An 88,426-nucleotide genomic window follows, 5' to 3' on the forward strand; every position below is an offset into this window, starting at 1 on the left:
CCGGCCCCGGCCGATGTAGCTGGTTCCGGCGGGCAGCGAAAATTCCTGGCCGACGTCGGGTCCTGTCAGGATCCGGAGTGTTGCCGCGGCGGGTCCCCGGTTGGCCCCGCGGACGGCAAACTGCTCGCTGACCTGTGTCAGCGAAACAACGGAACCCGGGCGGAGCCCTGACTCCAAAAGGTTGTCCGCCCTGTTGAGGACGTTGCCCTTCATGCCCCCGGCGACGAAGGCTTCATCAATGGTGAGGGTGAGGTTTGGGGGCGCCGGCGTGCCCCGCCTGTCCGGATCTGCGGTCCAGAGCTCGACGGCGATGTCAGCCACCGTGGCCAGGCCGTCCACTGTGACGGCCAGGTCCTTTGCTTCGGCCGGGTCCCGGCGCAGCGTCAGTCGGATTCTCACCCTTCTTCGACTCCCCTCATCTTTTCGATCAAATACAGGTCATCGACGGTCACTAAGTGGGACGTCACAGCGTGTTCCACGAGACGGGCGCGCCTGTTGGTGGCCAATTTCCCGCCTCCCCCGCGCAGCCCGGCAACTCCGACCCGGTCCAGTTTGTCGCACACGTTGTCCAGCTTCCGGTTGAATCTTGTCAGGGCCCAGCCAAGTTTTTTTGCTGCCGCAGCCGACGATGGAATGGCGCTGAAGCCTGTTCCTTCGCGGCGGAGCATCGGTTCGGCCAGGGCCACGATCAGCGCCTTTTGGGAGTCCGTGAAGACAACTGGCCCGATGGTGGTATCCCCTCCACTCTCGTCGTCGTGGACCTCTTGCCGGAAAGAAGGAGTCTTGAGGTGCACGGCAAACTCATAGGTGGTTGGACCGGCCGTGAAGATCACGTTGGTATGGCTGAAAACAAGCGGTATCCGCGCCCCTGGCGAAAGCCAGGCCTGCATCCCGCCCGAGCCGTCCGCGATGGTGGCAGAAAGCATGCTGCCCACGTTGCTCAGCCACCAGATTCCGTCATAATGGGCGATCTGGAGGAATCTCCGATGCAGGTAAGGGTTGTCGTCAACCTCAAGGTCACCCTCGCGGCCGATGCTGAAGACGTCCTCGTCTGAGGGCTCGTGCCACTCACCGCAGAAATCTATTGCTAGATTCCCCATATTTCCGTGCCTCCTTGTAGGGCAATGCCGGATTCGTTCCGTGAACTACTTATTAGTCCTAGAGTGAATGGCATTCGCGTGCGTCCAGGGACTGTCCCGCCGAAGCAGTGCCGTCCTGGCGGACAAGTATCACCGTGATGCAGGTGAACTGCCCCGGCGGGTTTGCAACAATTTCAGCCTTGGGCTCAGTGGTCGACTCGACAGGTCCGCCATCAAGGTTCCATTTATAGACATCGCCTGGCTTCGGCTGGGGATTGGTCCATGTAAAGATCACCTTGCCCGGCGCTCCGTTGGCTCCCTTCAGGTTCACAATGTCAGGAACGACGCCATCGTCCAGGGGATCCGCCGGAGGCTTGCTGAACTGCTCAGTGGCCAGCACATGCGGTTCAGGCCTCGTCTGGGACAACGTTATTCCCAGGATGATTGCCACCACCAGGATGGTTCCGCCCGCTATTGCCAGCCACAGATTCCTTTTCCCGGTGTCCTGGGGAGCTTCCTCGGCATCGGCCTCCCCGGTTGCTCGGGGCCGGTTGATGGTGGCGGCCAGGTCATCGTCGCGTACGCTCTGGCTGGCCGTGTACTGTGCCGGGCCTGCCTGCGGGCCGGGGCCGTGGGGTCCACGGGCCGGAGCGGAACCCATTGGTCCACGCAGCATCGTGGCCTGGACTGGATCGTCCTGCTCGGTGTTGTTTCCTGCAGCGTAGCCAGTCGTGTTCCCCGCAGCGTAAGCCGTGCCTGGTCCCTGCGGTCCGGGCTCCTTATGGTCCTGCGGTTTCGGCGCGAACAGCTGCGGCCCCGGTACCTGGGGAGCGCGCTGAGCCGTAGGAACAGGCGCAGCGGGAATCTTAGGAGCAGGACTTTCCCCGGCGAGGGGGCGGGTCCGTGCCGGGAACGTGGGAGCGCTGCCGGTCAGCTCGGGATCGATCGAGGCGACGCTCCGGACGCGTGTTTCTTCGAAGCCATCATCGGGGTGTCCGTCATACTGCTGCGGCTCCTCCAAAACCTCAAAAGGCGTCACTGACAGGTTCAGTTCAGCCTGGGTGCGCTGGAGTGCAAGAGCAAACGCGTGGGCGGACGAGTACCGGGAGACCGGCGACTTCGCCATGGCCGTTGACAACGCAAGCTCGAGGGACTGGGGAACGTCGGCCCGGGCCAGACGCGGAACCGGCATATTGGAGATGCGGGCGATCAGTTCGCGCTGGGAATTGTCAGCTCCCGGCATGACAAAGGGAGACCGTCCGGCCAGAAGAGTGTAGAGGGTTGCTCCCAGCGCCCAGACATCCACCATAATGCCGTCCACAGGACCGTCCCGGAACTGCTCCGGTGGAGACCAGGGAATGGACATCCCGGCATCCTCATCGGTGTCGCTGCCCAGGGTCCCTGATATCCCGAAGTCGGTCAAGGCTGGTCTGTTGTAGTCAGTGACCAGGATGTTGGCGGGTTTGATGTCACGGTGGGCGATCCCGGCGCGGTGCGCGGTTTCGACGGCGGAGGCCACCTGGATGCCTACGGCAAGGACTTCGTCGACACTGAAACGCTGACGACGGTACCGGATATCCAGGCTTGGCCTGGAACAGTACTCCATGGCCAGGTAGGAATGCCCGTCATCGGTCACCTCGGCTTCGAAGATGGTGACGATATAGGGGTGCGAGGACAACTGGGCCATGAGGTTGGCCTCAGACTCGAACCGTCGTCGTGCCCCGTCAGTCTTCAGCCCCGACAACAGAACTTTGACGGCTACCTTCCGGCGCGGCCTGTCCTGTTCATAGAGGTAAACATCCGAAAAACCGCCTGAGCCCAGGAGGCTGACGTAGGTAAAACCGGGGATGCGGGGTGGTGGGGCGGGGGGACGTTTGGAACTCAACGAATCTCCTCAAACCGCAAGGAAATGTCATCGCCGAGTTCGGCGATGTCCCCATCCAGGAGAATAGCCATTTCACCTTGCGCAAGCCGCCGCGGGGATTGCCCCTCGCGGACCAGGACGGTGCCGTTCGTGGCCTTCAGGTCGCACAGCATAACGTGCCAGCCTTCGAGTCTCACCTCCACATGGGAACGTGAGATGTCTCCGCTGGGGCTGGCTACCTGGACGAGCCTGGGCATCACACCGCCCTGGACACGGGAAACAGAGGGCTGCCGCCCTACAATCATCGACTGGTCCAGATCTATCAGCTCGCCCGAGGACACCCGCATCCGGCCCAACGGGGGCCGCGGGACCTGAACGGCGTCATCGGGAAGAGGCTGGCGGCAGGTGGAGCACTCGGAATGAGTGGGAGGATTTGCGTGGTTTTGTGGGCAAACCCGGGCGAGCACCTTGGGCCCTTGAGCCCCGGCACCGTCCGCGTCAGCCCTGTCGACGACGGAAGCCTGGTCTCCCGCGGCCATCCCTGCCAGATCGCTTTTCATGATGGTCTCGCCATCATGGTCGCTGTCATCCGTCAGAGGAAGGACTGGCACCGCTACCGGGAACGACTGCCCGGAAGGAGGGGTCCAGACGGGAGCCGCGCTGGAAGAGCCGCTGCGCCACGGCACAGAATCGATCAAACCGCCCTGCTGGACCGGCGGTGCCGGCGGCTCAACAGGCTGTTGGACTGGCTCCCGAACGTGGGCTTGAAATGAGACGGCCAGGGGTTGGTCTGCTGCCTCCGGGGCCTCGGCAGCCGGTTCGTCGCTCTTTACCTCAGACCCCGCGCCTGTCCCTTGCGCAGCCTCGTCAGCTTCCGGGTCGACCCGGACAGCGGCATCCTCGATGTTCCGCATCACTGTCTTTTCCCAGAGGTGATCGTAGCTGCCGGTCATTTCGACGGCCGCCACCTCCTCGGGCGCATCCGACGCAGCGGCGGAAACAGGTTCGTCAGCCGGCCCAACAGACTCGTGGTCGGCGTCGTGGTCGGCGTCGTCGTCGTCGTAGTCTCCGTCGTCGTCGTGGATGCCCATCACGGTCTCCTGCGAGACCCCGTGGTCAATTGCTACGTTGTCGGATGCCTCAGGCATGGGCTCTTCAGGCAAGTCCTCAACGTCAGGAGCAGCCTCAGGCGTTTGTGGTTCGGGCAACGCCTGTACTACCGGCCGCCCCGCCGCCTGCGGGGCCTGGACCGGCGGTTCCGGCAGCTGCGGTGCCTGAACTGGCGGTTCCGGCACCTGCAGTGCCGCAACCGGCAGCTCTGGTGCCACAACCGGCAGCTCCGATGCCAAGCGTTCCTGCAATTGGACGGAGGGCACCAGCGCCAGCGGAACCCGCGCTTCAGGAACGGCTCCCGCGTCCATCCGCAGACCCTGCATCAGCACAACTCCATCAGCCAGTGGCAATTCAGCTCCGGCACTCCCGCCCGGAACGTTCACTGTGTACCACTGTGGATCCGCCAGGTGACGCTCAGTCCACGTGGTGACATCACGTCCGTTGAGCTCGACAGGACCGCCGGCCAACACGGCCGTGAGCTCGATGTCGCCGCGAAGGAAAACCCGCAGGGACTGCTTGAAGTCCACGATGCCGAACCACGGGATTTCAGCCAAAGATCCACCGGAAGCGCTGGTGACTGCATGGAGGACTTCATGGGCCTGGGGGGCCGTTCCCAACAGCATCCAAAGGGAGTGGACCAGCGCCGGGTCGGCTTCCGGGCGCAGCAATACGGCGGTGCCGGACCGGACAATTCCGATCCAGCTCCCGGGGCTGTAGCTACTGGTGACCATGACCTTGTTCCCTGTCTTCGCGGACGGCGGCTGGGCTGCCTTCCGTCTCTGCCTCCAGGGCGGCGTCAGCATCGCCGGCTCCGGAACCGACTCCGGAATCTGGCGACGGATCCTTGCCCACGTCACGCTCACCGCTCTCCTCTGTCCGGTTATCAGTACCGGCATCGAGCAGGTTCCGTGGAAGCGTATCCTCTTCCTCGGCCGCTACCACCGAGCGTGGCGCTGTGGTGACAGCGCCGGCATCGTTCAAGACGTTCTTGGCATCAACCACGATGACGGTGACGTTGTCACGGCCGCCGCTGCGTAGCGCCGATTGAATCAGGGCGTCAACGGCATCCTGGGGGTGGCCGACAGTGCTGAGGATGCGGAAGATGTGCTCATCTGTGAGTTCGGCATTCAGTCCGTCCGAACAGATCAGGATCCGGTCTCCCTCTTCAACCGGAAGGAGCCAATAATCGGCCTCGGTCTCGTCACCCGTGCCGAGAGCGCGCGTGACCACGTGCCTTCGCGGATGGACCGTTGCCTGCTCAGGCGTGATCTCACCGGCGTCAACCAGTTCCTGTACTTCTGAGTGGTCTACAGTGACCTGTGAAAATCCGCCTTGGCTCAGCCTGTACGTGCGGGAGTCGCCGATGTTCATCACAAGCCAATACGGCAGCCCCATCTGCTCCACCACCACGGCGCCCGTGAGCGTGGTGCCTGCCCGGGAGCCGGTGGCCTCCCGGATGCGCTCGTCTGCACTCATCAGGTACTGCTGGACGACGGCGGCAGTCGCTGTTCGCTCGCCCGTAGCCAGCTGCGGCATTCCTGCCAGGACACGAACACAGATGCCGCTGGCAATCTCACCCGCCTCATGGCCCCCCATGCCATCGGCCACGGCAAACACCGGATCCGATGCAATGAAAGAATCTTCGTTCAGTTCGCGCCGCAGTCCGCGGTCGGTTCCGTAACCGCAGCTCAGCTGGAGCCCGTGTTCGGTGTACTGGGGAGGTGTGGTCGAGTCCGGCTCGGAATTCATGCCTGTCCTAGGTGAAAGGTGCGGTCACCGAAGTGGACGGTGGAACCTGGGCGGACGTATGCCGGCTGGCCTGCCTGCAATGGGGTGCGGATGCCGTCGGGGGTGGTGACGGCGCTGCCGTTGGTGGAATTCCGGTCAGTGACCCAGATCCCGTCACGGTCCGAAAGGAGATGAAGATGGGTTTTGGAAATGGAACGGCCCGGGTCCTGGATCGCCAGCATTTGCACCACCTGCTCCCCGGAATGGGCCGCGGGATTCCTCCCGATAAGGACGGTGCGGTCGAGTTCGAAGTCCCGGCCGTCGTCGAGCCGGATCCGGAGGACCGCCAGCGGCGCGGGAGGCTGTGCGCCCCTCAATTGCGTACGCTCGTGGTCATCATCGGGGTGGCCGACGGCGGAATAGGGCTGGGCGGGATAGGGCTGGGATACCGGTGCCGGCGCCTGTTCCTGACTCATTGGCGCGGGAGCAGCGGGCTGGTGTACCTCGACCGGCAGGTGAACCGGGGGCAGTTGGACCGGAGGCAGTTGGACCGGAGGTGACGGCTCGCCCTGAAGCGGGGCCTGGACCGAATGCGGGGCTTGCCCCGCCGCAGGGGCGGACGACGGCTGTAGCGTTGCAGGGGCCTGCCATTTATTCGGGTCCAGCGCGGCACCGCCCGAAGCCGGGCTTCCAGAAGCCTGGCTTCCCTGCAGGTTCAACTGTTGGGCGTTAATCACCTGCGGCGCGGCGGGGGCAGCGCCGGCAACCGGAGACGGAACCTGTTGCACCGGCGGGAGATCCAGTGGCGCGAAGCTGTAGGGGCCCTGGATACCACCGGTAGTAACGGGATTCCTGCCCGCCTTGATATCGAACACGAGCGTCTTCGCCGCAGCGTCGTGCCACCCGCGGAGGTTGCCGTTCTTATCCCAGGAGTTGGAGAGAACCACCACAACAGCCCATGCACTTCCCAGGAGGAACAGCGGCGTGAGGATCCACAGAGCTATGTCGAACGCTTTCAGGGCAATCAAAACAATGGCCGCAAGGATGGCAAGGATGATGCCTGCCCCCGTAAATATGCCGCGGACAAAGACCGGACCGCCGCCCGGCGCGTAGCCATCCTTATCTGCGCTGCGAATCCCCATGAGCCGGTTTCCAAGCGTGTTTCCCGTACGGCCTTCGATGGCCACCAGGACAAGGGCGTATAGGAGCGCCAGAGCCGAGCCGATTCCGCCCCAGAGCACCACGGAGGACGTGTCGTAGATGATGAAACCGCCGCTGAGCGTCCGCGTCACACCGGCGAAACCGATCGTGAAGGTGACTGCCAGCACGGCAAAGGCCGGAAGCCAGTCAAGCACAGCGGCGCCAAGGCGTTTACCGGCAACTGCGGGTACTACCTCAAGTCGTGCTGCCATTCCGGCTTCTCCCCCTCGTCCAAGGCCCCCATTTCCGTGGCCGGAGTTATGCCCGGATTGAGCGGGCACTATCGGGATATTACCGGGAATCGAGGGTCGGTGCGCGGTCATGCCCTCCACACCTGCCTGCTGCCCGTGATTCACGTTCCGGATACTCCTGGCGGCCCTGTTGTTCAATGGGGCGCCGCAAGCCGTGCAAAACGTGGCTCCGGAGCGGATCAGCTGCTGACAGCGCTGGCAGCGCTCTGCATCATGTGTCATTGCTCGTTGTGGTTCTTCCTGACAGTGGCATCATCCTCGGGATTGGTGTGGGCCCGAAGTTCGCGGCGTCCCCGTGGCGCGTTCACGGACTGCGCGTCCTCGGAGTTCGTGTCCCGGGAGTGCGGGTCCCCGGAGGGTATGGAAGCGGCCGGACCGGTCTCCGCTTTGCGTGCGGCCTCAGTCTTTCCTTCTGGCTGGCGCCCGGCCCCCAAGACCGGCCGTAGCCCGCGCAGGCTGAGCGCAGTCCTGCCGTCGGCAAGGAGGGACCGCGGCGAGAACCTGGCCTGCTGGCGGCGCCAGAAACCCACGGCTCCCGTCATGTCCTTAAGTGATCCTTCCACGATGGTCCAGTATTCCCGGACTTCCGCTTCGCTCGGTTGCCCCGCGCCGAAGATGTTCGCATCGGCCCTGTGAGCCAGCAAGGTGGTAGTCGACTGGGTTGCGGGGAAAGCCTCACCCAGCACGACGGCAGATTCCCGGCGGGTGGCACGGTGGTCCACTCCTGCGCCCATGTCAGTTGCCAGGCTCAGGAGTTCGTTCCACCCGCCACCGACGCGGCGGGCAGGATCGCCTTCAGTGAACCTGGCCTTACGGCGTCGGCCCTTCAGCAACGCAATCAGCAGCAGTGGCAGCGCAAGAATGCCTATCGGGATCATGGCCACGCCAATGGCGGCGAGGATGGGTCCCCAGAAGAGCCAGGGATTGTTCTTCTTCTGATCCGCGTCCAGTGCGTCCGGGGAAGAGTCCGGCGGCAGCTCAGCCGGCTCCTGTGGCGGGGGCGGCGGCTGCAGGACCTGGGGCTTGGGTTTGGACTTGCTCTCCGGGTCAGGAGGGATGGGCACGTTGTCCTTGGGTGGCGTCGGGTCGAAAGCCACCCAGCCGACCCGGTCAAATGCGACCTCGACCCAGGCATGAACGTCCTTACCCGTGATGCTGACTTCGCCTGCACCGTTTTCAGGGCTCTTGGGATCGGGGTAGAACCCCATGACCACCCGGGACGGGATGCCCAGATGCCTGAGCATCAGTGACATGGCCACCGCGTACTGTTCGTCGTCGCCCAGCATCTGCTTGGCTGTCAGCAGGTTCCTGATGCGGGCAGACCCGTGTCCTGAGACACTGGGCAACTGGCCCTCGGTGATGAGGCCGTTGCTGAAGGCCCCCTTTTTCTGGAAATGCGCTTCGATCTGCCGCACCCGGTCCACTGCCGTCGGAGCGTCCGCAGAGAGGTCATTTGCCTGGGATCCGACGACGGGCGGAACCTCAACGGCATCGGGCATGCTGAACTTGGCAAAGTCATATTGAGTGAGTTGGCCGTGTTCCAGTTTGACGGGGTCCGCTACCTGGATGCTGTACGAGTCTCCCTTGGACAGTCCTTTCGTGGTGACGGCGGTATCGGTGCCGGAGTTGAAGTACAGTCCTGCGGCTGCGCTGCTCGAAGCCTGCGAAAAGCTCAGGCCTGTGGTTTTTCGCCCGCCGGGGACGAAGTACCCCTGGTAGTCCTCCACTGTGATGTCCAGGGTGTAGTCAACCGTTGGCACGATGCCGTCGGTATCCGCCAAGGTGTTGATGGATTTGGCGTCACCGACCTTGCTGAAGTTCCCGGAGCTGTTGGGATCGATGTTGTAGTTGGTCCCGTTGAACGCATCCAGTGCAGCGAGTCGAACGCGCCCGTCCTTGGGCAAACCCTTGACCACAAAGAGTTTGTCGTCCTTCTTGTCCTTCACGAAGGTCCGGAAGCTGGCCAGCGGAGTGATGTAGTCCTTCGGGTCGAAGGGGGGAACGATCGTGTTCCTGAGGACGCGGCGGTCATCGCTCGCGGTGACCAGGGGCGAGACCAGGGCAGTGACGCCGACACTGAGCGCAATGACCGCGGCTGCGGTGGCCAGCCGCCGGGTCCGTGCTCTGCGGGCCGAGGAGGCATCGGTCTGCGGGCTGTTGACCGAGACCTTGCGGGTATCGCTGCGCCGCAGGGCATCGCGCCGGAAGGTAGCCCAGGCGATGGCCACCATAGTCAGGGCGATCCCTCGTTCCACCGTCAGGAAGCCCGCGTTGGTGCTGAAGGCGATGCCGGTGACAAAGAGCACCAGGATCGGCAGCAATGGCCAGTATGGCCCCCTCGAGCGCCAGGTCAGCAGGGCCGCTGCCAACGCGGTGATGAAGGAACTGAGGAAGGGGACGATCAGCACGCCGCCGGCGGTGCCAACCGGCACACCTACCGTCAGCATGTCCTTCCACGAAAAGACCACACCCAGCAGCAGGGTTCGTAACGAATCCAACGTGGGGATGAACCCGGCAATGGCGGCGTCCGGCACGGCAAGGGCCGTACCTAGGACCAAGTACGCGGCCAAAGCAATCGCCGCTGTGATCAGCAGGCCAAGCCGAAGGTGGGCGTTGAGGGCCGCAATGCCCAGGCCCAGGACGATTCCACCAAATCCGGCTACAAGGTAGTAAGGGTCACCGCCGTAACTCAGGCTGAAGCCCAGCACGCCCAGACCCAGGAGTACGGTCAGGGCTGCAACGTCGACGGCGAAATGCCACGCCGGCCGCCCGTCCAGAAACGGGGACACTTGGGCGGGTGGTGCGGACTGGCGCCGGGGGCGGAGTCCGGTGGCGGAGCTCATGCTGCTGCCTTTCTAAGGACGATGGCCAGATCCGACAGGTCTCCCAAGGTGAGAACAGTCAGGTCAGCGATGTTGGCCCGTGAGGGCGCGGCGCCGGGCTGAAGGCGAATTGCCAGGCTGCGGACGCCTGCAGGGACGGATGCAGCCGCCGACCGCAGTTGGGCGGGCGTCACCTGGCTGCCAACGATGAAGAACACTACTGACGCATTGGGGACTTTATCGGCCAGGTTACGGGCGAGGTCCACTGCAGTCTTACGCATCGGGGCGCCAACAATCCTGGTCATGTCATCGAGCATGTTCCGGCCGGTCTCGCAACGGAGTGGCCCTTTTTGCGTGAGGACATCAAGCTCACGCTGTTCCCTGATGGCCTGGCGGCCGATGGATGCAGCCGCCGAAATGGCCATCTCGAATTCGTGCTCAGAGCCGTACTCGTCAGTGTTGATGGACAGGGAGATAGCCAGGTGCGCACGGCGTGTCTCCTCGAACTGCCGGACCATCAGCTTGTTGGTCCGCGCCGTCGTCTTCCAGTGGATATGGCGTCTGTCATCGCCTGGCACATAATCCCGCAAGGCGTGAAAGGAGACGTCAGCGCTTGACAGGTCAGTGGTGGGCATTCCTTCGAGGTCACGGATAAAGCCGGCCGCCGATCCGGCCAGAGCCACTGTCCTGGGGTGGACGTAGAGGTCCTCAGGGTCTGTCCAGAGGACCTGCCTCCGCAGCAGGTGGAGGGGGTCCGCCCGGACAGAACGGACGGGGCCGACGACGATGACGGCACGCCGCGCTGTAGGAATCGTGAAGAGATCCTCGTGGACCTGGGCGGGTTTCATCCGGGGCAGGTGGAAAATGGCGGTGGCTGCCCCCACCGGCAGTTCAAGGGCGGCCGGCAACAGCGGCCGTGCTGAGGTGTTGGATACAGCGATGCTTCCTACCGCGTTGTCGCCAACCGCCACCCTGGTGCGGGTAAGGTCCAGGACAACGCCATAGGATGACCTGCCAAGGACAAATCCCACCGCAATGACGAACAGCACAAAAGCCGCTATGGCCGCTGCCTTGGCTTCTTGCCAGCCAAAGGACTGCCCCACCACCCACAGGAGGATGGACCCGGCCAGAATGGACCAGCCCAGCACGCTGACGATGGAGAGGACAGGCCAGACGAAACGCAGCCACTGCGCCCGGACTACCCGCCAGACAGGCTCCACGGCGAGTTGGGCAGTGCTGACGGCCTCCGTCCACACTGCCGAGGGACGGAGGAGGTTGCCTCTGTTCTTTGATGGGAGCAACTGCCTTGCGGGCCGAAACCGGCGGAGGCGTTCAGCAAGCCGGTTCAACGGAGTGCTGCGGAACATATTGAGGCCTTTGATCGCGTGCTGACTGGGATGTTATTGGAGAGGCTTATGGCTAGGCGTTGGCCCGCTGCTGCGGTGCAGCCACGTCGGCAAGCACCCGCGCCAGAATTGCCTCGGGGGTGGCTCCTGAGAATTCGGCCTCGGGGTCCATCACAAAGCGGTGGGTCCATACGACGGAGGCAAGGTCCTTGATGTCATCAGGAAGGACGAAGTTCCGGCCTTGGCTTGCTGCCCAGACCTTGGCAGCACGGACCATCGCCAAGGCACCGCGGACCGATACGCCAAGCCGTGTTTCAGGCGCGTTGCGGGTCTCTTCACACAGCCGGGAGATGTACTCCAGCACGGCAGTGTCAACGTGGGTGGTGGCGGCCAGGTCGGCCATATCAGCGATGGCCTGAGTGGTGATAACGGGGGAAATGTCCTTGGAGCGGTCCTTCAGGTTGGTGCCGCCGAGGATCTGGACAGTTGATGCATGGTCCGGGTAGCCGATGGAAGTCTTCATAAGGAAACGGTCCAACTGTGCCTCTGGCAGGCGGTAGGTACCGGCCTGTTCGATCGGGTTCTGGGTCGCCATCACCATGAACGGACGGCCTGCTTCATAGGTGACACCGTCCACAGTTACGCGGGACTCTTCCATGACCTCCAGGAGCGCGGACTGGGTCTTGGGCGAGGCGCGGTTGATTTCATCTGCGAGGACGATGTTGTTGAAGATCGGCCCCTTGTGAAACTCAAACTTCTGGGTCTTCTGGTCGTAAATGGTCACGCCGGTAACGTCCGAGGGCAGGAGGTCCGGGGTGAACTGGATCCTGTTGTTTGAACCTTGAACCGTAGCCGCCAAGGCCCGGGCCAGCGATGTCTTACCGGTGCCCGGGGCGTCCTCGAACAGCACATGGCCTTCCGCGAGCATGGCCGTGAAGGTCAGGCGGATAACGTGTGCTTTACCCAGCACGGCATGGCCGACATTGGCAACGAGCTTCTCGAATGTTCCTGCAAACCAGGCGGCCTGCTCAGTTGTCATGGTCATGTGTAATTCCTTTTTTCGTGTTCTGGTGAATTTCCGGGCGAATTAGTCTAAATTGGCAATTTCGGGTTAGTAACTGGCCGGGCACGAGCCCATGCCTGAAGTCGAACTATTTACAGTGTCAGCCCGGATGAATCGGTATTCATTGGTCCAGCGGTTGCCGTCCTTGCTGTAGATATAGAACCAACGGCTCGAACCCCACCCGTCGCGATAGCATTCCAGTTGCAAATTGGAGCCCTGCGGCATTTTGTACGAGGTGCAGGTGTCGCCGCTCCAGTGATCGCCGGTGCCTTTTGCCTTCTCCAGGCAGCTATTGACGTTAACCACCGCGGCCCAGGTCTGGGGTCCCGGCGGAGGTGGTGCGCTGCCGCTGCGCGACGTGTCCGCGCCTATCCTGCCCGGCTGCCCGCCGCTGATGGCCCGCACCTCAAGGCGATGAGCTTCGCCGAAGCCCACGCTATCGGAGAAAGAACGCTGCTCTGTGTTTTGCCAGCTTGCTCCGTCCAGCCTGTACTGATAGCCAGACACTGGGCGGCCATTGCCGCTGGGTTGGGTCCAGGTCCAGGAAACAGTCCTATCCCCAACACCGCTGCTGTTGCTCCCCGTTACAGTCGGCGCGAAGGCGAGCCCATAGGGATTAACCGCGTTGGATGCAGGACTGGCATCGCCAGCCGTGGAACTGCGGGAAGAGACAGCCCAGACCACGACTGCGGTCTCGGTGCCGTTGGCTGCGGGGACGACGCCTCCACCGGCAGGGATGTCTCCGCTGCCGCCACCCGAAGTCAACCGGTACTTATAGGTGATCTCGCCACCCGTCGAACCGTTGCGCTGGGCAGCAGTAAGCACCGGGAATTTCACGTCGATCTTTCCCCCGTCGCCGTTGGTATCGACGAGGCTAGCGGTTGGGGTCCCCACCATGTCCGGCTTGCCTGCTGCCCGGATGGGGGGCGACTGTCCGCTGTCGGCGCTGGTTCCCGCCTTGTTCGTGGCCGAGACAGTGAACGTATAGTCCGCTTCGGAATTGGCCACCCTCACGTTCTGGGAGGTTCCCGAAGTCACAGGCTGGCTCGCCACGGCCGCTCCACCGTGCCAGGTGGTCAGGGTGTAAGAGGAGACAGCGTCACCGTTGTTGGCAGGTGCTGTCCACATGACCTGGAGCTGGCTCTCCGCTCCCAGGGAACCGGCCTGCGACGCCGTGGGAGCAGCAGGCACCGCCGGGACACCGGCAGGCACTTCCGCAGCAGAATAAGGACTCCATTCGGACGGTTCCTTCGCATCATTGCGGGCCAGCACGCGCACCTTGTATGCAACGCCGTTCTGGAGCCCCTTCCAGAGGTAGCTGGCTGCCGTGAGGTTTTGGACCTGTGCGTTCTGACCCGCCGGAGCCGGAGAAATCTCCAAGTCGTAAGACTTCACTGGTGAACCCTTGCTTGCCGGCGGCACCCAGGTCACTGTCAGCTCCTTATCGCCGAACTTCAGCGCGGGGGCAAGTGGAGTGTCGGGCTTCACATCGGGACGAACTTCAGCCGACGCCGGGGACCTCTCAGATTCATCGATGGCATTGGTGGCCGTCACTTGGAAGTGATACTTCGTGTCATTGGTCAGGCCCGTCAAGGTGCAGGTGTTTGCAGGGCAATCCTGCTGGTAGCCGCCTTCACCGTAGACCGTGTATTTGGTGATGGGTGACCCCCGGTCGGCTGGCGCCTGCCAGGTCAGTAATGCGGTTTCGTCACCGACGCTTTGGGCCTGCGGTGTGGTCGGAGCGGCGGGCTTGTCTTTGACCGTCAGGCGGGTCCGGGCCGTGGCGTACCTTGAGGATTCCTCGGTCTTGTCTGCAACCGTATAGGACACAACCATGGTTCCGGTGAATCCAGTGGCAGGTGTGACATTCAGGGAGCCCCCCGCCACTGCAACGTCTCCGCTGCCTGTTTCCGTGACAGCCGAGATGATGGTCAATGGCGTTTCGGGAAATGGATTGGAGTCGTTGGCGAGAACATTGACAGTCACGGGTTTTCCGGCCGCCGCGTTGGGTTCAAGATCGTCGTTGGCCACCGGCTTGGGCCGATCGGATGCTGTAACAGCCAGCTGGAACGTCGCTGTGGCTTCCAGACCCCTTGAGTCCTTTGCCTTCACCTGTACGGCTCCAACCGCGCCGACATTGCTGCCGTCGGTACCCGAAACCTTCAACGACTTGCCTTCAATAGTCGTGTTAAAACCAATGGGGTTGCCGCCCACAATCTCGTACTTCATGTTTTCGAGATCGTCCCGATCGGGATCAGCCGTCAGCTTGCCCAGGTCTGTGGCGGCGGAGTCACCTTTCGGCACTTCCACCGAACCACCAAGCAGCGTTGGCGGGTTGTTCCGGTTCGGGTCGGGCAGCACCTTGGTCCGGATACTGAGGGTGGACTTGAGGCCGGCCGGATCGTCGGGACCGGACCCGTCCGTGACTTCAAAGCTGATGGAACCCGGTCCAACGTAGTCAACCCCGGCAGTATATTTCAGCTCGGAGTTGTTAGCGCCGACGGGGTCACTGCCATCGGCTCCGATGAGCTTGACGCGGTCACGTTGCGTCAGCCGTGGCGTGTGCCCCTCGCGGACCTTGACCCACTCATTCAGGTTCACGCTGACAGTCTGCCCGGCAATCACCTCAAGAACCTCGTCCTTCGCCAGCGTGGGAACCTGCTGGCCGATGCCGGGCACCCAAATGACGGCGGTCGACTTCTGACCGTCAACGTCCTCCACTTCATAGGGGATGAGTTGCGGCTGCTCGGTGAGCTGCACAATCATGTTGCCCTCGGTTCCGGGAGCTGCCGTCGGGGACTGGGCGGTGACTTTCAGGTTCTCCCCGACACCGTCCGGATCTTCGTCGTTTTTCAGCACGGGAACGTCGACGGCGGTCTTGCCCAGTGTCTGCGCTGACGTGACCCGGTCGTCTCTGGCGATGGGCGCCTGAAGGGGTACCTCGTTGTCTGCCACCACGCTGATGGAGGCTTGCGCCGACGCGTCCCGATCGTCCGCAATCGTGTACCCGACATTGACCGTGCCCTCCGCGGATGGAGCGAGAAGGATGATACGGCCGCTCTGCTTGCTGACAGTGGCCTGCAGCGAGGGATCCGCCTCGATACCATCGGTCAGGATACGGATGAGGTCCCCATCGGGATCACTGTCATTTCCAATGGCATCAACTGCTATCTGGCGTCCCGGGCGCACCTTGACTTCGTCATCCACAGGCGTCGGTTTCTGGTTGGTGTCCCCTCGTGGAGCAATACCGATGGTCACAGTGCCCGTATTCACGGCACCCTGGCGGTCCACCACCTTGTAGCGGAAAGTGTCAGTTCCTGCGCCGTCCCCTGCCGCCGTAAAGTCGATGAAGTTGCTGCCGACCGTGGCGGTGCCCATGTTGGCGGAACTGTCGATTCCTGTAAGTTGAACGGAATCGCCGTCGGGGTCTATCCCGTCCAGGGGCACCGGAATCCGGACTGAGCCCGCCGCAACTACCCTCGCCGTCAGGTTCCGCGGCTGGGGACGTGAGTTCTCCGCCCCTTCAAGGGGCAGGATGTGGATGGTGACCGCTGCGGCACTCTTCTGGCCCTGCGGGTCCACGGCGTTGTAGATGGCGCGGACGGTCTTTGGCTGGCTGCCGGCGATGAACCGCAGGGAATTCTCCGACACGAAGCTCTTCCCGTCCTCCGCGGGAACCGCTTGCGGCAACACCGGATCAACCGTGAGCTTTTCGCCTTGGGGGTGGGTGTCGTTGTCCAGCACGGGGATGGTCACGACGTCGTTGACGCGTACGTTTACTTCGTCGGGCTTCGGCTGAGGTGCTTCGACGACGGCGGGCGCAGGGACCGGGACCACGGAGACGCTGCCCGTGGCAGACTTCTTTCCGTTGGACATTGTGTAGTTGAAAACAAAGGGGTCCTTGGTGCCCACGAGATCGGTGATGCGCAGGACGCTGTGGTCGATGATGCTCACGGAGGCCGTGGAATTTTCGGGCATCGATACCGACTGCAGCACCAGCACTCCCCCGGAAGGATCGGAGTCGTTCGCGAGCGGGTCCAGAAGCACGCTGCCGCCCACGGGCATGAGGGCGACGTCGTGGACGGCCACCGGATTGCCGGTGTCCTTCCCCGATTCAACGTCGACCCGGATCAGGCCCTGGCTGCTTTGTGGACCGTTGCTGGCTATATACGTCAGGTAGACCGGGCCAGGCGTCCCGCTGCGGAACGTGAAAGTGCCGCCTTCGGTAACGGGACCAAGCTCGCCAGGACCGGAGGCTTCCACCTGGGCGAGCCTCAAGGCGCCTCCGTTGGGGTCGACGTCGTTCTTCAGCGGTGCGATCACCAGGTCCTGGCCGACGACGGCCGTGACGTGATCCGCGTTGACCACTGGAGCCAGGGCACCCGGCGGCTGGACGTTGATGACAACTTTTCCGGTAACCGTGGCACGGCCGTCCCAGATGGTCACCGCGACGTTTTTCTTGCCCGCGGCGGCTCCTGAGTCCTGGTAAGTCAGGAGTCCGTCCCTGCGCACCTTGACCTGGTCCTGGTCGTTGTCCGCCTTCGCGTCCATCAGGACGAGGTCATCGCCGTCTGGATCCATCCAGTCCGTCAGGATGTTCTGGCTGACCGTTTTCCCCTGTTCCACGAGCATGGTAGTGGGTTCGCCGCGCTTGAAGACCGGCGGACGGTTCTCGTCCGGACCTACGACGTTGAGGGTGATGCTGCCACCCGCGGACAGTCCCCGCCCGTCGGAAGCGTTGTAGTCGAAAGTTTCCACGCCTGGTTTGGCGGCGGCCGGGACACTGACCTGGAACGCCGTTCCGCCGTAAATGTTCTCCAGGTTTCCTGCCTTGGGACCTGAGGTACCCACGGATGCTGTGAGGACGTCCCCGTCGGGATCTGAGTCGTTGTCCAGGACCGGAAGGATGGTGGTGCGCCCTGGCCTCACGCCGAACGCGTCCGGTTTTGTTTCCGGCGGGCGGTTTGGTTTAGTGCGGTCCGGCAGGATGTTGATCGTGTTGTTGTCCGCCGAATCCTTGTCCTGCTCATCGGATTCATTCTTGGGTGGGACGACGTCGTCCCAGTTGTTCACCAGCTGCATGTTCTGGTTCACCAGCCACACATTGCCCGAATTCACATCATTAAGAACCACAAGATCCCGGTTCACCCGGAACACATACTCCGGAGACGCACTGGCCTTGGGAACATCAACACTGCGGTCATCAGCATCACTGACACACTCACGCACATACTTATTCGCCCCCGACCACGCAGCATGCACACACCCGCCCAACTGCACCGGAGCAGCCGGAACCCCCTCACCCCCAAAGGTCACAGTCTTCGCCGTCCCCCCACCCAACGGCTGCAACAACAACGCCTTCGGAGTCGCCACCGCCACAGCATCAGCAGCAGGACCACTCTGCTGCAGCTTCGCGTCCTTCGCATCCGCCAACGCCAACTCACGCCCGCCCGGCAAAAACAGCTTCCCCCGCGCAGCATCCAACACCACCGGCTGATCCCCCACCACAGCCAACTGCAGATCCCCGGCCCCCTTCAAGGCCTCCCACGTGCTCTCCTCAACCCCCGTGGACACCCCCTCACCATCCACCGACGTCACAAAAACCCTGCCCGTCTTCGGATCAGCACTATAAATCCGGTCATCAGCCCCCACCGCCGACACCAGACCCTGCGAACCCACCACCACCGGCTCGCTGGACTCCTCATCAAAACCATTAACCGTCGACGGCGACAACGCCCACACCGTCCCCTTGCCAGGATCAGTCACCGACAAAACACCCCGGCCAAAACTCACATCCGCTGACCCCGGCAACTGCTTATCCCCACCCAGACGCATATTCGCCGCCGACACCTGATTCAACGTCGAACCAGTCGGGTCATCAACAAAAACATCCCCGGCACTCTGCAACACATCGAAAGTGGTACTCGCCGGAGTCACAGCCCCATCCAGGACCCGCGACGGATAATTCAACCGACCCACAGCATTCCTGGACTTACTGACAACCCACACCCCGCCGTCGTTCAACTCCACCTCAGTGGTCTTAAACCCCGGATACACCACAGCACCAACCACCAACACAGCACCCGCCACCGCAAAAACAGTGCCAGTAAAAAACCCACGGCGGCGCCGACGAGACCCAGACCTGCCAAACAGATGTGTCACAGCTCTACAATTCCCCCGCAATAAAAGCCACCCAAAAAGCAGCACAAGACCAACCAAAAGACCAGAGAAGGCAAGACGGACCCGATACAGGGCTCTCCGTTACCCGCCATAGCCTACCCAAGCATTCGAAAGCCTGCGATGGGGAGCTCTGCCCACGGCAAGCTGACCTGCGTCCGGCCGCAGGGCTCAGCATTGCGGTATCCCGTGTGCGTACGGCTCGCCAAGCGTTGTGTTGGCGGAATGGATAACGCGTCCAATGTATCGGCTGTCTGCCTGGGAGCTGATCCTGTACCACAGGCCGTCTCCGCGTCCGTCGCCGGTACCGCGCCACATGTAGCAGTTGACGGTGAAGTTATCGCCGGTGTAGATCCACGGGTATCCCCTTACCTGACCGCCACAGAGGTGCCCGGGAGTTGTCGAATCCCACGATGTCTGGCCGGAAGCGGGTGCGTCCGTACACGTGCGGTAACCGGCTGAGGGGACGGTCGCATCCCAACTGGTCTTCGCGGGCCCCGATTGGGCGGTTGCCGTGGCAATGCCGCCGCCAGTCCCTATGGAGTTGACGGTCTGCACCTCGAACGAGCGCCGCTGATCATAGCCACCGGTCTCTATTGTGCGGCTTCCCGATGCGGCAACTCGCTCCCAGCCTCCACCGCCGATCCGGATCTGCGTGTAGGCCACGTCATTCGTGGCAGTCGATGGGGAATTCCAGCTGAAGGTCAGAGTCGTTTGATTCTGGCCGCCGTTCTGTCCGGACGCAGAAGGGTTACCGGGGGCCCCGTAGGGTGTCGCCCGAGCCGGGGCGCTGGCATCGGAACTGGGCGCCACGCTGGAGTTGGCGGTCACGGTAATGGCTACCTCAGCCCCGTTGGTGAATCCGCCGACTGTTCCGCCAGGCGTGATGGGCCCGGAGGCACCATTGCTGGCGTTGTAGCTGTAGCTGACCTCATCCCGGGCCGATCCGTTCCGTTCGGCGTCGGTGAGTGTTTTGAAGTTGATGGTAACCTGCCGGCCCGCTCCTCCGGTATTGGCCGGGGTGGCAGTGACCCCCGAAACCTGGCCAAGCTTGCCGGTGGCACGGCGTGGCGCCGACGGTGCGCTGACGCCGCCCTTGCCCGCTTTGTTTTCTGCCTGGACTGTGAAGGTATAAGAAGACTCAGAGTTGTTCGCAGTGAAGTTCGCAGTCCGTTCTGTGCCTGCCACGACCTGGGTCTGGGTGACCCCTCCCCCGCCGCTCATCGTGACGTAGTAATTCCGGATGGGATCCCCGTTGGTGTTCGGTTCAGTCCAGTTGACCTTCAACTGGTTCTGCGTTCCCACCGAGGATGCCACGGCAGACGTAGGAGCGGCCGGTGCCGCCGGAACTCCGGCAGGGTTGTCCTCGGCGGAGTAGATGCCCCATTCGGAGGGGCCCAGCTCGTTCACGGCTTGTGCGCGGACTTTGTACTTCACTCCATTAGTGAGCGCCGGCCAGGTGTAGCTGAGCCCAGTCACGCCGTTCTTGACGGCGATACCACTCGCCGGAGGCGGGGAGATCTCGAGGTTGTATTCCTTCACAGCGGATCCCTCGGTCTTTGCCGGCGCCCACGAGATCTGCATGTCCTTGTCGCCGGCTTTAACTGCCGGCGCCTCCGGCGGTGATGGTTTTTCATCAGGCCGGATTTCATTTGACACTGGCGATGAAGCTGACTGGCCAACCTCATTCGTGGCTGTGACGGTGAAGACGTACTTCACATCGTTGGTGAGCCCGCTCAATGTGCAGGTGGTGGTCTCACACTCCTGCGTGAATCCGCTGGACGTCACCGTGTACCTGGTGATCTGCGCTCCATTGTCGGACGGTGGGGCCCACTTCAAAACCGCAGTGCGGCTCCTGACATCCGTTGCCGCGGGTGCAGACGGAGCATCGGGTTTGTCCCGCACCGTGAGCCGCAGCCGACCCCCCGCTTGCCGGGACAGGTCACCTGTCTTATCCGTCACTGTGTACCGGACCACCATCACGCCCTTGAAACCCTCGGAGGGAGTCACCGAGATGGAGTCACCATTAATCACAGGTTGACCGCTGGCGGATCCAGTTTCCACACTGGCAGCCACAATCTTCAGCGGCGTGCCCTCGAAGGGGTTGTAGTCGTTGGCGAGGACGTTGAGAGATTCAGTGCGTCCGGCATTGGCCTTGTCGATGGTGTCGTCGTTAGCCACAGGCAACGGTCGATTGGAGGCGACGTGCTTTGCCATGACGGTTGCCCTTACCGCCGGAGAGCGGCCATCCGTGACTTTGAGGGGAATGGCACCAGTGAAGCCGACGTCCACGGAAGTCTCCGCGGTGACTTTCAGGACTGATCCGTCCAGCTCGGCCTTGAGCCCGGAGGGGAGAATTCCGTCCAGCTCAAACTTGAGGCTGCCCTGGTCCCTTTCATCAACATCCTTTGCCACTCCGGAGAGGTCCAGAGTTGCGGTTTCCGCTTTTGGCACATCCAGGGAAGTACCGCTGAACGTGGGCGGATGGTTGGCGTTGGGATCGGGTATCACCCGGGTGGTGATGACAAGAGTGGACTTCAGCCCGGCAGGATCGTCTGCCCTTGATCCGTCTGTAACCTCAAACGTCAAGGATCCCGGGCCAACGTAGTCCGGTTTCGCCGCATAGCGAAGACCCGTACCGTCCGAGACGATCACACCCTCCGGGGAAGCACCCTGCACTTTGACCTTATCCGCGACAGTGATGCGCGGCCGTTTTCCTTCCCGCACTTTCACGAACTCATTCAAATCAATGGTTATTTCCTTACCGGACATAACCTCGACGACGTCGGTATTGGCGAGGGTGGGATACTGCTCTCCCATGCCGGGGATCCACATCACTGCGGTTGCCGTCTGTCCGTCGGCGTCAGTTACCGAATAGGGAACCAGCTGGTCCGTCGCGGCCAGGGTCACCACGACGTTGCCGTCGGTTCCTACGCGGGCATTGGGGTTGCCGTCTGGCAGGCCGATCTTCAAGTCTGCCGCGACACCGTCAGGGTCCGAGTCGTTTTTCAGCACCGGCACGTCTACTGCAGTCTTACCCAGCGTCTCGGCCGGTGTAATCGTGTCGTCCTTCGCCACCGGAGGTTTGAGCTCTGCGGTGGGACTGACCCGGACGCGGATCACGGCGCTGCCGGGGGCCTTCTTCTCATCCTGGATCTGGTACCGGATGCTTTCATGTCCGGCTGTGGACGGCGCCGTGAAAAGAACCTTTGAGCCGTCCGTTGCCTCGACACGGAGTTCAGGCTTCGCCTCGAAGCCGTTTGTCACCAATGCCAGTGCATCCCCATCGGGATCGGAGTCATTGCTGAGAACATCCACGGCCACCATCCGCCCGGGGCGGACATCCACGGGGTCGTCCACAGCTATGGGCTTCTGGTTATTCGCTTCCTGAGGCGCGATGCCCACGATGACTGTTCCATTATTCTCTGCGCCAATCCGGTCCCGGACCCGATAGCTGAAAGTGTCGGTGCCGGCAGAGTCTGCTCCGGCTGTGAACTCAAGGTAGCCGTCCCTAACCACCGCTGTGCCCATGGAGGGTGCAGTGTCAATGCCAAGGAGCTGGACAGAGTCTCCGTCCGGATCGATACCGTTCAGGGGCACGGCAATCTTGATAGTCATGCCTGCCACTACCCGGGCGGTCAGATTCTTGGGCTCGGGACGGGAGTTGCGCTCGTCGTCGCGCGCCCTGATCCGTATCGTGACCTGCTGGGAATCGGTCTGACCGGATTCATTCTGGACCTTGTAGATCGCATACACGGTCTTCGCTGTCGCTCCCGCTATGAAGCGCACGTCGTTTCCGGAGGTGAAGGTCCTGCCGTCGGCCTCGTCCGGCTGCTGCGCCAGGTCACGGACCAGCGACAGTTTTCCGCCGTCCGGATCCGTATCGTTAGCCAGGACCGGAATGCTCACAACGTCTCCGGCACGGACAGTAACCTCGTCCGGTTTCGCTTGTGGCGCCTGAAGTTTGCCGGGTGCGGGGATGACCAGCACCGCGATTTCACCGCTGGCGGAGGAACGGCCATTGGAGATGGTGTACTTCATAGTCAGCTGCCCGGTTGCGCGGATGTCGGTGATCCTGACGACCGAGTGCTCCAGCACTGAAACGTTGACGGGCAGCTGGTCGCCCGCTGTTACTGACTGCACCACCAGGACTCCGCCCGACGGATCCGAATCGTTGCCGAGGACGTCAACCAGGACGCTTCCTCCGATGGGAAGCAGGGCCACATCCCGCACTGCCACCGGCGAGCCTTCCTTGTCGCCGGCCACGACGTCCACGCGCACCAGCTGTTGCGCGCTGGCCGGTCCGTTTGTCACCAGGTAGGACACGTAGTGCGAGCCCAAGGTGGCCGAGTTGAAGGTGAACGTTTGCTGGTCGGCACCGATGGTAGCCGTGGACTGCGCATCGGGGGTCGCTTGTGCCAGCCGCAACGAGCCTCCCTGGGGGTCGGCATCGTTTTTCAGGGGAGCGATCACGGTGTCCGTCCCTGCCACAGCAATGACGTGGTCCGCGTTGGCGATGGGCGGCAAGGCTCCAGGCGCGCGCACGTCAACCACAATCTTTCCTTCAGTGCTGAGGGTGGCGTCTGAGACCGTTACAGTGACGGTTTTCCGTCCCGGTGCCGTGCCCGAATCCTGAAAAGTCAGCTGGCCGTCCGGACGGATTTTTACCTGGTCCTGGGGATCACTGCTGGTGGCGGACACAGCAAACAGGTCGTCACCGTCGGGATCTATCCAGTCAGTAAGAATGTTCTGACTGATGCTCTTGCCGGACTGCAGCACCAGGGCGTTGTTGCGGTTGGGTTTTTGGCGTGGAGCGCTATTCTCGCTGGGCGGAACGATGTTCAAGGAAACCTCCGCTGAAGCCGAAAGTCCTCGTCCGTCGTCGACACTGTATTTGAACGATTCCGTTCCTGACTTCTCACTTGGTACGGAGATCTGGAAACCCGTGGCGCCGTAGATGGGGGAAATTGTTCCTGCCTTGACCTCCTCAGGAGTGCGCAGCGTCAGGACGTCGCCGTCCGGGTCGGTGTCGTTGTCCAGGACCGGAAGGATGGTCGTCTTACCGGGCCGGACCCCGAACGCGTCCGGGTTGGCCACCGGGGCGCTGTTCGGTTTGGTGCGGTCCGGCAGTACTGTCTGCTGGACTTCATCGGCAGAGTCCTTGTCTGCGTCGTCAGAGGTCTGTTTGGGTGGGACGACGTCGTCCCAGTTGTTCACCAGCTGCATGTTCTGGTTCACCAGCCACACATTGCCCGAATTCACATCATTAAGAACCACAAGATCCCGGTTCACCCGGAACACATACTCCGGAGACGCACTGGCCTTGGGAACATCAACACTGCGGTCATCAGCATCACTGACACACTCACGCACATACTTATTCGCCCCCGACCACGCAGCATGCACACACCCGCCCAACTGCACCGGAGCAGCCGGAACCCCCTCACCCCCAAAGGTCACAGTCTTCGCCGTCCCCCCACCCAACGGCTGCAACAACAACGCCTTCGGAGTCGCCACCGCCACAGCATCAGCAGCAGGACCACTCTGCTGCAGCTTCGCGTCCTTCGCATCCGCCAACGCCAACTCACGCCCGCCCGGCAAAAACAGCTTCCCCCGCGCAGCATCCAACACCACCGGCTGATCCCCCACCACAGCCAACTGCAGATCCCCGGCCCCCTTCAAGGCCTCCCACGTGCTCTCCTCAACCCCCGTGGACACCCCCTCACCATCCACCGACGTCACAAAAACCCTGCCCGTCTTCGGATCAGCACTATAAATCCGGTCATCAGCCCCCACCGCCGACACCAGACCCTGCGAACCCACCACCACCGGCTCGCTGGACTCCTCATCAAAACCATTAACCGTCGACGGCGACAACGCCCACACCGTCCCCTTGCCAGGATCAGTCACCGACAAAACACCCCGGCCAAAACTCACATCCGCTGACCCCGGCAACTGCTTATCCCCACCCAGACGCATATTCGCCGCCGACACCTGATTCAACGTCGAACCAGTCGGGTCATCAACAAAAACATCCCCGGCACTCTGCAACACATCGAAAGTGGTACTCGCCGGAGTCACAGCCCCATCCAGGACCCGCGACGGATAATTCAACCGACCCACAGCATTCCTGGACTTACTGACAACCCACACCCCGCCGTCGTTCAACTCCACCTCAGTGGTCTTAAACCCCGGATACACCACAGCACCAACCACCAACACAGCACCCGCCACCGCAAAAACAGTGCCAGTAAAAAACCCACGGCGGCGCCGACGAGACCCAGACCTGCCAAACAGATGTGTCACAGCTCTACAATTCCCCCGCAATAAAAGCCACCCAAAAAGCAGCACAAGACCAACCAAAAGACCAAAAAAGACACGAATGGAGGCGGGCAGCCACGTGATTGGGCCGCCGTTCAGCTCCGACTATCTCATAACACCATCAAATGTATAAATATGAACAACCCTGATCCAGCACGAAATCTAGTCCAGGACCAGACCGCGGCCGCTTCCCCGCGAAAGCAGTACGGGAAGGATTTCGCCGAAACCACGCACCGTCTCCACAGGCTGCGGAACCAGCACGAAGCGTTCGTCACTGTCCAAAGCCGCCGCAGTTACAGAATCCACAAGCACCGTGCCGGGGTCCGCCAGGGCGGTGAGGCGTGCTGCCAGATTCACGGTGGGGCCATAAATATCGCCCAGACGGGACAGGATCCGGCCCCACACCAGCGATACCCGTGCCTCCGGCAGAATCTCATCCTGGGTAAACGCTTCAGCAAGAGCCAGGGAGATTTCTGCTCCGGCGGCCGGGGTCTCGGCGATGTACAGGACTTCGTCGCCCACTGTTTTCACGAGCCTGCCGCCGCCAACGGAGATGATCTCGGCGCACTTGTTTTCAAAGCGTTGCACCAACTGGGCGAGCGTTTTTTCGTTCATCCGGCGGGAGAGACTGGTGTAGGAGACCAGGTCTGCAAAGCCGACGGCACGAGCCAAGGGCAATGGCGCGTCGTCTTCGTCCCCTTCGCGCCCTTCTTCGCTGGCCTGCAGCCCGGCTTCGGCACGGACGGCAAGCCTTTGAACGCCGGCGTTGAGCTGGCGGCGCCACGAGTAGACCAGCATTTCCTCGAGGGCGTCCACCAGTGCCGGAAGTTCGTTTACCAGGCGCTTGCGTGCCACGGCATCCGGCACGCCCTGCTGATGGACCATGTCTTCGACGAGGGCTTCGATCTGCCAGACCACCATGCGGTCGGTCATTTGACCGATGGACCTCGTCACCGAGATAGCCGCCTCTTCAGTGAGCTTTCCGGTGCGGACGAGATCAACAACCGTGGAGAGGGCTGCCTGGTCCCGTTCCGTAAAGGCGACATCCTCGTCGCCGAGATTGGGAAAGCCCAGCGCCCTCCAGAGCTTGCGGGCCGACAGCAAGGAGAGCCCTGCACCTGCCGCGACTTCGCGCCGCCTTAGCTTGCGCTCACCGCCCAGCAACCGGGCTTCCAAGGCCTTTGCCGCAAGACGCTCAGCCGAGAAAGTGCCTGTGGCCGGGGGCTCGGACGGGGCACGAAGGGGAACAGGGTCAGTGTGAGGACCATGTTTGGCAGCGGGCTCGGCAAAGGGCGACGCAGGAGCCGTGTCAAGGACAGCGTCTTCAATGGTGGCGGCCTCTACAACCGGTTCAATAGTTTCTTCCGGTTCCCGCGCGTCTTCGCGTTCCGCTGCCTCTTCGCGTTCCTGTGCTTGTGCCTGTGGTAGGACCTGCGTTTCTTCAGGTGGCTGAGTCTGCCCGGAGGCCAAGGGCACAGCGTCAGTATGCTCACTGCCAGCGTTCATCTCTTCCACCTTCTCTCCGTCTCCAGGGCCACTGCCGCGCATGGCCCTCCCCGTTTCTGTCCACGTCCTCAAGCCCGTCCCCGCCGCTTCCCTCGTCTAAGGCGAGGGAAGCCGGTGGCAGTTCATCGATGGCCTCAAGGACAAAATCACGGAACTTCCCCGCCTCCGGAACGTCCTCCAGCACCGCTGGATCAGGGTGCCCGGTATCCAAGGATATATTCCCTGAGCGCAATATGCGTTGGAGCACCGACTGTACGACCCACACCTGGCGGACAGCAGCAAGGGAAACCTGCCATTCCCGGCGGCGCAACATTCCGTACTTGGCAACTATGCGCTGACTGGTCAGTGTGTAGCGCGTCGACTGCCACCGCAATGTGCGCGGAAGGCAGTACCCGCAGAGAACCCAGGAGACCAGCAGGATGCAGGCAGCCACGAGCCAAAACGTCCAGGCGGAAGTTACGGCTGGAAACATCCTCGCAGGTTCCCCTTTGACGATCCATGCCGTTGCAAAAGCTCCTACTGCGGGGACTGCAATGAAGGCAGCGGCAGGGACGATCAACGTCCTGGGCTGGGGCCGCGTGACCACTATCACCTGTTCACCCGGCAACAGCTGTCTACGCATAACCGCTCTCGGTTGAACCGCCGGAACCGCTTCCTGATTCTTTCGAACCGTCTTGCCCTGGCGGAGTCCAGGGACGGAGGTGAACGACGTCGCCGGCGGTCACCACATGCTCGTGTGAAGCAGCGTCGACCACAAGGAGGGATCCGTACTCGTCAAGCCGGGTGGCGTGGCCAATAATTTCGTGGTCGCCCGGCAGCTGGGCGCGCACTTGCTTGCCCAGCGTCACCAGAACGCCTTGGACCCGCTTATGCAGGGACGGGCCCCCCGCCATCCCGGCAGCGGGGTCGCCGTCGGCGTTACAGAAGCTGCGGTAGAGGGTGGCGAACCGGGAAAGATAGCTCTTGAGCAGAATGGTGCGGTCAACCGTTTGGGCACTCTCCAGCAAGGCAGACGTAGCAGTGGGAACGGGAAGCTCCTCCTGGGTCAGCGTGACATTCAGCCCTGTACCCAGGACAACTGGAGGCGCACCTCCATCCCCCATAGGGCCCAGTTGGGCCAGGATCCCGGCGATCTTGCGCCCGCGGACGATGACGTCGTTGGGCCATTTAAGTTCGGCAGGAATGCCGGCCGTCTCGAGCAGCGCCTCACGCAGGGCCAAGGCTCCGAGCAGGGAGAACCAGGAGTAGCTCTGGGTCGGCAGCGGGCGGCCCTCCGCGTTGACGGGCCGCAGCACCACTGAGACCAGCACGGAACTCAGCGGCGGGGCTTCCCAGCTGCGGCCGAGCCGTCCCCGGGCGGCGGTCTGGTGCTCCGTAGTCAATACAGAAAGATCGGGCCAGGACCGGGGGTCGGTGGTGACAGCTTCCAGCAGATCGGCATTCGTTGATCCGGTGGAGTCCACCACGGTGAGCCGCGGGATGCCAGTGGCCGCCAGGAAATCCTCATTTACCAGCGCGGTCCGGTCCAGGCCTCGGCGCTCGGCTTCATGTGCGCTGCGCTCCGGAAAGTCAACGGGTTCCTGGCTGTTTTCCGGCTGGTGGGCTTCCATAGCTGAATCCTATCGAGTTGCCACGTTCGCGGCGCTTCCGCGCGCCAGGCTCAAAGGAAAATATCAGGAACCAGGCGGTCCTCGGGCATGCCAAGGCTGTAGGGGGAAAAGTCCGTCACGCCCGCGGCAATCAGGACTTCCTCGTCTGTGTAGAAGTTCCCGCTCCTGGATCCGGAACCTGACACCACATTGCTTCCGGTCAACACTGCGTGGGCAGCATCAGCGACAATTTCGGGTCCGCGGGCCGCCTGGACCAGCTGGCTCCCCCCTGGCATGTTCCGGATGGCAGCGGTGTCAATGAGGGTCCGCGGCCACAGTGAATTGACGCTGATGCCATCCGCTTTGAGTTCTTCAGCCAGACCGAGTGTGGTGAGGCTCATTCCGTACTTGGCCATGGTGTACGCCAAGTGCATGCCGGCCCATTTAGGATCCAGGTTCAGGGGCGGAGACAGGGTCAGGATGTGGCCGTTCTCCGACCTGCGCAAGGCAGGAAGGGCCAGCTTGGACAGCAGGAAAGTGCCCCTGACATTGATGTCCTGCATCAGGTCGTAGCGTTTCATGTCGACGGCGTCAGTGCTGGAGAGGTCAATGGCGGAGGCGTTGTTGATCACTATGTCGATCCCACCGAACCGTTCGACGGCGGCACCGACGGCGCCGGCGACGTCGTCGTCGTTCCTCACGTCACCAACGATGGGCAGCGCCTTGCCACCAGCTTCCACCAACTGCTCCGCGGCACTGAAGACCGTGCCTTCCAGCTTCGCGTGGGGCGTCCCGGTCTTGGCCATCAGCGCAATATTGGCACCATCCCTGGCTGCGCGCAGGGCAATGGCCAGTCCGATCCCGCGGCTTCCACCGGACATCAGGATGGTTCGGCCAGAAAGGGAACCGGCGGCCTTGTACGGCTCTGCTGCGGGGCCCGAAGCAACGTTGCTTGAAGTCATAAGAACACTCTAGCCGAAGTATGTTACTGGTGAGTAACATGTTCGACCAAGCCGACCCGGGCACTGAACCTTGTAGGTTTTCTACAGCCATGCGGGTCCAAAACGTTACTAGACTAGCCAGCAGGGCCCGGATTTTGTGTGGATGCTACTTAAGTTCTGCACCCGGGAGCCAGCGACTATCAGCTACAGAGCCGGAGAAACTTGATGAGCCACGATCTGACCACGACAGCGGGAAAGATTGCAGATTTCCGCGATCGCCAGGCGCGTGCCGAACAGCCCTCCGGCCCTGAAGCGATCGAAAAGCAGCATGCGCGCGGCAAGAACACCGCACGGGAACGCATCGACCTCCTGCTCGATGAAGGCTCGTTCGTCGAATTCGACGCTCTAGCCGTGCACCGTTCCACCGCTTTCGGAATGGAAAAGAAAAAGCCGCTTGGCGACGGGCTCGTTTCCGGCTACGGCACCGTGGACGGGCGGCCGGTTGCTGTCTACAGCCAGGACTTCAGTGTTTACGGCGGATCCTTGAGCCAGGTCAACGGGGAAAAGATCGTCAAGGTGCAGGAATTCGCCTTGCGCAACGGCTGCCCGGTAGTGGGTATCCTCGACGGCGGCGGGGCCCGGATCCAGGAAGGCGTCGCGTCGTTGGCGATGTTCGCCGACATCTTCCGCAACAACGTCCACGCCTCCGGCGTTGTGCCCCAGATTTCCCTCATCATGGGCCCGTCGGCCGGTGGCGCAGCGTACTCCCCCGCACTCACTGACTATGTGGTCATGGTGGACAAGACCTCGCACATGTTCATCACGGGCCCCGATGTCATCAAGACTGTCACGGGTGAGGACGTGGACATGGAAACCCTGGGCGGCGCGCGCCAGCACAACGCCAACACGGGTACCTCCACCTACCTCGCCGCTGACGAAGCAGACGCCATCGAGTTCGTCCGCGAACTGCTGGACTTCCTGCCCTCGAACAACCTGGCCGAAGCCCCCGTACTCGAGCACCAGCAGGAGCTCGAGGTCGACGACGATGATCTCGCGCTGGACACTCTGATCCCCGATTCCGCGAATCAGCCCTACGACATGCGCAAGGTCGTTGAGCAGATCGTGGACGACGCCCATTTCCTCGAGATGCAGGCCCTCTATGCTCCGAACGTCATGATTGGCTATGGGCGGATCGAAGGTCACACGGTAGGCATCGTGGCCAACCAGCCCATGCAGTTCGCAGGCACCCTGGATATCTCCGCTTCGGAGAAAGCCGCCCGGTTTGTGCGGCATTGCGACGCCTTCAACATTCCCATCATCACACTGGTGGACGTCCCCGGTTTCCTGCCCGGCAAGGACCAGGAATTCCAGGGCATCATCCGCCGTGGAGCCAAGCTGCTGTATGCCTACGCCGAAGCCACTGTCCCCAAAGTCACCATCATCACCCGGAAGGCCTATGGCGGGGCATACATCGTCATGGGCTCGAAAAAACTGGGGGCTGACCTCAATCTGGCGTGGCCCACAGCGCAGATCGGCGTAATGGGAGCCCAGGGGGCGGTCAACATCCTGTACCGCCGTGACCTCGCAGCTGTGGCCGCAGACGGCGGCGACGTTGAAGCCAAGCGCGCAGAAGTGATCAAGCAGTACGAGGAAGAACTTCTGAACCCGTACCAGGCAGCCCAGCTCGGCTATGTGGATGCTGTGATCGTGCCGTCTGAAACCAGGGTCCAGATCATTAAGGGGCTGCGGGCACTACGGGACAAGCGCGCCAGCCTGCCGGCCAAGAAGCACGGAAACATCCCGCTATGAGTACAGATCTTCCTGCCGTTGGCGGGTCCGAAAGCCCAATTACAGCAACGCCGTTGCCGCCGCTCTTCTCCGTGGCGAAAGGCGACCCCACAGCCGAAGAGCTCGCGGCGCTGACCGCCGTCGTACTTTCACTCGGTGGAACAGAACAAGCTGAACCGGCGAAGCCCACCGTGCGCGGCTGGGTCAGGCGTCAGCAACTGCGGCTGGCACCCACCCCGGGCCCTGGGGCCTGGAAACGCAGCCGCGGCTAAGTCCCCACCGCCTCCCTAACCTCGCTGCGCTCGGCCAGGGAACCCTCGGCGGCGGAGGCCCCTGCCGCGGAAACCTCGCTGCGCTCGGCCAGGGAACCCTCAACTTGTTCAGTAAGTCTTTCATAACTGGGTTTGCCCCGTTAGTCTCGTGAGGGTGACTAACGAAACCACTCCCATTCGGCCGCAGACTGCCATCGACAAGATCGCCGACGCACATACTGACACCCTCATCAGGCTCGATCCCAGCTTCGCCATTACCCTCGGCGTTCCGGGCCACGAGACCGAATACCAGGACTTCTCCCCGGCCGGAATCGAGCAATTTATCGATGCCGCCCGCTCCACTCTCGCTGCCCTTGAGGAGCAGATTCCGGTGGACGACGTCGATGCCGTGACACTGGACGCCATGAGGGAAAGGCTCGGACTCGAGCTGGAAATCCACGAGTCCGGCTGGGATGTTGCCAACCTCAACAACATCGCTTCTCCAGCCCAGGATATCCGCGCCGTCTTTGACCTCATGCCCACCGAGACCGAGGAACACTGGGCCCACATCGCCGGCCGGGCCCACAACGTACCCACGGCTATCGAAGGGTATGCGGCCTCGCTTCTCGCTGCCCGCGATGCGGGCAAAGTCTCCGCCATACGCCAAGTGGAGATCGTGATTGAGCAGACCAGCAAATACGCCGCCGAAGACGGCTTCTTCGCCAAGCTGGCTGCAGAGGCCAAGACGGCCGAAGGCCCTCTCCCCCAGGATCTTCAGGACAAGCTCGACGCCGGTGCTGCCGCTGCCAGACGTGCTTACGCCCGGTTCGCCGAATTCCTCCGGCAGGAACTCCTCCCTGTAGCCCCTGCGAAAGATGCAGTCGGACGGGACCGCTACGCCTTGGCTTCCCGCTCCTTCCTGGGGGCGGCAGTCGACCTCGACGAAACCTACGCGTGGGGCGTGCAGGAACTCCAGCGACTGATCTCGGAGCAGGAACGCGTTGCTGAACAGATCAAACCAGGTGCCTCCATCAAGGAAGCCAAGGAGATCCTCAACAACGATCCCTCACGCCAGCTCAAGGGAACAGACGCCCTCAAGGCCTGGATGCAGGAACTGTCAGACAAGGCCGTCGCGGAACTCGCGGATGTGCATTTCGAGATTCCGGACGTTATGAAAACCCTGGAATGCCTGATTGCGCCCACCGACGAGGGTGGCATTTACTACACCGGACCGTCGGATGACTTCAGCCGTCCGGGCCGGATGTGGTGGTCAGTTCCGGCGGGCGAGGACACCTTCACAACGTGGTCTGAAACCACCACCGTCTACCACGAAGGAGTCCCGGGGCACCACCTTCAGGTAGCTACTGCAGTGTACCGGCGTGAACTGTTGAACAGCTGGCGCCGCAACGTCTGCTGGACTTCCGGCCACGGCGAGGGCTGGGCCCTGTACGCCGAGAAACTGATGCAGGAACTTGGCTATCTCAAAGACCCGGGTGATCACATGGGCATGCTGGACATGCAGCGTATGAGGGCAGCCCGCGTCGTCTTCGACATCGGTGTGCACCTGGAACTCGAGGTCCCTGAGCGCTGGGGTTCCGGAACCTGGACGCCCGATAAGGGACTGGAGTTCCTCAAGGCCAACCTCCCCATCAGCGAAGGGCAACTGAAGTTCGAGTTCACCCGATACCTGGGATGGCCAGGCCAGGCCCCGTCCTACAAGGTGGGCCAGCGGCTCTGGGAGCAGATCAGGGCTGAGCTCGAAACCCGGCCGGACTTCGACCTCAAGACCTTCCACACGAAGGCACTGAACATCGGCTCGGTAGGCCTCGACAGCCTGAAGCGCGCCCTGCTGGCCTAACTAACCCCTCATATCCATTGCAGCCTCGTTGGGAGCCGGGAGGCAGACATCCTCGGCGTGCTCGCTCGTTCCTCGCTTAGACGCACGCTGCCGGATGCCTGGCTCCCGGCTGATCGTCGAGATGACACTTCGCGGTAGTGTCGTAGCAAAACACTGCGGCGAAGTGTCATCTCGGTGGTAGGGGAGGATGCGCGACTTCGCGAGCCGGGCTGGAGGAGACGTTTGCCACACTAAGTTCGGGAATAACTTCATAAACGACCTTGAATGCCCAGTAATCACGGGGACTTTCGGCCGGATGGCGAATGAGCTGCCCGTAACATTTCTCAACGTTCGTTCGCGATGGTATAGGCAGTGCCTTTAGCGTATTCGGGTGAGCACTCAAACAAGCGTCCCCGCCCCCGCAGGAAAATCCGGATTCCAGCTGCCCAAGTGGGCCGGCTCGTTCGGTTTTCAGATCATCGCCGCCCTCATCGTCGGCCTCGGCCTCGGTCTCCTGGCCAAGTACACCGGCAGCACTAAAGCAAGCCCCAATGGCCTGGGAGCGTCGCTGCAGACCATTGGCTCGAGCTACGTCTCGCTGCTGCAGACCGCCGTCGTACCGTTGATCTTCACGGCTGTGGTCAGTTCCATCTCGAACCTGCGTGAAGTGTCCAATGCCGCAAAACTGGCCTGGAACACCCTTCTGTGGTTTGCCATTACCTCGCTCATCGCCGTGCTGATCGGCATCGGTCTGGGCGTGTTCCTTCAACCCGGCGCCAACACGGGCCTTGCCCAGCAGGATGAGTACACCGGCAAGTCCGGCGACTGGTGGGCCTTCCTGATCGGCCTGTTCCCGAAGAACTTCCTGGGCCTCGGAGCCAGCTCCACTGTGGCAGAGTCCGGCGCAGTCACCACCTCTGTCAGCTTCAATGTGCTCCAGATCCTGGTGATCGCTATCGCCATCGGCATCGCGGCGCTCAAGGTGGGCAAGCAGGCCGAGCCGTTCCTGAAGCTCAATGCCTCCGCCCTCGCTGTGATCCAGAAGGTCCTGTGGTGGATTATCCGGATTGCGCCTCTGGGCACCGTCGGCCTGATCGGAAACGCTGTTGCCGTCTATGGCTGGGACACCATCGGGTCGCTTGGCAAGTTCACCGTCGCTATCTACATCGGGCTCGCTCTGGTGCTGTTCGGTGTCTACCCCGCCCTGATCCGCTCGCATGGCCTTTCCGTCAAGCAGTACTTCTCCGGAGTCTGGCCCGCCGTCCAGTTGGCTTTTGTTTCCCGCTCCTCCATCGGCACGCTCCCCTTGACCCAGCGCGTAGCTGAGCGAAACCTCGGCGTCCCCCGCGCTTATGCCTCCTTTGCTGTACCGCTGGGTGCCACCACGAAAATGGATGGTTGCGCGGCCATTTACCCGGCAATTGCGGCAATCTTCGTGGCCCAGTTCTTCGGCATCCAACTGGACTTCAGCCAGTACCTGCTCATTGCCCTGGTCTCAGTACTCGGCTCCGCGGCAACAGCAGGCACCACCGGCGCCGTTGTCATGCTCACCCTGACCCTGTCCACCCTGGGACTGCCCCTTGCCGGCGTCGGACTCCTCCTGGCCATCGATCCCATCCTGGACATGGGCCGCACCGCCTTAAACGTGGCCGGACAGGCCCTGGTGCCCACGATCGTTTCCAAGCGCCAAGGCATCCTGGACGAGACCCTGTACAACGCGCCGCGAAACGGCGAGGCATTCTCGGACGACACCCCGACAGCGGAGGACCCGTCAGCCTCAGGCGTGGCTTCTTCCCGTGAACAGGAACTTGAAACCTCAAAGGCATAGCTGATCCAGTGCCACAGCACAATTCCCCGGGAGGCTCCCGGGGAATTGTGCTTTAAAGGGCACCTGGGGAAAGTTCCGCTTAGCGACCGCCTCCGATTACTCCCTTTTCCACCGCCTTGGCAGCACCATCAGCTTCGGCCTGGGTCAGCGTGCCGTCAGAGACTGCCTTGTCCAGGCGGGTCTTGAGCGCAGCAGCACGTTCCGCTTGCGCCTCGGTGCGGATCTCCTCCAGAGCAGCCGTCACCTTCGCTTCGTCAATCCCGAGGGACTGTGCCAACGATGCTGCGAGGGCGGCTTCCATTGCTGAACGGTCAGGCTTGGTGCCTGGAGCCTTGTCGCCGGAAGCGGCATCCGGCTTATTGGCTTCGCGGAAAGTCTGGAGGGCTTCACTAACCTTCGCTTCTTCAACGCCGAGCTTCGTAGCCAGCTCGGCTGCCTGCACTCCCATACCTCCTGCTCGCTTGCCATGACCGCCCGGCCCTCCGCGCTGACCGTCAGTTGAAGCGTCCGCAGATGCGCTCGCTGAGGGAGTGGGGGTCGGTGTAGTCGTGGCGGCGTATGCCGCCCCCGAGACTCCCAAACCTGCAACCAGCGCGACGCCTGCGGCGCTGAGGCCGAGGGTGAGTTTCTTCTTCTGTGACATTGCTTTCTCCTGGATCTGCCGCCCGTAGGCCGCTCCGATGTGCGGCTGGCCGTTGATTACCGGCCTATAACCACTCTCGGCTGCCCATGTATCAGAGAGCTGTCCCAAGGCTGTCAGGAGGCTGTGAAGCGTACTTGCCCAGAGTGCAAACTTGCACGTAGTGTAGCTTTGTGACTACAGACCCACCCGCCACCCTTGCCGGGCCCCCTTCTCCCCCACTTTCCCGGCGGGAGCTCAACAAGGCAGCAACGCGGCAGGCCATCACGCAGGCAGCCATGGAACTCATCCGGAAAAAAGGCGTGGGCAACTTTACGGTGGAGGATATTGCTGACGCTGCAGGTATATCGCGCCGCACGTTCTTCAACTACTACGCAAGTATCGAAGCGGCCATCGGAAACATCACGCATGAGTTCCTGGAGGTTGCGCTCCAGCAGTTCCGGTTGCGCCCGTCTGACGAACCCGTGATCGTTTCCGCCAAAGAAGCCATGGTGGCCCTCGCCGACCCAATGGCCGTAGCACCCGTCGCCGAACTGTTCACCCTGGTGCAGCAGAACCATCAACTCGCAGGCTCGGAGTTGGAAGCGTGGGACCACTGCACCGGACAGATCATAGAAGCCGCACGCGAACGCATGGCGGGCAAGACCGACGGCGAAATCGATGAACTTTATCTTCGTGCCCTCTCAGGCTCGGTTATTTCCTGTGGAAGGGCAGCCATGGATGTCTGGTTCAGGCGGTGCGGGCCCGACCTTTCCGAGGCGTCCATGGCCACGCTTCGTCAATTGATGATCGATTCCTTGGACCTTCTCGCCTCAGGCTTCGCCGCCGCCACAGATGCTTCACTCCCGCCTTCACACACAACTTCCTCCCCAGCCTCTCCCCTCCTCAACGATCGGCACTGACATGGCCCTGTTCCTGTACCGCCTCGGCAAGTTCTCGTACCGCCACCGCTGGCTTGTCATCTCACTGTGGCTGGCGGTGCTGGTGGCCGTCGGCGGCTCGGCCGCAGCTTTCCACGGAACCATGTCCAACAACTTCCAGATCCCGGGAACTGAAACCCAGCGGATGCTGGATAAGCTGAAAAAGGACTTGCCGGAGTCCTCCGGCGGCACGGCGGGTGTCGTGTTTGAGGCCGACGGCGGGCAGTTCAGCCAAGCGGGCAAGGACGCTGTAACGGCGGCTTTGACCAAGCTGAGGGCACTGCCGGATGTCCAGGGGACTGTTGACCCCTTCGTCACCCAGGCCCAGCTGGACAAGGCTGAGTCGGATCTGGCGGCCGGAGAACAAAAAGCCGCCGAGGGGAAAGCACTGCTGGAGAAATCAGCAGCGGAACTTGCGGCCGGAGCTGCACAACTGGCCCAGGCTGAACAGCAACTGACAGCTGCCGGTCTGCCCGCCTCCGTCATTGAAGCCCAGCTGGGCCAGAATAAAACGGAGATCGCTGCCGGCCAGCAGCGGCTTGAGGCCGGCAAGAAAGAAGCGGAAGCAGGCGCCGCCCAGCTGGAGCTCGGCAAACGGCAGTACGCGGCCTCCGAAGGCATGCGCTTTGTCTCAGAAGACGGTAAGGCAGCCATTGCCCAGGTTCAGTTCAAGACCTCCATCAATGCGCTCAATCCCGAGGTCCGCAAGGAAGTCCAGGAGATCGCGCAGGAAGTCTCCTCGGCCGGTGTCACGGCTTTCGCGAGCAAAGAGATCACCGAAGACGTCTCTGACGTGTTCGGGGTTTCCGAAATCCTCGGTGTCGCCGTCGCCGCCCTTGTTCTGATCGTGATGCTGGGGACCTTGATCGCCGCTGGCCTTCCTCTGCTCATGGCACTGGTTGGCGTGGCAGTAGGTGTCGGGGGAACCTTTGCCCTCACCAGCGTCATTGATATGAGTTCCATTTCGCCCATGCTGGCCCTCATGCTGGGCCTGGCCGTGGGCATCGACTACTCACTCTTCATCGTCAACCGCCACCGCAACCAGCTCCTGGCCGGGATGGACGCCGAGGAATCCGCAGCGCTGGCAACCGGCACCTCGGGCAACGCCGTGCTGTTTGCCGGCCTGACGGTCATCATCGCGCTGGCCGCCCTGGTTGTTCCCGGGCTCCCCTTCCTTGCCGTTATGGGACTTTCCGCAGCGGCAACCGTTGCGGTCGCCGTCGTGGTCGCGTTGACCCTGACACCGGCCGTCCTGTCCCTCATCGGCCGGAAGCTGATTTCCCGCAGGAAGTGGGCCAAAGCCGAACAGCACAACGCCGCCCCCGGCCACGAAGAAGAGGACCACGCCAAGGAAGAGCATAAGAGCAGCCACGGCTGGGGCGGCCTCGTAACCCGGCACCCCATCCTGGCGATGGTTGCCGGCGTCGCGCTTCTTGGTGCACTTGCCCTCCCTGCCAGCCAGCTCCGGCTTGCACTGCCCGACGGCGGTTCGGAGCCGGTTGAGTCTCAGGCGTACAAGGCATACGACGTCACTGCCCGCAGCTTTGGAGAAGGCATGACCGGGCCGATCGTAGTAGTGGGCGAGTTGCCGGCCGGCCTGACCGAAGCCGAAGCGCAGTCCAGGCAGTTCGACGTCGCTGACATCCTCCGCGGCCTGGATAACGTTACCGCCGCTGTTCCTGTTGCCCTCAGCGAGGACCGCCGCACTGCAGTGTTCCAGGTGATTCCCAAGGAGGGACCCGCGAGCGCGAGCACTGTACAGGTGGTCTCCGAGCTTAGGGGCAGGAATGCGGAGATCAAGGACACGACCGGGGTCACCATCGGCCTCACCGGCCAGACGGCCGGCAACATCGATGTCTCCGCCAAGCTGGGCGATGCCCTGCCCCCATACCTGGCGATCGTCGTCGGGCTGTCACTGATCCTGTTGCTCCTGGTGTTCCGTTCCATCGTGGTGCCGCTGCTCGCCACCGGCGGCTTCCTCTTGTCCCTTTGGGCAGCTTTCGGCGCCGTCGTCGCTGTGTACCAGTGGGGCTGGCTGGGAACAATCTTTGACGTTCCAAACCCCGGCGCTGTGCTGAGTTTCCTGCCCATCATCCTGATCGGCGTGCTCTTCGGCCTGGCCATGGACTACCAGGTGTTCATCACTTCGGGGATGCGGGAGTCCTACATGCATGGGGAAAGCGCCAAGCATGCCGTCCGCAGCGGATTCAGCCACGCCGCAGCCGTGGTCACAGCCGCCGCAATCATCATGGTCAGCGTCTTCTCCGGCTTCGTCTTCTCCCACCTCACAATGGTCCGGCCCCTGGGCTTCGCCATGGCCTTCGGTGTCCTCGTTGACGCCTTTGTGGTGCGGATGACCATCGTTCCCGCAGTGATGTATCTTCTGGGCGACAAAGCCTGGTGGCTGCCGAAGTGGCTGGATCGGATCCTGCCTGATGTGGATGTCGAAGGGGCCAAACTCAGGCCGGAGGAACCAGCCGTTGCCGCCGGGCAGACCGAGCGGGCACGTGTTTAAGTGAATTAGGCTGGAACCCGTGACCCGCTTGATTCTGGCCTCCCAGTCCCCCGCCCGCACCAAACTGCTCACCGAGGCAGGGATCCGGCATGAGGTTCTTGTCTCGGACGTTGATGAGGACGCAGTCCAGGCCCGATACGGGGTGACGGACCCGCATGACACAGCACTGCTTCTGGCGCGGGCAAAAGCCGAAGCAGTGGCGTCGCTCCCTGAGGCCGAGGGTGCGCTGGTGGTCGGCTGTGATTCCGTCTTCGAATTCGAGGGCGAATCGCACGGCAAGCCCTACACGCCGGACATTGCCCGCCGGCGGATGCTGCGGATGAGCGGCAACAGGGGCATATTGCACACCGGCCACTGGCTCGTGGACTGCCGGGACACCGAGGCCGACGACGACCCGGGAGACTCCGTGGGATCAGGCGCCACAGTGGGGGCAGTCTCCTCTGCCGAAGTGCATTTTATGGAAATGTCAGACGAAGAAATCGACGCCTACATCGCCACCGGAGAGCCGTTGCACTGTGCCGGCTCCTTCACCATCGACGGGCTGGGCGGGGCGTTCATCAGCAAGATCGACGGCGACCCCCACGCCGTCGTCGGGCTTTCCATTTCCACCCTCCGGATCCTGTTGAGGCAAGCCAAAGTGGGTATCACCGAACTGTGGCCGGCCGCCCCCTAGCCATATGACCCGCGCATCTTGTTGCCTGCCTATTTTGGCGGCGGTACCCTAGCGAAGTAGGGCAGGTGGTCGGGGCTACAAGGGTTCCGATGCTCCGGCCGGAAGAAGTCACAGTGACAGTTTCCACCGCTTTGGACCGCGGCCGGTCAGCCTTCGCGGAACGTCGATGGCTGGATGCCTCCAGCGAGTTCGCTGTGGCCGTCCAGGAAGGCGGACTGCCCGCTGAGGATCTGGAACGTTCGGCCACCGCCGCCCTGCTGCTGGGCAGGTTCGACGACGGCATCAACGCCTTGGCGAAGGCGCACGAGGAATACCTTCTGGTGGGCGAAGCTCCCGCCGCAGCGCGCTGCGCCGCCTGGCTCGCAATGCAGTTCAGGTATGCCGGAAAACAGGCAGCCGCCGGCGGATGGTTTGCCCGGGCGCGGCGGTTGGTGGAGGAGCACCCCGAGCCCTGCTCCGTCGAGGGATTCCTCCTGGTCCAAGAGGCTCTGGGACAAATGTTCGGCCGGGATTTCGAAGGTGCGCGGCAAATGTTTGCCCGGGCTGAACAAATCGCAGAGCGTTTCCAGGATCGCGACGTCCTGGCGCTCTCCAGGCTTGGGCAGGGCCAGGTCCTGATCAGGCTTGAGCGGGTCGACGAAGGAATGGCGCTGCTGGATGAGGTCCTGGCAGCAGTCATGTCAGGAGGGGTGGGCCCGTTCCCCTCCGGAATCGTCTATTGCGCCCTCATAGAGAGCTGCCACCTCGCCTTTGATCTGGGCCGCGCCCAGGAATGGACTCTTGCCCTGGACCGCTGGTGTGCCTCGCAGAAGGACCTGGTGCCTTTCCAGGGGCAATGCCGGATGCGCCGAGCCGAGATCTACTGCCTGCACGGCGCCTGGTCCGATGCGCTCGCCACAGCACGTGCCGCTCAGGAGTTGTTTGGGCGCGGGGACCGAAACGCACTGTTCGGCGGCTTCTATCAGCAGGCTGAGGTCCAGAGGTTGCGGGGTGAATTCGTCGAGGCGGAGGATTCGTACCGCCATGCGCATCAAGCCGGTCATGACCCCCAGCCAGGACTCGCCTTGCTCCGTCTCGCCCAGGGGAAACCTGCAGCAGCGCAATCGCTCATCCGCCGGGCGGCAGAGGAGGCGGGCACCTTCACCCGCCGGTTGCTCCTGCCGGCTATGGTCGAAATTGAGGTGGCCGCGGGAGATTTGGCCGCTGCACAGGCAGCAGCGGCGGAGCTTGAATCACTCGCCGAAGCCACCAGGATGCCTTGGGTCATGGCGCTCGCAGGCTATTCGACAGGAATTCTGTTGTTGGCCACCGGCGATCCGCACGGCGCCGCGAAGGCCCTCCGCGGCGCCTGGAACAACTGGTCCGAGCTGGAGGCACCGTATGAGGCAGCACGCTGCCAGGTGAAGCTGGGCATGGCTCTGCAGGAGCTGGGCGACGACGAATCAGCGCAGCTGGAGTTCGCGGCCGCACGCACAGTTTTCAATGATCTCGGCGCGATTCCTGCATTGAGCTCCCTCGACCAGCTCGAAAACCCTGTTTCTCCAGCTCCCGTGGCAGAGAACGGGCCTCTCAGCCCTCGCGAAGCCGAAGTACTGCGGTTGGTCGCGGCGGGCATGAGCAACCGGAGCATCGCCTCGGCACTGTTTCTCAGTGAAAAGACAGTGGCCCGGCACGTCAGCAACATCCTGCTCAAACTGGATGTGCCGTCCCGCAGCGCCGCGACGGCATACGCCTACAACCACGGGCTGGCCGGACGCCTCCCAGGCAGTAGGTAAAAATACCCATCCTCCTTCCGGCCACTCACATACTTTCCTCGATGTGCTGCCATGTACCCGAAACGTAGCGTGAAGCCATGGAACTACCCCATATTGCAGGCGCCGTCTCGACGGTGCTGTTCGCGAAAGCACCCATTGCCTTGGAGGCATTGTCATGAACAACAATCATTTCTCCGGCCAGCCAGAAGTCACCGAGACCGTTATTGTCGGCGGTGGCCAGGCAGGACTCACGCTCGGATACTTCCTGTCACGCCAACACAGGGATTTCGTCATCCTCGACGCCAGCCAGAGGGTTGGCGATGGCTGGCGGAAACGCTGGGACTCCCTTCGCCTCTTCACCCCCGCGAAGTTTGACGGGCTTGTAGGGATGAGTTTCCCTGGTGACCGTTTGGCCTTCCCCACCAAAGATGAGCAGGCTGACTTCCTGGAGTCCTATGCCCGGAAGTTCAATCTCCCCGTGCTCAGCAATACCCGCGTGGAAAGAGTGGAGCGCTCTGGAGACGGCTACCTCATCACAGCCGGGGACCGGCAGTGGTCCGCCACCAACGTGGTGGTTGCTACCGGCCCGGAAGAACTCGCAAAGATCCCGTCCTTCGCCCAGGACCTTTCACCCAGCATCCGGCAAATGCACTCCACCGGGTACCGCAGCCCGGGCCAACTCCAGGACGGCCCGGTACTCGTGGTGGGTGCAGGGAACTCAGGGGCGGAGATCGCCTTCGAGGTGGTCCGGAGCCACCCCACCCTGCTGGCCGGAAGCCCTTCAGCAGAACTTCCCTTTAAGCACGGCCGGAATGCAGCAAGGTTCGCCCTTCCCCTGGTCCGGTTCGCGGGCTTGCATATCCTGAACCTGGATACGCCGATCGGCCGCAAGGCGGCTCCGGGCTTCCTGACGCATGCCGCTCCCCTGATCCGCACCCGAATCCGCGACCTGGTGGCAGCAGGCGTTGAGATCGTTCCGCGGATCACGGGCATTCAGAGCGGAGCCCCGTTGACCGCTGAAGGCAAGGAGCTGGAAGTCTCCAACATCATCTGGTGCACCGGCTACCGGCATGATTACAGCTGGTTGAACGTGCCTGGTGCCCTCGACCCCAAGGGGGTACCGGTGCAGCGCCGGGGTGTAGTTGAGACCTCCCCCGGCCTGTACTTCCTGGGACTGGAGTTTCTGTACTGCGCCGCCTCCTCCAGCCTCCCCGGTGTCGGCCGGGATGCGAAGTACCTCGCGGAACACCTTGCCGCCCGACAGGCAGCCCCTGCCGGACAGCGCCAGGACGTGGGTTAGCAACAAACCAGCCAATTTGTAGCAACCCTACAAGTTCTGCGGCTGATACCTGCGGACGAACGTGTGATTCCTGCGGGAAACCTCAAATTCACGCTAGGCTCCACTGAGAAAAGAATGGAGCCTTCCCCACCATGTCCCACAGCGCATCCCGTAGTCTTCCCGCCTCAATGACCAAGGTCCTTATCGCCAACCGCGGCGAAATCGCAGTGCGCATCATTCGCGCAGCGCGGGATGAAGGGATCACCTCCGTGGCCGTCTACGCGGACCCGGACCGGGATGCGCTGCACGTCAGGCTCGCGGACGAGGCCTACGCCCTGGGCGGGAACACTGCGGCCGAGTCCTACCTCGTGATGGACAAGCTGATTGAGGTAGCGCAGCGCTCCGGTGCCGACGCCATTCATCCCGGCTACGGCTTTCTTGCCGAAAACGCGCAGTTCGCAGCAAAGGTGATCGAAGCGGGAATCACCTGGATCGGGCCCTCTCCTGAGGCCATCTCCGCCCTCGGCGACAAGGTCCAGGCCCGTCACATTGCCGAAAAAGTGGGCGCTCCCCAGGTCCCCGGCACGGCCGACCCAGTGGAGTCCGCTGAGGAAATCCTGGCGTTTGTGGACAAGTTCGGACTGCCTGTAGCCATCAAAGCAGCCTTTGGCGGCGGTGGACGCGGCATCAAGGTGGCCCGCAACCGCGAAGAGATCCCGGAACTGTTTGAGTCAGCTGTCCGCGAGGCCACGGCAGCCTTCGGTCGCGGCGAATGCTTCATCGAGCGGTTCCTCGACGCTCCGCGCCACGTGGAAACCCAGTGCCTTGCCGACGCCTACGGCAACGTAGTGGTGGTATCCACGCGGGATTGCTCCCTCCAGCGGCGCAACCAGAAGCTCGTCGAAGAAGCACCTGCACCCTTCCTCACGGAGGAGCAGAACAAGCGGCTCTACGAGTCCTCGAAAGCCATCCTTAAGGAAGCCGGTTACCTCGGGGCCGGAACCTGCGAGTTCCTGGTGGGCCAGGACGGCACCATCTCCTTCCTCGAAGTGAATACCCGTCTCCAGGTGGAGCACTGTGTTTCCGAGGAAGTCACCGGAATTGACCTCGTCCGCGAACAGTTCCGTCTGGCCCGGGGCGAGAAGCTCGGCTATGACGATCCGGAGGTCCGCGGGCACTCCATCGAGTTCCGCATCACCGGCGAAGATCCGGGGCGTAACTTCATGCCGGCGCCAGGAACCATCACCACCCTGAAGAACCCCACCGGTCCCGGAGTCCGCATCGACTCGGGGGTGGAACAAGGCGACGTCATCAGCGGCAACTTTGACTCTATGCTCTCCAAACTCATCGTCACGGGGGCCAGCCGGGAACAGGCTCTTCAGCGTTCACGGCGTGCGCTCGAGGAGATGGTGGTTGAAGGCATCCCCACAGTGATTCCCTTCGACCTCGCAGTGGTTTCGGATCCGGCGTTCGCTCCCACCGAAGGACCTTTCACAGTCCACACCCGGTGGATCGAGACAGGGTTCGTCAATAACATTCCCGCTTGGAGCGGCGCCGGGGCGGCGGCCGATGGTGAGGAAGCAGGTGAGCGTCAACGGGTGGTCGTCGAGGTTGGCGGCAAGCGCCTGGAGGTGGTGCTTCCCGCATCGCTCGGCAGTGTGTCCAGCGCCTCCGCGAGCGCAAAACCCGCTAAGGCCAAGAAACGTTCCCGCTCCGGTGGCGCTGCTGCTGCGGCGAGCGGCAACGCGCTCAGCTCCCCCATGCAGGGCACCATCGTCAAGGTTGCCGTGAACGAAGGCGACGTCGTGGCCGAAGGCGATCTCGTCGTCGTGCTCGAAGCGATGAAGATGGAACAGCCACTCACCGCCCACCGTTCCGGAATCATCACCGGACTCGCGGCGATCCAGGGTGAGACAGTTTCAGCCGGCGCGATAATCGCCACGATCGAAGACTAGTCTGCCACCCCGCGCGGCGTGCACACTTAGCCTGTGAAGCCATTTTTGCTGCTGGCCTCCCGGGCCGAAGACGCTGCCGCCGAGGATGAATACCAGGCGTACCTGCGGTACGGACGGCTGGATCCGGAACAGCTGAAGCGCATCCGGATGGAAGCCGGCCCTCTGCCTGCGCTGGACCTCTCTGACTATTCGGGGATCATCGTCGGCGGAAGCCCGTTCACGTCCAGCGACCCCCCGGAGCACAAAAGCCCTGTCCAGCACCGGGTGGAAGCCGAACTTGCACGCCTGTTGGACCGGGTGGTGGAGGAGGACTTCCCTTTCCTTGGCGCATGCTACGGCGTGGGTACTCTCGGGCTGCACCAGGGTGCAGTGATCGACAGGACCTACGGCGAGGGGCTGGGCGGGGCAACCATCAGCCTCACGCCGGAGGGCCTGGTTGATCCTTTGCTGCAAGGGCTCCCGGAATCCTTCATCGCGTTCACCGGTCACAAGGAGGCCTGTACGGTCCTGCCCCCGCATGCTGTTCTGCTGGCCACTTCCCCTGCCTGCCCGGTGCAGATGTTCCGCATCAAGGAGAACCTGTACGCCACGCAGTTCCATCCGGAGCTCGACGTCGGTGGCCTGGTTACGCGGATCGACATCTACCGTCACGCCGGCTATTTCCCGCCGGAATCGGCCGAGGAGCTGATGGAGAACGCCAGGCAGTTTACGGTGACGGAGCCCATGACCATACTCCGGAATTTCGTGAAGTTGTACGCCCGGTAACGCGACCCGGACGCAGAAAGGCCCGGCGTTGAGGAAACACGCCGGGCCTTTCTTTAGTAACTGCGCGGGAGTGTCAGGCTACGTTGTTTTCGTAATCCAGGTCCCGGGTTTCCTTGCTCAGGAACAGCGCCACCAGGGTCAGGACCGCCATGGCGGTGAGGTAGATGCCCACCAGCACAGGGCTGCCGTCAGCCTGTTCCCAGAGCGCGACGGCGATGAACGGGGCCACAGCCGCTCCAAGGATGCTGGAGACGTTGTAGCTTACGGCGGAGCCGGTGTACCGGACGTTGGTCGGGAACAGTTCGGGCAGCAGCGCACCCATCGGCCCGAATGTGAGCCCCATCAGGGAAAAGCCGATGACCAGCAGTGCCATGGTGCCCACGAAACCGCCGCTGAACAGCGGGACGAACAGCAGGCCGAACACAAAGATTCCACCGGTCACGGCCAGCAGCATCTTACGGCGGCCGTACTTCTCGGCCAGCGGACCGGAGACAAGGGTGAAGATACCGAAGAACACCACGCCGGCAATCAGCATCCAGAGGAAGTCATTGCGGGTGAATCCCAGTCCGGGAACGAACGCCGCGGCGGCTGCTTCGGTCATGGGTTTTCCGGCCTTCTCCGCAGCTGCCTTGGCGGCGTCCAACGTGGCCGGGCGCGTGCCGTAGGTCAGCGTGAACGTGGTCATGAGGTAGAAGAGCACGTAGGTAGCAAGCATGATGAACGTGCCCAGGATGAGCGGGCGCCAGCTCGACTTGAAGACCCGGGCAAGGGGCAGCTTGGCCACTTCGTTCGATTCGAGGACCTTGGTGAAAGCCGGTGTTTCAATGAGCTTCAGGCGGACGTAAAGGCCGATGATCACCATGACGGCGCTCAGCAGGAACGGTACGCGCCACCCCCAGGCTTCGAATGCGGCCGGGGAAAGGATGTAGCTGGCTAGCAGGAAGATCACGTTGGCAATAATGAAGCCGATGGGCGCTCCAAGCTGCGGGAACGTCCCGTAGATGGCGCGCTTGTTGGCGGGGGCGTTCTCCGTGGCCAAGAGGGCTGCGCCGCTCCATTCGCCGCCGAGCGCGAGGCCCTGGGCGAAGCGCATGACTACCAGGAGGGCAGGAGCCCAGAAGCCCCAGCCCGGGACCAGCGCCGTGGGAAGGCAACCTATCAGGAACGTGGCAATGCCCATAGTCAGCAGCGACGCCACGAGGGTGCCCTTGCGGCCGAACTTGTCCCCGAAGTGGCCGAAGACGATGGACCCCAGCGGTCTGGCGATAAAGGCGACGCCAAACACTGCGAAGGAGCTCAGCAGCTGGGTGGTTTCATTCTGGCCAGGGAAGAACAGCCTGGGGAAGACCAGTACGGCGGCCGTGGCGTAGACGTAGAAGTCGTAGAACTCCACGGTAGTGCCAATCAGGCTGGCGACGATCACGCGCCCGCGCGAGTTCACCGGGCGCGAGGACCCGGCTTCGGTTGATGTGGATGTGGAAGACATGCAGCTACTTTCGTCAGTGTTATCCGGCACGTGCGAGGCCGTCCGGCTGTGGAATACGTATTCCTAGATATTAGTTCCCGAAATCCGGACATCGGACGAAAGGTCCATGATGCGGAACTGTGCCTTTTATCTCAGGGCCTATCGGCACTTCCCCGGCCCCTGACAGAATTCTCACGCCGTCACAAAGACCCCGATAGGCAAATGTCACAGCACGTTAACAAACGGCGACGCTTGACGAAACGAGCAATCCCTAACGTGGGAGTACAACATCCCCCTTAGGAGGTACACCGTGACTGTTGACCGAACCGCCGAATCCGGCGCCGGCACTCCGCCTGAAACTGACGCCGAGCCGTGGCACGGATCTGTTGCCACATCCGCTGACGCGCAGCCCGGTTCCACCCGCACCGCAGACGCGGCGGCCCTTGAATTCCGTTCCGGCCGCTGGATCGCCGGATGGGATGCCGAGAACAAGGAGCAGTGGGAGTCCAAAGGCCGCTCCATAGCCAAGCGGAACCTGAACTGGTCCATCTTCGCTGAGTTCCTGGGCTTTGTCGTCTGGCAGCTTTGGTCCATCGTAGTTGTCCAGCTCCCCGCGGCCGGCTTTACCTTCACGACGTCGGAAATCTTCTGGCTGATCTCCATGCCGAGCCTCGTTGGCGCAACTCTCCGCATCCCGTACACCTTTATGGTCCCGCGCTTCGGCGGCCGCAACTGGACGATCGTCTCAGCCCTCCTCCTGCTGATTCCCTCCATCGGCCTCGCGATGTGCGTCTCCAACCCTGAGACACCGTTCGGCGTAATGCTCCTGGTCGCCGCGCTGGCCGGTTTCGGTGGAGGTAACTTCGCCAGCTCCATGGCCAACATCACCTTCTTCTACCCTGCGCGTGAAAAGGGCTGGGCCCTGGGACTCAACGCAGCCGGCGGAAACCTCGGTGCCGCCGTCGCACAGCTGGCCGTTCCCATTGCCATCACGCTCCTCGCAGCCGGCACGGTGAACCTGCCTGTCGCAGGCCTGATGTGGGTTCCCTTCATCCTGCTCGCCGCATTTGGTGCCTGGAAGTACATGGACAACCTGACCAGCGCCAAGGGTGACATCGCAGGATCTGTGGCCGCGCTCAAGGAACCGCACCTGTGGATCATGGCGTTCCTCTACATCGGAACGTTCGGCTCCTTCATCGGATTCGCCGGTGTTTTCCCCAAGCTCATCAAGGACTACTTCCCGGATTTCTCCTCCATTGCAGTCGGAACTGTCGCTCTGTCGCTCGCCTTCATGGGTCCGCTGGTTGGTTCCCTGGCCCGCCCCTTCGGCGGACGCATGGCGGACCGCATGGGCGGCGCCCGGATGACTGTGGCCACCTTTGCGGCCATGGCAACCATCACTCTTGTGATGATCTGGACGCTTCCGCTGAAGAACTTCTGGCTGTTCCTGGCGCTGTTCCTGATGCTGTTCACGGCCAGCGGCTTCGGTAACGGTGCGACGTACCGCATGATCCCGATCATCTTCGCCACCTCCAGCCGGGCCGCCAAGGCCGGTGCCAGCAGCGTCCACACCGCCAAGCTCGCCTCCGCTTCGCTTGGCCTGGTCTCCGCAATCGGTGCCTACGGTGGCTTCGTTATCCCCCAGGTCCTGAACGCCTCCAACAGCGCCAGCGGCTCCTACACCCCGGCATTCTACGGATTCGTCGGAGCATACGTTGTAATGCTCCTGGTCTGCTGGGCCTTCTACATCCGCCCCGCCAAACGAAATGCGATGGGACACGTCTAACATGACCAAAAGCGCCGACACGCACTGCCCTTACTGCGCCCTGCAGTGCGCCATGACGCTGAAGTCCCCAGCGGCTCTGACCCCGGCTGAACAGCCGGGGTCAGACCCCGTGACGGCTCTACCCGTTCTTGAAGCGCCGCCCCTTGAAGTGAGTGGTCGGGATTTCCCCACTAACCGTGGCGGCTTGTGCCGCAAGGGCTGGACCTCCGCTTCGCTGCTGAACCACCCGGGCCGCGTAACCGAACCCCTGCTCAAAGGCTCCGACGGCGTCCACCGCCCCATCAGCTGGGACGATGCCCTGAAACGCATTACCTCCGCAGTAAAGGAAACCCAGGCCCGCTACGGTGCGGACGCCGTCGGAGTTTTCGGCGGAGGTGGGCTCACCAACGAAAAGGCCTACATGCTGGGCAAGTTCGCCCGGCTGGCCCTGCGCACCTCGCGGATTGACTACAACGGCCGGTTCTGCATGTCCTCCGCCGCCGCTGCCGGGATGCGTGCGTTCGGCGTTGACCGTGGACTCCCGTTCCCGCTGGAGGACCTGGCCGGCGCAAGCGCCATCCTGATGCTCGGCTCCAACGTTGCCGAGACCATGCCTCCCTTCGTGCAGCACCTTCAGGGAGCGCGCGACGCCGGCGGGCTGATTGTGGTGGATCCCCGACGGTCCGCCACGGCTGCCTTTACGGGCGACGGCGGCGGGCTTCACCTGCAGCCACTGCCGGGTACCGACCTCACCTTGCTGCTGGGCCTGTCCCACGTGGTGATCCACGAGGGCCTCGTGGACAACGACTACATCCAAGCACGCACCAGCGGCTACGACGCCCTGGTCCGCAGCGTCAATGCCTTCTGGCCTGAACGCGTTCAGTCCCTCACCGGTGTGCCCGCTGACCTCATTCGCGAGACCGCCCGGAGACTGGCCGACGGCGCGCGCAAGGGCGGATCTTACATCCTCACAGGGCGCGGCGTTGAACAGCACGTGGACGGAACGGACACCGCCACCGCCGCCATCAACCTGAGCCTGCTCCTGGGCCTTCCCGGCTCCACGCGCAGCGGCTACGGCACACTCACGGGCCAGGGCAATGGACAGGGCGGTCGTGAACATGGCCAGAAGGCTGATCAGCTCCCTGGCTACCGGAAGATCACTGATCCCGCCGCCCGCGCGCATGTTGCCGGAGTGTGGGGCGTTCCGGAATCCCTTATCCCTGGTCCCGGCCTGCCCGCTGTCCAGCTCCTGAAATCGCTCGGAAAGCCCGACGGCGTCCGTTGCCTTATCGTTCACGCCTCCAATATCGCCGTGGCATCCCCTGATGCGCGCTCCGTTATCGAAGGAATCCGCAGCCTTGACTTCATGGTGGTGTGCGACTTCTTTATGTCGGAGACAGCCGCCGAAGCCGACCTCGTTCTGCCCGTGCTGCAGTGGGCCGAGGAAGAAGGCACGCTGACCAACCTTGAAGGACGCGTCCTGCGCCGGCGTCGTGCGCTGCGGCCGCCCGAGGGAGCCCGCAGCGAGCTCTGGATCATGGCCCGGCTCGCCGAGGCACTGGAAGCTCCGTCCACGTACAGCGAAGACCCGGAGACCGTGTTCGAAGAGCTGCGCCTTGCCTCAGCAGGCGGACTGGCCGACTACTCAGGCATCGATTACGCCATGCTGGACCGCGGCGAGGCCGCGTACTGGCCCTACCCCGCCGGCAGTACCGGGACACCCCGGTTGTTCCTGGATGCGTTCGCCCATGCGGACGGCAAGGCGGTCATGACAGCGGTGACGCCCCGCCGTCGTCGTACCCCTGCCGCCAATCCTGACCCCGACGCCAAAACCATGACCCTCATTACCGGGCGGTTGCTGGAGCACTACCAGTCCGGCGCGCAGACCCGCCGAGTCTCCGAACTCATGGCGTCCCAGCCGGAGGCGAAAATGCAGATCCACCCCGCAGCAGCAGCCTCCATGGGAATCACGGACGGCGCCTTGGTCTCGGTAGCGAACGAGCGCGGCGAAGTGGTGTGCAGGGCGGAGTTGAGCACGGCGATCAGGCCCGAAACGGTCTTCCTGCCCTTCCACTTTCCGGAGCTCGGGAGCGCCAACCGCCTGACGGAAGCTGCCACCGACCCCATTTCCGGGATGCCGGAGTTCAAGTTCAACAAGGTATGGGTCCAACTGGCCAAAAACGTACTTCAGACCAGTGTTCTTCAGACGACGGAGGCCTCATGAGCGAGCGCATTGTTGTAGTTGGTTTCGGCCCGGTCGCTGCCCGGCTGATCGATGAATTGATGCCTGCCGTCCGCAGCGGCCTTGCGCACGTTACGGTCATCGGCGAAGAGGCAGACGCCGCGTACAACCGTGTGATGGTGGCGGACCTGGGCGTCGGGCGAACCACGGCCAGTGCGTTGGCCCTTGCCGACGCTGCTGCCCTCATAGCCGAGGGCGTCGACGTCCGCCTGGGCACCCGGGTGCGGCGCGTGGACCGCGCAAGGCAGCAGGTGGTCCTCACGGACGGCACCTCCCCCGGTTATGACAGGCTGGTGTTTGCCACCGGCTCCCGGCCCGTCATCCCCAACCTGACCGGGCTCAACCCCGACCCTGCGGCCCCTGTGCTACCCGAAGGCGTTACTGCGCTCCGCGATCTCCGCGACGCTAACGTCCTCCGGGAAGCCGTCTCCGGAGGCAAGCGTGTTGTGGTCCTCGGCGGCGGTGTCCTGGGCCTCGAGACCGCCTTGGCTGCGGCAGAGGAAGGCGCCACCGTGACGGTGGTCCACAATGGACCCCACCCCCTGGGCCGCAACATTGATCGGGGCGGCGGCGTTGTCCTTGCCGCGGGCCTGCGTACCTGCGGCGTGCGGATGGCAGCCAATGCGCGCTCCACCGGGGTTGAACATAACGGTCCCAACGATGCCTTTTCCGCACTGTTGCTTGACGATGGCTCTGCCATCGACGGTGACCTGCTGGTGCTCTCCTGTGGCGTCAGGCCCCGGATCGAACTGGCCGAAGGCTGCGGGCTGTCCACGAGTACGGGCATCCTTGTGGACCACAAGCTACGGGCCCACCACGAACGGCACATTTTCGCGATCGGTGACTGCGCCGAGGTACGTTGCCCCGATTCTTCCTGCATTGAATGCCGGAACGCCAGCGGCCCCTCCGGCCTGGTCGGACCAGGCTGGCGGCAGGCGGAATGGCTCGCCGAGTACCTGACGCTGCTGGCCGAGGACTCGGCGGAAGGCATCCTGCCCGATGGTGTTTCCGCCGATCTGAGGGACACCGGTTCCCATCTCTTGGCAAATGCATTGCCTGAACTGCCCGCGGAGAAGCCCGGCGTTGTGATCCTGAAGGCCCGCGGGCTGAATATGGCCGTGGCCGGGGATAACTCAGCGGAACCGTGGGATGAAGAAGTGCTCACGTCCGGTGCTGTCACTGGACGTCCACGCCGGCAAATTGCGCAGTGGGCGGATCCTGAACATGGCCGGTACGTGAAGATGACCACCCGTGGAGGAGTTCTCGAGGGTCTCGTTTCAGTAGGGATGCCGCGGACTGCTGCAGAACTGGTGCAGCTGTTCGAACGCGGCGACGAACTCCCCGCCGATCGGTCCCTCCTTTTGCGCCTCGACGGTCCTGACCAGTTAGCTGCGGCAGCGAACAACGACCCCGCCCGCACAGTCTGCCGCTGCGCGGGGGTCAGCGGGACAAAGATCCAGGACGCCGTTGAACATGGTTGCTCTACGGTGGCGGAAGTATCCGGCTCAACGCGCGCGGGCACGGGTTGCGGGGGCTGCCACTCAGACATCAAGGAGATCATCGAAAAACACTTCCAGGCGGCAGCAGCCGCCTGAGGTAAAGGCCTGAAAACCCGAGGGGCGAATGCGCTGATGGCTTGGCTCGGCCGCTGATGGCCTGACTCGGCTGGCCACTGCTCATCGATGTCGGGGCAACCCGACGTGCCTTGGAAGCGAAAGCCAGACGGCGGCGGTGGCTGGGCTACCGGTCGGGTATAGGTCTTATCCAGGTGTAGGTCTTATCCAGGTGTAGGTCTTATCCATTCGGCGGGCCTTAAATGTCACACCCTGCTGGGATGCTTTTTTTATGGAAGGCATGGGGGCTTGGACTGCTAGGACCGGGGAGGCTTTAGAGGGCCCCGTCGGGTTCGAGGTTGCCGATGCCCTGGCTGCTGTTGCTGCGTCCGTTGCTGTTCTCACCCGGATCATTGGAGCGGATTTCCAAGGCCAAACTGCTGGCCGGGATGTAGATACTAACCAGGACTCCGATCCGTTGCGGCGCCGGCTCGATGCCTGTCTGGACGCTTTGGCCGAGGTGGCCCGGTTCGAAGCCAAGACGGCGGCGCTGAAAGTACAGCTGGCCGCCAGATACGTCGAAGCGGCGGAGTCCATCGCCTCCCCTGCTGCCACCGCCCAGGACGCCACGGCGCAGGAAATGTCCACCATTGCCGAACTCGCCTGCGTCCTCACCGTGAGCGAGCGGACCGCCGCGGCGCTCCTTGACCACTCCCTCCACCTGACCACCCAGCTGCCGCTCACCCTCACCGCACTCCAGCACGGGTCGATGTCGTGGCAGCACGCCCGCATCATGTGCGACGAAACCAGCAACCTGGACCCGGCCGGGGCAGCCGCAGTGGAAACACACTTCCTTGACCCCGACTCCCCTGACACCGCGCGGGGCTGCCCCATGGGCGAGCTGGTCCCATCCAGGTTCCGCGCCAAAGCCCGCACCTGGCGCGAACGCCACCACCCGGACAGCATTGAAATCCGTCACCGCAAGAGTGCCCTGGACCGGCGGCTGGAATACACCCCGGACCATGACGGCATGGCATGGCTCTCGGCCTACCTGCCAGCCGCGACAGCCGCCGGGATCTGGGAGCGGACCACCACCGCAGCCAGAGCGCTCCAAGGCCCCACAGAGCGCCGGACACTCACCCAAATCCGCGCCGACATCGCCGCCACCTGGCTCCTCAGCAACCCAAGGGCCAACAGCGATCCCTGCAGCCCGGACTACACGGACGTTACAGACCCGGTGGGCGTTCCGTCTCCCCGCGCCCAGGTGCTGGTCACCGTCCCCGTCCTCTCCCTCCTAGGAGCCACCGACGAACCGGCAATGTTGGACGGGTACGGACCCATTCCGGCATCCATGGCCCGGGACCTCGTCGCCAACGGGGCCGATTCCTTCCACCGCGTCCTGATCGATCCCCGCGACGGGGCACCCCTGGAAATCGGCCGCACCAGTTACCGGATCCCCAAGACCATGCGCCAGTGGCTGCGTCTGCGCGATGCCAAGTGCCCCTTCCCGGGCTGCAGCAACCACTCCCTCGATAACGAAGCCGATCACCTCCTGGCCTGGGCCGACGGCGGCACCACCGGCATCAGCAACCTTGGCCAGCCCTGCCGGAAACACCACCACCTCAAACACAGCACCTCCTGGACACCATCCCCGGCCACCGAACACCAAACACCCGGCTGGACCGCACCCTCAGGCCGGCACTACCCCAGCGAACAACAAGACTGGCAACCACCCACCTGGCCCGACCACACCGGTTTACCCACGCCCAACATGGACCACGATCTGGACCTGAATCTAAATCTCGATCTCCCTCATAATCAGGATCTGAATCTGGATCTGGATCTGGATCTGAATCTGAATTTGGATCTCCCTCAGGATCTGGATCTCCCTCAGGATCAGGATCAGGATCTAGCTCTGCCCGTGGACCCGTTCCCGGACTGGCAACTATTGCCCGCAGTGGAAAGGGATGATTGGTGGCTGGCGGCTGCCTGAAACACCCACTGCGGACGACTCGCCCGAACGAGTTTCCCTGGGGCATGTCCTGACCGTTTCCGTTTCACCGGAATCATTGTCGTTTCGCTCAGCGTGGTTAAAGCGAAACACCATGGTTAAAGCGAAACACCAGCTTTGCGGAGGGGACTAGAAATATGCGGTGCCTCCCCGACAAAATGGTAAGCAAGCTGATGATCGCTGGCCGCGAGCTCTGTCAAGAAAGACAAAGAAGAAAGGACAAGGGGTCCGCGGATCCCCAGCCGGGCCGGGAAATACTACGAGGAGGACCAATGTCCAGGAAATTCATTCGCACCGCCGTCGTTCTGTGTTCTTTGGGGGTTTCGCTCCTGCTGACGGGGCCGGTTCATGCGGCAGTCGTCTCACCCGCGGCCATCTCAGTACCGGCAGCCGTCCAGGCCCAGACCACGTCTCCAACACCAACAGATGCGCCCACCGGTGCAAGTTCCGCCCCCACCGGAGTTGCAACACCCTCGGAAGGAACGCCCACCGGCTTCGGCAACCCGGGGACCGGCGAAACCCAGCAGGCGGAGGACGCGCGGCTGGACATGGCACCGATTGTGATTGGTGCCATCCTTCTGGTCCTTTTGATCGTGGTTGTTATCTGGCGACGCAAGCGGAAGGACAGCACGATCGTCTAGGCGCAGCGGAGCCCACACTCAGGCTGTTGAATCCTGGAGGAGCCAGCGCACCGCCTCCGCCCGGTCTGTGAAGAAGAGGGTGGGGCATGGAAAAGAGTCGGCGCGGCGGAAGTTGGCAATGACCCGGTCAACCGGAGTTGAACCGAGCAGCGCAATCCGGGATGCGGCAGACGGTAGTGAAAATGCTGCACGGGCGTCGTGGCTGACACTCTTGGTCCCAGCCATGTCAACAAGCAATGGGTGGGGAAGTCCTCGGCAAAGGTCGTCCAGGCGGGCCATCGCAGCAGTAACGTCGGCCACTTCAAGATTTACCTGGGGCTGCCACGTCAGGCACACTACGCCATTTTCAAGAAGTTCCAATGTGGCCTTCTCGCTGTCGTTGGAAGTGGGCTCCACTGGTTGACTCCTTATGTGGCTGAGTTATCCACGATCTTAGCCATCAACATCAGCGGCCTGCTTCGTCCCCGGCCAACTGAACACAGTCCCGAGCGTCCCCAGAGCGTCCAAGACGTGCCTCGCGTCGGGCCCAACGCCGCGCAGTGTGGCGGAGGCGAACATCCGTTGGCGCTCGAGCCCGACGTAGCCGAGCCCTGGGACGGCGGTAGATAGGCCTTCTTTGTGCAGTGGGGCTCCCGATGAATTCAGCGCCACTAAGGGGAGGAAGGAGACATCGGGCAGGAAGCCTGTGGCCAGAATGATGACATCGACAGGTTCAAAGGACCCGTCCGCCCACATGACACCATCGTCAGTGAAGCGGGTGAACATGGCCCTCCGGTCAGGCCTGTGGGCGCGCACGGCTGAACGGTATCCGCCGTCGTCAATCACCGGCGTTCCGTGTTTCGCCAGAAGCAGTCCCGATCGGGCGCGGTCCAGACCCGTGCGGTCCAGCCACCAGTGGAAGTCCCGTCCGAGTATCCGTTGTTGTTGCCACCGCAGAGGTTGCCGGGTTGCAATGCTGACCTTGGCCGTTCGGGCAAGTTCGACGGCGATCTGCACTGCCGAGTTCCCGCCTCCGACGACGACGATCCGGCCGTCGGCAAAATCGTCCGGTCGCCGGTAGTCAGCACTGTGCAGGATTCTGCCTGCAAAGGTTTCCATTCCGGGAATGGCCGGGGTCCAAGGATTGCCGAAGCTACCGGTGGCAATCACCATTCTTGGCGCACGAAACTCCGCACCCCGGGAAGTCTTGACCAGGAACCCTTCGCGGCCCGCGGTTACAGCGTGGACCCTTTCGTTCTGACAAACCTCCGCATCCAGTCGGTATGCATAGTCAGCCAGGTAGGCAATGGTCTCGTCGCGGGAGGGGTAGCGGTTTGGATTCCCCGGAAATGGCAGGCCGGGCAGGGCCGAGTACCTGGCCGGTGAGAACAGCTTCAGGCTGTCGTAGTATTTGGGCCAGGACCCGCCGGGACCTTTCGCGGCGTCCAGAACAATGGGTTGCTGGCCTCGCGCCAACGCTTCGTACGCTGTAGCCAGACCGGCCTGTCCGCCGCCAATGATGATCAGGTCTGCCGTATTCATGGCACGAACATATCGTCATATCGCGATATTAAGAAATAATCGCTAAGCTGGAACCATGATCCAGCCACTCGATGAGGGCACCCAGCGATTCCTGAAGGCATTGGCCAGCGAGACCCGCCAACAAATCATGCTCACGTTCGCCGGAGGAGAATCACTCACGGTCGGCGAGGTTGCCACACGGTGCGCGCTAGGTCAGTCGACAGCCTCGGAGCAGTTGAGCCTTTTGCGCCAGAGCGGGCTGCTGACTGCGGTCAAGCAAGGCAAGAATGTCCACTACAGCGCTGACGCGGAAAGCATCCGGTCCAGCCTTGGAGAGTTACAGGACTATCTAGCTAGGTGCTGCTAAACGTCCGTGCTGCCAAACGTCCGGGTCCTGGGACCCTGGCGCGTCAGCCAAAGAATGGAATCGTCAGCTGACTACCCCGCTGGCAGGGAACCTCGTTTTGGCCATCCAAATTGCCGGGTCTGCGAGCGGTTCGAACCCGAACCGGCTGTAGAGGCCATGCGCGTCAGCGGTCGCCAAGAGAATCCTGGTCAGGCCAAGGCCGTCCAAGGTGGCGCACGCTCCGCCGACAAGCGCTGTGCCCACTCCAGTGCCCCGGACCGACCGGTCTACATACACGTCACACAGATAAGCGAAGGTGGCGCCATCCGTTATGACCCGGGCATAGGCCACCTGCTCGCCGGAACCGGTGCGGTAGATCCCAAAATTCCGTGAGGCATCCATCGCCGCCTCCTGCTGGCTCCGGGACCTGCCGGCGGCCCAGTAGCTGTCACCGCTGAGCCATTCATAAACCCGGCTTCGGTCCACCCTGCGTGCATCGGAAGAGAACTCGAGCCCTTCCAAAACAGGGATGGGACCGGGAATGTTCACCTTTGTAGTCGGACTCGTCATCGCATCAGACTAGCCGTTAGTTTGCGGCCCAGCCGTCTGTCACCTGTGGCGAAGCTTCCATGCCTGCCTGCACCATCGTGGCTGGAGCCGGAGATGCCTGCAAAACCTTGGCCACCTTCTGCTCCCGGGCGGCAGCTACAAAACTGCGGAACAGCGCTTCCTCTTCCGGCAGTTGTTCTGGATGCCATTGCACGCCCAGGCAGAAGCTCTGGCCCGGGTGTTCAATCGCCTCAACAATCTGGTCCTCACTCCAAGCCGCAGCGATGAGCCCCTCCCCCAGCCTGTCAACAGCCTGGTGGTGGGATACCGGTACGGTGGCGGAGTCTTCACCGAGCAGACGGTTCAGGAGGGAATCGGCTTTGACCTCCACCTGAATGCTATTGAACTTGTGCCCGCCAAGCTGGTAGACGCCGTCGCCCACCACGTCAGGGAGGTGCTGATGGAGGGTCCCACCGAGAGCCACGTTCAGCAGCTGCTCGCCCCTGCAGATGGTCAGGAGTGGAACATCTTGCCGGATCGCTTCGAGGATCAGCGCCAGTTCCCATTCGTCCCGGGCCGTGCGTGGAGAATCTGTCGCCGGATGGGCTTCCTGGCCGTACCGTGCAGGGTCAACATCCCAGCCTCCGGGCACCAGGAGCCCATCCAAGGTGTTCACAAGTTGCTCCACCACTCCATTGAGGGCTGGCTGGGGAGGCAGCAGAACAGGAATGGCCCCGGCAGCCAGGAGAGGAGCGAAATACGCTTCGGGCAGGAAGGCCGAACTCACGCGGCCGCAGCCATCGGTAACGGCGTCCTCCAGGTAGGTGGTCAGCCCGATCAACGGCCGAACGGTTGTTTCCGGTGCGCTCATTTCCCTGTCCTTCCACAAGCTTCCTCCAGCAAGGCTACGAGCCAGTTGTTTATTCCATGTTTCGTAACCGTCACCATTGGGTATCAAATTGGCCGGAGAGCAGCCGCGGAAGGGGCCCATTCGTGAGGGATTTGGTGCCGGAGGACGCCCCCAGGGGGACGTGGACATGCCCCGCTATGAACCAGGGCCGTTCAACGGAACAACGGTGAACCGCCGGTTTGCCAGGGAGGGCACGCGTTGCCGCACTGACTGGAGCCGCTCCGGGGCGATGTCCGCGAAGATCACTCCCGGTGCTTCCCCGGCATTGGCCAGGACCACCCCGGCGGGATCAACGATCATGGAGTACCCGGTACCCAATGGCACGGTTTGGTTGGCCGCCACAACATATGCCGTGTTCTCTATGGCGCGGGCACGGACAAGGGTGTTCCAGTGGTCTTCCTTCCCCGGCCCTGGGACCCACATGGCAGGAATCAGAAGAACGTTGGCCCCGGCGTCGACGAGGCGGCGGGCACTCTCCGGAAAGCGGAGGTCGTAGCAAGTGAAGGCACCCAGCTGGAGATCGCCGAACTTCAAGAGGAAGGGATCTGTGACATCGCCCGGGGCAATACCTTCACTCTCCCTGAAGCCAAAAGCGTCGTAAAGGTGGATCTTGCGGTAGGTGCCCGCAATGTTGCCGTCAGCGTCGACGGCTACCAGTGTGTTGTACGGCAATCCGCCGGGATTTGCCTCAATGGTTCCGACCACCACAGGCAGGCCCAGCTTTTTGGAAACGGCTGCGATACCACTGACGAAGGGGCCGTCCAATCCCTCGGCCACCGAGGCAAGCACGGCTGCAGATTCGGGAGAACCGTAAAGGCTCAGCTCAGGAAGCAGGAGCAATTCCGCTCCTCCCGCCGCCGCCTGCTCCATCTGCCTCGTGATGGCCTCAAGGTTGGCGGCTGGATCCTTACCCGCTGTGAACTGCCCGGCTGCTACACGCATTCTGTCTCCTTTTCCTCACCTCACATCGTCCCACCCTTGCAGTCAGGACGGGTACCGGCAAGTTGTACCCACCAAGGGGTCGCGCACGCCCACGGGTGCCGAGATTTTCCAAATAAAACTTGACCCGGCCCAACCCCAGAGTTCAAGGTTAAGGGAAGTAAGTATGCTTAGTATCTGAATAGCTGGTGCTGGTCCTTGGAATCAGCCCGGAGCCTCGGGGGGAAGCTGCCGGAACCTGGTGTGTTGAGTCCTTCAACACTTGAGGCGAGGGAAGTTTTTCGATGTGCGGGATAGCTGGCGAACTGGCCTTCGGCGGGGTGAGGGCCGGCGTCGAACCGGTCAGAAAGATGACAGCTGCAATGGAGTCCCGGGGTCCGGATGGACAGGGAATCTGGCGTGAAGGCTGGGTGGCCTTGGGGCACAGGAGGCTCAGCGTCATCGACCTTTCCGATGCCGGCGCCCAGCCCATGGTTGACGAGGACCTGGGGCTGGCCCTTGTGTTTAACGGCTGCATCTATAACCACCATGTGCTCCGCCGCGAACTGGCGCCCTACTACCGGTTCAGCTCCACCAGTGACACTGAGGTGATCCTGAAGGCATATCACCACTGGGGGGAAGACTTCGTTCACCATCTTGTGGGGATGTTTGCGGTAGCCCTCGTCGACTCTAAGCGAAACCGTGTGGTCTTTGCCAGGGACCGCCTCGGAATCAAGCCGCTGTATTTTGCCGAAGTTGGAGGCACAATCCGGTTCGCGTCGACGTTACCGGCGTTGGTGGCCAGCGGGGGCGTTGACACCTCAATTGACGAGGTGGCGCTCCATCACTATTTGAGCTGGCACTCCATAGTGCCGGCTCCGCGAACCATTCTCCGCGGTGTCAGCAAGCTGCCGCCCGCTACCATACGGATCATTAATGCCGACGGCGGCCACCGGGACAGGGTCTATTGGAAGCCAGCCTACGTGCGGGACCCGCAGCGAAATGAGTGGACGGCTGATGACTGGCAGGAAGCCGTGCATGCCTCGTTGCGCACCGCCGTCGAGCGCCGCCTGGTGGCTGACGTTCCTGTCGGAGTCCTCCTTTCCGGCGGCCTTGATTCTAGCCTCCTCGTGGCCCTGCTGGCGGAAGCAGGTCAGCCGGGACTCACCACCTTCAGCATCGGTTTTGACGGGGCCGGAGACGAATCCGGCGACGAATTCATCTACTCGGATCTCGTCGCCCGTGAATTCGGCACAGACCACCACCGGCTTCACATTCCCACAGCCGAGTTTGCCCCCGCGATCGGGGAAGCTCTGAATGCCATGTCAGAGCCCATGGCAAGCCACGACGTCACCGCATTCTTCCTGCTCTCCAAGGCTGTGGCCGAGCACCTCAAGGTAGTCCAGTCCGGCCAGGGTGCGGACGAAGTTTTTGGTGGTTACGCGTATCACCAACCGGCCCTGACAGTTGAACGGGACGCTGCCCTGGACACCTTTACCGCCGCGTTTGCGGATCGCAGGCATGCGGATATGGCGGATGTCCTTGAGCCGGAGTGGTTCTGCGGTGCGGACGTCAGCCGCTGGAAGCTGCAGTCAGAACTGGCCCGGCCAGGAGCCGAAACAGCTGTGGACGCACTCCTCCGCCTGGACACGCACGTCCTGATGCCTGACGATCCCGTCAAGCGGGTGGACAACATGACGATGGCGTGGGGGCTCGAAGCCCGGGTGCCGTTCCTGGACCAGGACCTCGTTGCGCTTGCCGCCTCCTGCCCGCCCGAATTCAAGGCCGGAGGCGGAGGCAAGTGGGTGCTGAAGGAATTGAGCCGCAAGCTCCTGCCCTCAGCGGTAATCGACAGACCAAAGGGCTATTTCCCGGTCCCGGCCTTGCGCTACCTGGAGGAGCCGTTCATCACCATGGTGGAGGATGCGCTCCACGCCCCCGAGGCAAAGCAGCGCGCACTCTTCCGGTCCGACTACGTCGAGTCCCTCCTGCGCAGCCCGAACGGACACTACTCTCCCGCGGGAAGCAATACCCTGTGGCAACTGGCTGTACTGGAGATGTGGCTGCAGCACCACAACGTCGGATAAAGCTGCGGAAACTACATGTGGACGTGCAGGCGCCGGGCGGCCTCAGAGATGGATCCGCTCAGTGACGGGTACACCGTAAAGGTGCTGGCGACGTCGTCGACGTGCAGTTTCTGCTTGACCGCAATGGCGATGGGGAAGATCAGCTCCGACGCGTTGGGGCCCACAACCACTCCCCCGATCACCGTTCCCGAACCCTTACGGGCGATGATCTTCACGAACCCGTCCTTGTGGTTGCGCATCTTGGCGCGGGCGTTGCTTCGCAGCGAGAGCTTGATGACGTCGCCCTGGTACTTGCCGGATTCGACTTCCTCTTCGGTTACGCCCACCGAGGCGATTTCCGGGGAGGTGAAGATGTTCGATGCCACCTGGTGCAACTTGACCGGGGTAACGCTGTCGCCCAGGAAGTGCGCGATGGCGATGCGCCCCTGCATGGCCGCCACGGATGCCAGCGGCAGGACTCCGGTGCAGTCGCCCGCGGCGTAGATGTTGGGGGCGGAGGTGCGGGAGACGCCGTCCACCTTGATGTGCCCGCTCTCCGTCAGCGCCACTCCTGCTTCCTCGAGGCCGACGCCGGCGGTGTTGGGGATTGATCCGACGCATACCAGGCAGTGGCTGCCGGTGACTTTGGAGCCGTCGCCGAGGGTGACCACGACGCCGTCGTCAGTGCGTTCAACAGTCTCTGCCCTGGACCGCGACAGCACTCTGACCCCCCTGCGCTCAAAGACCTCCTCCAGGACCAGGGCGGCGTCCTTATCGGATCCGGGCAGCACCATGTCACGGCTTGAGATCAGGGTGACTTTGGAGCCGAGTCCGTTGTAGGCGGAGGCGAATTCAGCGCCAGTGACGCCGGAACCCACCACGATAAGTTCTTCCGGCAGTTCATCCAGGTTGTAGATCTGCGTCCAGGTCAGGATCCGGACGCCATCGGGACGGGCCGTGGGGAGCTCTCTCGGGTGGGCTCCGACAGCCAGCAGGACGGCGTCGGCCTGAACTGTTTCGGTTCCCTCCGCGGTGAGGACCTCAATGGTGTGGTTGTCTACCAGTTTGCCGGAGCCCATCAGGATGCGGACACCCTGCAGCTCCAGGCCCTTGAGGATGTCGGACGACTGCTGCCTGGCCAGATTCAGGAGGCGGTCGTTGATGTGCTTGAGGTCCGCCCTCATGACGGGCACAAAATCCCCGCCGTCGACGTCGAACTTAACTCCCAGCTCCCCCGCCTCACCGACGCGGGTCATGAGGTCCGCCGTCGCAATCAGGGTCTTGGAAGGCACGACGTCGGTCAGCACTGCAGAGCCGCCAAGGCCGGCCCGCTCGATGATGGTGACCTTCGCGCCCAGCGACGCGGCCACCATGGCGGCTTCATAGCCGCCGGGACCTCCACCCAGGATTGCGATACGGGGGGCGCTGAAATCAGGATGCGTAGTCACAAACATCCATTCTCGCCTATCCCTCCCTGCAGAACCAATGCACCACCAATACAGGCGCTTTCCGTGCAGCCCCAGCGCCGCCCGGGCTGGAAAGCTAGTGCGATACACGGCCGGTAAGAAGGGCTTGGGCGACGTCGGGGCGTCCATTGTCTTCGGCTATGCGGGCAGCAGCGTCCCAGGAGTACTCGACGGCGAGGAACTCGGCCTCCCAGCGTCCGCTGACGTCATCCACCACGGCGTAGCGGGCATGTGGGCTGCCTGCCTCCATGACATGCGGATAGGGCTGGTCATCATCGTAGGCGGGCCAGCCAACACTTCCCGGGTTGACCACGAATGAGCCTGACGTCAGGCGCATGGACCGCTGAAGGTGCGTGTGACCGCATAGGAGGAGCGAGTGCCCCACGGCCCCGCCGAGCCGCTCCATAACCTCGGCCTCCGTTGCCGGCCTCACGCCGTCGGGCCCGACCGTTTCCAGAAGGTAGGTGAGATCGTCAGTCGGGGATCCATGGAAGGCGAGTACGCCCGGCGCGGGCACCAAGGTGAGCGGAAGGGATTGAAACCACTCCCTGTGCCTTTCAGTCATCTCGTTGCGTGCCAGCAGGTCAGAGCGGCTCATGTCTGCCGGTTCTGTTTCGAGCACCTGCCGCTCGTGGTTTCCCCGCACTGTAGGCAGATCAAGGTCCAGGAGCCTGTCGGCAGTTGCGCCAGGCTGGACACCTCCGGAGAGCAGATCACCAAGGTTGACGATGCTGTCGACGCTGCGTTGTTCAATGTCGGCCATCACCGCATCAAGGGCCAGCCGGTTGCCATGGACATCAGAGATGACGGCGATTCGCATCTGCCCAGCTTAATGGCCGTACTGGAACCGCTGCTGGAATCGCCCTACTGGGCAGGGTGGCAGCGGCACGATAACTTGTACCAGTGAGTAATACAGAATTCCGGAACACTGACCCCCTTAACGCTGATCCCTTTGACGCTGCGCGTCGCGCGGCCGAGTACATCGCCCAGGAGACGGACGTTGACCGTCACGACGTCGCCCTGGTGCTCGGCTCCGGCTGGGGAGGCGCGGCTGACCTGATCGGCCACACCACCGCCACCCTTTCGGCTGACGAGGTGCCAGGATTTTCCGCACCCGCCGTCGAAGGCCATGTGGGCACCATCCGTTCAGTACTGACAAGGGACGGCAAACGCGCGCTGGTCCTTGGCGCCCGCACTCATTACTACGAGGGCAAGGGAGTCCGCGCCGTGGTTCACGGTGTGCGCACTGCTGCGGCCGCCGGTTGCAAGACGCTGGTGGTTACCAACGGTTGCGGCGGTCTCAATGAAAACTGGGCTCCGGGCACTCCTGTACTCATCAAAGATCACATAAACCTCACCGCCACGTCCCCCTTGGAAGGTGCGACGTTCGTGGACCTCACCGATCTCTACTCGTCGCGGATCCGCGCCCTCGCAAGGGAAGTGGATCCTTCGCTGGAGGAAGGTGTTTACGCACAGTTCACCGGGCCGCACTATGAGACCCCGGCCGAAGTGCAGTATGCAAAGCGCATTGGTGCCGATCTGGTGGGTATGTCCACCGCCCTCGAAGCCATCGCAGCCCGGCACGCCGGGATGGAGGTCTTCGGCATCTCGCTGGTAACCAATCTCGCCGCAGGCATCAGCCCGGTGCCCTTGAGCCATGAGGAGGTCCTCGAGGCCGGCCACACGGCAGGTGCCCGGATCTCCAAACTACTGGCCGAAATCATCGCCAGGCTATAAGCCCCTGAACCGTCAGTCCTCAACGACTGACCCAAACTGTGACCGTTCTCCCTCTCTTTCGAGGCAGGCTTCATGAACGTTTGGGGCTAGTTTGGATCCTATGACCTCTATCGATCCCGAACTGCCGCAGCTGTTGGACTCCGCCCGTGAATGGGCAGCGCAGGACCCGGATCCCGCTACCGCAGCAGCTCTCTCGGAGCTTATCCTGCGTGTTGCTGACGGCGTTCCCGCGGCCCGCCAGGAGTTGACGGACAGCTTCAACGGCACCTTGCAGTTCGGCACGGCCGGACTTCGCGCCCCGCTGGGGCCGGGCCCGAACCGGATGAACAGGGTAGTCGTCCGCCGTGCCGCTGCAGGTTTTGCCGCGTTTCTCACAGACGCCGTCTCCACGGCGTCCCCCGGAACGCGGCCCCGCGCCGTCGTCGGCTACGACGCCCGCTACAACTCGGACATCTTTGCCGAGGAAACAGCCGCCATCTTCGCGGCGGCAGGGATCGAGACTTTCCTGCTGCCGTTGGCCCTGCCGACGCCGTTGCTCGCCTTTGCTGTACGGCACCTGGATTGCGACGGCGGTGTGATGGTCACCGCGAGCCACAACCCGCCCGAGGACAACGGGTACAAGGTGTACCTGGGCCGCCACGCAGTGGAGGAAAGCGGGCGCGGAGCACAGATCGTGGCACCGTACGACGAGCGGATTGCTGCCAGGATCAACGAGGTCGGTTCCCTGGACTCGGTCCTGCTGGCCGAAGAAGGCTGGACCATCCTGGATCGCTCAATTATCGCGGAGTACCAGTCATCTGTTGCAGGGCTGGCTATGCCTGAGGCTTTCCCCGCCCGCGAGCTCAAGATCGTCCTGACCCCCTTGCACGGTGTGGGCGGTGAGACGGCAGTGTCCGTCCTGAACGCGGCAGGTTTCAAAGATGTCACCCTGGTACAGGAACAGGCGCACCCGGATCCGGACTTCCCCACTGTCAGCTTCCCGAATCCGGAGGAACCGGGCGCGCTGGACCTTGCATTGGAGACGGCGGGCCGGGTTGGTGCAGACATTGTGCTTGCCAACGATCCCGACGCCGATCGGGCCGCCGTGGCCGCCGTGGACCCTGACACGGGCGCCTGGCGCATGCTGCGCGGCGACGAGGTTGGCGCCCTCCTGGGCCACCACATTGTCTCCAGGCTCGCAGGCCAGGCCCTTGAGGGAGAGCAGAGCCAGGGGGTCCTCGCCAATTCGATTGTTTCGTCACGACTGCTCGCCCGCATCGCCAAGGCCGCCGGATATGCCCATGAGGAAACCCTGACGGGATTCAAATGGATCTCGCGGGTGCCGGGACTGCTCTATGGCTACGAGGAAGCGCTCGGTTATTGCGTTGCCCCTGAGCTGGTGCGGGACAAGGACGGGATTTCCGCATCGGTGCTCATCGCGGAACTTGCAGCCGCCGCGAAGGCTGAAGGGAAATCGATCTTCGACACCCTGGACGAGCTTTATCTGTTTCACGGTCTGCATGCCAGCGACCAGCTCAGCATCAGGGTGGCGGACCTCGGGTTGCTCGGAGCCATGATGAACAGGCTCCGCGTGACACCGCCGGAATCCTTCGGAGGGTCCGCCGTCGAAACATACACAGATCTCTCGGTGGGAAGCGAACACCTGCCTCCCACGGACGGTCTGCTGTACATCACCAGAGACCTGAGCCGGGTCATCATCAGGCCCAGCGGTACCGAACCCAAGCTGAAGTGCTACTTGGAAGTGATCCAAAGCGTGGGCTCAGCAGCGGAGCTCCCCCAAGCCCGTCAAGCAGCAAGAGCCTCGCTGGACAATGTGTTGCATGATGTCCGCGAGGCTCTGGGGCTGTAGTTGGTAGGGCTATAGCTGGTAGGGCTGTAGTTGGTAGGGCTATAGCTGGTAGGGCTGTACCTGGTAAGGCTATAGCTGCTGCTTAGAGCTCGACTTCGATGTGGCCGTCCACAATCCTGGCGTTGAATGTGGGCAGGTTCAGCTCTGCATTGCCGAAGCATTCCCCTGTTACGAGGTCATAGACCTCTTTGTGCAGGGGTGAGGCAATGGTGGGCCTGTCTCCACGGGAACCGATGATGCCGCGGGCCATTACGTGGGCTCCGGTGGCCGGATCCTCCTGGGAAACGGCGTAAACCTCGTCCGAAGCGGTGCGGAACAAGGCGACCTGGCGTCCGGCGATCAGTGCCGCTTCGCCCCAGGCGGGCTCAAGCTCGGCAACGGGGCACACCCGGTGCCAGCCCGTCGCAGCTGCGGTGGTTTCTTCCTGAAGTTCAAGTACTGCCGTCATTTTCGGCCCCTCTCACGTTGCCTTCTGTCCAGCGGGAAGCTTGTGTGCTTTTTCGATGCTTCAAAATGCTTCTTCCGGTGGAACCCGGACCGCCGACGCGGCCACATCATCCAAAGTAGGCGGCGGGTGTTTCATCGGCATGCGGTGAATGTGTCCGGCGCGTAAAAGAGACCTCACTTGCCCGGAAATCTATTCGTGATGCAGAAGTTAAGTTCACGAAACAATTGGGAAACTGAAGCGAAACTGCCCTTGCCTAGTCTGGATGGACAAGCTGCAGAGCACCGTCTGCGGCCCATGCGAAAGGCCCACAGTGACCGGACAGACTTCAAGCACAGAGACACCACGCCGCGTCGTGGTCGCCGGCGGCGGCCCAGCGGCCCACCGTTTTGCGGACGCAATGCATGCCCGTGGCCTCGATGGCTGGCACGTTACTGTCCTCACTGAGGAAACCCACCTCCCCTACGACCGTGTGGCGCTCAGCAAGGCACTCACGGATAACGACTACGACCTCACCTTGGGTGAAGCGTCCATGTGGGACCACGGTTCGCTTGAGCTCAAGACCGGCGAACGCGTCATGAAGATCAACACCGATGGCAAGTCGGTGGAAACCGCAGCCGGCAACAGCTACGAATACGACCACCTCGTCGTCGCAACGGGCTCGAACGCAGCCCGCCTGCCCATCCCCGGAGCCGAGCACACACACGTCTACCGCACGCTTGAAGACGTCTGGGCCATCAATAAGGCCATTGCGGAACTCACTGAAAAGCTTGGCCGCAAAGTAAAAGCGGTCACCATCGGTGGTGGCCTCCTGGGCCTCGAGTCAGCTGCCGGAACGGAGCAGCTGGGGGCCACCCCCATCGTCATCGACGGCGCAGCATGGCTGATGGCCACCCAGCTCGACGAAGGCGCCGGCCAGGCGATGGGCCGCCTTATCAAGGCCAAGGGCTTCGAAGTCCACAGCGGTGTGTTCCCTTCCGAGGTACTGTCCGACGACGACGGCCAGGTCACCGGCGTCCTCATGGCAGACGGCCGCATCATCGACGCTGACCTGGTCATCGTCGCCATCGGCGTCCGCCCGCGCGATGAACTCTTCCGCGCCGCTGAAGGCGAAGAGCAGATCTTCTCGCTGGGCCAGCGCGGCGGTGTAGTTATCACCGACGGTTGCGAAACCGAGATCCCCGGCATCTGGGCCATCGGTGAAGTGGCCAACTTCGGCGGAATGTGCCTGGGCCTGGTTGCCCCGGCCAACACCATGGCAGAGATCGTCGCCGACCGTCTGCACGGTGGCGAGGCCACCTTCCCCGGTTTTGACACCGCCACCAAGCTCAAGTTGTCCGGCGTTGACGTCGCCAGCTTCGGTGACGCATTCGCCAAGACCGAGCACGCCCTCGAGATCGTCTACGCCGACCCCGCCCGCGGCGTCTACCAGAAGATCGTTACCACCGACGACGCCAAGACCCTGCTGGGCGGCATCTTCGTCGGTGACGCCACCCCGTACACCAGCCTGCGCCCGCTCCTGGGCCGCGAACTCTCCGCGGAGCCCGGTGCGTACCTCACTGCCGCAGGCGGCGGCGAGGCACCCGATACCGAACTGCCCGACGACGCCATCCTCTGTTCCTGCAACAACGTGACCGCCGGAACCATCCGCGACACCGTTAACGGCTGCGGCGCCTGTGAAGGCAACGCCCCCGTCCAGGAACTCGGCGAGCTCAAGGGCTGCACGCGCGCCGGTACCAGCTGTGGTTCCTGTGTCCCGATGCTGAAGAAGCTGCTCGAAGGCGAACTGACGAAGTCCGGCGTCGAGGTCTCCAAGGCCCTTTGCGAGCACATCGAACTGTCCCGCCAGGAGCTCTTCGACGCGATCCGCGTCCTGGAACTGACCTCCTTCGAAGACATCATGGCCAAGTACGGCACCGGTGCCGGCTGCGACATCTGCAAGCCGACCATTGCCTCCATCCTGGCCAGCCAGCACAACGCCTACGTCCTCGACGCCGGCCGCGGCGCCCTGCAGGACACCAACGACCGCGCCCTCGCCAACATGCAGAAGGACGGCACCTACTCGGTGGTTCCGCGTATCGCCGGCGGTGAAATCACCCCCAAGAAGCTCGGTGTCATTGCCGCCGTCGCTGAGAAGTACAACCTGTACACGAAGATCACCGGCGGCCAGCGGATCGATATGTTCGGTGCGCGGCTGGAGCAGCTTCCGGAAATCTGGAAGGAACTGGTCGACGCCGGGTTCGAATCCGGCCAGGCCTACGGTAAGAGCCTGCGCACGGTGAAGTCCTGCGTCGGTTCCACCTGGTGCCGCTTCGGTGTCCAGGACTCAGTGGCCATGGCCATCCAGCTGGAACTCCGCTACCGCGGCCTCCGCAGCCCGCACAAACTCAAGATGGGCGTTTCCGGCTGTGCCCGTGAATGCGCCGAGGCCCGCGGCAAGGACGTCGGCGTCATCGCGACGGCGGACGGCTGGAACCTCTACGTCGGCGGCAACGGCGGTGCCACCCCGGCCCACGCCCAGCTGCTGGCCAAGGACCTGGACGACGAAACCCTGCTGAAGTACATCGACCGTTACTTCATGTACTACATCCGCACCGCCGACCGCCTGCAGCGCACCGCGCGCTGGCAGGAGGAGCTCGATGGCGGCATCAAGCACGTCGAGGACGTAGTCGTGAAGGACACCCTGGGCATTGCTGAAGAGCTCGAGGCGGCCATGGCCAAGCACGTGGACACGTACGTGGACGAATGGGCAGACACCCTGAAGGATCCCGAGCGCCTGCGTCGGTTCCGCTCCTTCGTCAACGCCCCCGACCAGAAGGACGACTCCATCACCTTCGTCCCGGACGAGCGCGGCCAGATGCGCCCGGCCACCGCTGAAGAAAAGGGGAAAGTGCTCATCGGCGCTTCGATCCCTGTCCGGTCAGCCAACGAATCCGTCACTGAAAGCAAGGTGTAACCCATGCAGCTCAGCATCGATGTCAATGGCCGCGAAGTTCTCATCACGGGCTCCGACCATGCAGCCCGCCAGGCGGTCCGCCGCTACGAGGCTGCCGGCGCAGTGATTTCCAGGCTGAGCACTCCCCACGGTGCCCGCCATGATGGTCCCCTCCCGGAGCGGCCGTTCCTGGTCGCAGCGGTCGACGACGGCCAGCCAGGTTGGGGGGCGCTCCTGGAGCGGTGCCGTGAAAACGGAATTCCGGTCACCAGCGAACCCGCCGCCGGCGCAAACGGGCACGTCACCCTCGTGGGCGGCGGACCCGGCACCGCTGAGCTGCTCACGGTTGCCGCCATCAAAGCGCTCCGCGATGCCGACGTCGTGTTCTACGACCGGTTGGCACCGTACCAGGAACTGCCGTCGCTGACATCGGCCGAGCTGGTGGACGTAGGCAAGCGCCCCGGCCACCACCCGGTCAGCCAGTCCGGCATTGAGAAGCTTATGGTCGAGGCCGCCTTGGACGGCAAGAACGTGGTTCGGCTCAAGGGCGGCGACCCTTACGTGTTCGGCCGCGGCGGTGAGGAAGTAGCGGCCTGCGTGGCGGCCGGCGTTCCCGTCCGCGTCGTCTCCGGTGTCACCAGCGCCATCTCGGTCCCTGCGGCTGCGGGGATCCCCGTAACCCACCGGGAAGTCAGCCACATGTTCACCGTGGTTTCCGGACATGCGCCACTTACGGAGAAGGAGCACATGCACCTGGCCGGGCTGGGTGGCACTATCGTGGTGCTGATGGGAATAGGTACTCTGCATCAACTCGCCGCCGGCCTGCGAAAGGCCGGAATGAGCCCGGACATGCCAATGGCCGTTATCGAACGTGGTTACCGGCCCGGCCAGCGCACCACGATTGCCCAGCTGGGAACCATCGTGTCGGCAGCTGCAGATTGCACCAACCCCGCCGTTCTGGTGATCGGCGAGGTGGTTCGCGTGGGGGAAGCCAACCGGGGGCATGCCGAAGCATCAGCTGATCTTGACCGCCTTGCGGCATCGCTGCTGGGATCGTGACAGACTCCATGACTGCTGTAGACACGGTTGCCCCCTTTCCCAGCCCTCCGGTGACCTCCGTCAGTGCCCAGGAAGTCCCCTCCGCTGAGGGTGCCGACCTGCCCTTGGAGGGTTTCCGGATCGGTGTGACCTCCCACCGCAGGTCGCAGGACCTCATCGAAGCCCTGGAACGGCGCGGCGCTGAAGTGCTTCACGCCCCGGCGCTGAAGATTGCGCCCGTCCAGGAGGACTTCCGCCTCATCGACGACACCCGCGCCATCATCGCGGCCAAGCCTGATCTTTGTATTGCGACGACGGCCTACGGCATGCGCCGCTGGTGTGAAGCCGCTGATTCCTTCGGCATCGGCGACGAACTTTTGGAAACCCTGGCTGCCTGCCGGATGTTCGTCCGCGGGCCCAAGGCGCGCGGTGCGGTTCGTGCGGCCGGCCTTGCCGACGTCGGAATCAGCAGCGACGAAACCACAGCCACCCTGGTGGACATGCTGCTGGCCGAAGGTGTCCGCGGGAAAACTGTTGCCGTCCAGCTGCACGGCTACACGGACGTCCGGCAGCTTGAGCGGCTCCGCATGTCCGGCGCCACGGTGCTCACCGTGACACCGTACCGCTGGGTCAAACCGGAGGGCGAGGACAAGCTGCCGCGGCTGATTGAGGCTGCATGCAGCGGGAACCTCGATGTCCTGACGTTCACCAGCGCCCCCGCCGTGGACGCAATGTGGAGCACCGCCCACGAAATGGGTCTGTACAAGCAACTGATCGAGGCCCTGAAGACCACCGTGACCACCGCCGTCGTTGGACCGGTAACGGCGCAGCCGCTCATCGACGCCGGACTCTCACCGCTCGTTCCGGAGCGGTTCCGGATGGGTGCCCTGATCCGCCTGGTGGTTGAACATCTGGCATTGAACCACGTCCGCAGGCTGGACACGCGCTCCGGCAACGTGGAATTGCGTGGCCGCTCCCTGCGGATCAACGGCGAGCAGGTGGAGATGGCACCGGCACCGCTCCTGCTGCTCCGCGCCCTGCTCGGCGCCGGCGGGGCAGTCCTATCCAGAGATTCGCTCTCCGAGCTCCTCGAACTCCGCGGCTCGGTGCACGCGTTGGATATGACGGTCAGCCGGCTGAGGTCGTCCCTGCCGGATGGACGCCTCGTGGAAACTGTGGTGAAGCGCGGCTATCGGATCCGCGTCTAGCTCCCCAGCTTCCGGCCTAGCCCCCCAGCTTCCGGCCTAGCCCCCTTGCTTCCGGCCCGTGACACAGCGTTGTGTTACCGGCCGGTAAACAACCATGGACAACAGCAGATACTTTCATCACGCGCAGGGACGTTTCGGCAACCGCGGGGAAACACGGGCGAAAAATGGACGGTCTAGCCTAGGTTCCATCACGAACCTTGCGGCCAGACCACGGCCGCACCATGAAAGGGCCTGCACATGTCCGCTCCGGCATCCCCACTCTCCCCCATAACTTCTTCACCCGCTGACGCCCCCTCGGCCGCGCCCGCCTCAGGTACGCCTGCCCCCAAGATTGTCATCGCGGGCGCCGGTCCTGCGGCACAGGCACTGGTAGTCCAGCTCGCCCGGCAGCGATTCGCCGGAAGCATCACCGTACTCAGCAACCGCGATGACGCTCCGCAGGATCTGCTTGAGCTCGCCATGCTGCCCCAGGTTTCGGTCCGCTTCGGACAGCCGGCCAGTTTCATTGACCCTGTCCGGCGCTTCGTGACAACTGCCGACGGCATGGAATTCAGTTACGACCAGCTGGTGATAGCCACTGGTTCCGCCCCCGTTCACTCCCCGGTTGACGGCTCCGCCCGCTGCCTTAGCTATTCCACGATTGACGACGCCGGCCGGATCGGTGAAGCGGTCAAGGAAGTATCCAGGGTACTGGGCCGGCGTCCGTTGGGAATTCTTGTGGGCACCGGGGCTGCTGCAGGCCAGGCCGAGGCAGTTCTCAGGGCGCGGGGTGTACGCCCCATACGAACAACCCTGCGGCCGGCGTCTGTGGTACCCACCATTGCCGGCTCCGTCCTTCCCGCCGCCGGCATCGTCTTCGAGGACGGCAGCACCATGCAGGGCGACCTCGTGGTGCTGGCGGAAGAGCGAGTTGCCCGCAGTGCCCTTGCCGCCAGTGCAGGGCTGTCCACGGCGGCCGATGGCGGAATCGTCATCGACAGGGAGTTCCGCACGTCCGCGCCGGGCATCTGGGCCATTGGTGATGCTGCGTCGTTCGACGGCGTCCGCCTGGGCCTGCTCGTGGCCGCCGATCCCGCTGCGGATGTCTGCGCAACACAGCTGCTTCAGGCTGCCTCGGCGGAGTCCGTGCCCACAGCAGCCTGACAAGTCCCCAACTAGGTAGCAGTAACCGCTGTTTTGAGCTCCCAGAACCGCAACTACTGCTACCTACTTGGGCTGGTCCAGGCGCGGAGACGTGGCAAGATGGTCACCTGAAACACCCCACTGGGAAAGGACCATCATGAGCAACGAAGCCGCTGCGGCAGGCGCCGCCGCAGGGACTGCCTCCGCAGGAGCACCCACCGTCGGAAGACCCGCCGCCGGAACAAGCCGGGACATCGCCTCCTACATCGACCACACCCTCCTCAAGCCCGAGGCCAGTGAGGCAGAGATCGTCAAGGTTTGTTCCGAGGCCGCCGAGTACCGCTTTAAGTCTGTGTGCGTCAATCCGGTCTGGGTCAAGACTGTTAAAACCGCCCTCAAGGGGTCGGGGGTGCTGACCTGTTCAGTGGTTGGTTTCCCGTTGGGTGCAACGCCCAGCGACGTCAAGGCGTTCGAGGCGCGGGGCGCCGTCCTGGATGGTGCCGACGAGATCGACATGGTGGTGAACATCGCGGCCGCCCGGGCTGCCGACAAGGGCGCCATGGTGGATGACATCACCGCCGTCGCGGACGTGGTGCACGCGGGCGGTGCAATCCTCAAGGTGATTATCGAAACCGGGCTTCTGTCCGACGAGCAGAAAGTCGTTGCCTGCCAGGCGGCCGTCGAGGCCGGAGCGGACTTCGTCAAAACCTCCACGGGCTTCAATGGCGGCGGGGCAACCTCGGAAGATATAGCCCTCATGCGGCGGACGGTGGGCCCGGACTTGGGCGTCAAGGCCTCCGGCGGCGTGCGCTCGCTCGCTGATGCGCAGGCTATGATTGCTGCAGGTGCAACACGTATTGGCGCCAGCTCCGGAATTGCAATCGTCAAGGGTGAACAGGGTTCATCCGCGTACTGATGCAGCGGGCTGCCGCCTCAGTTTTCGAATGATGTTTTCAGCCCTTCGAGGCCGTAAGTTTGATGTTAGGAGCCCTTCGGGGCCGGGAGGAATGAATGTCCAAGATCGTTGATAGCCCCAAGACCCCTCAGAACGAGAACAGCCTGGCCGGCAGCGTCGTCGTCTTCGTGATCATGATGGCCCTGTTCCTGGGTTCCATCTACTCGTTGTCCTTCCTGACCCTCGGCAACCCGTGGCCGATGGCTGTCTGCCTGGGCCTTTTCGCTGCTTCCTTCTGGATCCCGCAGACTGTCCTTGGCCGCTCGGATTCAGCCGGCGAGCACTAAGCGCTCCGCACTGACAAGCGCTTCAATACACAACTGACGCCCCGGATTCCGGGGCGTCAGCCGTTTAACTCAGCCTGTTGACCGGAGTCCTAGCCGGTGCCCAGCAAGGTGCTCATAAACCTGCTCCCGAAGGCCAGGGCGGCAGGAAAGTGCACATTCCCCAGCGCCCAGGCGGCCATGCACATGCCCACCATGGCGTAGGCACTCACTGGAATCAGGACCAGCCACTCACGGCGGGAACCGGCCCGGCCCAGCAGCGGGATGGAAAACGCGCCGTTGGCTTTCCAGACATCCTTGACCAGGGGCAGCTTCCGAAGGAATTTCGGCGGCTTGACCACAATCGGCCAGAGGAGCGGGACTCCGCCGGTGGTGATCATGTCCCCCACAATGTGCACCACCACGCCGGTCAGCATGGACACCGGAAGCCAGGTCCACTGGTCCGGCGCGAACCACGTCACCAGGCCAGCCATTGTGAGGGCGAACAGCCAGTTGGTGATCCAGCCCGACTTCGGGAACAGTTTGAGTGCCTTCGCGGCAATGTTGATCAGGAACATGCACAGCAGGCCTGCTCCCACGGACAGGATCCCCCAGTCTGTGTGCAGCTGGATCTGTCCGGCCATCATGGCCAGCACAACGAAAAAGGCTCCGCCCAACAACGAGTGGGTTCCCTGCCGGTGTCCACCGCTCGCATTCTCTATTCCGACGGCGATGATGTTCGACAGCGGAGGCAACGACTGGGCTACCGTGCTGTGGCGGTGGTCCCAGTCGAGCACCAGGGCGGTTCCCGCCGTCGCCATGCCGCCGATTAAAATTCCGGTGGCGTCCAGCGGGTACCAGCCCAGGGTGTAGGGACCGGTGGAAGCAATGGCTACCCACGCCGCGGCTCCCGACGCGGCGTGGTGTCCTCCCATCACTGCTCAGCCCGCGGTCAGTTGCGCTGCTGGAGCGTCAGAGAAGATATTGCGGATGACGCCGTTGGCCCACTCGAGGATTTCGGCATCCTGCAGGTCCCGTCCACCGATTTTGGCGGTCTTCGGTTTGGGAATCAGAACGGCGTCCAGCGCCGGCTTCGACTGCGCTCCCGGATACATGCGGTTCAAGCGCATCGTCTTGGACTCGGGCAGTTGGGCCGGCGAGAAGCGGATGAAGTTGCCTTGAAGCGCGACGTCGGACAGCCCGGCTTCGCGGGCCCCCACCCGGAACCGTGCGACGGCGATGAGGTTCTGTGCGGGGAGCGGCGGCTCACCGTAGCGGTCCACGAGCTCGGCAAGCACTTCGTCGATGGCATCGTAGCTCAGGGCAGCCGCCAGCTTTCGGTACGCCTCCAGCCGCAGGCGTTCACCGGGCACGTAGTCGTGCGGCAGGTGCGCGTTCACGGGCAGCTCGATCTTCATCTCAGCCGCCTTTTCTTCAGCATCGCCGCGGTAGTCTGCCACGGCCTCGCCCACCAGACGGATGTAGAGATCGAACCCGACGCCCTGGATGTGGCCGGACTGTTCCCCGCCCAGCAGGTTTCCGGCCCCGCGGATTTCGAGGTCCTTCATGGCCAGCTGCATGCCGGCGCCAAGCTCATTGTGGGTGGCGACGGCCTTCAGCCGCTCCAGGGCCACCTCCCCCAACGGCTTTTCCGCCGGGTACAAGAAGTAGGCGTAGGCCCGTTCACGGCCTCGGCCCACACGGCCGCGCAGCTGGTGCAGCTGGGAGAGCCCGTATTTGTCAGCGCCATCGACAATCAAGGTGTTGGCGTTGGAGATATCGAGGCCCGTTTCGATGATGGTGGTGCAGACCAGGACGTCAAAGCGCTTCTCCCAGAAATCGACGATGATCTGTTCGAGCCGGCTCTCGGACATCTGCCCGTGGGCCACTTCAACCCGTGCTTCCGGTACCAGTTCCCGAATCTTGGCGGCCGTGCGTTCAATCGTGGAAACCCGGTTGTGGACGAAGAAGACCTGGCCTTCCCGCATGAGCTCACGCCGAATTGCGGCGGACGTCTGCTTGTCGGTGTAGGGGCCCACGTACGTCAGCACGGGATGACGTTCCTCCGGAGGGGTTGCCAGGGTTGACGTTTCCCGGATCCCTGTCAGCGACATCTCGAGGGTACGGGGAATCGGAGTGGCGCTCATGGCCAGCACGTCCACGTTGGTGCGCATCTTCTTGAGCGCCTCCTTGTGTTCCACGCCGAAACGCTGCTCCTCGTCCACGATTACCAGGCCGAGGTCCTTGAACTCAAAGTCCTTGGAGAGCAGGCGGTGCGTGCCGATGACGACGTCGACCGCGCCGCTCTTGACGCCCTCAACGGTCTCTTTGGTCTCCTTCGTCCCCTGGAAGCGGGACAAAGGCTTGACCCGGAGCGGGAAGCCGGAGAACCGCTCGGTGAAAGTCTCATAGTGCTGCTGCGCGAGGAGGGTGGTGGGCACCAGGACCGCCACCTGCTTGCCATCCTGCACTGCCTTGAAGGCGGCACGGACGGCGATCTCTGTCTTGCCGTAGCCCACGTCTCCCGACACCAGCCGGTCCATCGGGATTTCGCGCTCCATGTCCGCCTTGACCTCGTTGATGGTGGTCAACTGGTCCGGGGTTTCCACGTAAGGGAAGGCTTCCTCAAGCTCACGCTGCCAGGGGGTATCCGGGCTGAACGAGAAGCCGCGGGATGCCATCCGCGCGGAGTACAGCCGAATGAGTTCTCCGGCAATCTCCTTGACGGCCTTGCGCGCCTTGGACTTGGTGCTGGCCCAATCCGAGCCTCCCATCTTGCTGAGCACCGGGGTGTCCCCGCCGACATACCGGGTCACCTGGTCCAGCTGGTCCGTGGGTACGAACAGCCGGTCCCCCGGCGCTCCGCGTTTGGACGGAGCGTATTCCAGGACGAGGTATTCGCGCATGCCGTCCCCGCCGCCAGAGACCTTCCGCTGGATGAGCTCCACGAAACGCCCGATGCCGTGTTGCTCGTGCACCACATGATCGCCGGCGAGGAGCTGCAGGGGGTCCACAGCGTTCCGCCGTTTGGAGGGCATACGCCGCATGTCCTTGGTGGAACCCGCTGAGGTGCGCCCCAGCAGGTCCGCCTCGGTGAGCAGGCTCAGCTTGAGGCCCTCGAGGACAAAACCGCGGCCCACCGCGGCAGTTGTTATTTCGATGATGCCCGGCTGCGGTTCCTTGTCCAGCAGGTCCACGCGGGCACAGGGAATGTTGTTGTCGTGGAACAGTTCCGCAAGCCTCTGGGCAGGACCAGGCCCCTCAGTGACCACAACAATGCGCCACTGGTCCCGGACGTGGGAGCCGATAAAATCCATCATCTCCGCCACATCACCCTGGTAGCCGCGCGGTTCACGGGCGTGCAGGTTCAGGACGTCAATGTCCGGCGCTATTTCCTCATCGGTGGCCAGCGACGTGATGGACCACCACGACACTTCGTGAGCCAAAGCAGCCGTCCTGGTGTCCGTAAGGGAGCGGAAGCTGGCTGAGTGGAGGGCTGCGGAGGCCGCGGAGCTCAAATCCAAAGGTGCCGTCCCGCCGTCGGACGCCGTGGACCACGCTGCCTCCAGGAACTCTTCATTGGTGGCGGCAAGATCGTGGGCCCTGGTCCGCACCTTCTCGGGTTCGATCACTACGGAGATCGAGCCCGCCGGAAGCTGATCGACGAAGGGCACCATCGAGTCCACCAGCACCGGCGCCAGTGACTCCATGCCTTCGACGGCGATCCCGCCCGCGATCTTCTCCAGCATGTCCGCAGCTGCCGGCATCTGTGCCTTGAGCGTCGCCGCACGCGACATGACCGACGGCGTGATCAGGATTTCACGGCACGGCGGAGCGTGAAGCTCGGTGGGGTGGTGCACGCCAGGCGCCGACAGCGAGCGCTGGTCAGCTACTGCGAACCAACGCATCTGGTCCACCTCATCGCCGAAGAACTCCACGCGGATGGGGTGGTCTTCAGTCGGCGGAAAGACATCCAGGATGCCGCCGCGGATGGCGAATTCCCCACGATGAGTCACCATATCAACGCGGGCGTACGCGGCATCGGCGAGGGCTCGCACAACATCGGTGAAGGAGCGTTCCTGGCCAACTTTCAAGGTAACGGGGGTCAGTTCGCCCAGTCCTGCCACGATCGGCTGAACCACAGCACGGACGGGCGCTACCACTACCCGCAAGGGCCCGCTGGACGAGGTTTCCGGGTGTGCCAACCGGCGGAGAACGGACAAGCGCCGTCCCACGGTGTCCGAGCGCGGAGACAGCCTTTCGTGCGGCAGCGTTTCCCAACTGGGGAACTCTGTCACCGAGTCGGTCGGCAAGTATGCCCTCAGCGCCTCGGTCAGGTCCTCAGCCTCTCGGCCGGTGGCCGTCACTGCAAGGACGATTCCGGCGTTTTCCTTGGCACCTTGCGTTGCAAGGCCGTCGGCCATCTCGGCCAGCAAGGCAGCCCTTAGCCCTGCAGGGGCGCTGATCTGGTAGTCCTCGCTGCGGCCGTCAAAACTCCTGGCTGCCTCCGCCTGGACCCGGGCAAAGGTTTTGTCTTCGGCGAGGACACGGCGCAGACCGGTGAGGGATGGGCCGTTGAGGCTCATGACTGAAGCTCCTGAAATGTTCACGGGGATGCAGGCAACACGAAAACCCGAAATTCATGAGAATCCCGGGTGTTCCCAGCCTACCCCTGCCACAGGGGCATAGGCACCCGGGGTTGAATTACGACAAGCATCGGGGTGGCAGTACGTCGGTAAGCTGGCTTAGTGTCCACTCCCCCGGCAGTCACACCCGTCCACTCCCATTCTCGTGAATCCCCCACCGTGCTGGTGACTGGGGCCACCGGCTATATCGGCGGCCGACTGGTCCCCCGGCTCCTCGAGGCCGGACACCGGGTCAAAGTACTGGTGCGCACACCAGGAAAAATAGCGGGAGTGCCGTGGCTCGATCAGGTGGAAGTGATCCGCAACGGTCTGGACGACGCTCAGTCCTTACGCGAGTCCCTCGACGGCGTTGACGTGCTGTACTACCTGGTGCACTCGATGGCGGCAGGTACAGGCTTCGAAACCAAGGAACAGGAGATGGCCGGGCTCGTAGCCCGTGCCGCCGCTGACGCGGGCGTTGGAAGGATCGTGTATCTCGGGGGGCTGCACCCCCGGGACCAGGTTCTGTCCACGCATATGCGTTCGCGCGAAGCTGTGGGCCAGACCTTCCTTGACGGCCCCGTCAACGCCATCGTCTTTCAGGCGGGAGTGGTCATCGGATCCGGCTCTGCATCCTTTGAAATGATCAGGCACCTCTCGGAGACGCTGCCCGTGATGCCGGCGCCCAGCTGGGTGCGGAACAGGATTGAGGCCATAGCGGTCAGGGACGTGCTTTACTACCTTGTTGCAGCCGCTGCACTGGATGGGGCCATCAACCGCACCTTCGACATCGGTTCCCGGGATGTCCTCACGTACGCCGGGATGATGAACGAATATGCCGCGGAGGCAGGCCTTCCGCGGCGGCTTGTCCTGGCCCTGCCGGTCCCTGCCCCAAAACTGGCTGGACTCTGGGTGGCGCTGGTTACTCCCATCCCGCTTTCAATGTCGCTCCCCCTCGTGCAATCCCTGCAGCACGACGCCGTCTCCGGCGAACACGACATTGATCGCTTCATCCCCCGGCCCGACGGCGGCCTCACCGACTACCGTTCCGCCGTCGCCCTTGCATTGGGTAAGGAACGGGACGGGCAGGTGGAGACGACCTGGGCCAACGCGGGGGCGGACGCCGATCCGCTGCCCAGCGATCCCGACTGGGCCGGGCATAGGGTCTCCATCGATGAGAGGAGTTTCCACCGTGACGTGGATCCCCGTCGGGTTTGGACTGTTATCGAGGGAATCGGGGGGCGCAATGGCTGGTATTCCCTTCCGTTGGCCTGGAGGCTGCGCGGGTGGCTGGACAAGCTGACCGGGGGTGCAGGCCTCCTGCGTGGGCGCCGGCACCCAGGCAAACTGGCCGTGGGCGAGGTGGTGGACTGGTGGCGGGTGGAAAAGATCGACAGGGGACGGCTGTTGCTTCTCCGTGCGGAAATGCGTGCCCCGGGACGTGCCTGGCTGGAACTGTCCGTTGAGCCGGACGGGACCGGAAGTTTGTACCGGCAACGCGCCATCTTCTTTCCCCGCGGCCTCAGCGGCCGCTTGTACTGGCTTGCCGTGCTTCCATTCCATAGCCTGATTTTCCCCGCAATGTCACGCAACATTACGGCAGCAGCCCAAGCACTCACCGATGCGGAGGAGGCCCCGCAAACACCGTAGGATGTGGAAGGCAAAAAGCGATGACCACCACTTTCCTGACCCACGGAGGAACAATGGCACTGAGTGCTTCCACTACCCTGCCGCACAACGTTGAGCTCGTAGCGGCTGTTTTCGTCAACGAGGATTTCCAGCGCCATACCAGCGAACTGGTCGGCGGCACCCTGGAGTCCTTTACAGTTGACGGCGATGTCACCGGCTCTTTCAGCACCACTTCCGTCCGGACGTTGCCCACCACGCGCCTGCCCGAGATTGCCCGCAAGTTCGTGGGCGACACACTGAAGGTGACGCAGCTGGAAACCTGGGAGGCCCCTGCCGCTGACGGTTCCCGGCAGAGCAAGATCAGCCTCAAGATCGCCGGTGCTCCCCTGGACGTCACCGCCGTGCAGCGGCTTGTTGCCGACGGCGGCAGCACGCGCGTTGAGCTCGAAGGCAATGTCACGTCGTCGGTTCCGTTGCTCGGCGGAAAAATCGCCGATGCAGCTGAACCCATGGTGGGCAAGGCCCTGAACATCCAGTCCCAGCAGGCACAGGCCTGGCTGGAAAGCCACTGACCCCGTGCAGCTACCGGTACTGCTGTCAGTTGTCCTGATCATTTCGGGCATGTGGTCCCTGGCCGTCTGGCCTCAGTTCCTGCGCCGGGTAATGAAAGATCCACGGGCACGCGATGAGGCGGGTAAGGCCACCCGGTTCCTCACCGTCCACGTTGTGCTGGTGAGCGTCTCCATGGTCCTGGGAGCCGCCACCGCTGCGATCGGGATTGCTGCGCTGATGTAGCCGGCAACCGGAGTAACAAGAGTGCGCCTGCCCCGAACGGGTCAGGCGCATTTTTGTTGAAAAGTTTGGGTCCGGCATTTACTGGTGCCCGAATCTACGACGCCTGGTTGAGGGCGTCCTCAGCCGCTACCCAGGAAATCATGGCGCACTTGACCCGGGCGGCGTAACGGGCCACGCCCTCGAATGCGGCCGCGTCGCCAAGGATTTCCGGATCGGCCTGGATCTTGCCCCGCGATCTGAGTACTTCCCTGAACGCCCCAATCGTCTCGTGAAGCTCATCGACGGTCATCCCCTCCGCCATTTCACTGAGCACCGAGGCGGAGGCCATCGAAATGGAACAGCCTTCGCCATCCCAGGAAACTTGGGCCACGTTCCCGTCATCGACGGCGACACGGAGAGTCACTTCGTCGCCACAGACAGGGTTTAGCTGGTGCGACTGCCCCGTCTGTGCTCCGTCCGGCGCCGGAGTTTCGGAAAGGCCACTGCCGTGGCGGGTCTTGGAATGATCAAGAATAATCTGCTGGTAAAGCTGGTCGAGGCTCATATTAAGTACCTTCGTGGTCCCTGTGCTTAGACACGGAAATAGGAGCGGACCCCTGAGACAGCGTCCAGGAATTGATCAATATCGTCAGTGGTGTTGTAGAGGTAGGCGCTGGCCCGGGTCGTTGCAGTAAGGCCAAGACGCCGGTGGAGCGGCTGGGCACAATGATGACCGACGCGGACGGCGATGCCTCGCGCATCAAGGAACTGTCCGACGTCGTGCGCATGGACTCCAGCAACGTCAAAGGCGGCCAGGCCGATTCGTTCCTCACCTGCCGCGGGCCCAAGGACCCGGACCCCTTCGATCCGCTCAAGCCCTGCTACCATCCGTTGCCCGAGTTCAGACTCCCAAGCGTGGATCCGGTCCAGGCCTGTTTCACTGAGGTAGTTGACGGCCGCGGCGAGGGCGACTGCTTGCGAGATGCGTTGTGTTCCCGCTTCGAACCGCTGAGGGGCAGGCAGGTATTCCGCCCGTTCCATCGTCACCGTGGTGATCATGGAACCGCCGGTGAGGAACGGCGGCAGGGTATCCAGGAGTTCCTGCTTCCCGTAGAGCACACCGATGCCCGTGGGGGCGAGCATCTTGTGGCCGGAGAAGACGGCGAAATCGACGTCGAGTTTCTTGAGGTCCAGTGCCAGGTGCGGTGCAGACTGGCAGGCATCAAGCACCACGAGGGCGTTGTGTTCGCGTGCCATTGCCACAAGCTTATGCACTGGATTAATGATGCCAAGGACGTTTGAGGCGTGTGTGAAGGCCAGCACCCGGGTGCTTTCCCCAATGATCTCCGCGGCCTGCTCAAGGTCAAGGGATCCGGAACCGTCAATCGGGATGTACCGCAGCGTTGCTCCGGTCCTGAACGCGAGTTCCTGCCACGGAATAAGGTTGGCGTGGTGCTCCATCTCCGTGACCACAATTTCATCGCCGGGCCCCACTGCCAGTTCCTTCAGCCGCGGCTCTCCCCTGCCCTGCGCTGCCCAGAGGGTCGCATTCGACAGCGCATAACTGATCAGGTTCAGCCCCTCCGTGGCGTTGGAGGTCCACACGATTTCCTCATAGTTGGCACCGATGAAAACCGCGACGGTCTGACGTGCATCCTCGAATGCATCTGTGGCCTCTACGGCCAGGTGGTGGGCGCCTCGATGGACGGCGGCATTGCGTTGTTCGTAAAATTCCTGCTCTGCCTCGATCACGCTGAGCGGGTTCTGCGAGGTAGCGCCGGAATCCAGGTAGATGAGTGGCTGCCCGTTGACAGTCTGGGAAAGGGCAGGGAAGTCGTTTCTGATCCGCAGCACCTCCGCGTTGTCCAGTACAGAGGTGGACGGAAGCAGGTGGGCAGGTGTGGCGACCATGGAGTGACTCCTGGATTTAAAGCAGCAAGGCGTGCTGGGAGAAAAATGAACTGCTCAATTACGTGATGGTTTCTGTACGTAATTGTCCCACATGTGATCCCTTGCCACCGGGCCCCGTGCAGGCCCCGATTTCTTGCGGGAATATTGATGCTCCGCCTTTAGCATAGGCGGATGAACCAGGCTCTGCGGATACTGATGGTCCATCCAAGCTGTGAACTGTACGGCACAGATCGCGTCTTTCTTGAGAGCATCGATGCCTTTCTGGAGCGAGGCTGGAACGTCCAGGTAGTGCTTCCGGAATCCGGTCCGCTTACAGCTGAGCTACGGGAACGGGGCGTTTCTCCCATGATCTGCGAAATGCCGGTATTGCGAAAAAGCCTGATGTCACCGAGAGGGCTTCTCCGATTGGGCAGAAACGTGAGCGTCGGCTCTGTTCAGGGCCTCAAGCTCATCTTCAGGAGCTCCCCACACGTCGTGTACGTAAATACCATTACCATTCCACTCTGGCCGATCCTGGCCAGGATCGCGCGCAAACCCGTGATCATCCACGTCCATGAGGCAGAGGGAAATGCCCCCAGATGGCTACGGGCCACGTTGGCATTTCCGCTGCGCTTTGCAACAACAGTTGTCGCTAACAGCCACTACAGCATCGGAGTCCACACCGAGAGTGTGCCGTCACTGAAGAACAAGTCCGAGATCATCTACAACGGGGTAGCCCTCCCTGAAACTGCCACTCCGGCCCGGGCAGTCATATCAGGCCCATTCCGTGTCCTCTACGTCGGACGGTTATCGTACCGGAAAGGCGTCGACGTTGCAGTCGCTGCGGTAGGGCAACTGTGGGATCGGGGCGTACCGGTGCATCTGGATATTGTGGGCAGTGTGTACATGGGCGGGGAGCCCTACGAAGAGAGTCTGCGGCAAGCGGTCCAAGCCCAAGGCCTCGAGTCAAGGGTGACCTTCCATGGATTCCATCAGGACGTCTCCCCCTTCCACGAAAAATGCGACGCTGCCGTAGTTACATCCCGTCTGGACGAGGGGTTCGGAAACACTGCGATCGAGACAGTTCTGGCAGGACGGCCCTTAGTGGTGAGTGACACTTCAGGTCTACGAGAGGCCGCCGCGGATTATCCCAGCGCCCAATTCGTGGCGCCGGACAATCCGACGGCCTTGGCGGATGCACTCCTGAACGTGGCAGACAATTGGGACAGCTTTTCGGCTATGGCCGCTGTGGACAGCCAGCTGGCCGCTAGGAAACACAGTTCCAAAGCCTACCGCTCGGCGATTGCAGACGTGGTCATACGGACAGGGCGCCTTGCAGCCAGTGGGTGAGCAGGACGGGGTCCAAGAGGACTGCCGCGCCTGCGTCAACCTTCTTTCCGTGTGAACCAGCCTTCGCGGACAGCCGTTCCCTGTTCCAGGGCAGCTTCCAGTGAACATCCTGACAGCCCCCGCGCTTGGAATTCCTCCAATATGAGGGTCGTCAACCGCCCCCTGTCCACCGTTGGCTCCGGTCCGTCTCCGACTCCGTCGGCTTCACCCGCAAATCCGTCATGGGCAAGGAGGATGGTGCCCGATATAGGCCGCTGGGTTGCCATGGCTACCCGCTCTTGCTGCGAAACGTTCCGGGAGTCCCAGGTAGTGCGGTTCCACATCACCGGCTCCAGGTTGGTTGTCCTGATGGCATGCCAGGTCGCAAACGTCTGCGCGCCATACGGCGGACGCATCCATCGAATCAGCTGGCCTGTGAGGTCTTCCAGCTCCGCCTTTCCGTCTCTTAGGCGCGCCTTAGCCGTTCCATAGGGAAGGGACGAGAGCCTTTGATGGTCGAGGCCATGCAGACCTATTTCATGGCCCGCCGCCAGGATGTCATCGAGCAGGCGGGGGTGGCGCCTCACCCTGGTTAGCAGGACGAAAAAAGTGGCTGATGCTCTTTTGGCTTCCAGCGCCTCGAGAATGGCGGTCGTTCCCAGCGGATCCGGCCCGTCGTCGTATGTCAAAACGATCACCGGACGCTCGGTGCTTACCCTGACAATGGAACCCACAAACGTGCACCGCCGGATCAGCGGCTTGAGGGATCGTCCGGCTGCCCGTCCTGCGGAGGCAGCGAAGCCGCTCGGACTGTCAGTGGTCTGCATAGCGCCCGATCTTCGACCGGGACCAAACCGAACGCCTGGCAAACGGTCGATAAATAGAGGACGCGCTCTGTTTGTTCCGGCCGTATTCCTGATACACCAAACCTCCGGCGCCGGCGATCATTCCAGCTCCACGCATCGCTGCCCGCAAGCCTCGGGCCTCGTGACGGTCCGAGCGCGTCACAAGCCCCCAGCCGTAACGCGCAGCCCCGCCACCGACTCGCAATAGACCCCTCGCCACCGCCCGAAGACGCCGTAACTGTTGTTGCCGGCTGCTGCCTGCCAGCTTCAGATCCACCAGCGTGGCGGAGTTCCCATGGCTCCAGGACCGGGCCAACACCCATTTGCGTGTGGTGCGCGATGCCGGAACGAAATCAGAGGCAACTGATTCATCGCACCAGACGATCTTCCCCCCGGCGTTTCTGAGCATTCCGCTGAACAGCGTGTCCTCAGCACCTGTCAACCCAAAGCTTGAGTCGAAACGGATTCCAAGATCACGGATCTGATTCAAATCGAGCAGCAAATTCCCCGCAGCCGCAACGTCAATTGCGGTTCCGGTGGCCATGCGTCGACGGACAAAAAACCTTCCTGCAGTAATCCACGGGTCCACTTCATGTTCGAATTCCGAAACAACCCTGCCCATTACCGCGGCGGCACCGGATTCTTTCCACGTCTGAACCAAAGGAAGGAGCCACCGCTCCTGTGGGCGTTCGTCGTCATCGATATAAACCAGAAGATCCGAGCCAAGTGCTTCATCGAGGGCTCGGTTACGGCCGGCCGAAATTCCAGGCTCCGGCTCAACGACGTACGTCATTAGTGGAGAGTCCATCTCCCGGACCACCTGCGCTGCGCTGCCTTCCGGGTCGTTATCCACCACCAGCACGTCGGCCATAATTCCCACATCCTCATGCCCGTTCAAACGAGATACATGCTCCAGGACGTGAGGGAGCCCCCGGCGCAGCTCAGCCGGTCTCTTATATGTGAGAACGCAAACTGTGAGCCTTAATTTTTTCATTGTGTTGTCCCGGCTGATTTGTGCCGGCGCGACAAGGACAGAGCCCGTTGGTAAGCAGTGGCATGCCGGGCTGCCGTCTCAGGCCAGCTCCGCGAAACGAACTCCGGCGATACCGGGCGTGCCTGCGTTCTCACTGATTGCAAGGATTCAATAATGACGTCCTGGCTCAAGTCGCCCTCGTACATGTGCACCCATCCCGGTCCTACCTCTTGGCTAATCCTCTCGTTGACGGCGTTCCTGGGAGCAAGTACAGGCCTGTTCAGAGACAACGCCGTCAAGAGCGCACCGGAGTTGTGCATGAACCGGTACGGCAGCACCACCAGTTCGGAGGACGTGACGACATCGACCAATTCCGCATCTGAAATAAAGCGCAGATCAATGCGTATCCTTTGATCAGGAGCCGCCAGCCGGAGAATTTCTCTCGCCAGCTCAGGAGTGGATGGTTTACCTGCAAGCCGAAGAGTGAGCCCGTCCATCATGTTCTCCGTAGCTTGGAAAGCAAGGAGCAGACCTTCAACGCCCTTGTACCTGCGCATCAACCCGGCAAACGCCAGCTGTCCTTCAACAACTGGGCTGGCCGGATATTTTGAGAACCACGCCCGGTAATCTCCATGGGGGATGACCACATGCGGTACTCCCTGCCCGACCTCCGTATCAGGGTTCAGCGTGATACGGAGGGCTGTGTTGTGCTCCACCCACCGGAGCAGGAGCTTCTCCCGGAGCGAGACACCTTCAGGGGGTCTGACGTTGTGTACAGTCCTGACAATGGGGATGTGCCTGGTCTGCAACCTGATCAGCAGGGCTGCGGTGAGGGTTTGCCGAACGAATTTCTTGAATGGGCTGGCCCCATTGGCGAGAATTTCCGGCCAGTGCACGTGGAACACGTCATACTTCTCCAGCAACGCGGCCCGCCAGCTGAAGTTCAGCACCTCGGTTCCGGGCAATTCACGAAGGCTCCTCTCAAGCATTACAAGATAGGGATTCGTCGTAGGTCGAGGCACCGGGAAGGATTGCAGGACGGTAACCACGCCGTTCATCTTCCACCTCTTATACGATCGACTCGTCCGGGTTTAACTCAAGAAACTCACTATTGGATGCGGTTGGCTGCCAGCGCACTGAAGCTGGCGGTCACAGGGCCTACGGTCGCTGACCCTGACAGGTATACGTTCAAACCTATGGATCCATTGGCCTGCAGGACTGCCGTGGAGTCGGTTGTAGACGAAGTCCACGCCGTCGGTTCTGTGTCTGACGCTTTCCAGATCTTTGCTTTCAGGTTGGTGGGCGAAACGCCTGTAGCCTGAATTCGGATCTGCAGCTGGTCCCCTCCCACAAAAGTCAGTCCGGGAACCACCATGCTGGTCAACGTCGTCTCGGCGCCGGCAACCCGCCTCACCAAGTAGAAGGTCACTTGCCCGGTGGAGGAGATCCAGGCCTTTGCCCGATAGTCATTGTTGCTTCCTACTTTGCGGGCCAGCACAGAAATGAAATAGCCGCCGCCATCAGCCCTCTTATCCAGGCCGGCCCTCACCGTTAAATCGGTGCTGCTGGATGAAACGCTGTTGAGTGTCGCATTTGGTTGTTGTCCGGCATTTGTCACCATCTTGCCGGCCCCGCCGGACACAGAGTACACAGGCCCTGGCCAAGTGTCGACGCTCCAAGCCCCGCCGACGTTGGCATTCCCAAACCCGGATTGCACCGTCCGGGCGAAGTCGTCCAGAGCCAAGACGTCACCTGGCGCGACGCTAACGGTCACAGCCTTCGTCGCCGATCCCGTTGCCCCCTTGTTGTCCGTCACCGTCAGCTTGACCTGATAGGTACCGGCAGAAGCGTACGTATGGGAAGCAGTGGCACCGGAACCAGCCGGAGAACCATCACCAAAGTCCCAACTGTAGGAAGCGATCGTTCCATCAGGGTCAGAGGAAGCCGAACCATTGACACTAGCCACCAGATCCGCCGTCGAGGACGTAAACGACGCCACCGGTGACTGGTTCGCCGCTGTAACAGTCACAGCATTGGTCACCGATCCCGTTGCCCCCTTGTTGTCCGTCACCGTCAGCTTGACCTGATAGGTACCGGCAGAAGCGTACGTATGGGAAGCAGTGGCACCGGAACCAGCCGGAGAACCATCACCAAAGTCCCAACTGTAGGAAG

At 62.7% G+C, this 88,426-nt stretch carries 63 protein-coding genes (1 of these 63 only partly in view); 30 read left to right on the forward strand and 33 right to left on the reverse strand.

What is annotated here, in order from left to right:
* The 15 genes from MU551_RS11510 to MU551_RS11580 all read right to left on the reverse strand — a co-directional run.
* A protein-coding gene (locus tag MU551_RS11510; protein WP_247044242.1) for a type VII secretion EssC family protein crosses the window boundary here: on the reverse strand, nt 1–399 show its 5' portion. The gene continues 4,089 nt to the left of window position 1, outside the view; only the first 399 of its 4,488 coding nucleotides appear in the window; its start codon is at nt 397–399; the stop codon falls past the left edge of the window.
* Nucleotides 396–1,100: an FHA domain-containing protein gene (locus MU551_RS11515; RefSeq protein ID WP_247044244.1), complete on the reverse strand. Its 705-nt coding sequence runs from the start codon at nt 1,098–1,100 to the stop codon at nt 396–398. The genes MU551_RS11510 and MU551_RS11515 overlap by 4 nt, the downstream gene beginning before the upstream one ends.
* A gap of 58 nt (nt 1,101–1,158) precedes the next feature.
* On the reverse strand, nt 1,159–2,964 hold the full coding sequence (locus MU551_RS11520) for a serine/threonine-protein kinase (RefSeq protein WP_247044251.1): 1,806 nt from the start codon (nt 2,962–2,964) through the stop codon (nt 1,159–1,161).
* Nucleotides 2,961–4,787 (reverse strand): FHA domain-containing protein, encoded by a 1,827-nt coding sequence (locus MU551_RS11525; protein ID WP_247044254.1) that lies wholly within the window; start codon nt 4,785–4,787, stop codon nt 2,961–2,963. The genes MU551_RS11520 and MU551_RS11525 overlap by 4 nt, the downstream gene beginning before the upstream one ends.
* Complete coding sequence (locus tag MU551_RS11530) at nt 4,774–5,805, reverse strand: PP2C family protein-serine/threonine phosphatase (protein WP_247044256.1); 1,032 nt, start codon at nt 5,803–5,805, stop codon at nt 4,774–4,776. Before MU551_RS11530 ends, MU551_RS11525 begins: the two co-directional genes overlap by 14 nt.
* Nucleotides 5,802–7,196, reverse strand: coding sequence for an RDD family protein (locus MU551_RS11535; RefSeq protein WP_247044258.1), 1,395 nt, complete (start codon nt 7,194–7,196; stop codon nt 5,802–5,804). Before MU551_RS11535 ends, MU551_RS11530 begins: the two co-directional genes overlap by 4 nt.
* A gap of 257 nt (nt 7,197–7,453) precedes the next feature.
* Complete coding sequence (locus MU551_RS11540; RefSeq protein ID WP_247044261.1) at nt 7,454–10,078, reverse strand: transglutaminase-like domain-containing protein; 2,625 nt, start codon at nt 10,076–10,078, stop codon at nt 7,454–7,456.
* Nucleotides 10,075–11,424 carry a DUF58 domain-containing protein gene (locus MU551_RS11545; protein ID WP_247044263.1) on the reverse strand — a complete coding sequence of 450 codons (1,350 nt, stop codon included), beginning with the start codon at nt 11,422–11,424 and terminating at the stop codon, nt 10,075–10,077. Before MU551_RS11545 ends, MU551_RS11540 begins: the two co-directional genes overlap by 4 nt.
* 52 nt (nt 11,425–11,476) lie before the next feature.
* Entirely contained in the window at nt 11,477–12,448 is a 972-nt protein-coding gene (locus MU551_RS11550; protein WP_247044272.1) for an AAA family ATPase, read from the reverse strand.
* 66 nt (nt 12,449–12,514) lie between these two features.
* Nucleotides 12,515–18,628 carry an Ig-like domain-containing protein gene (locus MU551_RS11555; RefSeq protein ID WP_247044275.1) on the reverse strand — a complete coding sequence of 2,038 codons (6,114 nt, stop codon included), beginning with the start codon at nt 18,626–18,628 and terminating at the stop codon, nt 12,515–12,517.
* Nucleotides 18,629–18,814: 186 nt separating this feature from the next.
* The gene (locus MU551_RS11560; RefSeq protein WP_247044278.1) at nt 18,815–24,877 is read right to left on the reverse strand and encodes an Ig-like domain-containing protein; all 6,063 of its coding nucleotides are present in this window, start codon (nt 24,875–24,877) and stop codon (nt 18,815–18,817) included.
* Nucleotides 24,878–25,126: 249 nt separating this feature from the next.
* The gene (locus MU551_RS11565) at nt 25,127–26,470 is read right to left on the reverse strand and encodes an adenylate/guanylate cyclase domain-containing protein (RefSeq protein ID WP_247044281.1); all 1,344 of its coding nucleotides are present in this window, start codon (nt 26,468–26,470) and stop codon (nt 25,127–25,129) included.
* Nucleotides 26,454–27,092 (reverse strand): PH domain-containing protein, encoded by a 639-nt coding sequence (locus tag MU551_RS11570; protein WP_247044283.1) that lies wholly within the window; start codon nt 27,090–27,092, stop codon nt 26,454–26,456. The genes MU551_RS11565 and MU551_RS11570 overlap by 17 nt, the downstream gene beginning before the upstream one ends.
* Nucleotides 27,085–28,080 carry a biotin--[acetyl-CoA-carboxylase] ligase gene (locus MU551_RS11575; protein WP_247044285.1) on the reverse strand — a complete coding sequence of 332 codons (996 nt, stop codon included), beginning with the start codon at nt 28,078–28,080 and terminating at the stop codon, nt 27,085–27,087. Before MU551_RS11575 ends, MU551_RS11570 begins: the two co-directional genes overlap by 8 nt.
* 50 nt (nt 28,081–28,130) lie before the next feature.
* Entirely contained in the window at nt 28,131–29,021 is an 891-nt protein-coding gene (locus MU551_RS11580; RefSeq protein WP_247044288.1) for an SDR family oxidoreductase, read from the reverse strand.
* 204 nt (nt 29,022–29,225) lie between these two features.
* On the opposite strand from MU551_RS11580, the gene MU551_RS11585 reads away from it, so the two are divergent.
* The 4 genes from MU551_RS11585 to MU551_RS11600 all read left to right on the forward strand — a co-directional run bounded on the left by MU551_RS11585 (nt 29,226) and on the right by MU551_RS11600 (nt 34,704).
* A complete protein-coding gene (locus tag MU551_RS11585) occupies nt 29,226–30,809 on the forward strand; it encodes an acyl-CoA carboxylase subunit beta (RefSeq protein ID WP_247044290.1) in 1,584 nt (527 codons plus the stop codon).
* Nucleotides 30,806–31,060 (forward strand): acyl-CoA carboxylase subunit epsilon, encoded by a 255-nt coding sequence (locus MU551_RS11590; protein WP_247044292.1) that lies wholly within the window; start codon nt 30,806–30,808, stop codon nt 31,058–31,060. The genes MU551_RS11585 and MU551_RS11590 overlap by 4 nt, the downstream gene beginning before the upstream one ends.
* 154 nt (nt 31,061–31,214) lie before the next feature.
* Complete coding sequence (locus MU551_RS11595; RefSeq protein ID WP_247044294.1) at nt 31,215–32,897, forward strand: DUF885 domain-containing protein; 1,683 nt, start codon at nt 31,215–31,217, stop codon at nt 32,895–32,897.
* Between the two features lie 370 nt (nt 32,898–33,267).
* Nucleotides 33,268–34,704, forward strand: coding sequence for a dicarboxylate/amino acid:cation symporter (locus tag MU551_RS11600; protein ID WP_247044296.1), 1,437 nt, complete (start codon nt 33,268–33,270; stop codon nt 34,702–34,704).
* 79 nt (nt 34,705–34,783) lie between these two features.
* Here MU551_RS11600 and MU551_RS11605 read toward each other — a convergent pair whose 3' ends face one another.
* Entirely contained in the window at nt 34,784–35,347 is a 564-nt protein-coding gene (locus MU551_RS11605) for a hypothetical protein (protein ID WP_247044297.1), read from the reverse strand.
* Nucleotides 35,348–35,517: 170 nt separating this feature from the next.
* Here MU551_RS11605 and MU551_RS11610 point away from each other — a divergent pair, with 170 nt between their 5' ends.
* The 7 genes from MU551_RS11610 (at nt 35,518) to MU551_RS11640 (ending at nt 45,205) form a co-directional block, all read left to right on the forward strand.
* Nucleotides 35,518–36,246, forward strand: coding sequence for a TetR/AcrR family transcriptional regulator (locus MU551_RS11610; RefSeq protein ID WP_247044299.1), 729 nt, complete (start codon nt 35,518–35,520; stop codon nt 36,244–36,246).
* A 1-nt stretch (nt 36,247) separates the two neighbouring features.
* The gene (locus MU551_RS11615; RefSeq protein ID WP_247044300.1) at nt 36,248–38,779 is read left to right on the forward strand and encodes an MMPL family transporter; all 2,532 of its coding nucleotides are present in this window, start codon (nt 36,248–36,250) and stop codon (nt 38,777–38,779) included.
* A gap of 19 nt (nt 38,780–38,798) precedes the next feature.
* Complete coding sequence (locus tag MU551_RS11620) at nt 38,799–39,452, forward strand: Maf family protein (protein WP_247044301.1); 654 nt, start codon at nt 38,799–38,801, stop codon at nt 39,450–39,452.
* 113 nt (nt 39,453–39,565) lie between these two features.
* On the forward strand, nt 39,566–41,227 hold the full coding sequence (locus tag MU551_RS11625) for a helix-turn-helix transcriptional regulator (RefSeq protein WP_247044302.1): 1,662 nt from the start codon (nt 39,566–39,568) through the stop codon (nt 41,225–41,227).
* Between the two features lie 154 nt (nt 41,228–41,381).
* Complete coding sequence (locus MU551_RS11630; protein WP_247044303.1) at nt 41,382–42,506, forward strand: flavin-containing monooxygenase; 1,125 nt, start codon at nt 41,382–41,384, stop codon at nt 42,504–42,506.
* Nucleotides 42,507–42,673: 167 nt separating this feature from the next.
* Nucleotides 42,674–44,440: an acetyl/propionyl/methylcrotonyl-CoA carboxylase subunit alpha gene (locus MU551_RS11635; RefSeq protein ID WP_372489851.1), complete on the forward strand. Its 1,767-nt coding sequence runs from the start codon at nt 42,674–42,676 to the stop codon at nt 44,438–44,440.
* A 33-nt stretch (nt 44,441–44,473) separates the two neighbouring features.
* Nucleotides 44,474–45,205: a glutamine amidotransferase gene (locus MU551_RS11640; protein WP_247044306.1), complete on the forward strand. Its 732-nt coding sequence runs from the start codon at nt 44,474–44,476 to the stop codon at nt 45,203–45,205.
* Nucleotides 45,206–45,278: 73 nt separating this feature from the next.
* Here MU551_RS11640 and MU551_RS11645 read toward each other — a convergent pair whose 3' ends face one another.
* Nucleotides 45,279–46,691 carry an MFS transporter gene (locus tag MU551_RS11645; protein ID WP_247044308.1) on the reverse strand — a complete coding sequence of 471 codons (1,413 nt, stop codon included), beginning with the start codon at nt 46,689–46,691 and terminating at the stop codon, nt 45,279–45,281.
* A gap of 289 nt (nt 46,692–46,980) precedes the next feature.
* Here MU551_RS11645 and MU551_RS11650 point away from each other — a divergent pair, with 289 nt between their 5' ends.
* The 5 genes from MU551_RS11650 (at nt 46,981) to MU551_RS11670 (ending at nt 54,882) form a co-directional block, all read left to right on the forward strand.
* The gene (locus MU551_RS11650) at nt 46,981–48,456 is read left to right on the forward strand and encodes an MFS transporter (protein WP_247044310.1); all 1,476 of its coding nucleotides are present in this window, start codon (nt 46,981–46,983) and stop codon (nt 48,454–48,456) included.
* A gap of 1 nt (nt 48,457) precedes the next feature.
* Complete coding sequence (locus MU551_RS11655) at nt 48,458–50,659, forward strand: molybdopterin oxidoreductase family protein (protein ID WP_247044311.1); 2,202 nt, start codon at nt 48,458–48,460, stop codon at nt 50,657–50,659.
* Nucleotides 50,656–52,272 carry an FAD-dependent oxidoreductase gene (locus MU551_RS11660; RefSeq protein WP_247044312.1) on the forward strand — a complete coding sequence of 539 codons (1,617 nt, stop codon included), beginning with the start codon at nt 50,656–50,658 and terminating at the stop codon, nt 52,270–52,272. Before MU551_RS11655 ends, MU551_RS11660 begins: the two co-directional genes overlap by 4 nt.
* Nucleotides 52,273–52,531: 259 nt before the next feature.
* Nucleotides 52,532–54,223: an HNH endonuclease signature motif containing protein gene (locus tag MU551_RS11665; RefSeq protein ID WP_247044313.1), complete on the forward strand. Its 1,692-nt coding sequence runs from the start codon at nt 52,532–52,534 to the stop codon at nt 54,221–54,223.
* A 290-nt stretch (nt 54,224–54,513) separates the two neighbouring features.
* Nucleotides 54,514–54,882, forward strand: a complete 369-nt coding sequence (locus MU551_RS11670; RefSeq protein WP_247044314.1) for a LuxR family transcriptional regulator — start codon at nt 54,514–54,516, stop codon at nt 54,880–54,882.
* Between the two features lie 18 nt (nt 54,883–54,900).
* Here the strand turns inward: MU551_RS11670 and MU551_RS11675 are convergent, their stop codons facing one another.
* A complete protein-coding gene (locus MU551_RS11675; protein WP_247044315.1) occupies nt 54,901–55,278 on the reverse strand; it encodes a DUF7793 family protein in 378 nt (125 codons plus the stop codon).
* Between the two features lie 36 nt (nt 55,279–55,314).
* Nucleotides 55,315–56,403, reverse strand: coding sequence for a flavin-containing monooxygenase (locus tag MU551_RS11680; RefSeq protein ID WP_247044316.1), 1,089 nt, complete (start codon nt 56,401–56,403; stop codon nt 55,315–55,317).
* Between the two features lie 55 nt (nt 56,404–56,458).
* On the opposite strand from MU551_RS11680, the gene MU551_RS11685 reads away from it, so the two are divergent.
* On the forward strand, nt 56,459–56,749 hold the full coding sequence (locus tag MU551_RS11685) for an ArsR/SmtB family transcription factor (protein ID WP_247044317.1): 291 nt from the start codon (nt 56,459–56,461) through the stop codon (nt 56,747–56,749).
* 63 nt (nt 56,750–56,812) lie between these two features.
* Here the strand turns inward: MU551_RS11685 and MU551_RS11690 are convergent, their stop codons facing one another.
* From MU551_RS11690 to MU551_RS11700, 3 genes are all read right to left on the reverse strand, one after another.
* Nucleotides 56,813–57,298 (reverse strand): GNAT family N-acetyltransferase, encoded by a 486-nt coding sequence (locus tag MU551_RS11690; protein ID WP_247044318.1) that lies wholly within the window; start codon nt 57,296–57,298, stop codon nt 56,813–56,815.
* Nucleotides 57,299–57,314: 16 nt separating this feature from the next.
* On the reverse strand, nt 57,315–58,148 hold the full coding sequence (locus tag MU551_RS11695) for a gamma-glutamyl-gamma-aminobutyrate hydrolase family protein (protein WP_247044320.1): 834 nt from the start codon (nt 58,146–58,148) through the stop codon (nt 57,315–57,317).
* Nucleotides 58,149–58,322: 174 nt separating this feature from the next.
* Complete coding sequence (locus tag MU551_RS11700; RefSeq protein ID WP_247044322.1) at nt 58,323–59,129, reverse strand: carbon-nitrogen hydrolase family protein; 807 nt, start codon at nt 59,127–59,129, stop codon at nt 58,323–58,325.
* Between the two features lie 281 nt (nt 59,130–59,410).
* Between MU551_RS11700 and MU551_RS11705 the strand changes: the two genes are divergently transcribed.
* A complete protein-coding gene (locus tag MU551_RS11705) occupies nt 59,411–61,192 on the forward strand; it encodes an N-acetylglutaminylglutamine amidotransferase (RefSeq protein WP_247044323.1) in 1,782 nt (593 codons plus the stop codon).
* A gap of 11 nt (nt 61,193–61,203) precedes the next feature.
* Here MU551_RS11705 and MU551_RS11710 read toward each other — a convergent pair whose 3' ends face one another.
* Complete coding sequence (locus tag MU551_RS11710; protein WP_247044324.1) at nt 61,204–62,619, reverse strand: NAD(P)H-quinone dehydrogenase; 1,416 nt, start codon at nt 62,617–62,619, stop codon at nt 61,204–61,206.
* Nucleotides 62,620–62,713: 94 nt separating this feature from the next.
* Nucleotides 62,714–63,457, reverse strand: coding sequence for a metallophosphoesterase family protein (locus tag MU551_RS11715; protein ID WP_247044326.1), 744 nt, complete (start codon nt 63,455–63,457; stop codon nt 62,714–62,716).
* Nucleotides 63,458–63,540: 83 nt separating this feature from the next.
* Here MU551_RS11715 and MU551_RS11720 point away from each other — a divergent pair, with 83 nt between their 5' ends.
* Both MU551_RS11720 and MU551_RS11725 read left to right on the forward strand, forming a co-directional pair.
* Nucleotides 63,541–64,374: a purine-nucleoside phosphorylase gene (locus MU551_RS11720; RefSeq protein ID WP_247044327.1), complete on the forward strand. Its 834-nt coding sequence runs from the start codon at nt 63,541–63,543 to the stop codon at nt 64,372–64,374.
* Between the two features lie 100 nt (nt 64,375–64,474).
* Complete coding sequence (locus MU551_RS11725; RefSeq protein WP_247044329.1) at nt 64,475–66,223, forward strand: phospho-sugar mutase; 1,749 nt, start codon at nt 64,475–64,477, stop codon at nt 66,221–66,223.
* 82 nt (nt 66,224–66,305) lie between these two features.
* On the opposite strand, the gene nirD is transcribed toward MU551_RS11725, so the two are convergent.
* A complete protein-coding gene (gene nirD / locus MU551_RS11730) occupies nt 66,306–66,671 on the reverse strand; it encodes a nitrite reductase small subunit NirD (RefSeq protein WP_247044331.1) in 366 nt (121 codons plus the stop codon).
* A 310-nt stretch (nt 66,672–66,981) separates the two neighbouring features.
* Here nirD and nirB point away from each other — a divergent pair, with 310 nt between their 5' ends.
* From nirB to MU551_RS11760, 6 genes are all read left to right on the forward strand, one after another.
* A complete protein-coding gene (gene nirB / locus MU551_RS11735; RefSeq protein WP_247044334.1) occupies nt 66,982–69,624 on the forward strand; it encodes a nitrite reductase large subunit NirB in 2,643 nt (880 codons plus the stop codon).
* A 3-nt stretch (nt 69,625–69,627) separates the two neighbouring features.
* Nucleotides 69,628–70,662 carry a uroporphyrinogen-III C-methyltransferase gene (gene cobA / locus MU551_RS11740; protein WP_247044336.1) on the forward strand — a complete coding sequence of 345 codons (1,035 nt, stop codon included), beginning with the start codon at nt 69,628–69,630 and terminating at the stop codon, nt 70,660–70,662.
* Between the two features lie 8 nt (nt 70,663–70,670).
* A complete protein-coding gene (locus tag MU551_RS11745) occupies nt 70,671–71,849 on the forward strand; it encodes a uroporphyrinogen-III synthase (protein WP_247044338.1) in 1,179 nt (392 codons plus the stop codon).
* A 237-nt stretch (nt 71,850–72,086) separates the two neighbouring features.
* Nucleotides 72,087–72,992, forward strand: a complete 906-nt coding sequence (locus tag MU551_RS11750) for an FAD-dependent oxidoreductase (protein ID WP_247044339.1) — start codon at nt 72,087–72,089, stop codon at nt 72,990–72,992.
* Nucleotides 72,993–73,128: 136 nt separating this feature from the next.
* Nucleotides 73,129–73,887 (forward strand): deoxyribose-phosphate aldolase, encoded by a 759-nt coding sequence (deoC, locus tag MU551_RS11755; protein ID WP_247044340.1) that lies wholly within the window; start codon nt 73,129–73,131, stop codon nt 73,885–73,887.
* A 95-nt stretch (nt 73,888–73,982) separates the two neighbouring features.
* Nucleotides 73,983–74,213: a hypothetical protein gene (locus MU551_RS11760; RefSeq protein ID WP_247044342.1), complete on the forward strand. Its 231-nt coding sequence runs from the start codon at nt 73,983–73,985 to the stop codon at nt 74,211–74,213.
* 89 nt (nt 74,214–74,302) lie between these two features.
* Here MU551_RS11760 and MU551_RS11765 read toward each other — a convergent pair whose 3' ends face one another.
* Both MU551_RS11765 and mfd read right to left on the reverse strand, forming a co-directional pair.
* A complete protein-coding gene (locus MU551_RS11765; RefSeq protein ID WP_247044344.1) occupies nt 74,303–75,124 on the reverse strand; it encodes a metal-dependent hydrolase in 822 nt (273 codons plus the stop codon).
* Nucleotides 75,125–75,130: 6 nt separating this feature from the next.
* Nucleotides 75,131–78,775: a transcription-repair coupling factor gene (mfd, locus tag MU551_RS11770; protein WP_247044346.1), complete on the reverse strand. Its 3,645-nt coding sequence runs from the start codon at nt 78,773–78,775 to the stop codon at nt 75,131–75,133.
* A 162-nt stretch (nt 78,776–78,937) separates the two neighbouring features.
* Here mfd and MU551_RS11775 point away from each other — a divergent pair, with 162 nt between their 5' ends.
* The 3 genes from MU551_RS11775 to MU551_RS11785 are packed head-to-tail and all read left to right on the forward strand — an operon-like array spanning nt 78,938 to nt 81,238.
* Nucleotides 78,938–80,464 carry an SDR family oxidoreductase gene (locus MU551_RS11775; protein WP_247044347.1) on the forward strand — a complete coding sequence of 509 codons (1,527 nt, stop codon included), beginning with the start codon at nt 78,938–78,940 and terminating at the stop codon, nt 80,462–80,464.
* Nucleotides 80,465–80,517: 53 nt separating this feature from the next.
* A complete protein-coding gene (locus tag MU551_RS11780) occupies nt 80,518–81,015 on the forward strand; it encodes a DUF2505 domain-containing protein (RefSeq protein ID WP_247044472.1) in 498 nt (165 codons plus the stop codon).
* Between the two features lie 4 nt (nt 81,016–81,019).
* Nucleotides 81,020–81,238, forward strand: coding sequence for an SCO4848 family membrane protein (locus tag MU551_RS11785; RefSeq protein ID WP_247044348.1), 219 nt, complete (start codon nt 81,020–81,022; stop codon nt 81,236–81,238).
* 94 nt (nt 81,239–81,332) lie between these two features.
* On the opposite strand, the gene sufU is transcribed toward MU551_RS11785, so the two are convergent.
* On the reverse strand, nt 81,333–81,782 hold the full coding sequence (gene sufU / locus MU551_RS11790) for a Fe-S cluster assembly sulfur transfer protein SufU (protein ID WP_247044350.1): 450 nt from the start codon (nt 81,780–81,782) through the stop codon (nt 81,333–81,335).
* Nucleotides 81,783–81,808: 26 nt separating this feature from the next.
* Nucleotides 81,809–83,128, reverse strand: a complete 1,320-nt coding sequence (locus MU551_RS11795; RefSeq protein WP_247044351.1) for an aminotransferase class V-fold PLP-dependent enzyme — start codon at nt 83,126–83,128, stop codon at nt 81,809–81,811.
* A 171-nt stretch (nt 83,129–83,299) separates the two neighbouring features.
* On the opposite strand from MU551_RS11795, the gene MU551_RS11800 reads away from it, so the two are divergent.
* On the forward strand, nt 83,300–84,457 hold the full coding sequence (locus MU551_RS11800) for a glycosyltransferase (RefSeq protein WP_247044352.1): 1,158 nt from the start codon (nt 83,300–83,302) through the stop codon (nt 84,455–84,457).
* A 35-nt stretch (nt 84,458–84,492) separates the two neighbouring features.
* Here MU551_RS11800 and MU551_RS11805 read toward each other — a convergent pair whose 3' ends face one another.
* The 4 genes from MU551_RS11805 to MU551_RS11820 form a co-directional block, all read right to left on the reverse strand.
* On the reverse strand, nt 84,493–85,263 hold the full coding sequence (locus MU551_RS11805) for a polysaccharide deacetylase family protein (protein ID WP_247044355.1): 771 nt from the start codon (nt 85,261–85,263) through the stop codon (nt 84,493–84,495).
* The gene (locus MU551_RS11810; RefSeq protein ID WP_247044360.1) at nt 85,250–86,275 is read right to left on the reverse strand and encodes a glycosyltransferase family 2 protein; all 1,026 of its coding nucleotides are present in this window, start codon (nt 86,273–86,275) and stop codon (nt 85,250–85,252) included. Before MU551_RS11810 ends, MU551_RS11805 begins: the two co-directional genes overlap by 14 nt.
* Nucleotides 86,272–87,243 (reverse strand): glycosyltransferase, encoded by a 972-nt coding sequence (locus MU551_RS11815; RefSeq protein ID WP_247044361.1) that lies wholly within the window; start codon nt 87,241–87,243, stop codon nt 86,272–86,274. The genes MU551_RS11810 and MU551_RS11815 overlap by 4 nt, the downstream gene beginning before the upstream one ends.
* 119 nt (nt 87,244–87,362) lie before the next feature.
* A partial coding sequence (locus tag MU551_RS11820) for a PKD domain-containing protein (RefSeq protein WP_247044362.1) occupies nt 87,363–88,426 on the reverse strand: 1,064 nt, incomplete at its 5' end.

This window comes from Arthrobacter rhizosphaerae, assembly GCF_023062595.1.
GTDB lineage: Bacteria > Actinomycetota > Actinomycetes > Actinomycetales > Micrococcaceae > Arthrobacter > Arthrobacter rhizosphaerae.

What these genes read in the sequence shown, in the direction of transcription:
- MU551_RS11515 (WP_247044244.1), bottom strand. Translation starts at nt 1,100, where the DNA reads ATGGGGAATCTAGCAATAGATTTCTGCGGTGAGTGGCACGAGCCCTCA.
- MU551_RS11525 (WP_247044254.1), bottom strand. Translation starts at nt 4,787, where the DNA reads ATGGTCACCAGTAGCTACAGCCCCGGGAGCTGGATCGGAATTGTCCGG.
- MU551_RS11530 (WP_247044256.1), bottom strand. Translation starts at nt 5,805, where the DNA reads ATGAATTCCGAGCCGGACTCGACCACACCTCCCCAGTACACCGAACAC.
- MU551_RS11535 (WP_247044258.1), bottom strand. Translation starts at nt 7,196, where the DNA reads ATGGCAGCACGACTTGAGGTAGTACCCGCAGTTGCCGGTAAACGCCTT.
- MU551_RS11540 (WP_247044261.1), bottom strand. Translation starts at nt 10,078, where the DNA reads ATGAGCTCCGCCACCGGACTCCGCCCCCGGCGCCAGTCCGCACCACCC.
- MU551_RS11545 (WP_247044263.1), bottom strand. Translation starts at nt 11,424, where the DNA reads ATGTTCCGCAGCACTCCGTTGAACCGGCTTGCTGAACGCCTCCGCCGG.
- MU551_RS11550 (WP_247044272.1), bottom strand. Translation starts at nt 12,448, where the DNA reads ATGACCATGACAACTGAGCAGGCCGCCTGGTTTGCAGGAACATTCGAG.
- MU551_RS11565 (WP_247044281.1), bottom strand. Translation starts at nt 26,470, where the DNA reads ATGAACGCTGGCAGTGAGCATACTGACGCTGTGCCCTTGGCCTCCGGG.
- MU551_RS11570 (WP_247044283.1), bottom strand. Translation starts at nt 27,092, where the DNA reads ATGCGTAGACAGCTGTTGCCGGGTGAACAGGTGATAGTGGTCACGCGG.
- MU551_RS11575 (WP_247044285.1), bottom strand. Translation starts at nt 28,080, where the DNA reads ATGGAAGCCCACCAGCCGGAAAACAGCCAGGAACCCGTTGACTTTCCG.
- MU551_RS11580 (WP_247044288.1), bottom strand. Translation starts at nt 29,021, where the DNA reads ATGACTTCAAGCAACGTTGCTTCGGGCCCCGCAGCAGAGCCGTACAAG.
- MU551_RS11585 (WP_247044290.1), top strand. Translation starts at nt 29,226, where the DNA reads ATGAGCCACGATCTGACCACGACAGCGGGAAAGATTGCAGATTTCCGC.
- MU551_RS11590 (WP_247044292.1), top strand. Translation starts at nt 30,806, where the DNA reads ATGAGTACAGATCTTCCTGCCGTTGGCGGGTCCGAAAGCCCAATTACA.
- MU551_RS11605 (WP_247044297.1), bottom strand. Translation starts at nt 35,347, where the DNA reads ATGTCACAGAAGAAGAAACTCACCCTCGGCCTCAGCGCCGCAGGCGTC.
- MU551_RS11615 (WP_247044300.1), top strand. Translation starts at nt 36,248, where the DNA reads ATGGCCCTGTTCCTGTACCGCCTCGGCAAGTTCTCGTACCGCCACCGC.
- MU551_RS11630 (WP_247044303.1), top strand. Translation starts at nt 41,382, where the DNA reads ATGAACAACAATCATTTCTCCGGCCAGCCAGAAGTCACCGAGACCGTT.
- MU551_RS11635 (WP_372489851.1), top strand. Translation starts at nt 42,674, where the DNA reads ATGACCAAGGTCCTTATCGCCAACCGCGGCGAAATCGCAGTGCGCATC.
- MU551_RS11645 (WP_247044308.1), bottom strand. Translation starts at nt 46,691, where the DNA reads ATGTCTTCCACATCCACATCAACCGAAGCCGGGTCCTCGCGCCCGGTG.
- MU551_RS11655 (WP_247044311.1), top strand. Translation starts at nt 48,458, where the DNA reads ATGACCAAAAGCGCCGACACGCACTGCCCTTACTGCGCCCTGCAGTGC.
- MU551_RS11660 (WP_247044312.1), top strand. Translation starts at nt 50,656, where the DNA reads ATGAGCGAGCGCATTGTTGTAGTTGGTTTCGGCCCGGTCGCTGCCCGG.
- MU551_RS11665 (WP_247044313.1), top strand. Translation starts at nt 52,532, where the DNA reads ATGGGGGCTTGGACTGCTAGGACCGGGGAGGCTTTAGAGGGCCCCGTC.
- MU551_RS11670 (WP_247044314.1), top strand. Translation starts at nt 54,514, where the DNA reads ATGTCCAGGAAATTCATTCGCACCGCCGTCGTTCTGTGTTCTTTGGGG.
- MU551_RS11680 (WP_247044316.1), bottom strand. Translation starts at nt 56,403, where the DNA reads ATGAATACGGCAGACCTGATCATCATTGGCGGCGGACAGGCCGGTCTG.
- MU551_RS11685 (WP_247044317.1), top strand. Translation starts at nt 56,459, where the DNA reads ATGATCCAGCCACTCGATGAGGGCACCCAGCGATTCCTGAAGGCATTG.
- MU551_RS11690 (WP_247044318.1), bottom strand. Translation starts at nt 57,298, where the DNA reads ATGACGAGTCCGACTACAAAGGTGAACATTCCCGGTCCCATCCCTGTT.
- MU551_RS11695 (WP_247044320.1), bottom strand. Translation starts at nt 58,148, where the DNA reads ATGAGCGCACCGGAAACAACCGTTCGGCCGTTGATCGGGCTGACCACC.
- MU551_RS11700 (WP_247044322.1), bottom strand. Translation starts at nt 59,129, where the DNA reads ATGCGTGTAGCAGCCGGGCAGTTCACAGCGGGTAAGGATCCAGCCGCC.
- MU551_RS11705 (WP_247044323.1), top strand. Translation starts at nt 59,411, where the DNA reads ATGTGCGGGATAGCTGGCGAACTGGCCTTCGGCGGGGTGAGGGCCGGC.
- MU551_RS11715 (WP_247044326.1), bottom strand. Translation starts at nt 63,457, where the DNA reads ATGCGAATCGCCGTCATCTCTGATGTCCATGGCAACCGGCTGGCCCTT.
- MU551_RS11725 (WP_247044329.1), top strand. Translation starts at nt 64,475, where the DNA reads ATGACCTCTATCGATCCCGAACTGCCGCAGCTGTTGGACTCCGCCCGT.
- nirD (WP_247044331.1), bottom strand. Translation starts at nt 66,671, where the DNA reads ATGACGGCAGTACTTGAACTTCAGGAAGAAACCACCGCAGCTGCGACG.
- cobA (WP_247044336.1), top strand. Translation starts at nt 69,628, where the DNA reads ATGCAGCTCAGCATCGATGTCAATGGCCGCGAAGTTCTCATCACGGGC.
- MU551_RS11745 (WP_247044338.1), top strand. Translation starts at nt 70,671, where the DNA reads ATGACTGCTGTAGACACGGTTGCCCCCTTTCCCAGCCCTCCGGTGACC.
- MU551_RS11750 (WP_247044339.1), top strand. Translation starts at nt 72,087, where the DNA reads ATGTCCGCTCCGGCATCCCCACTCTCCCCCATAACTTCTTCACCCGCT.
- deoC (WP_247044340.1), top strand. Translation starts at nt 73,129, where the DNA reads ATGAGCAACGAAGCCGCTGCGGCAGGCGCCGCCGCAGGGACTGCCTCC.
- MU551_RS11760 (WP_247044342.1), top strand. Translation starts at nt 73,983, where the DNA reads ATGTCCAAGATCGTTGATAGCCCCAAGACCCCTCAGAACGAGAACAGC.
- MU551_RS11765 (WP_247044344.1), bottom strand. Translation starts at nt 75,124, where the DNA reads ATGGGAGGACACCACGCCGCGTCGGGAGCCGCGGCGTGGGTAGCCATT.
- mfd (WP_247044346.1), bottom strand. Translation starts at nt 78,775, where the DNA reads ATGAGCCTCAACGGCCCATCCCTCACCGGTCTGCGCCGTGTCCTCGCC.
- MU551_RS11780 (WP_247044472.1), top strand. Translation starts at nt 80,518, where the DNA reads ATGGCACTGAGTGCTTCCACTACCCTGCCGCACAACGTTGAGCTCGTA.
- sufU (WP_247044350.1), bottom strand. Translation starts at nt 81,782, where the DNA reads ATGAGCCTCGACCAGCTTTACCAGCAGATTATTCTTGATCATTCCAAG.
- MU551_RS11795 (WP_247044351.1), bottom strand. Translation starts at nt 83,128, where the DNA reads ATGGTCGCCACACCTGCCCACCTGCTTCCGTCCACCTCTGTACTGGAC.
- MU551_RS11800 (WP_247044352.1), top strand. Translation starts at nt 83,300, where the DNA reads ATGAACCAGGCTCTGCGGATACTGATGGTCCATCCAAGCTGTGAACTG.
- MU551_RS11805 (WP_247044355.1), bottom strand. Translation starts at nt 85,263, where the DNA reads ATGCAGACCACTGACAGTCCGAGCGGCTTCGCTGCCTCCGCAGGACGG.
- MU551_RS11810 (WP_247044360.1), bottom strand. Translation starts at nt 86,275, where the DNA reads ATGAAAAAATTAAGGCTCACAGTTTGCGTTCTCACATATAAGAGACCG.
- MU551_RS11815 (WP_247044361.1), bottom strand. Translation starts at nt 87,243, where the DNA reads ATGCTTGAGAGGAGCCTTCGTGAATTGCCCGGAACCGAGGTGCTGAAC.